Origin of the sequence: Anaerocaecibacter muris, assembly GCF_943192945.1 — a bacterium.
GTDB lineage: Bacteria > Bacillota > Clostridia > Christensenellales > Pumilibacteraceae > Anaerocaecibacter > Anaerocaecibacter muris.
The window spans coordinates 1-115,343 of sequence record NZ_CALPCE010000002.1; the positions used below are offsets into that span (position 1 = coordinate 1).

Consider the following 115,343-nt stretch of genomic DNA (forward strand, 5'->3'; position numbering starts at 1 on the left):
ATTTCAACACGACTGCGTGTTTTCGTGAGAAAACACCGGCGGTGATAACCGCAGGGCAAAGGCTTGCCTTTGACGCAGTTCAATGTTATAATACAAGCGCACACTAAATACTGCGCGGCAAGATACGCCGTTATAGTCAATCAAGGAGAATATTATGGAAAACGCGAAAACAATAAACGCGACAATCGAATTTACAGACGGCAACGTCATCAACCTCGAACTTTATCCCGAGTATGCGCCTATATCGGTAGCGAACTTCGTCGGCTTGGCAAAGGCGCATTTTTACGACGGCTTGTGTTTTCACCGCGTAATCGACGGGTTCATGATACAGGGCGGCGGCTTTACTTGGGACGAACGTCGCGGGCTTGTTCAAAAATCGGCTAACACCATAAAAGGCGAGTTCAAAAGCAACGGCGTGAACAATCCCATCAAGCACGAAAAGGGCGTTATTTCCATGGCGCGCACCATGGTAAAGGACAGCGCGTCCAGTCAGTTCTTTATTTGCGTCGCCGACACCCCGCACCTCGACGGGGAGTATGCGGCGTTCGGCAAGTGCGCGGACGAAGCGAGTATTAAAGTCGCGGTCAAGTACGGCAAAGCCAAAACGGGCAGATGGCAACAGTATTCGGATATTCCGTTCAATCCCATTGTCATTAAAACCGTCACCGTCGCCGAATAACAACGGCGGGGCGCAACCGCTTATACAATATAGGCGCAACAAACAATAATCCAAAAAACCCGTCGCGCGGTGCGGCGGGTTTTTTGGTTGAAATTTCAATGCAGGCGGTAGCAGTTTGCAAGTTCTCCGACGAACAGGGTGTGCGACGTGTTGTCCTGTTTGAACCCGTCCGCTTGCGATATAATCGCGTCGGGCGAGATCGTCGCCAACAGGTTGCACTCCACAATCAGTCCGCACTCGCCGAGCACGTATGCGTCAATCTTGCGCGCGCGCTTGGGGTGGAGGTTTAACGTTTCAAACTTGTTGCATTTAAAGCCCGATATTGTGTCGCACAGCGCAATTTCGTTGCGCATGTCGTGCGCGGGCACGTTTAGCGCAAAGCTCTTTGTTTGCGAAACAATGCGGTACGAATACTTATTGGCGCGTATAGGCAACATAAACACTTCGCGCCCCCACAGCTTGCCGAGCGTGCCCGTGTGCGTGACCATTATGTTGGGCGTTTGCCGTCCGCACGTCACGAATATGCCCGTGCTGTTAAGCGCGTTAAGCAGTGCTGTTCTGTCTTTGTCCGTAAATGCCGTTCCCACGATTTCCGCTCCTTTTATGCGCAGCCGCATGTGTAATAATTATATCACACAGGTTTGCGCGTTTCAATACGTTTTTCAAATTTCGCGGAAATTGTTTTGTTATTCGGTCGGTTCGTCGATAAAAAGTTCGGTAGAATAGTATCTGTCGGCGGAGTCGGGAAGTATGGTTACAATGGTTTTGCCCTCGTTCCTTTTGAGTTTGGCAAGCTCGGTCGCAACGTATAACGCCGCGCCGCTCGATATGCCGCAGAGTATGCCCTCGGTCGCCGCAAACTTTTTGGCGGTGGCTATCGCGTCCTCGTCGGTCGAAGTCTTTACCTTATCGAATGAGTAAAGATTGAGAGTTTTGGGAACGAAACCCGCGCCCAAGCCCTGAATTTTATGCGGTCCGACTTTGCAGTGCGACAGCACCGCGGAGCTTCTCGGCTCGACGGCTACGACTTCCAAGTCATTGTTTTTGCGCTTTAAATATTTGCTTGCGCCGCTTATAGTGCCGCCCGTGCCCACTCCAGCGACAAGTATGTCTATTTTGCCGTCGGTGTCGTTCCAGATTTCGGGTCCCGTCGTTTCGTAATGCGCCTTGGGGTTGGCGGGGTTTTCAAACTGTCCCGCGATAAACGAACCGCGGATCTGCTCGTTAAGCTCTTCCGCTTTTTTAATCGCGCCGCGCATGCCCTCGGCGGCGGGGGTGAGCACCACTTGCGCGCCGTATGCTTTTAACAGGTTTTGCCGCTCTTTGCTCATGTTTTCGGGCATGGTGACAATCAGCTTGCAATTTTTTGCGGCGGCAATCGCCGCGAGTCCTATTCCCGTGTTGCCGCTTGTCGGCTCTATTATGGTAGAACCCGCTTTGAGTATGCCCACGCGCTCGGCGGATTCTATAATATATTTAGCCGTGCGATCCTTGACCGAGCCCGTCGGGTTTAGATATTCGAGCTTGACCAGTAGCCGCGCTTTAAGTTTGTTTTTGCGCGCGTAGTTGGTCGGTTCGAGTATGGGCGTGCCGCCTATGAGTTCGGTCACGGATTTATAAATGCGCATTGTTTCTTCCTCCTTGCGCCGCGCTTTAAGCGCGGGCGGTTGCGGCGTTTGCGTTATGCCGATTCGCGCGCGAACTGCGCTTTGTACAGCGCGGCATACGCGCCGTTTTTGTTTAACAGTTCTTTGTGCGTGCCGCGTTCTATTATTTTGCCGCTGTCCATGACCAAAATCATATCCGCGTTGACTATCGTCGAAAGTCTGTGCGCAACGACGAATCCCGTTTTCTTTTTGCCGTTTTCGGGGCGGAGAAGTTTGTCGAACGCCGCTTGCACGCGTTTTTCGGTGCGCGTGTCTATGTTGCTTGTCGCTTCGTCGAGTATGAGCATGGGCGGGTCGGTGAGCATAATTCGCGCTATGTTGATAAGCTGTTTTTGACCCTGCGAAATGCCGTCGCCGTCGTCTATAACGGTGTCGTAACCGTTGGGCATGCGCTCGATAAACCCGTCGATGTCGGCGGCTTTTGCGGCGGCGCGCACTTCCTCGTCGGTTGCGTCGGGCTTGCCGTAAGCTATATTGTCGCGCACAGTGCCTTTAAAGACCCAGCTGTCCTGCAAAACCATGCCGAAGTTGGCGCGCACGCTGCTGCGCGTGTACTGCGCCGCGTCCTCGCCGTCGAGCAGTATGCGCCCGCCGTCGGGGTCGTAAAACCGCATTAAAAGATTTATGAGCGTCGTTTTGCCGCAACCCGTGCGCCCGACGATTGCGACGAGCGTGCCTTGCGGAACGTCCACGTTAAGGTCTTGTATAAGCGGTTTTTCGGGCGTGTACGAAAAGTCCAGCCCGTCGATTGTTATCGCGTTGCACGTTTGGAGCGCGTCGCCGCTGTCGTCCTGCTTTTCCGCATCGGTAAGGTCGAGTATGCGTTTAGCCGCGGCGAGCGAGGTTTGAAACTCGGTTATAACGCCCGTTATTTCGTTGAGCGGGCGGGCGAACTGATTGGCGAACAACAACAGCTGTGTAATTTCGCCTATCGACACCGCGCCCTCTATTGCGAATACCGTGCTCATGACTGCGGCGACCGCGTAAACGAGCGAGTTTATAAGGCGAGTGGACGGATTGACGAGCGACGAGAAGAATGTTGCTTTAAACCCGCAGTCTTTAAATTCGTCGTTGGTCGCGCCGAATTTTCGCTCGGCGCGCGGCGCGTACCCGTATGCCGCAATCAAAGCGCGGTTGCGGATTGTTTCCTCGCTTGTGCCGTAAAGCTCGCCGCGCACGCGCGTTTGTTGCGTAAAATATTTGTGCGTTCCGCGCGCTACAAAATACGATACCAACAGCGACAGGGGAGTGAGCGCGGCGACCGCAAGCGCAATCCACGGGTTGATTAGTATCATAAATACGAGCGTGCCTATAATGGTCACAACGCCCATAAATATTTGCGTCGAGCCTTGTACAATCCCGTCGGCTATTTGGTCGGCGTCCACCGATATGCGCGCGGCGAGATCGCCGGGGGATTGCCCGTCGATATATTTGAGCGGCGCGTCGATTAGCGAAGCGAACCCGTCGCGGCGCGCGTCGCGCACGGTCAGGTGCGCCGCGCGTTGCGCGCACAAATTCATTAGCCACTGAAACAGCATGACCGCGCCGATAAGCCCCGCGAGTATGCACACATACAGCGTGAGTTTTTTAAAGTCCACCGCGCCCGCGCCGACAATGCAGTCCACCGCCCTGCCTATTATGACGGGAGTAAACAGCGACGCGGCGGCGGTGATAACCGCAAACAGGAACGCGCACACGATAAGCCCCGCGTGCGGTTTTAAATACTTCATCAGTCTGCGAACCGTCGCCGATTGCTTTTTGGAAAGGTTTTTGTTTTTCATGATTAACCCTCCGACTGCGACGCGCAAAATTCCGCATACAGCGGACAGTCGCGTTTAAGCGTTTCGTGCGTGCCGCGTCCGACAATGCGCCCGCCGTCCAGCACTATAATATCGTCGCAACCCGACACCGCGCTAATGCGTTGCGAAACGAAAATCTTTGCACCGCGCACCGTCTTCATAGCGTTTATAAAATCGCGTTCGGTCTTGTAGTCGAGCGCGGACGTAACGTCGTCGAATAGGTACAAAATATTGTCGCGGCACAGCGCGCGCGCTATGGACACGCGTTGCCGCTGTCCGCCCGACAGATTTTTGCCGCCGTCGGCAATCTGCCCGTCGGGACCGAGCGCGTCCCACAGCTCGGAGGCTTGCGCGAGCGCGAGTGCCGATTGCTGGCGTTCTCGCGATGCGTTTTCGTCGGCGATTGTAAGATTGCTCTCCAAAGTGCCGCGAAGCACCGCCGCGCGTTGCGGCACGTAGCCTATCTTGCCGCGCATAAACGCAACGTCGTATTCCGCGGCGGGTTTGCCGCAAAACTCGACCGTGCCGACGGCGGGCGTGTAAAACCGTTCCATAAGGTTAATAAGCGTGCTTTTGCCGCTACCCGTGCCGCCGATTATGCCGAGCGTTTTGTCGCGGTCGAGCGAGAACGATATGTCGCGCACGTCGTAATCGCCGTCGTAAGCGAACGACACGTTGTCGAATTTTATTACGCAGTCGTCGTCCGAAATTTCGGCGAGCGTGCCGTTTTCGGGTAGGGGCATGTCGAGTATTTCGTTGACGCGCGCAGCGCACGCCGACGAGCGGGTGAACACCGAAAACACGTTGCCTATATTCACTATAACGAAAAACGCCTGTTGCAGATAGTTGATAAGCGCAATGGTTTCGCCCTGCGTGAGCGTGCCGATATTTACCTTGACTCCGCCGAACCACAGCACAGCTATGATTGCGAGGTTGACTACGGCAAACGTCAGGGGTGTGAGAAGCGCGGAAATGCGCGCCGCGCCGATATTGGTGTCGGCGGTCGCGGTTGCGACTTTGTCGAATTCGGTTTTTGCGTGTTTTTGCTTGGAGAACGCGCGAATAACGCGCGCGCCCGAAAGGCTTTGCGCGGTGTTGCGCGAAATTTCGTCGAGGTTCTTTTGCGCGCGTTTTACCCTCGGCATGGTCAAGCGTAAAACGCAGGTGATTGTCGCGGCAAGCACTATCGTCATGGTAAGAAACATAAGCGACAGTACGGGGTCGATAATCATGCTCATTACGAACGCGCCTATTACGACGAACGGCATGCGCAATACGAGCCGCAAAAACATGTTGAGCGCATTTTGGCAGTTGAGCACGTCGCCCGTTACGCGCGTTACCAGCGACGCGCCGCCTATCTTGTCGCAAGCGGAAACGGGCAAGGCGTTTATGTGCTTGAACGTCGCGTTGCGCAGTCGCGTGCCGAAGCCCAGCGCGACCTTGGACGCAAGATATTGACCTGTAATCGATATTAAAAACCCGCCGACGGCGAGCGCGCCTATAACGGCGCAATATTTGATTACATAAGTCTTGTCGGAGTTGGCTATGCCTATGTCTATAACGCTCGCTATAATCATAGGAACGGCAAGTTCCGCGATCGCTTCAATCAGCTTACATACGGGCGCGGCGATCGTCGCGGGTATGTGACCTTTTAAAAATCTAATCAGCCTAAACATAACTTTATAATTATATTATATGCCTAAATTGATTGTCAAGCTATAAGGAATAACAAGCGGAAATTATTCGAGAGCAAGAAGAATAAACGCCGAGCCGAGCACAGTCGAAAAATTAAAAAACTCTTGACGAATATGCTGACACATGTTATACTGTGTATATTCATACGGTCTGATTGTTTGTGCACAATTTCGATACGGATAACATAAGGAAGAACGATGGACGATATACTACTCGAACCGCTCAAAGCGTACACGCAGCGGTATAGAAACGAAATAGAGGAAAGGGCGTATAAGCATATCGACTCGCTTGTAAAAAGGTCGGGCTTAAACGTCGAGCAAAACAGGCAAACCGTTGCGCAGTACAGAACGGAATGTGCCGCTTGCGATCGGTTTGACAAAATGGCGGCGCGGCAAAAGGGCGCAAAGATTTTCTTGATTATTTGCGCCGTGTTGGGTTTCGTGCTTGCCGCTGTCGGTATATATTTGCTCGTTAAAGGCTCGACGGTAGCGGGCGCGTCGATGTTGCCCGCGGGCTTGGTCGTAGCGGCGGGAAGCATTGTGCTTATCGTATTGGTGCTCAATTCGCGCATACGCAACAACTCCGCGCAGGCGGATAAGCATAGGGAACAAGCCGATAAACTGCTCGCCGAGGCGTGGGAGCAAATGCGACCTTTTAACAGCTTGTTTGAAAGCACGGACACCAAAAATCTTATAGAAGCGACCGTGCCGTTGCTCAAAATCGACGATAACTTCGATATGCGGCGGTACGACTATCTAAACGGCAAATACGGGTTCGGCGACAACGACGATATAGACTGCTCGACGATAGAATTGCTGTCGGGCGAAATTCTCGGCAATCCGTTCTTGGTCGAGCGCGAGCTGGTACATACCACGGTGATGCAAACATACACGGGATCGCTTACTATTTCGTGGACGACTACTTACACCGATTCGGAAGGACACAGACACACGCAACACCACACGCAAACTTTGCACGCGAGCGTCGATAAGCCCATGCCCGACTATTCCGAGTATACTCGGCTTATTTACGGCAACGACGCCGCGCCCGATCTTGTGTTTTCGCACTCGCCGTCGCACGCCGAAAAGCTGAACGAAAAACAGCTTGAAAGGCGCGTAAAGTCGGGCGCGAAGGAAATTCAAAAACTGCAAAAGGAACAGATTAAAGCGGGCGGCTCGACGTTCACGGAAATGGGCAACGCGGAATTCGACGTCCTGTTCGGCGCGCTCGACAGAAACAACGAGGTGCAATTCCGTCTGTTGTTCACGCCGCTCGCGCAAAAGAACATGCTATCACTTATGCAGAGCAACGACGGGTACGGCGACGACTTTGCTTTTAACAAGCGCAAGTGTATCAACGTTATCGAGTCCGAACACTCCGCGATGTGGGATTTGGACACGTCTTACAGTCGATATGCGTCATACGAATACGACAACGCAGTTGCCAAATTCGTCACATTCAACAAAGATTACTTTAAGCATTTGTTTTTCGAGCTTGCGCCGTTGCTGTCGGTGCCGCTGTATCAACAGCACAAGCCCAAGGAATACATATACAAGACCGAGTATTCGCGCAACTATACCAACTACGAAGCGGAGTGCGCCGTCAACCGTATCGGTCAAGAACCGTTCCGACACGAGGCGACCGCGACGCAGACCATACTTAAAACCGATTTGCTGTCCAAAAACGGAAGCACGGACGAAGTGCGAGTGCGCGCCTATTCGTTCCGTACCGAGCCGCGCGTCGATTATGTGAGCATGCGCGGCGGCGACGGGGCGATACACAGCGTGCCCGTGCCGTGGACGGAATACATACCCGTCGATAACACAAGTACCGTCAAGCTGAACAAAATAGGACTGTCCGACAAAGAATTCGACAGGCGAGTGCGCGACCAAGCCGCACAGCCCGCCGCCGAACTCGGTTCGGCGCGCAGTTACGCTCGCGGGCTGCTGTGCTGTTTGACTCAATCGGACGACGCCGCGTTCGACAGGTTTGTAAGCGGCTTACTCGATAATCAACAAAAATAATAAACAAAAAGGAGATAAAACTATGGCAAACGAATTGGACGAAATGCGTGACGAAGCCGTCGGCGAAAACGACGTCAAGGTCATCGGCAAGCAACTTCCCGTGAAAATCGGGACGGGGTCTAAAATCTTCGACGTTATTTGGTGGTTTTTGCCGCCTCTTATCGGCGGGATTATCTGGTGGATAATGAAGGTGAAAGCCAAAAATTACTTCCAGCAACTTCAACAGAAACTGCAACACGACGCGTCGCAGATCGACAACTACCTCGAACAGCGCGTTCAAATCCTCAAAAACTGTGCGCGCTTGGTCGATAAGGCAATCGATCTCGACAGAACCACGTTCACCCAACTCGCTCAGTACCGCGGCGGAAATACTCCCGAGGCGGACGATGCGCGCAGTCAGGTAGCGAGCAAGCTCGAAGCGATAGGCAGGTCGATTAACATTGCGGTCGAAAATTATCCCAACCTCAAAGCGCATCAGGAACTTGCGGACGCCATGCAACAGAACTCGTATTTGCAACGCGAAATAACCGCGGCGCGCGAAGTGTACAACGACACCGTCAACGTGTGGAACCGCGACGTGTTCGCATGGCCGACAAAACAGATAGTCGCGGCGAAAAACGGTTATACCACGCGTATCCCGTTCGCAGTTGACGCGGAAACCAAAGAGGCGGCGCGCGCCGACTTCTTTTAATCCCGCGCATAACGCCGCAACGGTTAAATAATCGCAATTATTATAACAGCACAAAAAAGCTCGGATTACAGTCCGAGTTTTTTGTTTGTTAATTGTTTGCCGCGCTGCTATAATTCAACGAAATGTGCAAGTGCGCGTAATTATTGCGACTATTCGTCCGCGCGGTCGGAACGGTAAACTACTATATGACCGTCGATTTGGACGGCGGCGTATCCGTCGAATCGGAGCATAAATGGAATGTCGAGAGATTGTGATTTTATTAGCGCGGTGAGTTCGTCGTTTGCGAATATCATTGAGTCGTAACTCTCGATAAGCATTGAAACGTTTATTTTCGCGCGGTCTATTTGATTAAAGGGTGTGTTGTATACGGCTTCCGCCATTTCCCTATATTCTGCCGCAAACGGCCAGTCGATAATATATGGTTTTTCGTCGGGCGAAGACGGAACAATCAATAAACAGGTCTTCTCGTTTTTTTCGCCGCATGTAAATAGGGCATAAGGCGAAGTTTTTACGTACTTGCTTTTTGCGGGCGATACAAAATAAACGTCGTCGAAAAGAAACTCGTTGTGCGCTATGCGTTCCGCGTCCGCATTTTTTCTTTGTTTTGTATCGTCGGTCCACTGATGCGTCAATGTCAAACATAACACGACAACAGCCATTGCAATCAGTATAAACACGACCGCAATACATTTAATTGCATTTGATTTTTTCATTTTTAATTCCTCGGTAATACCTTATTAGTCCTCCCTTTTAATGAGTTATATATTTATATTATACTTTACTTAAACGTTTATGTCAATGGGTTTAAAAAATTTATTTAGCGATTGTGAAATAAATTTTAATGTGCGGGTGGTTTGGGCTACACGTTTGCGAGGCGCGCACATGCTTGACAACGCGCGATTATTGTCGTACAATATAAACGTATTATACGATAGGGAATTATCGCTTTGGAAGTAGTTTTAAGTGTATTAACGCTGATCGCGGGGCTGGGCGTGCTTATGATAGGCATGCACATGTTAAGCGAGGGCTTGGAGCGCAGTGCGGGCAAGGGCATGCGCAAGCTGTTCGGCAAAATAAGCGACAACCGTTTTGCGGGCGTGGGCGTGGGCGCGGTGGCGACGGTGCTTGTCAATTCGTCCGCGGCGACCACCGTCATGGTTATCGGTTTTGTCAATGCCGGACTTATGACGCTTGTTCAGGCTACGGCGATAATAATGGGCGCGAACATAGGCACGACGTTGACGGGTATTATCGTCGCTCTATCGGGATTCAGTTTGAGCGGGTTCATGGGCGTGCTTGCGTTTATCGGCGTGGCTGTCGGCATGATTTCCAAAAACGCTACCGTAAAAAAGATAGGCTTTGCAATATCGGGACTCGGTCTTATGTTCGTCGGTTTGGGGCTTATGAGCGACACGTTTAAAACGTCGCCCGCAATAAGCGCCGCGCTTACCGGAGTGTTTGAAAAAGTCAGCTTTCCGTTGGTTTTAATACTTATCGGCATTGTTTGTACCGCGCTGTTTCAGTCGTCCGCCGCAATGACGGCTATACTTGTCACCATGTCGGGCGCGGGCATTATTCCTATGGGCAGCGCTTTGTTTGTAATACTCGGAACCAACATAGGCACGTGCGTTACGGCTATTATCGCGTCGCTGGGCGCGAGCACCAACGCCAAGCGCACGGCAGTCATACACTTATTGTTCAACGCGATCGGCACGTTTGTTTTTGCCGTGTTCATTTGGATATTCAAAGACGACGTCGTGTGGCTGTTAGGCAAGATGGCGAGCAAGCCGCAAATGCAAGTGGCGTTGTTTCACGTGTTTTTCAACCTGATTACTACGGCGTTGCTCATGCCGTTCATCAAGCCGTTGACGAGGCTTGCGTCGTGGCTGGTGCGCGAAAAGCACGGCGGCGAGGACGAAGCCCCGCACATGTATTACATAGACGACCGATTTTTGCAAACCCCGCCGATTGCCGTCGCGCAGGTCAAACTGGAAGTCAACCACATGGCGGAAATGGCGCAGAAAAATCTCAAACGCGCAATGTCCGCAGTGCTTACTCAAAACACCGCCGAGCGCGACAAGGTCGAGCGCGACGAACAACGCATCAACTTTGTTCATAAAGGCGTTAGCCGCTATCTTATAAAACTTTCGTCGCAAGCGCTTTCGCGCTCCGACGAAAAGTTTGTCGGGTCGCTCCACCACGTCGTCGGCGACATCGAGCGCATAGCCGACCACGCGCAAAACTTTATGGAGGACGCGCAGAGTATGCGCGAGAACGACTGCTCGTTCACCCAAAACGCGCTGGACGAGTTGGAGGATATGTACGACAGGGTAATGACAATGTTCGACGAAGCTATGTACATTTTCCAAAACAACGACGTGGGCAGGCTTAACGGGTTTGCGAACATGGAGCAGGAATTGGACATGATAAAGCGCACGCTCGGCGATAACCACATAGCGCGGCTCAATGCGGGCGGGTGCTCGGTGGAGAGCGGGACGCATTTCTATTCGATAATAAGCGCGCTGGAACGTATCGGCGACCACCTTACAAACATAGCGTTTTCCATCAAGTCGCCGTCGGGTTCGCAACGCGAGGCTATGGAAAAGATTAACGAGGAACAAAAAAAGCGCGCTCACGAGCGCAAAAACAGCGGCAAGAGCTTGCAGGTTTTGTCCGAGCCAAAGCGCGCGAGCGCGGCGTCCGAGGCGGAAATAGCGGCGGCGCAAGCGGATAGCGGCAAAGCGGCGGAAGTCGCGAACGACGACGACCATACTAATACGGAACAAGGAGTTGCGTTATGATTTACGTGCTGGGCAGTATCAATAACGACGTTTCGCTCGAACTCGAACGCATACCCAAAAAGGGCGAAACCATAATAGCCGACGGGTGTCGTATGGGCTTGGGCGGCAAAGGCGCGAACCAAGCCGTTGCAATCGCGCGGCTCGCCATGCGCGGCGCGGACAAAGCGCACAAAGCCGTTAAAATGATAGGGCTTGTCGGCAACGACGCGGTCGGCACGGAAATGATAAACAAGCTGGACGCGGCTAACGTCGATACCGAGTTTGTTCGGCAGGTCAACAGGGCGACGGGTACGGCGATAATCGCGCTTACGGGCAAGGATAAAGACAACCGCATTATAGTTTACAGCGGAGCGAACCTCGGTTTGAGTAAGTCGGACGTGGACGAAGCGCTTGAACACGCGACGAGCGCGGACACGCTGCTGTGTCAACTCGAAGTGCCGCTGTACATAGTCGCTTACGCGCTGCGCAAGGCGCACGCCATAGGCATGACGACGGTGCTTAACCCCGCGCCCGCCAAAGAACTGCCCGACGATTTTTATTACAACGTGGACTTGATTGTGCCCAACGAAACGGAAACGCAAATTCTTACGGGCATAAACCCCAAAGACTGGGATTCTCAACTTGCCGCAATGCGCGTATTCCACGAGCGCGGCGTGCGCTACGTCGTGCTTACGCTGGGTGCGAACGGCGCGGCAATATCCGATAACGGCAAGCTCATATCGCACATACCCGCGTGCAAAACCACGGTAGCGGACACGACGGCGGCGGGCGATACGTTTGTCGGCGCGCTGTCGCTCACGTACCCGCATGTCGGCATGTACTCTTTTAAAGAAGCGTGCCTGTTTGCTACCAAGGCGTCGTCTATAACTGTGTCGCGGCGGGGCGCGGCGGAGAGTATTCCGTCGTTCGACGAAGTGTGTTCGCTTTACAGCAACGTCATAAAATAACAGAGCAGGGCGTTTTATCTTTTATTATTAAGACAATAAAAAACCTCGAAGTTTGTACTTCGAGGTTTTTGTTATAAACCGATTAAGCTATTAAAGCGCGTCGTCTTTCTGTTCGGGCTGAACAGCGTCTGTCGCGGGTTGTGCGGTTGCCGCCTGTTCTGTCGCGGGCTGCGCCGTAGCCGCAGGCTGTTCGGTCGCGCCTGCATTGTCCGCCGCAACGTTGAACATAAAGCGTTTGTGCATCGTTACACCGCTTGCCGCCGCCGCGATAAGTCCGCCGATAAAGCCGAGGTATATGCCCGCGCCGGCGTTTATGGAAACGGACGCGCGAAGTATGGCTTCGATTGCGGGGTCGCTTGTGCCTGCTTCCGCCATAGCGAAATTAATTATTGCGTCCTCGACGTCGCCTGCGAGAATAATGCCTGAAACAAGGATAAGAATCGCGCCGACCGCCGTAACCGCAATGCTTGCGATGTGGAGCGGAAGTATGTGCTTTTTAAATTTGTTGCGTAAGCCGAGATCTGCGCAAATCATAATTATGCCGACAATGGTTACGATAAACGAAAGTAAAGCAAACGTGTTGCTTATACCTAAAGTCGAAAAGTCTTCGTCGAACAGACTTATGTTGCCCGACACGCCCGGTATATCCGACGCGCTGTTGACTACGCCGATGAACATGCCGCCCAAAAGCAGACCAAAGCCGAGTCCGGTCAGGCAAGTCATTGCATAGAAGACTTTGTTTTTGATTTTTCCTGCCATTTTATCCTCCGATGAGTGATTTTAGTGAGTATATAATAGCACGGGGGGGGGGGGTATGTCAATAGTTTTTAAGTGTATAAATGAAAAACGCCGCAAAATTGCGTAATTTCCATGTGGAATATTTACACGTTGCGGCGCATTACGTTTGTGGGAGCGGTAAAAGTTTAAACGCTTTCGAGCAACATTTTGTCCGCGACGAGCGCGATGAATTCGCCGTTTGTCGGCTTTTCGTTGTGGTTGTACACGCGCACGCCGAACAGGGTGTTGATGTTTTCTATCTTGCCTCTGTTCCATGCGACTTCTATCGCGTGACGAATGGCGCGTTCCACTTTGCTCGGGCTTGTGTTAAAGTGTTCGGCGACTTCGGGATAGAGTTTTTTGGTTATGGAATTTATAATTTCGGGACTGTCGATAGTCATTTTTATGGCTTCGCGCAAGTACTGATAACCTTTAATATGCGCGGGGATACCGACTGTGATAAAAATATTGCTTATTTTTTCGTCCATGGAACGGTTTTTGGCGGTCGGGCGTTTGCTGTTGACCGCCTCTATAATACGTTCGTCGAGCACTCCGAACGACACGGGTTTCATCATATAAAAGTCCGCGCCCAAGTTCATTGCCTTGGATATAAAAGCGTCCTGCGACAGCGCGGACACCACGATTATCTTCATACTGCCTTTATTAACCCGTTCGAGCACGGAAAATCCGTCGAGCGTCGGCATGACGAGATCGAGTAACAGTACGTCCGGTCTGACGGCGTCCAGCCGTTCCAACGCATCTTTGCCGTTCGACGCGGTTTCCACAAGCTCTATCTTGTCCGAAACGGCAAAGTGCGTTCGGGCGTTAGCCACAAATTCTTCGTTGTCGTCGCAGACCATTACACGGATTTTCATATAAGTTTCAGGCTCCTTTTTTCTCGCTGATTTAATAAAATTATACCATTTTCACCCATTATTTTCAAGTTTCGCATACATGCGTAAACGGACTGCTTTTGTCGAATTACCGACTGATTTTGACGGAAAATAGCGAAACGCTTGCGGACGCGGTCGGAAACGCTCCTTTATCGGGTGTTTTTAAAAATGTCACATAATAATAAAAAATGTGTATTATTTTACAAAATCATTGTTTTGCAAAGGTATAATATATGAAAACGCTATGAAAAAGGTGTGGCGTATAGTATAATGATAGCAACAAAAGGAGGAAGTCAATATGCGGTTTACACTTTCAACGGACACCGTTTGCGACGTATTTAAAAGCGAGCTCAAAGCGCGCGGAATAGACTATGTGTCTACATACTACACTGTCGACGGCGTGGAGCACAAGGATGAAATAACGTCCGACGACGAGATTAAAGAATTTTACGACAAGATACGCGGCGGCGAAATGCCTACGACTTCGCAGGTCACTCAAAACGATTACGAGGAGTTTTTCGGCAATCTTATAAACAAGTGCGACGGGGATATCGTGCACGTCACGATTTCGTCGGGCTTGACGTCCTCGCCGTTGTCGGCGCGGTACGTCGCCGAGCAGATTTACGAAAAGACGGGGCGACGCATTTACATAGTGGATTCGCTGGGCGCGACGATAGCCACTCGGCACATTGTGGACGAGGCGGAGCGGCTGCGCGACGCGGACGTTCCCGCAGAGCAAGCCGTCGAACGGCTTAACGACATGGTCAATCATATTCACACGTGGTTCATGCCTACCGATCTTATGCACTTAAAGCGTGGCGGCAGAGTGTCGGGTCCGTCGGCGTATATCGGAACCGCGCTCAACATTAAGCCTATTTTGCAGTTCGACGCGTCGGGCGCGCTTGTGGTCAAGCAAAAGAAGATAGGCGCGGGCAAGGGCATTGCGGCGATGATAGACATATTCAAAACCACGTCGGCAAAACAGCCGCACAAGGTTTACATAGCGAGCGCGGACAGCGATCTTGCGGAAGGCATGCTCAAAAAGGCGCAAGCCGCTCGACCCGATTGCGACATAGAGATTGCGTGGATCGGACCGGTTATCGGCGCGCACACGGGCGTGAACGCCGTGGGAATATCGTTTTTATCGGACTCCGTGCGCGAATAGTCGCGGCGAGCCGTTACAAAAAACTTATAGACAATTATTTTTTACAAGGAGAAAACGGAAATGAGTTTTACGTTATCGGCGGATACGTCCTGCGACATTTTGCGCAACGAAATGACGGCGCGCGGTATAGAATATCGCCCGCTTGTGTACACGATAGACGACGTTCCGCACTTTGACGAATTTACCAAAGACGAGGACTACAAGGGATTTTACGACCAAATCCGCGCGGGTAAAATGCCCACGACCTCGCAGATAAACATTGTCGAACACGAGGAGTTTTTTGAAACGTTGCTTGACAAGTACGAGGGCGACATAGTGCACGTAACTCTGTCGTCGGGGTTGTCGAGCACCTACGCGAGCGCGTGCAAAGCCGCCGAAAACGTCAACGAAAAACACGGCAAGCGCGTGTACGTCGTGGACTCTTTGGGCGCGACGATAGCTACCCGTCACGTCGTGGACGAGGCGCAACGCCTGCGCGACGGGGGCGTGTGCGCGGCGGACGCGGCGGAACAACTCAAACAGTTTACGTACAAACTCCAAACTTGGTTTATGCCTACCGACCTTATGCACTTAAAGCGGGGCGGCAGAGTGTCGGGCCCGTCAGCGTATATCGGAACCGCGCTCAACATAAAACCTATAATCAACTTCGACAAGTACGGCGCGCTTGCGGTCGTTCAAAAAAAGATGGGCGCGGGCAAGGGCATTGCCGCCATGGTCGAAGCGTTTAAAAAATTGAGCGCCGCCGTGCCGCACAAAGTTTACATAGCGAGCGCGGACAGCGAGTTTGCGGAGGAGCTTTTGCAAAAAGCGAAAGCGGTCAGACCCGATTGTCAATTCGAGATCGGCTGGATAGGACCCGTAATCGGCGCGCATACAGGCTGTAACGCCGTGGGTATTTCGTTCGTATCGGACAGCTCGCGCGCGTAACGCATATATCGGACATTCACAACTAACATTTTCATATTAAGGAGAAAAAATGAAATTCGTATTGAGTAGCGACAGATCTTGCGACATATACTGCGGCGAAATGACCGCGCGCGGCATAGAATACATATCGCAGGTATTTACAATCGACGAAGTTCCGCACGTGGACGACTTCGATAAGGACGAGGACTATAAGGGTTTTTACGACCAAATCCGCGCGGGCAAAATGCCCACGACCTCGCAAATCAACATTGCCGAACACGAGGAATTCTTTGAGAAATTACTCAACAAGTACGACTGCGACATAGTGCACTTGACGTTGTCGTCGGGGCTGTCGAGCACTTACGAAAGCGCGTGCAAAGCCGCCGAAAACATCAACGAAAAGTACGGCAAGCAACGCGTGTACGTTGCCGACTCTTTGGGCGCAACGGTCGTTCAGCGCATAGTGGTTGACGAGGCGGAACGCCTGCGCGACGCGGACGTGTCCGCGGCGGACGCGGTAAAAATGCTCGCCGATTTCAGTTCGCACGTACACGTGTGGTTCATGACTACCGACCTCATGCACTTAAAGCGGGGCGGCAGAGTGTCGGGCGCGTCGGCTGTCATAGGCACCGCGCTCAACATAAAACCCATACTTGTAATTAACAAGACGGGCGGACTGTCCGTCGTGCAAAAGAAAATAGGCGTTAGCAAGGGCATGGGCTATATGGCGGACATGTTCAAAAAATACAACGCCGATTGCACGACCAAAGCGCGCGTGTACATACCGAGCGCGGACAGCGATTATGCCGAGCAGATGAAGCAGAAAATTTTGGAAATCCGCCCCGACTGCGAAGTGGTTATCGGCTGGGTCGGACCGGTTATCGGCGCGCACACGGGCGCGGGCATGGTGGGCGTGTGCTTCCTGTCCGACAAGCCGCGCGAAGTGTAATTTTTAAGCGGAAAACTGTGATAATAAGCAAGCAAAGGAGCGGGCAATGCCGCTCTTTTTGTTTTGTCGGGCATTTGAGCGAGCAAACCGAATCGCGGCAAAATTATTAAGGTAGCAAAACGCTTGAAATTACGTCGCCGTTATAGTACAATATTATCGGCGAGCCGCCGCATTTTTCCGCCGCCGCGCGTCGGGGCGGAAATTGCTTTATTAGTTGGAGAGGGTGCATGAACGAGCCGTATTATTGGTATGTGTTATATGTCCGAACGGGCGCGGAAAATCGCGTGACCGACGACCTTAAAAGGTACGTTTCGTCGCGCGCGCTCGGTTGCGACATAGACCCGTTTTGCCCCGAATCGGAATACTATTACCGCAACAAAAAGGACAGGCAGTTGGGCAGGACGTATAAAAAACGCCCGCTGTTCCCGTCCTATGTGTTTGTGGAAACGTCCATGCCGCCCAAAGAATTTATGCGCGAATTCGGGTCGTACTTTTACGCGTCGCACGACGTTATAAGGCTGTTGCGGTCGGGCGATTCGGATAGCGGCGTTGCGCTTCCGATCGACGAGCGCAGGCGGCTGGAATTTTTGCTCAAAGGTAAACGGTGCTTGGAGCGTTCCGTCGGATATATCGTCGGCGACAGGGTGTGCGTACAGGACGGACCGCTCAAAGACAGCGAAGGGCTAATAAAATACATCAACAGGCACAACCGCTTTGCCGATATAGAAGTGGACATGTTCGGCGGCAAAGTCAAAGCGCGCGTCGCGCTGGAAATCGTGGAAAAAACGGAATAGTTCGCGCACGCGACCGTTCCGAGCAAAACAGTTGCGGGGTATAATAGTCGCACGCGGCGCGCGGTCGCGCCGTCGTTTTTGCGTATATAACGGCTATTAAGACATGAGCGATAACGAAGGCAACCAAAACAATAACGACGCGGCGGAATACCGACGTCGCGCCGACGCGGAACTCGAAAAGCAGTTAATGCAGTTTCGGTTAGGGCTGTTCGGCGGCGTTTCGCGGCGTGCGGTGCAGACCGAAAACGTCGCGGAGCAAGACGGTAAAGCGGCGGACGGAACATCGAGCGACGATATGCGCGGCGTACACGGCGGGCATAGATTGCGCCTGCGAAAATCGGTGCGCAACGACGCGAAGCTCGACGGGTTCAGCGACGTGGAACTTGTGGAAACGCTGTTGTCCTATCTCATACCGCAAAAGGACACCAACGTAACCGCGCACGCGTTATTGAACAGATACGGCACGGTGCTGGGCGTGCTTCGCGCGCCGACGGAGGAGCTGGTAAAGTTTTCCGCGGTGACGGAGTGCGCGGCGCGGACGTTGCCCATGCTCGCGCTTGCGTGTTTGTACAACGGCGAGCGCGAGTTAAAAATACACGGACCTAATTTCGCCGCGCGGTTTTTCGGGAAAATGACGGAGGGCTTGCGCGAGGGAACGTATGCGGCGTATTTGGACGGCAAGTTCCGTCTGATAGCGTTCGAGCGGTGCGACGATAGCGACATACTTCCGTCGCGCGAAATCATTTGCGCCGCCGACAGGTGCAAGGCGGAATACGTCTTGCCGTTGCGTCGCGAGCCCGATATTTACCCCGACGCGTTCGGCTTGACGGCGCACGTCGAAAAACTGTCCGCCGCGCTCGACTCCATGAATAAACGCCTGCTCGATTTTTTGCTGTTCACGGAATACGGACATTACACGCTCGGCACTCCGCCCATAGGCGGCGGGTGGTACGCGCAGTATATCTTTGTGCCGTCTGCGAGTTATGCGGAGGCGGAGGTTGTCGACGACGATCGCGACATGGCGGCGGAGGTTGCGGCGGTCATTTCGGGCGGCGCGTATAAGAAAGACGGTTGACCGCAAATTAACAAATATGCGCGTTATAAAATGCAAACGATTGACAAAAAATAACCGAGCGTGATACAATATAGCTCGGCTTTAATAAAGAAAAGCCGAGGCGCGTATTGCGCGCGGCGCGGCGAGCGAATCGCTTTGCGCAAAGGAGTTGATAAAATGGCAAACAAAGTTACAGCGGATATGACCATATACGACGTTTTGTGCTTGGATCCCGAAAACGAAAAAATCGCGCAGGTGTTTTTCGATATGGGCATGCACTGCTTGGGCTGTCCCATTTCGCGCGGCGAAACCGTTGCGGAAGCGGCGGAAGCGCACGGCAACGACGTAAACGAGCTTGTGAACAAACTCAACGCCGTTATAGCTTAACGGCGCGCTTGCCGATAGGCGGCGCAATAGTTTTACTGTTATGAAACTTGTAGTCGGCTTGGGCAATCCCGATAGGGAATATCGGGATACCTATCATAACATCGGCTTTAACGCGGTGGATATTCTCGCCGCGCGGTTAGACGCGCCCGCGTTCGCGTATGACAAAAAGAGCAATGCGGAGCTTGCCGACGTTGCGCTCGGCGGCAAGGTTTTGCTGTGCAAGCCGCAAACGTACATGAACTTATCGGGCGACAGCGTCGGATATTTGTCGCGCTACTATAAAATAGATATGCGCGATATTATCGTGCTTTACGACGATATAGACATTGCCAAGGGCGTTGTGCGCGCGCGGCTCGACGGGTCGGCGGGAACGCACAACGGTATGCGCGATATAGTGAGCAAGCTGGGCGGAACGGGCTTTGCGCGCGTGCGCATAGGCACGGGCTTTAAGCCTAACTATATGTCGCTCGCCGATTACGTGCTGTCGCATTTTTCGAGCGGCGAGCGCGACTTACTCAAAGCCGCGTGCGAAGCGGCGTGCGATTTTACGGAAAAATGGATTAAGGGCGAGGACTGGCAGGAGCTTACCGTAACGGTTGCGCGGTAGAAATTATGCGAAGTATCGGCGAGGTAATAAACGCCGCGGGCGGCAGTATAGGCGAAGCCGTCGCGGCGGTTAAGAGCGGTAAAAAAACGTCCGTATTCGGGTTGACCAAATCGGACGTATTATTGTTTTGCACCGCTTTCGACAAGTTTTTGCTTGTTTGCGCGGACGTGGTTGCGGCGCGGACGGCGTTTGTCGAGCTGTCTTTGCACTACCCGTCGGCGGAGCTGTTGTTGCCCAAAAACAACGTGTTGCTCATTTCGGGCGCGCGCGAAAATTCGGGCATGCGCGCACGCGCGCTGTACAACATAGCAAGCGGAAAAAGCACGGTCGTAGTGACTACCGCCGAGGCGTTGATGCAGATTGTTCCGCCGCGCGCGTTTTTCACTTCCGCCGCCGTCACCTTTAAAGTGGGGCAAAAGGAACGCACCGACGCGATTATAAGTCGGCTTACCGCCGCGGGGTACGTTAGGTGCGGGCACGTGGACGAGCCGTGCACTTTTTCGGTGCGCGGCGACATACTGGACGTGTGCGCGCCGAGCGGCGAGGCTGCGCGTATCGAATTTTTCGGATACGAGTGCGACAGCGTGCGCGTGCTCGATATTGCGTCGCAGAGCGCGGGCGCGCGCATCGACGAGTTTACGGCGTATCCCGCGACCGAAACGCCCGCCGCCGAACGAAGCGAGGCAATCGCAAAGCTGATAGACGCGGGCGAGCGGCGCAAGACCGCGGGCGTACCCATAGAGCACCGCTTGGCGGAACGTCTGCGTGCGGGCGATACCGACGGCGCGCAGACCGTATTGCCGTTGTTTCCGCACACCACGCTCGACAGGTTTTGCGGTTTGCCGATGATTATAGCGGACGCCAAAACCGTGTACGACGGGTGCGTGTTTGCATACCGCGAGCACGCCTCGCGCGCCAAGCGGCTTATAGACGCGGGCGAAGCGCCGTACTGTGCGGCGGACAACCTTGTAAGCGCGCCGCCGACGGACGGGTGCGCGCTGTGCTTTCACGCGATAGACAGCAACAACAGGTTCTTTTCGCCCGACGCGGTGTATAAGCTGAAAAGTTTGGACTTGCCCATGTACGGGCGCAATCTTGCGGAGCTTGTAAACGACGTTGCGGGCTGGCAGTCGCGCGGGTTTAAAGTGCTTATTGCCGCGGACATAAAAGAGGGGCTGGAACAACTGGACTGCTTCGGGGTGGAATATATCGCGCCGACGGCGGACGGCGGTATGTTCTTCGACGCGCAGATCGTCGTTATCGGCATGCGCAACGTCGGCAAAAAGCGCGACCCGTTCGAGTCGGTGCGGCGCACGGGCATGGCGGAACTGCCCAAGGTCGGCGATTATGTCGTGCACGAAACGCACGGCATCGGCTTGTGCGAAGCGGTGGGCGCGGTGGACTTCGGCGGATACGAACGCGACTATATAACCGTGCGATACGCGGGCGGCGATACACTGTACGTGCCTGTCGAAAACATGGGCAGGTTGAGCAAGTACGACTTTAACGACGCGCCGCCGAAGCTGAACAAACTGGGCGGCGCGGAGTTCGAGCGCGCCAAAGCTCGCGTCAAATCTCGGCTTAAAGCAATGGCGTTCGACCTATTGGAACTGTACGCCAAGCGCGAAACGGTCAAAGGCAAGGCTTACGCCACGGACGGGGAAATGGAGGACGAGTTTGCCGCGGACTTCCCGTTCACAGAAACGCCCGACCAGCTCGCCGCAATCGACGCGTGCTATTCGGACTTGTCAAGCGGCAAGATAATGGACAGACTTATATGCGGCGACGTGGGCTTCGGCAAGACCGAAGTCGCGTTGCGCGTCGCGTTCAAGGTCGCGGCGCAGGGCGGGCAGGTCGCGTTCATGTCGCCGACGACAGTGCTTTGCCATCAGCATTACAACACGACCAAGGCGCGTATGGAGCGGTTCGGACTTAACGTAGCCGCGCTGTCGCGCGCCGAGCCGAACACAGCCAAAACGATTAACGGTTTGGCGGACGGGTCGGTGGATATTGTGTGCGGCACGCACAAGCTGTTGGGCAGCGGCATAAAGTTTAAGAATTTGGAACTGCTTATACTGGACGAGGAACAGAAGTTCGGCGTGTCCGACAAGGAGAAAATTAAAAACCTTAAAACGGATATTAACGTGCTTACGCTGTCCGCAACGCCCATACCGCGAACTTTGCACATGGCAATGTCGGGCATACGCGACGTGTCTATGCTCGAAACGCCGCCGACGGGCAGACTGCCTGCGCAAGTGTACGTCACCGAATATTCGGACGCGCTCGCGCAAGACGCGGTCACTCGCGAGGTCGCGCGCGGCGGGCAGGTTTTTATTGTCTATAACTATGTCACGGGCGGCGCGACGGGCAAGGGCATCGCCGAGTACGCGGGCAGACTGCAATCTATGATGCCCGATATAAAGTTTACGTATGCGCACGGGCAAATGGATAAGCGCAAACTTACCGCCGCCGTCGAGAGCTTTGCCGAGCGTAAAGCGGACGTGCTTGTCGCGACCACAATTATAGAAAACGGCATAGACATACCCAACGCCAACACCATGATAGTATACGGCGCGGAAAACATGGGTTTAAGTCAAATGTATCAGCTTAAAGGTAGGGTCGGGCGGTCGGATCGCGTGGCGCAGGTTTACTTTACTTACGGCAACGAAAGCAAACTGACGGGCGCGGCTCTCGAACGCTTGGAGGCCGTGTCGCGCTATACCGAACTTGGTAGCGGCGTGAAGATAGCCGAACAGGACATGCGCATACGCGGCGTGGGGAACGTGTTCGGCGCGGAACAGCACGGACACATGGTGAGCGTCGGCTATTCGCTGTATTGCAAGCTGTTGCAAGAGGCTGTCGCGGAAATAAAAGGGCAAACCTTGCGGACGCATAAAGACCCCGTCATGAAAGTGGATTTTACCGCCGTTATTCCCAAAGACTATTGCGACGGCGCAATGCGCGTAGAACTGTACCGCAGAATTTCGCAACTGAAAACGGAAGCGGAGCGCGACGAACTGTTGACCCGTCTGAAAGACGCTTACGAGTCGGTGCCGACTGAACTTAAAAATCTGGCAAACGTCGGGCTTATGAAAAACCTTGCCGCCGCAATCAACGCTACCGTCGTAACGCTGTTGCGATCGGGCGCAAAAATAGAGTTCGGCGACGTCAAGGACGTAAAAGCGGGCTTCGATAAGTTCGGCGGCGTGTTCAACGCGACCAAAGTTCCTATCGTCGTGTTCGACAGCGTAAAATCGCTTATGAAATATTTGACCGATTGATAAATGTAAAGCCACCCGCCGCAGGGCTATAAAGTTGCACGCGGCGTATAGTGCACAAAAATCCCGCAAGCAAAAATCCCGCCCGACAGCGCGTCGAACGGGATTTTTTATTTTGCATTATGTAGTAATCCGATTATTAGTTAAATGTTTTGAGCAGGGGAAGTCCGCCGCCGACAGCCGCAACAAGACCGCCGATAAAGCCGAGCCAAATGCCCACGCCTGCGCTGTAGTCGAGTTTCACAAAGTCTTTGAAGTCGCCTGCAAGCACAAGACCCGCAACAAGCACGAGGATAGCGCCTACAAAAGCGAGCGCAACGCCGATTATGCGGACGATTTTGAGGTCTTTGCCCATGAACACGCGGAGTATGGCGTCAATAACGAGAACTACCGCGCCGATAAGCAAGACGATAAACGAAATAAGGGTGAAAGTACGCGACGGCACGGTTATGCCAAACATTTCAGCGCCTTCTGCCGCTTTTTCCATTTCAGCCCATTCCGCGTCAAACAAGCCTACCGATTTAGACGCGCTTCCTACCGTCATAGTCACGATACCCGTGCACATGCCGACGATTGCGAGCACAAGCCCGACAGCTACGAGCGCGGCGAAAATGAAGCCGCACAGTTTCTTTGCACTTTTTTCCATTTTTACCTCCTGATGGAAAAATTTATTATTTACATAATATCACGGAAATAAGGATATGTCAAGGGTTTATTTCAAGATAATTCATAATTTTACATTAAACACACATATTTTACACAAATGCGAGTTATTTCCCGTGCTATATATTTTATGTATTATGATGTAGAATTAAGAATACAAAGTGCGCAATAAATGAGTTATAATATGGTAATTTGACTTTATGATAGCGTGTAAAGCCAAACCACCCGTCATTCCGAGCTTGTCGATTGATCGGCGAACCGCCGAAAGATTGGGAGGCAATAACCAACACTCCCATCATTCCGAGCTTGCCGAGGAATCAAGGCGAACCGCCGCGGGGAGTACAAGATTACACTAACGTAACGCAATTATTCGGGAGCAAACACAATAAACGGTCAAAGCCCACACACGACAGAAATCCAAGCTGTGCTTGGTGCGGCTAACGCCTGGATTTCTCCGCCAATCACAGATTGGATTTCTTTCGTGTGTTTACTTAATTGCCGATTGAGTTTTCACCCGATTAATTGCATGCATAAAGTTATGGAGCTTCGGTCGAAATGATGGGGGGGGGGGTTAGATAATAAATAAGAGATAAAAGATAAGAGTTGAGGAAGTTTTGCGTAAAGCAAAACTTGATTAGATATATATAGAAAAGAAATGCTTATACTCCCATCATTCCGAGCTTGTCGATTGATCGGCGAACCGCCGAAAGATTGGGAGGCAATAACCAACACTCCCATCATTCCGAGCTTGCCGAGGAATCTAGGCGAACTGCCGCAGGGAGTACAAGATTACACTAACGTAACGCAATTATTCGGGAGCAAACACAATAAACGGTCAAAGCCCACACACGACAGAAATCCAAGCTGTGCTTGGTGCGGCTTACGCCTGGATTTCTCCGCCAATCACAGATTGGATTTCTTTCGTGTGTTTACTTAATTGCCGATTGAGTTTTCACCCGATTAATTGCATGCATAAAGTTATGGAGCTTCGGTCGAAATGATGGGGGATTTAGATAATAAATAAGAGATAAAAGATAAGAGTTGAGGAAGTTTTGCGTAAAGCAAAACTTGATTAGATATATATAGAAAAGAAATGCTTATACTCCCATCATTCCGAGCTTGCCGAGGAATCAAGGCGAACCGCCGCAAGGGTGGGCGGCAATAACCAACACTCCCATCATTCCGAGCTTGTCGATTGATCGGCGAACCACCGCAGAAAAGTATTAAACAATATACTTTTCCAGTCTGCCGGTTTGTTTCAAGAACGACAGCATTGTATCGGCGGCGAACACGTCGGGCGCGAGCGCGAGGCATATCCCTATATCGGTTTTGTCGATAAGCGTTTTAAGCCCGTATCCGTCGTCGGGATAGAGTCGTTTAAATACCTGCCACGCCGCGGAGTGACGGCGTTTTATTTCGTACAGCATGCGCAGTTGTTCGGTGCGAAATTCGTCCCTGCGATACTCGTAAAGTCGCATTTTCATGGGCGGGTATATAGCCGTTGCGTATACGCACGCGCGGCGCACGTCCGTGCCGAAGTATTCGCAAACGCTGTCAATGCGGCGGCTGTTGTCGGGCGGAAATTCGGTTTTGACGGTCGTCAGACTTTTTATGTAAAACTCGGTCACGTAAGCGGACAGCAACATTTCCGTTTCGCCGCGCATGCCGAGCGGTCTGTCCTCGGCGGCGTACAGCATGCGCAACGCCTCCGCGGTCTGCGCCGCGCCCGAATTGTGCAAGAGTTCGGGCGTTCGTTCTACTATGCGCGCGCATTTTTCGCCCGCGCGCACAAGCGTTTCTGCCGCTTTCGTTCTGTTCTTTTCGTTCGATTTGAGTTCCGCCGTAGTTTCTGTTATCAGCTTTGCTATGTCCGAGGCAGTCGTGCCGTCCGCGCGCTCGCCGCGCATGTATGCGCCGAACGTCAGATCGAACGCCGCGAGGTCGAGCGCGACTACCTCGCCGAACAGCGAGGCGAGATTTTTGTCGGCGTCTTTCGCGTCGAACACTGCGGCGAACGGTTTTTTGCCGAGCCGCATTACGGCGAACGCTTTATCCTTTGTGCGATACGACGGGGAGTCCGCCGCGGCATAAGCGCGGGTGGGCGCGAGAATAAGTTTTTTACACTCGGTCTTGCGCGCCGCGTCGAATTCACGCTCGCCGCCGCGCGCGATCGTGACGTCCGCGTCGCCGTCCACGACGCGGTAGCCCGCGCGCAAAAATATATCCGCGCGGTCGAACCCGACGACGCGCACGGTACTGCCTTGCGGGGCGACCGCCGTCAACGCTTCGAGCGCGTTTGAATAGTGCGACGTGAGCGCGGGCGGATCGTCGGCTCGGTCGGCGCAATCGCCGTCAAAGGGCGAGTCGTCGGCGCGCAGCGCGTCCGCAAAAATTTCCGATATGCTTTTCGTTTCGTTTTTCATGCGTACAGTATACCTATACAAGGCGGTCGAAAATTGGGGGAAAACATGCGTTTATCGGGCTGTTTGTCGGAATTGTCGCATAGCGAAAAATCGCGCGAACGCATGGGGCTGTATTTGCGCGAATTGACTGCAATCGTGCGCGACGGGCGGGAATACGGCTTAAATTTTATAATTAACCGCTATTTCGGTCGCGTTCTAATCAAATTCTAATGTTTTGTTAATGACAAAATCACAAAGTTTGTGCTAAAATGTCAGTAAGCCTACCGAAGACAACGAAGTATGCGTTCCGTTATATCTACGGCGAGCGAATACACCGTGCCCAACCGTACCGCAGAAAGCGGGGTTTTGCGCGGGTCTGTCACGGTAGCGGTAATAGATACGTCGCCGACCTTGGGCAACTTTTTCCCGTCGGCGCTGCCGGGGGCTATCGAGCCGAACGCTATGCGGATTTTTCCCACGTCGCCCAGCCTGCCCACGGACGAGTCTATTGCGAGCACCTTTTTATCGCCGTGCGCGTCCTTGATGTGTTTGACCGCGTCTTTTAGATTAAGCGCGGTCACGGGTCGGGTGAGCGTGCCGTAAACGAACGCGGGCGCGCCGCGCTCCACGAGCATTTGTCCGACAATCGGACCGAGGCAGTCGCCCGTGACGCGGTCGGAACCTATGCACAGCACGACGGGGAGTTTGCCGAGGCTCAACAGCGCGCAGTCGAACTCGAAGTCGCGTTCGGATCCGACAAGCGGCTCCGCGCCGACGGACGCAGTATCGGGTAATGTAAAATCGTCGAAAGTCATACGCCGATTTTTGCCCGATTGCGCGACGTTTATACGCCGCGGGCGCAACAAAAAGCGGACGTTTAAAATAAACGTTACAAGGCAATAAGTAAACGGAGGAATTATATGTCTTGGATTGATATCAGTATAATAGCGTTGATTGTGCTTTTGGGATTGGTCGGCGTGTTTAAAGGCTTTAAAAAGTCGGTATTGGCTTTGGGCGCGTTCTTGATTGCGTTCCTTTTGGCGTTTTTCCTCGCAAACGTCATTGCGGAAGCGTTGCTCGGCATAGAGGGCGTTAAGACGTTCGTGCTCGGCAACGGGTTCGGCGAAAAGTCGGACTTTTCGCTTGCCAAATGGATTTACGGGTCTTTGGGCGATGGCAATTATTCTCCGTTCCTGCTCGAAAACTTCTACAAACCCATTGCCGAAATTATTGACAAAGCAAACATTGTCGGTGTGGACGCGGCGCAGGGCACGGCTTTATATCTTGCGTTCATCATGTTCTCGGCGATCTGCGGCGTGGGAATTTTTATGATCGCGCGGCTGTTGCTCGTTATAGTCACCGTCATTATCAAATCGTATATAGGCAAAAAGAAATCGCCGCTGTCCCGCTTGTCGGGCTTTGTGCTCGGCGCGGCGCGCGGCGCGCTGTGGGCGTTTGCCATTACGCTCGTGTTTTCGTGCTTCGGCGGGCTTACGTTTATGCCCGCGTTCGGTTATGTCGAGGCGGAGTACGAACACAAGAGCGCGGTATTCTGCCAGCATTTCAATAAGGGCGCGTACTATATCCGCAACAAGCTGTTTTTGCCCGATAAGGATATGTACGGTCGGCTCGTCGAGCTTGTGTTCAAAAAGGAAAGCGGGGACGACCCCAACGCCGAAAAACTTACGGGCGCGCGGCTCGAACTGTTTATCAATTTGAGCAACCTTAACTACGAAAACCAACCGTGGATTATCGACCCGTCCACGCAAAAACGCGTGTTCGACGAAAATAACGCCAATCCGTACAGGGCGGCGGACTTTGCCGATGTCGGGTTTGACCGCGCTATACAAGCGATACTCGACTACAATGCGCAAGCCGCGGCGTTCGTCGATGACGAAGTCAACTTCACGGAAACCACCGAAACGGAGTTCAAAGCGTACAACGACATAATCCAGAACAAGGCGAACTCGGTCTATGTCAAAACAAACGCGCTGTTCACCGCGTTGAAAGGATACAAAACGGATTACGAATACGGCAAGACCTTGACCGAAACGCAAGCGATAGAAACTTGGAACAACACCACGTTGAGCAACGATTACAACAATATCCGCAATATCATAAACGACATAGCGGACTTGTACAACGGAATAGAGGTGTTTGCCGAGTATCCCGACCTTACCGACTTAATACCCGAAAGAGTGAGCGCGGGAAATAACGGGCAGTAGATAATAAGTAATGTAAAAGGCGCAAGGCTTGTGATATATCGCAAGCCTTGATTTTTGTGTGGTTGATTTTAAATAGGGCGGCTGTCGCCTTGATTTCTCCGCCAATCATAGATTGGATTTATTTCGTGTGTTTACTTTAATAGCCGATTGAGTTTTCACCCGATTAAGTGCATGCGTAAAGTTATGGCGCTTCGGTCGAAATGATGGGGGGATTAAGATAATAAATAATAGATAAAAGATAATAGTTGCGGAAGTTTTGCTCTTCGCAAAACTTGATTAGAGTATATAGAAAAGAAATGCTTATACTCCCATCATTTCGAGCTTGTCGAGAAATCAAGGCGAACCGCCGCAGAGTAGTAAAGCAAAACAAAAAATCATGCGGCTAACGCCTTGATTTCTCCGCTACGTTCGCTGACGCTCACTTCGGTCGAAATGATGGGGAGGTGATAAGGGCAAGGCGATTCCGCTACTCTGATTTACAAAAAATCGGGAAATTGTCGTGCACAGCCTTTTGGCGGTTGCAAAAAACGCGCGAATATGATACAATACATGTGCGCGCCGTGCTTAACTTTTTCTGTGCGGCGGGCGATAACCGACACTTATTACAAAGGCGGACACAATGATTCACGAAGAATGCGGAGTAATGGGCGCTTATGACTTTGACGGCGGCGACGTTGCGCTCGACCTGTATCACGGGCTGTATACATTACAGCACCGCGGTCAAGAGAGTTGCGGCATAGTAACCAACGACTATGTCAAGCTGTACACGGTCAAGGGTAAAGGGCTTGTCAACGAAGTTTTTACAAAGTACAATCTTCCCACGCTCAAAGGGAAAATCGGCGTGGGGCATGTGCTTTACGGCTACACGGGCGAGGAGAACGACGGCGTTCAACCCATAGTGTCGCGCTATTGCAAGGGGTCGATGACCATTTGCATGAACGGCACTATTACTAATTACGACGAACTGCGTTCGGAGTTGGAAAGCCGCGGCGCTATTTTTCAGTCGTCCAGTCATGCGGAAATGGTAATGAACATGGTCGCCGTTGCGCGCACGCAGACGCACAGCGCGGAGGAAGCAATGCTCGCCACCGCCGCCAAGCTGAAAGGCGCGTTTTCCATAGTGCTTATGAGCCCCAAAAAACTTATGGCGGTGCGCGACCCTTACGGGTTTAAGCCGCTGTCGCTCGGCAAGCGCGGCAATGCGTACTTCTTTGCGTCGGAAACTGCGGCGTTCGACGTTATAAGAGCGCAGACCGTTTGCGACGTGCGCCCCGGGGAACTGATTAAAATCGACGACAACGGCGTTACGCATTTCGATAGCATGGTGGGCAAGGTCAAGCCCGCGCAGTGCATATTCGAGTACGTGTACTTTGCGCGTCCCGATTCGTACATAGACGGCAAAAGCGTTTATAAAGCGCGCATAGATATAGGCAGAGAGCTGTACAAAGCCGCGCCCGCGCAGGCGGATATTGTTATCGGCGTGCCCAGTTCGGGCTTGCATTTCGCGCTCGGCTATTCTTACGAGAGCGGGATAAGTTATGTTGACGGATTGATGAAAAATTCTTACGTCGGCAGAACGTTTATAAAAGGCACGGACGAAATTCGCCGCGAAGCCGTGTCCATTAAGCTCAACGCTTTGCGCGGCGCGATAGAGGGCAAGAGCGTGGTGCTTGTAGACGATTCTATCGTCCGCGGCACGACCAGCGCAAACCTTATTCGCTTGGTCAAGGACGCAGGCGCGAAAGCGGTGCATATGCGCATAGCTTCGCCGCCGTTCGTGTACTCCTGTCCTTACGGCTCGGATATTCCCGAACGCAAGGCGCTTGCCGCAGTGCGTATGAGTGTGGAAGAAATACGCAAGTCCATAGATGCCGATTCGCTCGGATACTTGCCTATGTCGGCTTTTGCGCGCGCGGGGCTTGCGGACAGATATTGCGACGCTTGCTTTACGGGCAAATATCCCGACGGCGCGGAGAGCAGATAGAGTGGACGACCGCTTGCAACCCGAACAATCGAACGGCGCGGACGGCGCGACCGAAAAGTCCCAAGCCGACGACATGCGCGCGAGGTTTTCGCAGACGTTGCGTGATCGCGCGCAAAAAATAACGAGCGTGCGCAACGACGTTTTTACGACCAAGGCGTGGCAGCTCGCGCTCAATTTTTTGCTGGGCGGCGCGGCGGTCGCTATGCTTATTATTTCCATGGTCGCCGACGGAACTTTGGCGACGGTGGGCGCGATTGTCGGAGTTGTGCTTATTATAATAGTCGTGGTGTACAATTACGCGTTGCGCGTGATGTTCCCGATGAGCTTTTTGCAGTATACTTACATTGACAGGTCGAGCGGCAAGCGATATTGTTTTCAGGTGCTGTCAAAAACGCGCACGGCGTTTTCGGACGGCGAAAATATTATAGAAGTCGATCGCGGCGAGGCGTTGCGGCTGGAAAGAATGAGTTGCGCGCGCTATCGCTTCGACTTTTTTGCCGATATGGACGCGGATATGCGCATAGGCAAGGTTGACAGGGAAATATACAAAGGCTCGGTCGAAATCGACGGCAAGCGGCACAAGTGCAAGATTGTCTTTAAAGACGGCAGACCGCTTTACGGTTCGGTGGGCGGCGGGCGTATCAAATACTTCGACATAAACGACACAAAAAACAAGTTCGTCGTGCCTGCCGATCTCAAACGCGCGGTCAAGTGGTTCGGCGTGGACTTCCCCAAACTTCAAGGGCTTTATGTCCGCGACGATATAAAAGACGTTACCAAGCAATGATATAAAGTAAATATTTATCGATACTTCGGCGTTACGACGCGCGTGCTCTAAATCGGTGCGCGCGTTTTATGTCGGCGTATTCAGTCGTGAGCGGTGGGTTTTTATTGACATTTTCGGTTGCGCGTTGGCGGGCGTTTTTGCTTGACGGATTTTTGCGCCGCGCCGTGCGTGCGGTTTTTGCTATTAGGCATGCCGACAACATTCGCGCCGCATAGCATAAATATAACAAAACGCGGCATACATTATACGGTATTATTGCGTGTAGGTGGAGTTATGCTGTACGAAAAAAAGATGCTTATATTATCGGGCGACGGCAAAGGCGTCGTGCTTATAGAAAAGAGCGCGCAGGGCGTAAAGTTCTCTTTGCGCACGTTCGACATGCCGCGGTGCGACGATCTTAAAGCGGGTATTGTCACCCGAACGTCTGTGTTTGTGCGCGATCTGCCGAGCGGAAACAATCCCGCCGCGGTGTTCTCGGTCAATGCGGGCAACATCGACGAATTGCACTTCGCCGTTTTCGACAAACATTTGCGGCTGTACGGCACTAACGGCAAGCGCATGTGGGAAGCCAACCTGATGGACTTGTTAAACAAGAACGATCGGCGCGCGCCCGTGCTAACGGGCACGCCCGCCGCCGCGCTTCCGCCCATTGCGCCGCGCCCGCAGGTTTTGCCCATGCCCGACGGCACGGGTATTCCGCAGTCGCGCTTGGCGATTTACGGCGACGAGGCGATTGCCGAATCCGATTTTTATACGCCCATAGATTTTCAATCGCGTATGAGCGAAGTGGACGGGTTTCTCGACACGCCGCGCGTGCTCGACGGGCTTGCGCCGCGCGTCGTGCCGCCGCCCAATATCCCCGCGCGCAATCTTGTCGCCGCCGAAACGACCGCCGCGCTCGACGGCAGCCGTGCCGACAGCACGTCGAACATGCAAGCCGAACAAGCGGACAGCCCGTCCGTCGAGGTGGATTTTTCCGCAGCGGACGCGCCGACGGACGATCGGAGGGAAACAGCCGAAACGACTGTGACCGACAGCGACTTGACCGAGGAATTGGGCGAACTTGCGGAGGACGTCGAGCCGTTCGGCGCGATAGCAAACGCTCAAACGGACGATAATACGCAGTATTCGCAAAGTCAACCGCAACCGTCGCCCGTCGGCGAAGCAGATACGGACGCGACGCAATATGTTGTCGAAACCGCGCCGACCGACGCGCCTGCGCAAACAGAGCAACATACGCGCACCGATAGGCACGAGCAACAGGCGCAATCGATACAGACTGTCAAACAGACTCAACCCGTTAAGTCGGACAATTTTGTTGAGACTTCGCAACCCGCTGTGACGGCAACGCCCGTAGCGCCGACTCAAATCGAAGCCGCCGCGACGGTTGCGGCGCGGGCGGAGGAAAGTTACGACGGCGATATGCCGTGGGCACTCGCGGCGAGGTGGTTAAAGAACCGCACAAAGCGCATGCCGCTTGTACGCAAAGAGAACGTGCGCAAAACTCCCGTAAACGACAGCGTAAGGTTTTTGCGCAAGTCCGATTTTTTCGAGCGGGCGCGCGCCGACATAGATAAGCTGTTTGCCAACGCCGAAAAGGACAAAGAACTGGGCGATTTGTTGACCGATATGGAGTGGGTGAAAGTTGCGTTCGACGGGCACAAAATTTCCGTCGGGCGCGCGGGCAATGCGTTTTTGTGTTATGCCGTCGGCGGCGTGTACGAAAAGGTTTCGCCGCTCGGCGACGAGGCGCAATGGTTGCCGTCGCAACGCGAAACGCCGACGGGCAACGGGTATTGGCTGATTTTCCAAAACCTCGCCGACGGGCAAATTATAAAAAATTAGCGGTTTGACATTTTTTAAGCGATAATATGGGCGGCGCGATATGCTGTATCGGGCGGGGTTGCTCGGAGACAAATAATTCCGCCGCGGCGTTGACATTGCGCGGCGGCGGTGGTATAATCGTTGCATGGGACAAAGCGTAAGACTTCGAGCGTTTGCCAAAGCAAATTTATCGCTCAATATTACAGGCAAAAACAAAGACAGCGGACTGCACGAACTGGACAGCGTAATGCTGTCGCTCGACGCGTTCGACACCGTGACAGTGACAGAGCGGAGCGACGATAAAATCAACGTGCGGTTTGTCAACGCCGATATAGGCGAGGACAACACGGCGGCAAAAGCGGCGCGCGCCGTTCAAGCCGTGATAGGCGGCGGTTGGGATATTACCGTCGAAAAGGGCATACCTATCGGCGCGGGGCTGGGCGGATCGTCCGCCGACGGCGCGGCGGTGTTGCGCGCGCTCGACGTTATGTATAAACTTCCCGCGCGCGGCGTGGACATGCGCAATGTTGCGTTATCCGTCGGGTCGGACGTTCCGTTCATGCTTACGGGCGGGCTTGCGCGCGTTCGCGGCACGGGCGAGGATTTGTTTTTTATAGAGAACAAAGCGGAGCTGTTTATCGTCGGGCTGATGTCGGGCGAGGTTTCGACTGCGCGCGCTTATGCGGAATTCGATCGCTTGCACGAGAGCGGCGCGTTCTGTCCGACCGATAACGACAAGCTGTGCGAGCTGTTGCTGTCGGGCGACCCGTCGGCGGTCGAGCTTGCGGGCAATGCGCTGTACGCACCCGCGTGCGAGCTTGCGCCGCAGATACAGAAAAACGCCGAGCTGTTAAAGTCGCACGGCGCGGCGGTCAATCTCACGGGCTCGGGCGGTATGGTGCTCGGCTATTTTACCGATATACAAAAGTTTGCGGCTTGCGCACGCGCACTCGGCGGCATGCAAGGCTTTTACGTTTTTGCGCCGACGCGTACGGGAATACTGCACGAACGGTTGTAGTCGCGCAGTATTTTTTATTCCGACATTGCGGCATACAAAATTCGACGTTGCGTTTGCATTATAATTCGATTAAAGTCGGGGCGGAAGGGGTTTAACCGCTTGACTTAAAGCGTGAATTACTGTATAATTGTCGGTAGTATGCTATTGCGGCGCAGACCGCAGATTTTCGGAGTACATTATGAAAAGAACTTATCAACCCAAGAAACGTCAACAACGCAAAGTTCACGGTTTTCGTCAGAGAATGAAAACGCAGGGCGGACGCCGCGTTCTCAAACGCCGTCGCAACAAGGGCAGAGCTCGTCTTACGCCCACGCCGCTCGGCAAATAATTGCTTAATAAAGCGAACAGGCTGAATAAACACGGTTCGTTTTCTTACGTCTACCGCAAGGGCAAGCGTCTGTCCGAAACGGACGTGGTTTTGATTTTTACGCCCGCGCGGTCGGTTCGGGTGGGTTTTTCGGTGTCGAATAAAGTCGGCAAAGCCGTTGTGCGCAACAAGGTTAAACGCAGACTGCGCGCGTCGGTGGGTGATCGGCTTTCTTCCATATCGGGCTGTCAGGCGATTGTCGTCGCCAATCCGTCCGCCGCGGGCAAGTCTTACGACGTGCTCGACGGCGAACTTGTCAGTCTGTTCACTCGCGCGGGGCTTATGAAATGACTCGGCGCGGCAAACGTATTCTCGTCGATATTCTTACGTTCAGGTGGTTGTTTCTGGGGCTTGTGTACTTTTACAAAAAGTGCATATCGCCGCTGACCCCCGACGTTTGTATATACACGCCGAGCTGTTCGACCTACATGGTCACGGCTATAAAGCGGTTCGGCGTGATCAGAGGCATATTCCTCGGCACAAAGCGGTTGTTGCGTTGCGTGCCGTGGAAGGCGGGCGGGTTCGACCCCGTTCCGGACAACCCTCACGGAGATATGAAATGGCTATTTTAAATTCCGTATTAGCTTTCCTCGGCGCGACGCCTGCGGCGGTTACACCCGGCGTCGCCGCCCCGGGCAGTATGTGGCATTTGCTCATACTCAAAACGTTCGCGTTCGTCGCCGATTACGGCTGGCGTATCGTCGTTTTTACCGTGCTGTTGAAACTTGTTTTGTCGCCGCTCGATTTTTATCAGCGGTACAAAATGAACAAGAACCAAAAAATAACCGAGCGGTTAAAGCCGACTATGGAGAAGATCCAAAAGCAGTACGGCGGCGACAAGCAGGCGTTTTCGCAAAAGCAAATGGAGCTAAACCGCAAAGAGGGTTACAGCTATTTTTCGTCGTGTCTGCCCATGATAGCCACGCTTGTCGTGTTTATCACGCTGTGGATTTCCATGCAGACGATAGCCGAGTACATGACGTTTAAAGAATATACGACCATGTACGACGAATATCAGTACGTTTACACTCAGATTTACGATCCCGCGGACGAGGAAAATCCGACCGCAGAGGAAGCCAAACTCAAACCCATAGCCGAAAAGATAGGACAGGACGTTGTGTATCAGATGTACTATTACGGACTGGACGAGGGTTATGCGGACAAACTTCGCAAGAGCATTGCCGAAGACGAGGAGTATAAAAAGATAGTGCCGGAAGGGTACGAGCTACCCGAGGACTTTAAACTCATGCGCGAGGGCACAAAGCGCATAGATAAAGTTCAAGCGTCCTTCCTGTGGATTAAAAACATTTGGGCGCCCGACGTGCCGTGGGGCGATCAAGCCGTACTGTCGTGGGACGCGTTTGTCAAGGGCGTTGACGATTACAAAAACGCAAGCACGAGCAAGCTCTCTACCGACCAACAGGCAAAGGCGTTCAACCGCAACATGTACGAACAGGTCATGGGCAAGCTGTTGAGCGACAAGACCCAAAGCCGCACAAACGGTTATTTGATACTGCCCATACTTGTAGTATTTCTGTCGGTCGCGTCGCAGCTTTTGACCATGTTCCAGCAAAAGCGCGCGGGACAGGTAAACGCCAAAGGCGGCGTAGCTACGAGCATGAAAGTCATGATGATAATCATGCCCATAATGATGGCGATATTCGCCGTGCAGTACGCGTCGATATTCGCGCTGTACATGACGGTCAACAGCGCTACGACGCTGTTCTTTAACTTCGCGTTCACGGGCATTATTCGGCTTATAGACAAGCGTAGACAGTCGCGCAATCACGGCATTGCGACGGGCAGCACGCGCACGGTCAACTACAAACAGTCGCCCATTATTCATTACGTCAAGGGCGCAAACCCCAATGCGGGCGCGAAGGAAACAGTTACGGTTAGCGCGACCGTCGGCGGGAACGACGCAAACGTCGGCAAGCCGAGCAAGGCGGATAAAAAAGCCAAAAAGTCGGCGGGTTCGTCCGTGCGGTCCGTTCAGCGCGGCGGCAGACCCGATCCCAACGAGCTTATGGGCGTAGATATGTCGTCCAAGCAGAACAAGAAAAAATAACGGAGCGAAAGCTCTTTATTCAAGGTCGCGGCACGGTCGCGGCTTTGTTTACACGACAGCCCCGATAATATTTGCCGTTCGGCGAAAGGTAGGTTAGGAAAGTGACAATCGAAGTTACCGCGAAAAAAATCGACGACGCGATTAGCCAAGGACTTAAACAGCTCGGCGCGAGCCTTGACGAAGTGAACGTAGAGGTTGTAGAGGCGGGCGGACTGTTCCGCAAAGCAAAAGTACGCATTACGCTCGAACGCGAGGACGAAAAGGCGCAACCGACGGCGCAAGCCGAGCGCACCGCGCCGCCCGTAAAGACGGCGGAAAGCAAGCCGACCAACTCGGATAAACCGCAGCCCAAACAGGAAAAGAAAGCGGAGACAGCGCAACCCGTAAACAGGCAGGCGCAATCAAAAAACGACGGCGCGCCGTCCGAACAAAAACGGTCGGCGAAAAACAACGGAGGAAACGCGTCTGCGGCGGCGCAAAACCGCAAGCCCGAGTCGGACGGAAAAAAAGCGCAAGCGCAGGACAAAGCGCAGGAGCAAGGCGGAGCGGTACAGCCCCAATCGAACGGCGACGCGCGCGGCGAGGAGCGCAAGCCCCGCAAGTTGAGCGCAGAGGACAAAGTCGCGGCGGCGCACGCATTGGCGTTCATAAAAGACGTAACGGAAAAAATGGGCTTTGTCGCCACCGTCGAAGCGGACGATAGCGGCGAGAACATATCCATATCCGCGGCGGAGGGCGACGATTCTTTGATAATCGGTCGGCACGGCGAAACGCTGTCCGCGCTGTCGTACCTTGCCGAAACTTGCGCGCGCGCGGAAAAGAGCCACATAAGCATAACCGTCGATTGCAACGGTTATCGCGAGCGCAGAGCGGCGTCGCTTACCGCCATGGCGCGGCGCAGAGCCAACGAGTGCGCGGCAAAGCGGCGCAAAATCAAGCTCGAACCGATGGAACGCGTCGATCGTCGCACGGTGCATAACGCGCTTACGGACGACGACAGAGTTACGACTGCGTCGGAGGGCAAAGAGCCGTACCGTTGCGTAGTTATTCTTCCCAAAAGCAACAAATCGAGTAGCAACAAGTAATACGCGGGATAACCTGCGCATACATACGGTAAAGGGGCGGACGGAACGCGACTGATGTCGCGGACTTGTCCGAAACGGCATAAAAATACGGCTGCAACAAGCCTGCGACCGTGCGGCGCGACGGCGCGTCGCCATTTCGGAGTAAGTCTGTGAAATTCCGCAAAGCTATTTATATAATATTCTTTTTTGTCGGGCTGACGTTATTCACGTTCAGCCTTATGCCGTTTTTCAGGAATTTTCACGAGGACACGTTTTGGATAATGACAATCGTGAGCGTCGCGCTCATAATATTTTGTCTGTTCGCGCTGTTCTACAAGCCCAAGGAAAAAATAAAACTAAACGCGCGATACGAGCGCAAGGGCACAATGCTGTCCCGACCCGAATACGATTTTTTGATGAAACTGCGCGAGATCGCGCCCGATAAATACGAAGTAGTGCCCCAAGTCGCGCTGATAAACGTCATCGACAAAAAGACAAACACGTCGTATCGCAACGAACTGTTCCGCGTATGCGATTATTGTTTTGTGGATCGCGACACGTTTGCGCCGCTGTTGTTGGTGGAACTCAACGACAGATCGCATTTGCGCGCCGACAGGCAGGACCGCGACGCCAAGGTCGCCGCTATTTGCGCCGACGCGCGGTTGCCGCTCGTCACGTTTTGGCTGGACGGCGATTTGAGCTATCCGACGGTACGGCGCGTCGTGCTTAAAGCGATACTTAAATGAAGCGTTGTTACGACTGCCCGCGCGGTTGCGGCGCGGCGCGCGATGACGGTGCGGTCGGTATTTGCGGCGGCGCAAAGCACGCGCGTATAGCAAAGATAATCGACCCGTTCGAGTACGAAGAACCGTGTTTAGGTTCGGTGACGGCGGTGTTTTTCGGCGGGTGTTCGCTCGGCTGTTCGTATTGTCAAAATCATAAAATAAGCCGCGGCGGGGCGGGCGAGGAATACTCGGACGACGCGCTTGCCAAAGTTTTCGACGGTGCGCGCGGCGCAATAGACCTTGTCACGCCCTCGCATTATCTGTCCGCCATAGAGCGCGCGTTGCCGCTGTGCAAGCGCGACAATTCGTTTATATACAACACTTCGGGTTACGACACGGTTGACGCGGTGCGCCGCGCAAGCGCGTTTACCGACGTGTTCTTGACCGATTATAAGTATGCCGACAGCGATATAGCGCACAGGCTTTCGCGCGCGAGCGACTATCCGCAAATCGCTGTGAACGCTATTGAACAAATGCGCAAAACGTGCGACGAGTGGACGGAGCATGGCGGCAAGCGCATATTAAAGCGCGGGCTTATAATAAGGCATTTGGTGCTGCCCGACTGCGTGCAAAACTCGATAGCGGTTATCGACGACATAGCGCGGCGTTGGGGTACGGACGTCGTGCTGTCGCTCATGAGTCAGTTCACGCCCAACGGCGTGGGCGAGCCGAGCGTGCGACTGCGCAAAATAGAATACAAGGTCGTCGCCGAGCACGCTGTCAAGCTGGGGTTTAAAACGGGATATTTTCAAGAGTTTTGCTCTGCGTCGTCGGCATACACGCCCGAATTTTAGCGAGCGGATTTTGTCGGCGGGCTTGACTTAACGCGGGCAAGGATATATAATTAAGATTATGGATTTTTTTGAAAGCGAAAATTTTAACGCCGAGCAGATTGCGGAGGAAGCGGAACACTTAAAGCGCGTGCTCGAAATGATGCGCGAGCAGATCGACTTGCTGGAAAACGACGGGTTCGCTTACAGAGTGGTCGATATTTACGACGAGAACGAGGTCGAGGAATACCGCACCGAAAAGTTCAGGCACGACGTGCGTAGGCGGGATATAGAGATTTTGAAAAAGTCGCTGTCCACGCCGTATTTTGCGCGCATGCGGCTCGCTCCGCTCGGCAGGATAGGCGGACGCGCGGACGCGCCGTCCATGACGCGCGCTCGCACACTGTCCGACTGCGACGAATATTTGGGCGACGACGCGGATATATACGTCGGCGCGAACGTCATTATTTACAAAGAAAAAATAATCGTGTTTTCGCACAATTCGCCGCTCGGCAACAAGGTGTACGAGCGGTTCGAGGACGGCAAAATAGAGTACGGCGGGTACGAATACAAAGTGGTGTTCCGCCGCAAATTCGACATACGCAACGGTAAGCTCGAAGCGGTGTTTCAAGACTATTCGATCGAGGCAGGCGGCGTTGTTTACGACAAGTTTTTGGCGCACATGCTGGAAGTCAAGCGCGGCGACAAGCGATTGACCGACATAATCCCCACCATTCAAGCCAATCAGAACGCAATAATAATCCGCCCCGCCGACGAAAACTGCGTCGTGTCGGGGTGCGCGGGTTGCGGAAAAACCATGCTGTTGTTACAGCGTTTGGAGTATTTGAGCTTCAACAAAAAAATCGAGCTGGAACGCGCGGTGGTCGTCGCGCCGAGCGCACGCTATACCGAGCATATTCAACCCGTGGTGGACGATCTTATGATAAACGCGGCGCGGCGCGTGACAATGCCCGATCTGTATCGCGAACTCATACTGTCGCTACATGGCATAAAGGCGACCGAACGCAAGGCGTTGAGCGAAGCGCAGACGTGCGGTGACGAGGCGCTGTCGGACGACGCGGTTGCGGCGTGTTACGGCGACGGCATAAAGCGCAAACTTATAGCCACGCTCGGCTCGGTCAAAACCAATTACAAAAAGCGTATCGCCGCATACCGTGACGAAATGGATAAGTACGAGCGCGAGCTTGCGTGGTCGCGCGGGTCGTATGTCGCGCCCGATATTAAAAAGCCGCGCGCGCCCGTTATCGCTATCGATCTCAAAAAGTTCCCGTTTATTCCCGATCTGGGCGCGGCGCTTACGAAATGCAAGCTGTACTTATTGTTGACGGCGTACTGTTACGTCATAGGCAAACCCGACTTCGAGGGCGCGTTGTTTATAGACGAGGGTCAGGATTATTTTTACAACGAGTACAAAATTCTCGCGGAGTGCACCAAGACCACGGTCAACGTATACGGCGACACCAACCAACAGATTAACAAGACGCGCGGAATAGGCGACTTCGATAAAATCGACGGGCTGTGGAAGGATGTAAAGCATTATGCGCTCAACGAAAATTATCGCAACGCCCGCGAAATAACGGAGTACGTCAATCGGCTGTTGGGCATGACCGTCACGTCGCTCGGGCTGGACGGCGGTACGGTGGAGCATATTGCTCTCGACGAAGTGCGCGGAGCGATTGCCGACGCGGGCGACGACCGTATCGCGGTTATATATTCCGCGGACGACGTTGCGACGGGCGAGTATTTAAAAACGTTCGTGCCGCCGCGACAGCTTTACACCGTGGCGCAGAGCAAGGGCATGGAATACGAACGCGTTTACGCTTGCGGCGCGCTCGGCGAAACGGAAAAATACGTTGCGTACACCCGCGCGCTCGCAAAGCTGTATATTTGCGAGCGGTAACATATTCGGACACAGTATCGACACAAACTTTTATAGTAAACGACATACTCCTCTCATGTCGCGATCAAGCTATTGGGATATAATTTAAATTAAGCATACAATAACGGTATGGAAACGGAGATAAATAGCATTATGATGAATACACGAATAAGAAGAATATCCCTATCCGTTGTACTTGCAACGTTGGTCGCCGCGATGTGCGTTGCTTGCGGCGAAACAGATAACGGCGCGCGCAAGAGAATTGTGTCTTACACGACTGTCGAAACGGCTGTGCAAAGCACTACCGCGGACGTCGTGCGCAGGGTTGCGGACACCGTCGTAGAAATACAGACCAACACGGTTATTACGCAGTGGGGCATGCAGTATGTCGTATCGGGCGCGGGCAGCGGCGTGATTGTAGCGCACGACGCGGCGTTTGAAACATATTATATTGTGACAAACAACCACGTTATCGACGGCGCGAGCGAAATTAAAGTTACGTTACATTCGGGCGATGTTTACACCGCGGCGCTTGTCGCGGCGGACGAGCGCGACGACATAGCGGTCGTGACCATTAAGGAAGCGAGCACGCTCAACGTTGCTATTTGGGGCGACAGCGACAGCTTGCAAATCGGCGAGGACTTGATAGCGATAGGCAATCCGCTCGGATCGCTCGGCGGCACGGTCACAAAAGGCATACTGTCCGCGACAAAGCGGTCTATCCCCGTCGGCGATTACACTATGGAACTTTTGCAAACGGACACGGCAATCAATCCCGGCAACTCGGGCGGCGGACTGTTTAACATGCGCGGCAATCTTATAGGCATTGTCAACGCCAAAACGAGCGACGAGGAAGTGGAAGGGATATGCTTTGCCATACCCGCGAATAAAGCCAAAGCTATATTCGACGACCTTGTGCAAGACGGCGTTGTCAGCGGCAGGGTCACGCTGGGAATAAACGTTGCTTACGGGTCGAACGGCACGGTTTACGTCAATAAAGTTATAGCGGCGGAAAGCGGCACGTTTGAGCAGTACGACAAAATAGCCGAGATCAACGGCATTGCAATCAAGTCGCTGTTGAACTATAACGACGCTATCGCCACTGTCAAACCCGACGAACTCGTTACGGTCAAGGTATATCGCGGCGAGCTTGTGCAAAACAGATTCGGCACGGTCCTGTCGTTCGCTACCGAACCGACAGAATTTACCGTGACGGCTAAACAGCTTACGAAATAACCCGACAATCGATAATTATTAAAGCAGAGGAGAAAAAGACATGATACACTCCATGAGCGGCGGGGTGTTGAGCGAATACGGAACTTATACGTTTGTAAAAGTCGCATTCGACGGCGAGCCTGCGCCCTATTGGTATATAACGGACTTCGACGTGCAAGAGGGTGACAGGGTGACCGCACCGCGCGGCGCGAGCGAGATAGGCAAGCCCGCAACGGTGTTGCGCGTGGAATACAACGTGTCCGGTCAAGTCGCGCCCGTACCGGTCAAGCGCGTTAAAAAACTTTTGGCAAAGCTATGAACGCGCCATTCGCTTGACAGCGCGCACGGTATGGGGTATAATCTAATTATGTTTTTAAGCGGTATACAACAGAATATAATTGCGATAGTAGTGCCGATTGTGGTTTTACAGTATGCGTTTGCGCTGTTCTGTCTGCTCAAACTCGCGTACTTCGACTTATCGCGCAAGCAGTATATTATATGGAACGTAATTATACTTTTTGCGTTCTTTATCGGCGGCGCGGTATTCCTTGTATATTATTACAAGCACCCCGATAAGCGCGTGCCCAAAACGCCCGTATTGCCCGAGGATACAGGCGTTCAGCCCCTGCCCGATAAAAACGGAGAGAGTCCCGTGACGCAAGAACCGTTTGACGCATCTGTTTTACACGACGCGGATAACGATACGGAAAAACGCGACGGCGCGCTCGACGGAAAAAAAGCGGACGACGGGCAAAACAAATAACTCGACTTTTATATATTAGGTATACGACGCTCCGAAATTTCGGGGCGTTTTTTGCGCCGCGATTATTAGTGCGGATATAATCGGCGCAAAACGTTAATAATCGGGGGTATGGAAAGGATAGCGATTTCCGTAATAGAGCTGTGCGACGAGGAGGGCAACATAACGCCGCTCGCAGTTGTAAAAGACGGCAAGGAGTTCGGCATAGACAAGGTGTTGGGCGTTTCCCGTCACGCGCCCGCCGTCGCCTGCGTTTCGCCCATGCGTTACGACTGCGTCATTACGGGCAAAAAGCGCGCGATCTACCGCGACGCATACCCGTCGCAAAAGTGGTTCTCGGTGCGTAATTCCGATTGAAAACTCAAAAATAAAATTTGTCAAGAATTGTCAAGAGGGCAATAATCATGAGGAAATCCCTTGACAGGGGGGGGGGGGGCTCTATGCTATAATCACTGTGTAAAAAGTCGCACGGTGATTTTTTATATAGTGCAAAAGTCGCGCCGCCAAAGTATTTGCGTAAATCCCGACGAACGGGTCAAGAATTGTCAAGACCGGTCAAATCGCTCTTTTTGCGCTTGACAGCGGCGCGCTTCGTGAATAAGCTATTAACGGTTATCGTTGCAGGGTAGCCGAAGGAGCGACTGTGATTAAACTCGGTAAATACAAGTATATAATATCGGCGTTTGCCGTTACGGTTGTACTGTCGTCGGCGTTTTGCGCGTCGTATGCCAAGTGGGTCGGGCACGATTCGACTATTGCCGCAAGCGCGGGCGTAGGACAGTGGCAAGACGGCGAGCCGACAGTGCCGCCGTCGGGCATGGGTTATTACGACGCTGACGGCAATTTCACCGCGCTCGAAACCGACTTCGGGTTCATGGGCTATTCGGCTGTGTTTTATGTATTGCCGGCGTGCGAATCGCAAAAGGTTTATTTTTCGCTGAACGGATTGGACTACGGCAATCTTACTTGCAACGACGCGACGGGCACGGTCAAAAAGGACGGGAACGCGTTTATTATAAACGTCGGCGGCGGCGTAATGGAATATCAAGTATCCATGTTTTATTATCCCGACGGCGGCGGCGTTATAACTTTCGACTTGTTCAGAGGCAATTCGCACGACGAGATCGATAAGGTTTACAGGTTATAATCCCATTAGGTTATAAAATATTTTCATTATAGGAGATTCTTATGAGAATCAAGAAAAAGACAAGCACACTGATGCTGACAACCGCGGCGATCGCGGTTGCGGGCGTCGCCGCCGTATCGTTTGCGGCATGGCAGGGCGATAACGACAATATAGTCGCCCGTGCGGAAACGGGTTCGGCGTACCTGTTCGGATTTTCGGACGTTCAGAACGACGGCGAAAAACTCGAACTCGGCAAGCTCGTTCCTTACGACCAAAAAGTGGGCATTATCGAGGGCGTGACATTTGTATCCGTCGCGTTGCCGCAATACTCCGTCGTCGGCGACTACACGATAACCGTCGCGTATGCCGCGGATACGACGCTCGACTTCTACGCGCTTGTCGGCGACCGAGTAAACGCAGTGCCCGACGGCTGGGCTCCCGCCGATAGCGGCGATTGGAAACAGGTCACGACGGGTGGCGCGGAGTTTTATTTCACGCTTGCCGACGGCGCGACGGGCGCGGTCGTTAACGAAGCTGGTAACGAAACCGTGTACGTCAGTCTTATGCTTGTGTCCGAAAATCCCGCGGACATGGGCGGCGAAGTCGGTTTCAACGTTACGCTCGCTACCGTTGCGGCGTAATAAACGCGTTTGACTTTTGTCTGTAAGTAATTGCCGATCGCCTGTAATCGCGCGGTCGGCAATATTATTTGTGACCGAATTGCGGCGCATGAACTTCGGTTAATGCTCGAACTATGACTGAACGGCTTTTGAAACAACCGAATACACGCAAACCCAAGCGTGCCGCGCGCATAGCCAAATTGTGCGGCGCGGTTTTGGGCGTTGCCGTTTTTCTTGCGTTGACTGTCAATTCGCTGTTGTGCGTGTTTGTTGACGGGTATTATCCGACGTTCGGCGGGTACAGGCTTTTTGCGATAGTTTCCGATTCCATGGAACCGAATATCCCGACGGGCGACATGATTGTCGGGCGCGTGCCGAAGTCCGCGGACGATATTAGCGTCGGCGACGTAATCACGTTCGAGGTGCGATCGGGTGGCGCGACGGCGCTTATCACGCACCGCGTAACGGAGGTGCGCGTCGCCTCGAACGGAGCGATTACGTACACTACAAAAGGCGATAATGCGCCGCGCGCGGATTCGGTGCACCCCGCGTATTCGGACGTTGTAGGCGTATATACGGGCAAAAAATGCGGGTTCTTTGGATATGTGTTCGGATTTTTGCAGTCCGCAGAGGGCGCGATCGCGCTTATTATAGCGGCGTTCATAATTATAATTACGCTCATAATCGCGAGGTTTGTAAACCTTGTTACGGTATGGCGAAAAGTCGCGCTGGGTGCGTTACAAAAAAGCGGCAACATACTTTCGGAAACCAACGACGACGGCTTGGGCACGCTTGCCGACGTGATAGGCATTGTGTCCAAAGAGCCGACTGACAAAACCGATTTGCGGCGCAAGGACAAAAAGTTAAAGTGGTTTATACGCACCGGTTCGCTGCCTAAACGCCCGTACTCCGACGACTTGGACGAGAACGCCGAAATGAACGGCGTCGCTATGCGACTGTTCGAGGTCGCGGCGGCGAGCGCGGACGGAGTTGTTGCGCCGCTTGCGCCGACGGCTTCGGGAGAACAAACGACGGCTGTTGCTGTGGGAAACGAAAACGTTACGACGGTGCGCGAGCGGTACGAAACAATGCGGTACGACTATTCGCATACCGCGCGAATAATTACGCTCAAACCCGAGGCAAAGGAGTGGTACTGCGCTATCAAAAACGAACTGCTGTCTTACGAGCGCGCGCGATCGCGGACGGGCAAGCGTTGCGAAACGTTTTTCGTGGGTAGGGTCGCTTCGGCGCGGATAGTTGTGCGCGGCAAGTCGCTTGCGGTAAAACTGCCTGCGGACGCGCAAAAGCATGCGGCAGGCAAGCCGTGGTTAAAGCTGTCGGGAAAGTCGTCCACTCCCTGCATCGTCAAGGTGACGAGCGCGCGCCGCGCAAAGTACGTCGCGGAGCTTATTGCGCGCGTTATGTCCGAGCGCGCGAAAAAGAACAGCGATTATCAGCCGCGCGATTTTTACTTGCCGAGCGAGGGCGTAATGTCGCTTATGTCCAAGGGACTTGTAAAGCGCAAAATAGGTTACGGCGAAAAACTGTTTAAAGTGACAGAAGTCACGGACGGGGAATAAAGGCAAAGTTTTATGGTGGGGGGAGTGGTAACGGCTTTACTATTTTGCGGCGGTTCGCCTAGATCCCTCGACTGCGCTCGGGATGATGGGAGTAAATGTTATCCCCATTGACTTTTGAAAACCCTCAATAAAGTTTAAGATAATCGAGTGATCATGTTTGCATTTGTGCACTCGATTATTTTTTTATTTAAGACTTGAAGTTTTGCGGCGAATATGATATAATTCAATTTATACGGCGTGCGGCGCGCTTGTTTTGTTCGTTCGCCGCATAATTAGTTATGGAAAAATCGTCAAGGACAAAAACCGCGCTCGTCACGCTCGCAATCGGACTTGCGCTCAATATCGCGCTCGGCGCGGCAAAGCTCGTTACGGGCGTGCTTGCCGATTCGACGGCGGTAACTTCGGACGCGCTCAACAACCTGTCGGACGCGGCGGTTTCGGTGGTCACGATAATAGCGACCGCGCTCGCGGCGCGCGCCGCCGATCACGAACACCCGTTCGGACACGGGCGGTACGAATATATCGCTACTTTTATACTCGGCGCGGTGATTGTCGCCGTCGGCGCGGAAGTGTTTTCGAGCGGGTTGAAACGCGCGATCACGCCCGTGGAAGTGGATATGAACGTTGCGGTGTGGGCAACTCTCGCCGCGGCGATTGCCGTTAAGTCGGGCATGGCTGTGTTTTACCGCGTATACGGCAAGCGCATAGGATCGGACGCGATAAAAGCGGCTGCGGTGGATTCGGTATCTGACGCCGGCGTTACGTCCGCAGTGCTGATTTGCGCCGTCGTCGAAAAGTTTACGGGCGCGCATATCGACGGATATGCGTCTATGGCGGTTGCCGCGGTGATTATAGTTTTTGCCGTGCGCATACTCAAAAGCACTGTAAGTCGGTTGCTCGGCGAACGCCCCGATCCCAAGCTGCACGCGGAGGTCAAGGACATAATTACGTCCGACCCGCGAGTGCTGTCGGTGCACGACCTTATTATCAACGATTACGGCGCGGCAAAAAAGATAGCCGAGGCGGATGCGGTGTTCCCCGCGGACATGGCGTTCACCGACGTGCACGCCGTGTGCGACGCGCTCGAACGCAGTGTTGCGGAAAAAACGGGCGTGCGGTTGTGTATTCACGCCGACCCGCTTATTTTGGCGGACGAACGGCTTGTGCTGTTGCGCGAGCGCATTGACGGCGCGATTTCCGCTTACGGCGCGACTGCGCACGACGTGGCTATCGACGACGAAACCAAAAAAGTAACGCTCGATATTACTATCCCCGACGGCAAAGCGCCGCAAGCCGAGCTAAAAGCGCAAGCGGAGGCGCAGGCGCGGTCGGTTGTGCCTTACGACGTGGAAGTCGTTATCGATTATATATAAACTGGTGCAAAGGCTGATGAACGGAAACAAGGTTATAATAGGTATGTCGGGCGGCGTGGATTCTGCGGTCGCGGCATGGTTGCTCAAACGCGACGGTTACGACGTCACGGGTCTTTTCATGCACAACTGGGAGGAGGACGGCGAGTGCCCCGCGGCGAGCGATTGGCGCGACGTTCAAGCGGTTTGCGAAAAGTTGGGCATAGAATGTTATTCCGTCAACTTTGCCAAAGAGTACGCCGACGGCGTGTTCGAGTATTTTCTGCGCGAATACCGCGCGTACCGCACGCCTAACCCTGACGTGCTGTGCAATCGCGTCGTCAAGTTCGGCGCGTTCCGCGACTATTGCAATCGGCTGGGCGCGGACTTTATCGCAACGGGGCATTATTGCAAGCGCGACGACGACAGGCTGATAAAGGCGGCGGACGGAAACAAGGATCAAACGTACTTTTTAAATCAGGTAAAAACCGAACAGCTATGCAACGTGTTGTTCCCGCTCGGCGACATGTTAAAGCCCAACGTGCGCGCGATCGCGGAGGAGTTGAACTTGTCCGTTGCGCGTAAAAAGGACAGCACGGGCATTTGCTTTATAGGCGAGCGCAAGTTTAAAAAGTTTTTGTCCGGTTTTTTGCCCGCGCAGAGCGGCGACATAACGGACACTGCGGGCAATGTCGTCGGTCGGCACGACGGGCTTATGTATTACACGATAGGACAGCGCAGGGGCTTGGGCATAGGCGGAGTAAAGGGCGAGGCGGGCAGGTGGTTCGTACTCGACAAGGACGTTAAAAACAATCGCCTGATTGTGTCGTGCGGCGACGAGAGCGCGCTGTTCTCGAGCGAGCTTACGGGATCTGAATTGAATATAATCGGCGCGTTCGACATGCCCAAAGAACTTCGCTGTACGGCTAAAACGCGCTACCGCCAGCCCGATCAAGCGGCGACGCTTTTCGTAGGCGACGACGGCAAGTTTCGACTCGCGTTCGACGAGCCGCAACGCGCGATAACGGCGGGGCAGTACGCGGTTATATACGTCGGCGAACGGTGCTTGGGCGGCGGCGTTATAGAGGACAGGGCATAGAATAGTCAAACGGACGGTAACGGCGCGTCGCGTCGGTATGAAAACCGTTGACAATTCGCAAATAATGGTATACTATATCTTTACCTATCGCGCATAACAACATCGGCGCGAATCGGTACGACAGGAGGCAAATATGAATATAAGCGATTTGTTTACCGACCCCGCATATTTGTTATACGGAATTACAATGTGTTTGTTTATACCGTTTTTGCTGTTCAGCGTAATAGCGTCTATACGCGTAAACACCGTGTTCAACAAGTACAATCATATCCAAAGTTCGTCCGGCATTTCCGCGCAAGGTTACGTGCGCAAATTTTTGGACGGCGAGGGTTTGACGAATATCAAGTTTGCCGCGGTGCGCGGATCGCTTACCGACAACTTCAACCCGACCAATAACACCATTTCGTTGTCGGACACGGTGCGCAATTCCTCGGCTATCGGCGCGATCGGCGTTGCCTGTCACGAAGCGGGGCACGCCGTACAGCATGCGCGCAAATACTTTTTTTCGTCGGCTCGGCTCGCGCTTGTACCCGTCGTAAACATTGCAAGCTCGCTTATGTGGCCCGTGTTCATTATAGGGTATATTCTCGGCTTTGCGTCGCCGTACACAAGTATAGGACGTATACTGCTTATTGCGGGTCTTGTCGTCATGGGCTTAACTTTGCTGTTTTCGCTGGTCACGCTCCCGACCGAATTCGACGCAAGCCGCAGGGCGTACAAATATCTTAAAACGTGCATGACCCCGCAAGAGGCGGCGGGCGTTAAAAAAGTGCTGCGCGCGGCGGCTATGACTTACGTCGCGTCGTTCATGGTTACGGCATTGCAATTCTTGCGCATACTCGCGTTGCTGTTGATGGGTAGTAAAAAAGATAACTAATATAATAGAGGTGTATATGTCTACGCGCCCGACCCCACGTGGACAAAAGACGATAAGGATAAAAAATAACCGCAATACCTAAAACGGTCGGACGGGGAAACCCGCTCGGCCGTTTTGCTTTTATACTTTATATATAGTTGCGATTTAATCGCACTCGGAAATATCGTCGATAAATTCGTCCTTTAAGGAATACGAGTGCAGTTTTGCCGCGCCGTTTTTGTCAATAAGATAGAACTTGCCGCCGCTTTCCCAGTTGCACTCGGCAATTTTTTCGTACTCCGAAAAGAAGTCGGATAGCGTGTTTTTGTCTATTTCGGCGCGGAGGTCGGCGGACAGCATGGCGTAAGCCGCGCCCACGTCGCCCGATTTAATCAGCGAGAACAGCCGCGATATTCTGCCCGACTGCGGCGGCGCGACGTTGCTTGCATTGCCGTAAACTATGACGTATCGCGGCGCGAGCGTCAATAGATAGTGGTCGGGCGACAAGCGCAAGCCGTGCGCAAGCTCGGTCTTTACGTTTTCCGCACCGTTCAGCTTGACGGTGTACGGCAACAGCGTGTGCTTTAACGGGAAAACCGTGACGTACACCACGTCGTATTCGGACATGGTAAGGCTGTCGGCGCGTTCGTAAAATTCGCCGTTAATCGAGTATACGCAGTCGAATTCGCTCTGTATATGCAGTTCCATACGCTATGTTTATGTTTTGTTTTGCGTTTATATGTATAGATTTGCCGCGGAGTGGCTATCATTTGTCGCGGAGGCAATAATATGACTAACAACAATTCCAACTGGACCGTCGAACAGACGGTTGAATTATTCGAACTTTGCGCCGAGGCGCGCAATCGCGGCGAAAGTCTTTCGGGCGCGTTTAAGCGCATGGCGGAAAAGACGGCGCGCTCGCTCAATTCCGTGCGCAATTATTATTACGGTCAGGCAAAAACGTTCGAGCTTGTGCCCGAAGTCGCGCAAAAACTCGGAATTAAAAAAGCCGAGGTCGAGCGCAAACGGTTTGTGCCGTTCGAGGACAAAGAGGTGCGCGAACTCGTCGAGTACGTGCTTATAGCCAAGGGCAGGGGCGAGAGCGTGCGCAAAGCGATTTACGATTTGGCAAAGGGCGACGGCAAAACGGCGTTGCGCTATCAAAACAAGTATCGCTCTGTTCTGCGCTCGCACCGCGCGTTGGTGGAACAAGTAATGTCCGACTTGACCGCGCGCGGCGTTGCGTTCCGCGACCCTTACGGCAAGACCGAAAGCGATAATTTTACGCGGCTCACCGAATACATCGCCGCGCTCGACAACAATCGCGTCGGCAAGTTTTTGTCGCTCATAGAAAAATTGACTTAATTATCGGCGTGCGCCGCGCCATAACGCTTGATATTTTGCCCTGCATGTGCTATTATATTTACATGTAGGGCTTTATTATTTCTCTTTTTATAGGGGGGTGCGGCGTGGTATTACTCAAAGACAAAAACGGAAAAACGGAAGCCGAATTTTTGCGCGAATACGATGTGACCGAATATTTCAGACCGTCGGTCACGGTGGACGCGGCGCTCTACCGAGTTGACGCGGGCAGGCTGTCCGTGCTTATGATACAACGCGGCGGGCACCCGTATATCGGCAAGTACGCCTTTGCGGGCGGGTTTGTGGAACGGGACGAGTCCTGCGAAGCCGCCGTGCTCCGCGAACTGCGTGAGGAAACGGGCGTGACGGACGTCGCTTTGCGTCAGCTTGTAACGGTGTCCACCCCCGATCGCGATCCGCGTTGGCGAAATATCACGGTCGTGTTTTGCGGCGGTGCGCCGAGCGGCGTAACGATAACCGCGGGCGACGACGCGGCGGCGGCGAGGTGGTTTGACGTCGATTATTCGGAGGACGGAACGCTGCGCATGGACGGCGGCGACATAAAGTTTACCTGCAAACTGACCGTCGCGCGCGACGCGTTCGGCAGGATAGACCTTAACAATACTGTTATTACCGAGCGCGGCGAAACCGCGTTCGATCATGCCAAAGTCGTGTGCTATCTGGCGGAGGCATTGAAGCGAGGTGAATTATGCGAATAAATTTGGTAGCGACGGGCGGAACAATAGGCAGTCGGCTCGTAAACGGCGAGTATGTTATTTCGGACGCGGCGACCGCGCAGATTGCGTCGGTTATCGGCGCGAATAAAGTTTTCGGCGAGTTTAAAATACACAGCGCGGGCGTGGAGGTTGCCGACCTCAACACTCTGCGGCGGACGATAGAGCGCGCGCTCGACGACAAGCCTGACGGCGTTATAGTGACGCACGGAACGGATACGCTCGCGTTTTCCGCGGCGTACCTCGCTTATGCGTTTTGCTCTGCTAAAACGCCCATACTGCTGTGCGCCGCCGATAACCCGTTGACGGACGACGAAAGCAACGGCTACGACGTGCTTAACGCCGCAAAGAGTTTTTTGGCGCGGTGCAAGCGCGGCGTGTACGTGCTGTATAAAAATCCCGGTGAAGTGGTGCGTATTCACCACGGTGCGCGCATTATTCCCGCGCACTTGCACGAGGATTTTTATTTTTCGCTCGGCGGGAGCAATGCTTTTGCGGACACTGGACTTATGCGCGGCATGAACTTCGAGCTGGAAAACAAAAAGGTGTTGTGCATAGTGCCGTATGTCGGCATGGATTATTCCGCTTACGACATGAAAGGTTATTCCGCGGTCGTGCAGGTCGCGTATCATTCCGGCAAGATAAACGTTGCGGCGTTCAATAAATTCGCCGCGCAATACCCGCATATTCCCATGTTTTTATCGGCTGGCAAAAAGAAATACTCGGCGCAGGAGTTCGAGCCTAACGTAATTATTTGTTCGGGCATTACGCAGTCCGCGCTGTATATCAAACTGCTTGTCGGGCTTACAAACAACGTAAAGGACTTGCCCGCGTTTGTCATGAAAAACGCGTGCGGCGAGGTTAAAAACGACGGATAACCTACATAAACATAAGCGGCGCACACGCTGTGCTAAATGATTTGTAAAACAAAACCGCCCGTTCGATTGCAATACCGAACGGGCGGTTTTTATGTCGTTTGTTATTTAGCGCGTGCCGTTACGCCGCCCAAATGCTGTTCCACTGCGTGGAGGGGATAACGGTATTTATTATGCCGTTAATGTCGTGACCCGTAGTTGTGGAAGTCAAGCCCGAGCTGCGCAGTTTGTTTACGCCGTCCGCGTCGGGGTAGACCTGCGCGTTGTTCAGCTTGGCGTCGAGCGACAGTGTGACCATGCCTATAAACGAAGTGTCTACGTGCATGTTGGAAACATAGTTGTCGAGGATATTGTCGTCGCCGTCGTTTGCGCCCGTTATGGAAAGATTGAGGTCGTTAAACGCGCTTACGCCGACAAGCTCTTTAAGTCCAATAGTCAGGTCGTGTTTGCCGTCGGTGTACGAATAGCCCTTGAATACTTTTGCAACCGTGCGATTGCCGTCGTCCGTCACCATTTCGAGCGCGGCTTTGGTTATTTCCTTTTGCATATCTACGCCGATGAAAGTGAAGTCGCGGCTCAACGGCAACAGGTAGAACAAGAACTCGTACATAAACTTTTCCGTGCCTGCGTTTCCGCTCGACATGACGGCGGACAGCTCGTCGAGCGTGTATTTGACCGTAACGTCGCGCCGCGCCCATCTGTACTTCGTTTGCCCGAGCCAGTTTTTATATTCTTCTTCAAACCACTCCACGCCTTGGATATATATTGTGTTGTCATAGAAGTAGAGGTGTGTAGTGCCGTCGTAAATCGCTTGCGCGCCGAGCGCTTTGCAACCGCTGTAAACAAGTTCGAGCGCGACGACTGTATCGAACCGCGGCATTGCGCCTTCGCCTCGGTCTATAATCTTGACTTTAATATTGTATTTGACGTTGAGGTTGACGGCTTCGATAATGCCGAGGTTGATTGTTATGTTTATCTTGTTTTCGGCGGTCGCATTGTCAATATCGCCCATATCGAATTCCATGAGGTTGGCTGTGTTCATAATGTCGAATAACAGGTATTTGATATTGGCGAAGTTGGAATACGTTGCGTTGTCTTTGGTCGTGTCGTAGTCGGACGGCAGGGTGACGGTAATGTCCTCGCCCGCGGTGAAGTGCGCCGTAAAGTCTTTTAGCTTGGCGGTGTTCACGTCCAAATCGCGCACCTGTATGCTGTCTATCGTGCCTGCGGTTTGCGTAACCGCGACGTAGGACGTGCCGCTCGTGCCCGTAGCTATTTCGTTGCTTACGGTCGCCCACACGGTTGCGCCGTCTTTGCGCAACGTCACGCCGTTGACAATGTCTTTGTACAGCTTGCCGTTGAGTTCCGCGCCCGATTGGTCGGGTTGCTCTGCGGGCGCGTCGTCGTCGCCGAACGCGGCTATTGCGGATTTCAACTTTTGCATTGCGTTGTTGACGAGCGGTTTAATATCGTCGAGGCGGTTGCGCAGTTCTTCCGTACTGCCCGCCGTCATGACAAGGCTCCACGCGGTCTGCAAGTCGCGCAGCGCGGCTTTGCCGTCGTTGACCGCGTCCGCAACGCCGTTGAGCGCGGCGCGCAAATCGGCTATCCCGCCGAGGTCGAGCGACTCGAATAACGTTTTGTCGAGCGATTGGCGATAGTCGCCGAGCAACAGTTCCACGGTTTCGGGATTGACGCCCATAATGTCCATAGCCGCCGCGACGATTTCCATGACCGAAGTGTAGTCTATGGAAATGCGTTCGCCGTTGCCGTTGTTTTCCATGTAGTCGAGGAACGCCATGCCGTCGGGATAGCTGTCGTTGTTTATTACGTACAGGTCCACGAGCAGGGGAGTCATGTTTGTGTATTCTATTGCGCTCGACTTGTCGGGCGTGGTTATTTCGATTTTGACATGCGCTTCGAGGCTGAATTTGTATTCCGATACCTGCTCGCCGTTTTCGTCGATAACGGGATTGCCGCTACTATCCTTGACGACGCGCTTTTCAAACTTGCCTTTGAGCACGGGCGAGCCGTCCGCCTTGTTGCCGACCTTTACGGTTTTGTCTATTATCTTGTTGCCGTTTTGGTCTTTAAGCGGTTTATCCCTGCCCGCTTCGTCCTTGACGTTTACGGTGTTGCCGTTTTCGTCGGTCGTCGTTTCGATTTTATAAATGTCGTAATCGAACGCGAACGTATTAAGCGCAAACGTGATATTGTCGTTTAAGTCGCGCGCGGTGAGCGTGTTGACGGCGTTGTTTACTGTTTCTATAAACTCGATTATCGACACGTATTCGGCAACGTCCGCAGGCGGCGCGATTTCTATCGCGCTGTCGCGCAGGTCGTAATTGCATACGCTTGCGTTGAAATACGTATTGAACATATTTGTGTCCACGGACAGGCTGTCGATTATGTATTCGGTCGAACCGTCCGCCGCAGTGCGTTCGGCTATGCGCGGCGTTACGTTGAGCGTTGCGCCCATAGCGTCTACCGAAATTACAACGTCCGCGCCGCGCTTGAATATGCGAAGCATGTTGATTACGGACTTGATTGCACTGTCGTTGTTAAGACCTTGGAGCGGTGCAAACAGCAGCCCCGCAACGGTCTGCGGCGTGCCGTCGGAGTTGGCTATTTGCTCGAAGCGTTCGACAAGCAGGGTAATGTCGCTGAATATGCTCGCGCCCTGTTCTTTGCCGAACAGTTTGCCGACTTCTTTGCCCAAGTATTCGGGAATCCAGCCTTTTTGCACGTAACCTTGAATTACCGAATACAGCCTGTCTATATCGGCTACTGTGTTGAACGAAAGTTTTATGTTGCCGCTTTGCAAGTACAAAACGCCGTCGGCGAACACTATGTTCAACGTTTCCTCGTCGGCGGTGTCCGCAAACAGGCGGAGCGACACGTCGAGCGCGAGCGGCGCGAACGAAATTCTTGCCGAGCCTTTTATGCTCGCATAATTGTTGTCCGCCGTGACCATGCTCGCATTTATGTCGAGCGTTACGCTTTGCGCGATCCGCGCCTCGCTTATGAGGTTGAATATTGGCGCAATGTAGTTTGCGGCGGCGGACAGCGGCGCGCAGTCGGGGATTTCGGTTATCGTCTTGACTTCCGCGGCGGTCGGCGCGAGCGAAAGCGCCATGGGCACGGACCCGACTGTCGCAGACGTTGCGACGAGCGCGTCGAGCTTGCCGTCGGTCAGTACCGCGTTGAAGTCCATGGTTGCGGCAATGCCGAGCATGTTGCAGTCTATCTGTACGGACGACAGCGCGCCTCCGGCGGTTATCATGCGCACTTTGGCGCACAAATCCAAACCGCTGGGCGTGAGGTCGGCTGTAAACTCGAACCCGTTTTCGACGGGGGCGAGCGCGAGCGAGCTTATAAGTTTGCGCACCGTCATGGACTTTATGCCGTCGATAATCTTTTGCACGGTTTCTTTAAGCCCCGCAATCGCATAGTCGAGCTTATCGACGAGCGCCATTATCGACTGTTCGTTTAGTTGCTCGGACAAGCAGACGTGCGAGCCGATCTTGATAAACACGGTCGAGTTTTGCACGGTTATTATTACGGGCAGGTCGCCGACAAACACGTTGATTTCCGCGCCGATACCCGCGACGTTTGCGCCGCCGAAGCACATATAAGCCGTGCCCGTAACGGGTACGCCGTAAACCTCGGCGTTTATGCCTATTTCCACCGCTTCGCCGACAGCGACATGCGCGAACGGCGCGGCGGCGGCGATTAAGTCTTTTGCCTGTACGTAACTGCCGACGGGCGCGGCGATTTGCACCGCCGACGCGGTGATTGCGTTGAGCCGTGCCGTAACGACGGAGCCGCCGAGCGTTATTTCGGCTGTCGCGCTTTCAAGCCCGAGCGGTGCGCGCACGGTCGCGTTTACGCCGTCGGCGTTGATACGCACAAACATCACGCCGTCTGTCACGGACAGTTCGGCAATGGCGTTAATCGCCGTTTCCGCTATACTGCGGAGCGAGTTTGCCGAAACAATGCCGTTAGTCAGGCTTGTAATCGTTTCGATTAAAGAGTTAAGCTGTTCGGGGATTGCGTCCTTAAACGCAGTGAGCGCGGCGGGCAGGTCGCTTGCCGTGCCCGTAAGTTTTATATCGCCGAGCGCAAAGTACGCCGAGCCGTTTTTAACGGTAAGGTCGAGCGCGAGCGTCGGCTCGGTAATGCGCATTTGCAGTCCGTCGGCAAAGCCGAGTTCGAGCGCGGCGTACAGCTTTTCGCCGCCGTTGTCTATTTCGAAAGTAGCTTTAAGCCCGCCTTTGCGCGCGATTTCCGCGACGGACTTCATTGTCGTGTCGAGTCGAGCGACGTTCACGTATGCTTGTGCGTCAGTCGGTGCGACTACTGTAGACGTCGAAGCTGTTATGCTCGCAGTCGCGGTCGCCGTAACGCTCGCCGACGTACAGTCTATGTCGATTGCGCCCGTTGCGGGAGTCATGCTCGTGCGAACAGTCGCGCCGCCCGCGGTAACATCTATGTACAGCGTGCCGTCTTTTACGTCGAACGCAGTAACCGCGCCGACAAGATAGGCGATTGTCGATTTAATATCGGTAAGGTCAACGGGTAAGTCTATTTGCGCGTTTATGCCGAGCGCGGACAGCATTTCGAGCGCGGCGGCTTTTATTCCGCTCATGTCCGACGTGTCGAGTTTGGCTTTTATCGCGCCGATCTCGGTGTAAACAACGCCGTTCACATAGGAAACGTTAAGCGTCTGTCCGAGCGCGCGCACCGCGGCGGAAACGTTAAGCCCGTTTCTGAAATCGATAACGGCGTTGCCGTTTATGTCGTAATTTTCGCCGTCGGATATTACGCTCGCGTTAAACCCGAGGGTAGCCGCGCCGCTTGCGACATACGCGGACAGTTCGGGAATAACCGCTATAAGCTCCGCGGCGGGAGTGAACTCGCCGTCGGGCAGGGGAATATCCACTGCTTTGGCTTGCGGGCGCATTGTCACGGTCGCGCCGTCCGTCGTGATTTTGATAGTCGAGAGATCTGCGGCAATTTCCGCAGTGACTGTCGTCGCGCCGATTGCGGGCGTTACGGTGATAACGCCGTTGTCGAGCGCAGGCGTGCCTATCGCTTCGAGAGCCTGCGCGATTGCGGTCTGTATATCCGCCGTGCCGTCGAGCATGGCTTTTACCGATTGCAGAATATCCGCAGGCACAATGCCGTCGAGCGCGGCGATAAGCGGCGACAGGTCGGCGGCGGACGCGGCTATGCGAATTTCGCCGAGCGCGAAATAAACCGTTCCGTTGTACAGCTTGACGTCCAGTCCGATTGTAGCTTCGGTGAGCCGAGCTTTAAGCCCGTCGGCAAACGACAGAGCGAGTTCCGCGGCAAACGTGTTGCCGCCCGCGATTATTTCGACAGGCGCGTAAACCGCTTTGCTTTCCGCAATGTCCGCCAACTTGTCGAGCGTCGCGTCGAGTTCTGCGGCGTTCATGTACGTATCGGCGTCGGCGGGCGCGCAAACGTCGCGCACCGCGTCGGTGATTTTAACGTCAACGGACAGGTCAAACGCAACGCCGCCGACCGACCCGACGACCGTCAGCCGTCCCGATTTGGGCGCGAACACAACGGTTATGTCGTTGCCGTCAACGTTGATTATCGCAACGAGCGCGCCGTCGGCGTTTACCGTTACCGACTTGACCGCGCCGACCGCGTCGCCGAGTATTTGCGCGGGGTCGATTGCCGCGACGGAAGCGATAGCGTTTATCATGCGCATGGCTGGCGATTTGAACTTGCCCATGTCGGCGGAGGCGAGCTTGACTTTAATGCCCGCAAACTCTATATACGCCGTGCCGTCCGCATATACGACGTTGACGGTTTGACCGACCGCGCACAGTTTGCCTGCGGCTGTCGTGCCTACGACCGAGCCGCCCTCGACTGTTTTGTCTATGGCAAACTCGCCGTCAATCGAGTACACGGCTGTTCCGCTCTTAACGTCGCCGCTCAATGCGACGTCGTAATTGGCGGACGTTTCGAGGTAGGGCGCAACGTCGGTTATCAGTTGCGCGAGTTGAGTAAATGTTATGTAACCGTCGCCGCTCGGCAAAACGATTTCGCGCGGGGCGGGAACGGAAACGGCGAAGTCCGCGGTTGCGTCGAACTTAACGCCGAGCATGTCGAAATTGACGTTCAGCCCGAATCCGCTAATCATGCCGTCGGCGCGCGTCGTATACAGTTCGACGGGTGAGGTCAAAAAGTTCAGCCCGAGCGTCAGTCTGTCGTCGGCGACATCGAGCGACTTGACCATAGCCAACACTTCGTTCAGCGATTCGGGCATGAGCCGACGTATCAAATCGGCGTACTTGCCGAGATCGACCGCGCCGAGCAGTGCGTCGGTAAGCGCGGGAAGTTCCTCGACCGTGCCGCGCGCGTCGATATTGCCCATGCCGACATACACCGAGCCGTCCGCATATTTAAAGTACATATCCGCGCCCATAAGCGAAATTATCGCTTCGGCTTTGCCGTTTTCGCGGTCGATATATGCGTCCGCGCGCACGGTTTGACCCATGACGGCTATTTCGCCGCTTATGCCTATTATCGGTTGCGCCGCGGTTGCGAGCATGTCGGGCACAAAGTCGAGCACGCCCGAAAGACTTACGGCGTTGTCGGTAGCGGGGAATACGGGCGGAGTTTTAAGCGGCTTGGCGACGACCGTAACCGTTTTGCCGAGCAGGGTAATATCGCCCGTTATGGATTGAAGTATTTTCCCGTCCTCTTTTATGTAGATAGACGCGTCCACATACACCGATTGCACGCCCTTGACGCCCAATGCCGATGCGTCGATTGCGAACGGCATGTGTATGCGGCGTACTCCGTCTTCGGTAGTCATTTCGCAGTCGGCGAACACCGTGCCGAGAATATCGCCGCCGAACAGCGCGGTAAAGTCGAACTCGCCCAGCCCGCCCAGCAGTGCGGCGACGCGTTCGTCTTTAAGCAGTTCGGAAAATTCCGCCGCGGTGACATATCCGTTAATGCCGTTGAGTTTGATGTTTACTTTGTCGCCCGAATACCCGACGTAAAGATCGCCGATAGTCGCGCGCACAGCCATATCGCTTAAATTAAGCGACAGGGTAAGGTCGTAAGCAGTAAAGTCGTCGATAGCCATATCGACTGTGAGGTCGAGGTTTTTTGCGCCCGACAGGTAGTCGCCGAACGCCGCGGCAAGGTATGTCGCGGGCGAGTTGTCCTCGGCGGGCGGCTTGCCGCCGCCGTTGAAGTCGGGGTTCTTTTTTGCTTCGTCCACGTAGGGCTGGAAAAAGTCGCGCTCGGGCACGGTTGCTTCGGGATCGCCTATTTGAGTAAACACTTCCGTAAGCGTGCCCGTACAGCTCATTGCGCCGAGAACGGGGATTGCTATGTCGTATGTTTCCACCGAGCGCACGGAAATAGGGTTCCAGTTTTTGTCTATGGTTACAGTGACCGAAACGGCGTAGAATTTGGGGTTTTGATCCGCGCCGCCGAGCGTGCGCACCTCGTTGCGATAGTAGAGCGTGCTTTCCGTCGCGTCGAGCGTGAGCGAAAACGTATAAGTGCCGTCCTCGCCCGCGACTATCGAATCGGGCACGACAAAATCAAACCCGTCGCCGTCGCGCGCTTGCGGCGCGCCGTTGGGCGTTTTTGCCGCGGCTTTGGTCTTGGCGTTTTCGTCCTTAACGGACATAATGGTCTTTTCGTTGATTATGTACTTGCTCAACTGATTGGGCACGGAGCCGTAATTCTTACTGTAATCCTCGTAAGACATGGCATACGCGCTATTGGAGAACGTTGCGGAAGTTCCGTTCACGCTTGTGGACGGGCGGTATATGATTATGCCGTTGTCCGCGTACTTCTGTTCGGCGACGCTCTTCATGGACGACGCGGAAATGGTTTCCGCAAAAACTATACCTTCGCCGGTCGCGTATCTCGTGTTATGAATGTTTTGGGTGTAAGTGGTAATGCCGAGGTCGGCTACAACCTTGCCGTTGGTTTCGCCGCGGAAGAACGACGCATGGTGTAGTTTGTACGCCGCGAATTTAAGATTGGAAATAAGGTCGTAATCCTCGGGGCTTCCGCTCGTCGGCGGCTCGGCTTCCATAACGATTATTTCGTCCATGCCCGCCGTGTACTTGGTGTTGTCCGTGATAAAAGGATCGGTAAAACCCGCGACGATACCGAGGATAAGTATGGTTAAAACTATGTAGATTATTATCTTTCGCCGCGTCATGAACGCGGATTTTTTCATGATTGATTTTTGTTTCATATCGCCTCCGACCAACAGTCGGTCAAATTCGGTTTGTATGTCTGTTATTTTAACACTTAACGCTTGATTTGTCAAGATAAATTTAGACACTTACGCGAATTTATGTCAAAAAACCGCCCGTTATGACCGTTTTGCCGCTATTTTTCGCGTTTTTTCGCAATGCTTATCAAATCAATCCCGATAGTCGCAAAATAAGTATTATTTAATAACGTGAAAATATGCACAATATATAGATTCAACCCGCGCAAAATCGCCATATAATGGGGTAGAATTACGCTAATGTAATCAAAACGCCGCGCACTGCGATTTTGCGGTATAAAATGATAACAGCCCGACAATTTTGCGATATAAAACAATAATAAACGGGATAATATGCGTCAAATCGACAAAATAAGCGGCGCGGCAGAGGGGAAAACGGTTGACAAATGCGTAAATAAGTAGTATACTACATCTACACTCTGATGCGGGGTGGAGCAGTTAGGTAGCTCGTCGGGCTCATAACCCGAAGGTCGCGAGGTTCAAGTCCCGCCCCCGCTACCAAAAATCGGTAATGCGTAAACGCGTTGCCGATTTTTTACTTATTCACTATTCCCCATTCACTATTCACTTTATCCTGTGCCGATTTTTGGAGTGAATAAGTAAAAGTGAAGAGTGAAGAGTTTATACGGTTGGAGTTGACAAGTTTATAATAATACGGTAAAATGATTATATGAAAGACAGTCCTCTGATAATTAAATCCAAACAGTTCGCGTTGGATATTATAGAAATTTGTAATAAGGTCAAGACCGCGCGAAAAGAAAGTGTTTTGACGAATCAGCTTTTGCGTAGCGGAACCTCTATCGGGGCGAACATAAGAGAAGCGGCTTTTGCTCACAGTAAAGCCGATTTTGTTGCGAAATTGCAAATTGCCCTTAAAGAATGCTCGGAAACGGAATATTGGTTAGAATTGTTGACAGATGCGCAGTATTATAATGATAAAGATATTTTAAATAACTGCTTGGAAATAAAGAAGATGTTGATTTCTTCTATAAACACCGTCAAAAGTTCAATTTAGTTGCAATGCGGGCTACCAAAAATCGGCGTAGAGCGCAAGCTCTTGCCGATTTTTTATTTATTCGCTATTCGTTTAGTTCGCCGCCGCTGTCGCGGCGCAAATAACAAAGTCGGCTTTGCCCGACTTTTATTATATTTGATATTGTTTTTGATTTTTATTGTCAGCGGTTTTCGCGCTTGGAGTTTATCAGCTTTAACAGGTCGAGCACCAAGCCTATTTCCATTGCGTCCATTTTGTTGAGTTCGTCGGCTATTGCCTTGTACTCGACGGGGAACGCTATTCGGTCGTCGAAAAACTCGCTCGCGCTCATGCCGAAATAATCGCAAAAGTTTATAAGACCCTCGACCGACGGCATGCTTTTGCCCGTTTCTATCTGGTTGATGTATTCGCTGCTCTGTCCGAGTTCCATACTCAACCGCCGCGCCGATATGTTGTGCGCAAGTCGTATTCTTGCGTAACGCTCTTTTATAAAGCCTTTGTCCATGCTTCAATTTTACAATATGTATCTGTAAATATTGCATATATTCAATATTTATTACTTGACATACATACTGATAATATGTATAATAAGTGTAATAAATATTCACGCGCTGTATTTTCGTTAAATTTTTGTCGTGAACTACTGTTGTTTGTGGCGGAGAGGCGGACGAAATGCGGTACGTGACGGATAAATCGAAGGAGGTACATATGTACAAATGTACAAATTGCGGCAACGAGTTTGACGGCAAGTTTTGTCCCGAGTGCGGAACAAAGCGCGTCGAGCAACTTATTTGCCCCGACTGCGGCACGCAAGCTACGGCAGGCGCGCGGTTTTGCTCGGAGTGCGGGCATGCGTTTGCGCAACCCGTCAAGCCGGCGCAGGCGACTGACGCGCAACCGCATTTTGCGCAACAACAGCCCGCGCCAAGCGCAAATGACGAGCCAATCGTAAGGAACGCACCGACCGCGCAGGCGGAATCGGGCGCGACGGCGACAAGCGTGCAATCCGACAATATGCAAAAGGGCGCTACGCCCGCGGTTTTAAAAAAGATTTACGCCGCGCTTCGGTTCGCGCCCATGGCGATGTTCGCGCTGTATTCGGTGTTGTTGTTGCTGTTTTATCTTGCGCCAATAGCCGAAGTGCCGTTATTGAGTCTTATGGGCGGCGGCGGTTCGGAAAGCGCGGGAAGCGTGTATTCCATGTTGGACGGACTTGTAGGCATAAGCGTAACGCTTATTATTTTTGCGGCGGCGGCAATCGCGTATGCGATAGTTGCGACCGTATGCACATTCCGCGCCGACAAGCGCGATAGGGAGATCAAGCTGTTCGGCAAGCTAAACATGACGTTGGGCGAAGCCATATCGGCGTTTTCGATAATCGCGTATCTTATATTCGTCATACTTGCGGGCGTTGCCATGGGTCAGGTTTCGAGTATAAACGACGACGCGTTGGGCGGTATGGGCGATATGGGCGGCATGGGAATTTCGCTTACCGTTGTGGAAAGCGGCGCCGCGCCCAAGCTCGTAATGGCGTTTGCCATAATATTTATGGTATTTGCGGCGGCGGCTGTCGTCGTCAGAATAATACTCGGCAAAAAGTTCCCCGAACTGTGGCAAGCCGAATCGTCGGCGCGCGCGGAGCGGGAAGCAAAGCGCAAAGAGGCGGCGGAGCAAGCGGCGGCAAGCGCGGCGGCGGCAATGCCGACCGGCGGCGCAATAGCGGCGGACGGCATTCAAAAAACGAAGTCCGCGGCTACAATAGAGAGCGGAGTTAAACCGCTGTTGCATTATGCTTATGCCAACAAAAAAGCGCAACGTGCGGTTCTGTACGCGTTTTTATGTTTGCAGCTTACCATGATCGCAGTGATTGTGTTTTTAATACTGACTATTTGTTACGTTTGCACGGTCATCAGTCCGCACTGGATAATTTTGACGGGCGCGTGCTGTATGGCGTTGTCCGTGCTGTTGAGCTTTGTTATACCCGTCAAAAAATGGTCGCCCGAAAGTTTCCGCGACGTGGTGTCCAAAAAGACGAAACACAATAAAGGCAAACTGAATATCAAGAAATTCGTTTTCATGTATATCACGCTTATACACTTGACGGAGGCGTTAGTAGTGTTCCGATTGGTATTCGGCGTATTGTTGCGCGGGTATTTGGTTGCGGATATTTTCGGAATAGTCGCGTGCGCGGCGTTGTTGGTGGCGGCAAACGCCGTTGCAAAACGCAATCACGCAATATCCGAATATCTGTTCGGTCATCAGGGTCCGCCCCCCGGAGCGGAGCTTGTCGTTGAGTACGACGAAGAAATTCAGCGCGCGGCATACGAAAATTATAAAGCCGCCGTCAAGGCAAAACGCGCCAAAAAAGATTCGCCCGACGTAAAGAAAAAGACGGTAAAGCGGCGCGTTAAGTTCGGCGTTGCGGGCGCGCTGTTGGTCGCCGTTTCGGTATTTGCAATCGTCACGCCGCCGCTCCTTACGGACAGATTTTCGGCAAGCTATGTAAGCGAGCTTAAAGGAAGCGTTGTCGAGGCGGACTGGTCGTTGCGGTGGATGATGGGCGATCCCGCCGTCGTGCGCAATATCGGCGAGGATTCCGCCGTTATCGAGTATTGCAGCGACAATTATCTCGAACTTATGAAAGAGGCGTATGAAATAGAAAAGCAAATCGAAAACGCGGAAGCCAACGGCGATTTGAGCAAACTGCAATCGCTGTATGTAAAAATGCAAAGCCTCGAAGCGCGTTTAAAAACTATGACTTTTCAATCGCTGTCCGTTTATATCAATAAGGAAGTGTATTTTTACGACGATAACGGGTCGTCAAATAGCGAATTGAACAGTTACAACATTTTCGACGGCGGCGGTTTTTCTTTTTACGACGCGAAAGTAATAGGGATCGAGCTTGACAATAATCGTTGTTTGTCGTCGCTCGACGGACGGAAAAACGTTAAAGAGGTGCATTGCGACGGCGCGCAATTAGTGCGTTACGGCGCGCCGATTGCCGCGGGCGCATATACGGAAGTGTTCTACACCGACGGCAGTTATCGCTACATGCCGCTCGAAGGCTCTGCGTTTATCGGCGTGGATACGAGTAGATTGGGCGCGCAAAGCGTAAAGGTGCAGGACGATTGGGGCGAGTATACTATTAGCGTAAACGTAGTAAGCAGCGTATCGGGCACGACCGAATTCAACGGCAGAAAAGTGGATTACACGCTGACGGCAAAGGAATCCGATAACGGTCTGCGGCTTGCGCTTACAAACTATAAAGAGGATTACGACTATCGCGGAAGCATAGAAAATTCGCAGTGGTATGCCAACGCGTCACAAATAACGGAATTGCATTTCGACGCAAGTATAGATTCGTATTTCGTTACCGATCGGATCGACATGTCGATATTTACTTCGCTCCGCGATATTACCGTCGCGTCCAACAGCAATTACCTGCGCGCCGAAAACGGCATACTTTATAACATGAGCGACAACCGAATACTGTACGCCGTGGGCGAAGCACTGCGCGGTTCTACGCGTGAAAACGCCGTAATAGGCGAAGCGGAACAACGGTACGAAGTTTATATGTCCGACGAATATTTTGACGAGTATTGGATTTCGTTCACGCCGCAGGAATCGGGTCGTTATTCGTTCTTTTCCGACAGCAATTACGTTTATGCGGCGGGCGCACTGTACGTCGGCGACGATACAACGCCTGTGATAGAAGATAACGAATACGGCGACAGATACGATTTTTCGATGGAATACAATCTCACGGCGGGAACGACTTACTATTTGCGAACGTCGAGAGTGGGATACGAAGGACTGTGCGGGGTAAGCATTAACCGTATCGGCGATATAGAAAACGGCTATTCGCGCGACAATCCCGTAATAGCTTCGGTCGGCTCGAAGTATAATGTGACTTTCGATTCGAGCGGCGACGAGTTTTGGATTTCATTCACGCCCGAAAGTTCGGACACTTATGTCATTCAGTCGAAAGGCAATCTCGATACTCATGCCGCGCTGTATGAGGGCGACGGCACTTCGCCGGTCGAAACCGACGACGATAGCGGAGAGAGTAATAATTTTTTAATAAGTCGCCGATTGACTGCGGGAACAACTTACTATATTAAAGTAATGCCCTATGATAGTAGCGGAATGTGCACGGTGCATATAGATGTTGCAACTTGACGAATATTATATGTCATAAATAAAACCGTAAATTTAAATTAAAGGCGGCGGCGATCCGAATACGGTCGCCGCCGTTGTTTACATTTGAAAAAGAAGCGTGCCGAATTGCGAAATACCGTTGACAATGCGTTGCGTGTCGGATATAATAAGGAAAACAAGCCGCTTATGCGGAAAACGGAGTAATGATGAATACGCAGACTATCGACCTTTACGCACAACTTAACGTGCCGCGCAACGGCGCGACGGGCGGATATTTGCACGCTTACGTGCCTAACCGCTCAAAAGAAACCGTTAAAAAAACCCATCCCGCGATTATAATCTGCGCGGGCGGCGCGTACAGATTTTTATCGGACAGGGAGGATGAGCCGATCGCGCTTCGGTTCGCCGTTTTGGGTTATTGCGCGTTTACGCTCGAATACACGGTAAACGCGGCTTATCCCGTGCCGCTTATAGAAGCGTGCATGGCGACGGCGTATTTGCGCGAGCATGCGGACGAGTATTGCATAAGCCCGACGCATATCGGCGTGCTCGGCTTTTCGGCGGGCGGCAATCTTGCGGCGATGCACGCGACGCTGTTTGCTGAAAAGGAAGTGCAAGCCGCGCTCGGCGCGCATGCACAGTACGTGCGACCGGACGCCGCGGTGCTGTGCTATCCCGTCGCCACGCTCGACATTTGCACGCACGGCGAATCGTGCGAGGTCATAACGGGCGGCGACAAAAAGTTGCGCGACCGCATTTCGCCCGAAAAGCGGGTGACAAAGGACAGCGCGCCCGCGTTTATTTGGCACACGTATGAGGATGACGGCGTGCCCGTCGAAAACTCTTTACTGTTGGCGACTGCGTACCGCAAAGCGGGCGTGCCGTTTGCTCTGCACGTGTTTGAAAAAGGTTGGCACGGCATGAGTTTGTGTAACGCGATTGTAAGCAATCAAACCGCCGCTGACGTGGAAATGTATCACGTGGGCAAGTGGTTCGATCTTGCAATCGATTGGCTCGCCGCGCACGGTTTTCGTTTGGAAGTCGCAGGCGAAAAATAGTCCGCGCAATTCCGCGTGTTAAATTAACGATAAATAAAACCTCCGCCGTCGGGAACGAGAGCGGAGGTTTTTATAATTACGGAAAACAATTTACTGCGGAATCGGCGCGGCGCGCATTACTCGAAGTCTTTTGTAAAGTTGCCGTTTTCAAAGACTTTGAGCGTTTTGCCGTCCTTGGTTTCGGCGGTTATTTCCAAATCCTTGGTGCCGACCATAAAATCGACGTGCACGTCGGAATCGTTTATGCCGCGTTTGGACAACTCCTCTTTGCTCATGCTGTCGCCGCCCTTAACGCAGGTAGGGTAGGCTTGACCTATCGCAAAGTGACAGCTCGCGTTCTCGTCGAACAGCGTTTCGTAAAACAGCGTGTTCAACTTGCTTATGGGCGAGTCGTAAGGCACGAGCGCGATTTCACCCAGACTGCGACTGCCTTCGTCGGTGTCGATTATGCCTTGCAATACGTCCTGATTTGTGCTCGCCTTGGCTTCGGTTATGCGCCCGCCTTTGAGCGTGAGTTCGATATTTTCTATAATCTTGCCGTTATAGCACAGCGGCATTGCGGCTTTTATAACGCCGTCGATATTGCGGCAGTCGGGTGCGGAAAAAACTTCCTCGGTCGGCATGTTCGCATGGAACATTACGCCGTTGCAATCCTCTGCGCCGCCCGAAAACACATAGCCTTCGGGCAAGCCGACATATACGTCCGTGCCTAACTTGTTTTTGTAGTGCATGCGCGTAATGCCCGCGGCGTTGAGCCGATCGCAACGTGTTTTAAGTTTTTCGGAGTGTTTTTTCCACGCTTTGACGGGGTCGTCGTTATCTACGCGCGTCGTCTTGGCAATGTACTTGCCCAGCTTTTTATATGCGTCGCGTTCTTTGAGGTCGGGGAACATCAGCTTCGCCCATGCGGGGTGGGGATATGCTATGATAGACCATTTAATCTTGTGCGACATGGCTTTGTCGTAATAGGGCGACAGGTTTTTCATGTCCGCACGGCGCGCCGCGGTTATCTTTGCCGCGTCCGCGTGTTCCAAGCCGTTGGGATCTTCGCAGATAATATTGATGACGCAACCGTCGACGTCGGCGTAATAATTGCGCTCGTCGTAGACGAATTTCGGTTTGTTCGTTAGCGTTTCGACGGACTGGTGCGCAAAGTCGAGCTTGGTAAGTTCGCCGTCGCGATAGCGGACTATTACGCGTTTCGCGCCGCGCTCGTAACACAGCTTGACTATTTCGTGCGTAAGCTCTACCGCGTCCACCGAGGAAATAACGTAAACTTCTTCGCCCGCTTGGACGTTTACGCCCGAATACACGACCGCTTTGGCAAGACCTTTGTTAAGTTTTTTCATAATATATATTTCTCCTATTTATATGCTGTTCCGTGCCGCCCGCACGTTATTTTGATTTTGCCGCGCCGCCGCTAAACGACGGACACGACTGCGGGAAAGTCCTCGACGGTGAGTTTGTACACCGCTTCGCAACCGAGGTCGGGGAAGGCGATTAGTTCGCACGCGGTCACTCGGCTTTGATACAGCGCCGCCGCGCCGCCTATCGCGGTGAGATACGCCGCGCCGCGCTCTTTTATAGCTTGTGTAACGGCGGGGCTTCTTACGCCTTTGCCTATCATAACTTTAAGCCCGTTTTCCAAAAGCAGCGGGGTGTATGCGTCCATTCTTCCGCTTGTCGTCGGACCGCAACTGCCTATTATTTGTCCGTCGGCGGCGGGCGTGGGGCCGCAGTAGTAGATTGCGGCGTTGTTTAAATCGAACGGCAATTTTTCGCCCGCGCGTATCGCCGCGGCAATGCGCTTGTGCGCTTGGTCGCGCGCCGTGTACAGCGTGCCGTAAACGCTTACAAACGTGCCCGCGCGCAGATTTTTTATAACTTTTCCGTCCGTCGGAAGATACAGCTTTTTATTATCCGTCACAGTTTCACCGTCCCGTGCCGCAGGCTGTGGCATTGAAGATTGACCGCGACGGGCAACATGCCTATGTGCGTGGGCGCGACTTCTATGTTGACGGCGAGCGCGGTAAGATTGCCGCCGAGCGCCGCCACGCCTATGCCGAGCGCGTTTATTTTGTCTGTAAGTTGCGCTTCGAGCGCGGCGACGTCCGCCCGCGCGTTGTAAGTCCCGATAGGGCGGAGCAATGCGCGCTTACTCAAAGAACAGGCGGTTTCGGTCACGCCGCCTATGCCGACGCCCACGACAAGCGGGGGGCAGGCGTTTCGCCCGCCGCGTTCCGCCGCGTCCACGACCGAGCGCACTATTCCGTCCGCGCCGTCCGCGGGCGTAAGCATGTACAGGCGCGACATGTTTTCGCTGCCCGCGCCCTTTGCCAAAAACGTTATTTCCAAGTCCTCGCCGTCGGTTATTTCCGTTTCTATGACGGCGGGGGTGTTGTCGTGAGTGTTTTGCCGCGTCAGTGGGTCGGCGACGGATTTGCGCGCGCCCGCATATGCGTCGCGCACCGCGCCGTGCAGTGCGGCGGTTAAACCTTTACAGCAAACTCCGTCGCCCATGCGCACGAAAAACAACGCTTGACCGGTGTCTTGACAGCAGTACAAACGCTTGGATTCGGCTATGCGGTTGTTTTCCGCAATCAGCTTTGCGGCGGCGGATTCGAGCGCGTTGTCGCTGTCCAATCGGTCGAGCGCGGCGGTCACCGCCGCGTCGGGTTTGATAAGACACTCGGTTATAAGCCGAGCGACGCGCTCGCGCACAATGGCGCAATCGACTGTTTTCATGATATTATTTTAACATAAGCCGACAGTAAACACAACAAAATTCACTTGATTTTGAGTATATAATCCTGTATAATAATTTAAATGGGATTAAGAATTTGCAGTCTGGCGTCCGGATCGAAAGGTAACTGCTGTTACGTGTCTGACGGACGAACCGATATACTTATCGACCTCGGCATTTCCGCGCTTCGCGCGGAGAAGTGTTTGAGCGTGCTGGGCGTTGACGCGGACGGCGTGAACGTGCTTGTTACGCACTCGCATACCGATCACGTCGGCGGGCTTAAAATTTTTTGCAAGCGTCACGTCGGCGCGCGTATTCATTGCCAAAAGGAGAGCGCGAACGCCGTCGAGTATTATTCGGGCGTCGAGCCGTGCGTGGTGGAACGCGCGTTCCGAGTGGGAACGCTGTCCGTTACGGCTGTGCCCGCATCTCACGACGTGCCGTGTTTCGGTTACGTTATTTCGGACGGGAGCAAGCGCGTCGCGGTCATGACTGACGTAGGCACGCTCAATCCCGAACAGCTTGCGCTGTTTGCCGCGTGCGACATCGTTATGCTCGAAGCCAATCACGATATTGCCAAGCTGAACGCCAATCCTCGATATACGCGCGTACTAAAAGCGCGCATAAGCTCGCGTTACGGGCACTTGTCCAACGCCGACTGCGCCGCGGCGTGCGCGTATCTCGCGGGCAACGGCGTGCGGAATTTTATTCTCGCACACCTGTCGGAGGAGAACAACGAACCCGACCTCGCCGTCAACGAGGTTGTAAACGGAATAGTAAAAGCCGGCGTAACCGACGCGCGGGTGATAGCCGCGGGGCAGTACGCAATGACGGGGTTGTTTGAAGTATGTTAAACGCTGTCAAACCTATTCAACGCAAATACGATTACTGCGGCGCGTGTACGTTTTACCTCGGCGCGGTGATAACGACGTTGCTGTGTCAGGCGCTCGCGGGCGTTGTGTCCGCCGCGCTTGTCGGCAAGTATCCCGATATAAGCAATAACGGCGATTTCAATACCGCGTTTATGATATTCGTGCAGGCGGCTAACCTCGCGTTTATCGCGCTGTTTTCCAAACTGAACGGATACAAATTCGACTGCGCGTTCGTAAAGAGCGACAGGGGCGCAAAGTCCTTGCCGTTCGCTGTGGTCGTGCCCGTTTTGGCGGCGGGATTGCTGCTTGTCGGCATGTACTTGCCGACGGTGTGGTTCGGGTATTTTACGCGCTACGCGTTGCATGTTCCGCCCGACTTCGGACAACTGCGGTTGACCACGCCGTCGTCCATAGCCATGGTAGTAATCGCGTCGGTGTTTTTAGCGCCGCTGTGCGAGGAAACGATATACCGCGGCGTGCTGTTTTGCGGGCTTAAAAAAGAGCGCAAAACACTAAACGCCGTACTGCTGTCCGCGCTCGCGTTTATGCTTATGCACATGAGCCCCGTGCAGGTTGTTTTTCAGTTTGCGATAGGCGTAACGTCCGCATTCATCATGCACAAGTCCAAGCGGCTGTTGCCGTCGGTAATACTGCACGCGACAGCCAACGCGCTCGCGCTCGTCATGGAACTTACGCCGCTGTCGGGCATGCTTGCAAACTGCATGGCATGGTTGACAAACAACGTTGCGGCGGCATTGTTTATAACGATAGGACTGGCGGCGGCGTGCGGCGGCGCGCTGTTCGTGCTTATTAAATACGGCTTTGATATTGCGGATCTGTTCGCCCGCAACAAACGCGATAATAAACCCGCGCAGGCGAGCGCGGCGACTGCGGAAAACGGCGACGGCGGAGCTGACGACGGCGAGGCGGGCGATGAGCGCGACGATATGAGCGCGCCCGACCGTATGCGCGATCAAATAAGCGCGGCGGCGCGCAAAAAGGACGGAACGTTCAGGTTTTGGACGGGGATTGTGATTTGCACGCTATTGCTTTTAATCAACCTTGCGGTGACGGTGTTATGACGCCCGCGCCTATGTGGTTAAAACGCGACTACCGCGCGACGTCTTACGCGCTGTGTTCGTGCGTGTTGGGCGTTATATTCATGCGCTTATTGGTGTATTTTATTCCCATGCCGACGGGCGGGTACGGACTGTCTGTCGCGTCAAAAGCGTTGTTCTCGTTGCCGACGCAGTTGCTGTTCTTTTTTGCCGTGCCGTTTTGCATATACAAGTTTTACGGCAAGCGCACCGTAAAAAATACGTTCCTGTTCAGTTCGTGCGGCGGGTTCAAGCCTTATTATCTGTTTGCATTGCCCGTCGGGATAGCGGCGTTTGTGCTTACGCTCGGCGTGTCGTCGGCGTGGACGGCTCTGCTCAAACTCACGGGCTACACCGTCGCGTCGTCGTCCGACCCTATGCCCGAAAAATTTGTGTTCGGATTTTTTCTTGCGGAGCTCATACTGACCGCGGTATTGCCCGCCGTGTGCGAGGAGTTTGCCGTGCGAGGCGGACTGTTGACCACTGCGCAAAACACATTTAAAACGGTCGGGTGCGTGGTGCTGTGCGGCGTTGTTTTCGGGCTGTTTCATCAAAACATACGGCAGGTGTTTTATACGTCGCTGTTCGGCGCGCTCGCCGCGTATGTAGTTATAAAGACAAAAAGCCTGTACCCCGCGATGCTAATGCACTTCGGCAATAATTTTTGCAGTGTGTTTTTCGACTATGCCGATTTTTACGGCTGGGGCGCGTTCGGCAAGTTTTACGACATGATAAACGTAATGCCGCTGTGGGCGTTGATGTTGCTGTTTCTGTCGGCGGCGGTAGTGGGCGCGGCTGGCGTGGTCGCCATGCTGTACTTTAAGGATAAACGCGTGATCGCGCGCAAAAAAGAAGTAATTAAGGACGCGGCGTTCGACGCTACAAATAAGCGCGTCGTGCTTATGGGCGAGTTCGACCCCGACCGCGTGCGCAGTCTGGAAATGGAAAAGGAAGTGTACGGCGCGGACTATGCGCGCGAGCTTTACAGGCCGTCGGCGCGCGATATTATGATTATAGTCGCGCTGGGCGTTGTTACGCTGTGCACGACGGCGTTCACTTATGCGTGGGGGTTCTTCTATTGAAGCGGATAAAAATTGTGTGCGTGGGCAAGGCGAGCAAGCCGTTCTGTCGCGACGGTTGCGCCGAATATATTAAACGCCTTAAAGGCTTTTACGACGTGACGGTTGCGGAAATCCCCGAACAACCGACGGTCAAGAAAGAGTGCGACGAAATTTTAAAGCGCGTGACGGGCGGCGAGTTTTGCTTGCTGGACATAAACGGCGACGACATGCCGTCCGAGGAACTGGCGCGAACGTTGAGCAAAGCGCACGAGCGCACCGACGAAATTGCGTTCGTTATAGGCGGCGCGTCGGGCGTGGACGATCGCGTGCGGCAAGCGGCAAAGCGGCGAATTTCGTTCGGGCGCGCGACGTACCCGCACCAAATAGCCAGGCTGTTGCTGTGCGAACAACTGTACCGCGCCGCGACCATCATTAAGGGTATACCGTATCATAAGTAAATGAATAAATAAGAGATAATAGATAATAGTTGCGGAAGTTTTGCTCCGCGCAAAACTTGATTAGATATATAGAAAAGCAAAGCTTACACCACCCATCATTCCGAGCTTGCCGAGGAATCAAGGCGAACCGCCGCAGAGGTATCAAGTCATTACGTTTATCCCATTAACGTAACGCAATTATTCGGGTGTAAACACAATAAACGGTCAAAGCCCACACACGACAGAAATCCAAGCTGTGCTTGGTGCGGCTACGCCTTGATTTCTCCGCTTCGCGCGTGACCGCGCTACGGTCGAAATGATGGGGAGGGGGGTATGGCGTGCGCGCCTCGGTAATTGATCGGAAAAAGTAGTCATGTATACACCACCCATCATTCCGAGCTTGCCGAGGAATCAAGGCGAACCGCCGCAGAGGATAAAAGCTGTTGCCAACCGCATTACCGCCTCGCCGCCGCAGAACAAAAACAGTGCATATTACACAACGCGGAATTAAGATCGGACTTTGTCATATATTAACCGTATGGACATAGTCGAAACGGTAAGAACGGAACTGCGCGCTGCGGCGGATACGTTTTCGATAGGCAAGAGCGAGCGCGGCAACGACATACTGTGCGCGCACTGCGGCGGACACGGCGGCAGACAGATTATAATAACGGCGGGCATACACGCGCGCGAGTGCTACACCGCGTTTGTCGCGTTGCGGCAGATACGCGACTACAATATTCGCGGCGACGACGGGGCGTATATAATCCCGCTTGTCAATCCCGACGGCGCGCGATTTTTTGAGAGCGGCGACGCGCAGGGTAGCGAAATTCTCGGAGCGTATGCAGGCGAGTATCGCAAGTGGAAAGCCAATGCGAGCGGAGTCGATCTCAACTGCAACTTCGACGCGAACTGGGGCATGGGCGCGCTCAACAAGCGGTACGTCGGCGCGTCCGACTATATAGGCGCGTATCCGTTTTGCGCGGCGGAGAGCATGGCGTTAAAACTGTTTACCGAACGCGTAATGCCGAGCGCGACGGTCAGTTATCACTGCATGGGCGGCGAGCTGTACTGGGAGTTTTTTCAGCGCGGCGCGGCGCGGCGGCGCGACGAGGCGTTTGCGGCGGCGGTCGCCCGAAAGATAGGCGTCAAAAAAGTTGACGGGCATTTGGACTCGGCGGGCGGTTACAAGGACTGGTGCGTGCAAAGGCTGGGTATTCCCGCCGTGACGGTGGAACTCATAAAGTCGGGAAGTCACCCGTTTTGTGCGGCGGACTTTGCGCCCGACGTCGAGGCTAACGCCGATCTGCCTGCATTTATATTCGATTTGCTTAACGAAAGGAGTTGACATGAGCGAACAAACAAGCGACAAAACCCGTGCGGTCGGACAAGCGCAAACCGTCGGACAGTCCGACGTTGCGGAACAGTCGGGCGCGATCGAGCAAGCGCAAACGGACGCAGACAAATTTTCCGAGCGCGACGTCAAGTTTATGCGCGCCGCGCTGGACGCGTTAAAAGACTGCCCCGATTGCGAAGTGCCCGTCGCGGCTGTGGTAGTTTGCGGCGACGAGGTTGTGTGCGCGGGCGTAAACCGCAGAGAGGCGGACAGCGACCCGACTGCGCACGCGGAGGTCGTGGCGATACGCGCGGCGGCTAAAAAACTGGGCAGGTGGAATCTGTCCGATTGCGAGCTGTACGTAACGCTCGAACCGTGCGTCATGTGCGCGGGGGCGATAGTGTATTCGCGCATATCGCGCGTGGTGTACGGCGCGCACGATTTGCGGTTCGGCGCGTGCGGAAGCGCGGTCAATATCGCGCAGAACGAAAAGCTAAACCACCGCGCGGAAATAATCGGCGGCGTGCTCCAAGCCGACTGTCTTGCGCCCATACAGGCGTTTTTCAAAGCCAAGCGCAAAGCCGCCAAAGCCGAGCGCGATTGCGCGCGAATATTAGAGCGGGATTAAAAGTGCATTAAATATATCGGAATAGTCCGAAGCGCGATTGACAAAAATATAAATTACATATATAATTCGGGTACGGGGTGCGACCCCGCATAAACCGACAAGGGAGAACGCTCATGATAGTGGGACGGTTGTTAAACAAAGTAATAAACATATTTACGGGCTTGTTCGGCATAGCGACGCTCATACTTATGCTCATAGTGTATATAAACAATGCGGCGGGCGGACATCTGCTCCCCGCGGCGGCGGCTATCAATATAGGCAGTGCGCGCAACTATTGCACGCTTGCTACCGTGTTTTGCGCCGGCGCGGAATTTACTCTCAAACGCAATGTAATAATTGCTATCATCTTTGCGGGAATAATCGCCGCCGTCGCCGTGTTTATGATTTACACCGACTTGGCGTATTGATAAATTATTTAACAGATAAATACAAACAGCAAAAGGGCTCGCGCGGCGGCGAGCTTTTTTGCTGTAAGAAAAACCGTAAATCGATTTTTTAACTGTCGTATTCCGCCGCGATAAACAGGTCGGCGACCTTATCTATATCGCCCGCGCCCATGAATATAACTGCTTTTTCGCGCAAGTCCTTGCACCGTTCCACTATTTCGGTGAACGTGTCGAAGCAGTACGCTTTTTCTTTGTTCTCCACAATCTTGCGGCACAGCGCGTGCGAGGACACGCCGTCGGCGGGCGCTTCGCGCGCGGAGAATATGGGCGCGAGTATGACGGTGTCCGCAAAGGACAGCGCGTTGACAAACCCGTCCATAAGGCTTTGCGTGCGCGAATACGTGTGCGGTTGAAATACTACCGCGACCGACGGAAATATTTCGCGCGCGGTCTTTATTGTCGCGGCTATTTCGGTGGGGTGGTGCGCATAGTCGGTAAAAACGGTTTTGCCGAACGCTATGCCTTTGCGCTCGAACCGACGCGCAATGCCGCGAAACTTGCTTATGTGCGGCAGTGTTTCTGTCAGCGACAGTCCGCACTCGCACGCGGCGGCTATCGTTGCGAGCGCGTTGTAAACGCTGTGTTCGCCCGCAACGGCAAGATTTACGCGCGCGCGCTTTTTGCCCGCAAGGTAAAATGCGCGCATGCCGTCGCGGTTTTGCACGTCGGTCGCGCGATACGCGCAGTCGGGCGACGTGCCGAAATAAACGGCGTTTTCAGCCAGTCCGCGGCACAGCGGGTCGTCGCCGTTGACGATAACTTTTTTGCAGTTTGCGCAAAACTTTTTATACGCGTCTATAAGCTCGGCTTCGTTCCTGTAAAAATCGGGGTGGTCGTACCCGACGTTGAGCACCACGCCGACGTCGGGCGATAGGTGCAAAAAACTCGCCCTGTATTCGCACGCCTCGGTTATAAAGAATTTGTCCGCGCCCACTTTCGACCCGTCCGCAACTCCGACGTGCACGGTCGCGTTTCTGTCCGAAAACGCCGCGCCCAGCATTGCGGTGGTCGTGCTTTTGCCGTGACAGCCCGCGACGGCTATAACCTTGCCGTAGGTGCGCGACAGCTCGCCGAGATACGCGGCGCGTTCTATGGTCGGTATGCCCGACTGCTTTGCGCGGATAAGTTCGCAGTTGTCGTCGTGCACGGCGTTGGTGTACACGACGAGGTCGCAACCCTCGACGTTTTTGGGGTCGTGACCGCCCGTCGATCTGTCGGAGCCTGTGACGGTGTTTCCGCGCGAAGCGGCAAACTCCGCAAGCGCGCGCATGGACACGCCGTTGCTCCCCACAAAATGGATTTTCATATCTCTTAAATATGCCGCGAACGGCGCGAGTGTGATTGCGCGCGGCGGCGTTATTAGCCATAATGCGCGGCGTTTCTACGAAATGCGTCGGATTTCGTTATTGCGCCTGTAAAATTTTGTCAAAAACTATTGATCTTGCTACAAGATTATGTTATAATATTGTCGGACGCAATTTATTTCCGGAGGAGAATTGTGGAAATCACCGAGGTAAGACTCCGCCTCGTAAAAGAACCCGGCAAGTTGAGAGCCGCCGCGTCGATAACTATCGACGATTGCTTTGTTGTTCACGATTTGCGCGTGGTTGAAACCGAGGGAGGGCTTTTCGTCGCTATGCCCAACAAACGTATGGGCACAGGCGAGTTCCGTGATATCGCGCACCCCATCAACAACGATACGCGCGATTACATAGCCAAACTCGTGATAGATAAATACAAAGAAGAATCCGAACACGCTAACTCTTTTCCGCAATAATTAACTTTGGTTCTATGTAAATATCTACTCTCGGCGTTCCACGAAGCTCTTTGGCGGGCTTCGGCGGTTTTTGCTTTTGTTTTTTGTATAGAATAGGGCGGAACGCGCGCCGAAAGTAAGGAGAAGGCGCGAACGTTGCCGCGGATTAAGTACCGCCGAGGCGCGGGCGCAATGCGAATATGGCAAAGTAAAGGCAAGGTCTGCGCAAAAATAGCGGCGAGCTTTTTATAAATAAGCGTCAAATCGCTTGCGCAATCTTTAATACTGTGATATAATAGCCGTGCTTAAATTCTAAACGGAATAAGAAAAAGCGCAAATTATCAGTAAATCAGTCAGTGATTGCGATAAATTTTAGGAGATATATATGTCGTTCTCGTTCTTATCGGTAGCAGGATGGATAGTCGATTCGTTCCCTATCATCCGCATAGTAATGATAGCTTTAATGGTGCTTATCGCGCTCGCGCTGATCATCATAATAATGTTTCAACCCTCGTCGTCGTCCGGTATGGGTGCGCTCACCGGTCAACGCGATACGTTCTACTCCAAGGACAAGTCCAAGTCGCTCGAATCGGTAATGAAAAAACTGACCGTAATACTCGGCATTATCGAAGGCGTGCTTGCAATACTGTTCTTTGTGACGTTGTTCATCTATCGCGGCAATTAAGTAATTCGAGGGACTTTTTAAAGTTCCTTTTTTGTTGGAACGCTAAAAATTTAAAGGGGCAAAAAAGTCATGCGGCAAAGCGACGTTTTTCCCGCGCGGCTATTGACAATAATCGGATATAATCATGAAATACGAAAAGAAAGGTAAATATAACAATAATAACCGCGGCGGCTCGCACTCTAACGGCGGTCGGGCGCGGCACGACGGCAAAGGATCGCAATCGCGCGACGGCTCGCGCAGGTCGGGAGTTTTCGACGCGGAAATTCCCGCCGTTACGGGCGTGCTCGACTGTAAGGGCGAGCGGTTCGGGTTTATACGCGGCGGCGAGGGCGAAAGCGACGTTTTTGTTTCCGCGTCCAATCTTTGCGGCGCGCGGCACGGCGACGTTGTGCGCGCTGTAATCACGGGCGATCGTCCCGCGCGCGAGGGCGGCAGGCGGCGTGAGGGTCGGGTTATAAGCATAGAGGAACGCAACCCCGACAACATTGTCGCAACGGTCGTATACCGCGACAACGCGTTCTGCGCCGTGCCCGACGACAGGCATTACGGCGAGCTGCTGGAAATAAACGGACTGGGCGGCGCGAGCGAGCACGACAAGGTTATTATCGAGCTTGTGCAGACTTCGCGCGGCGACCGCGCGCGCGTTTTAGCCGTGCTCGGTCGGTTTGACGAAATAGGCATGGACGTTAAAAGCGTTATCGCCGCGCACAACCTGCGCACAGAGTTTCCGCGCGACGTTACGGAACAGGCGGACGCTTATCCCGACGTAATCGACAATGCGGAAGCGGCAAAGCCGTACCGCCGCGATTTCCGCGACCGCGTCATCTTTACCATAGACGGAAGCGACAGCAAGGATTTCGACGACGCGGTGTCGGTGGAAAAGACGGAAAGCGGGTACAGTTTGGGCGTGTATATTGCCGACGTCGCCGAGTACGTCACCGAAAATTCGCCGCTCGACCGCGAAGCGCTTGCGCGCGGCACGAGCGTGTATCTTGCGGACAGGGTCATACCCATGTTGCCCGAAAAACTGTCCAACGGGCTGTGCTCGCTCAACGAGGGCGAGGACAGACTTGTGCTTGCCGCGCTAATCGAACTGGACAACGACGGCAACAGAATAAAGTCGGAGGTGTGCGAGGGTGTTATACGATCCGCCGCGCGCCTCACGTATACGGGCGTTCAAGCAATGCTCGACGGCGACGAGCGTCTGCGCGAAAAGTTTGCGCACGTCGCGCCGTCGCTCGACATAATGAAAGAGCTTGCGCAAAAGCGCGTCAAAATACGCGAGGGACGCGGGTCGATAGAATTCGACCTGACCGAAACCGAAATAAAATTCGACGAGCACGGGCGCGTCAAGGACATTGCCAAAAAACCGCGATTGTTCAGCGCGCAAATAATAGAGGAGTTTATGATCCTCGCAAACTGCGCCGTTGCCGAAAAGTTTAGCAAGGTGAAAGCGGGCGGTAAAAAATTGCCGTTTGTGTACCGTGTGCACGAACGCCCGTCGCCCGAAAAACTTGCCGCGCTAAACGACTACCTCGACGCCGTGGGCGCAGGCGTGACTTGTCCGTTAAACCCCGTGCCGTCGCAGGTGGCAAAGCTGTTGTCGCGTGTCGGCGAGGATATTTCGACGGCGGTCGCAAAAGTCACTCTGCGCGCCATGGCGAAAGCCGATTATCAAGCGGAAAACAAAGGGCATTTCGGGCTTGCCGAACCGTTTTACTGTCATTTCACTTCGCCGATACGCCGCTATCCCGACCTCGCCATACACCGCATAATAAAAGCGTATTTGCGCGGCGGCGAAAAAGCAGTCGTCAAGTACAGGGATTTTGCGCCCGTCGCCGCAATGCGTAGCAGTAAAGCCGAACGCACTGCGCAGGACTGCGAACGCAAGGTGGACGACTACAAAAAAGCCGAATATATGTCGCACCGCGTCGGCGAGAAGTTTGTCGGCACGATAAGCTCGGTAACGGACTTCGGTTTTTTTGTGGAACTGGAAAACACCGCCGAAGGGCTTGTTCGCATGAGCGCGCTCCCGCCCGCCGCAACGTTCGATAGCAAGCGGCTGTGTATTTCGTGCGGCAGAGCGTTGTTCCGCCTCGGCGACAGAGTGTATATAATAGTCGAAAAAGTAGATGGCGACAGAATAGATTTCATTTTGGCGTAAAACATTACCGCCTTTACCGTAATCCGTAACAAAATAAATATATAAAATTGCGCAAAATGCTTGCTAATAGCAATACAATAGCATATAATATAAGTAAGTAACGACGGAGGTAGTAATTATGGCAAAAACGTCTAACGTATATATTCGGCTCGATCCGAGAGTGAAAGAGCAATCGGAAACGATATTAAATCAACTGGGCATACCTATGTCAAATGCGATAGCGTTATTTTTACAGCAGGTAATATTGCAAAACGGAATACCGTTTGAATTGAAACTGCCCGAAAGCAAGCCTGTTGCTTACGGCGCGTTGTCGGATGAGCAATTTAACCAAATTATAGAGAACGGAATAGCGGAGTATGCGTCGGGGCGCATTGTTTCCGCGCAGAACGTAAGAGAGCAAATAAAAAGGGAATTCGGGGCATGACATACGAAGTAGTTTATACGCAAAAAGCGTTAAACGATTTGCGGAGTATACATAGATATATCAAAATCGATTTGCTCGCGCCCGACGCCGCGCGAAACGTGTCCGATAAAATTATGTCGGAAATCGAAAAACTTGACGAAATGCCCGATAGATTTGCGTTGTATGAAAAAGCGCCGTGGAAAGAACGCGGTTTGCGTAAAATGAACGTCGGGAATTTCCTTGTGTTCTACTTGCCGATAGAAAAGCAAAAGCAAGTGCTTATCGTTGCAATAATGTACTGCAAACGAAACATAGACAAAATTCTCGACGATAACGATTAAATAAATTAACCCGCTGTGCGTTAAAAGCGGGTTTTTTATATTAGTTATTTTACATTATTTAATTTGAAAATTTTTACAAGTACTTGACATATAATTTTCGGTATATTATAATAAATCAACTAATTAGGCAAGGAGGGTGATATTATGAGAATTAAGAAATTTTCATTATTGACGAGTATTGTTGCATGCGGGCTTGCCGTGTTCGGTATGGCGGGTTGTTCGTCCGATTACACGGTTACGGTAAAGGAAATGAAAGACGATCTTCAAGAGTATAAACTCACGGTTAAGGCGGGCGAAACAGTTACTATGAATATGCTTGCCGAAAAATACTGCGACAAGTTTATGGAAGACACGGGATTATTCCGCGATAAAAATCTTTATGTGGACGAGCAATGTTTGGTAAAATTCGTGGGCGGCGTAAACGATAATATAACATTATATTTCGGTTCGTACAGCCCTATGACTTATGAAGAAGTTGTGTTCGATTACAATAACGAACAGTATGCGATTTACCGCGCGAAAGGAACGACGCTTACTGCGGAGGATTTTTCGCGTTCGGCATACGGTTACGGCGACGCGGCGGACTATGTATTCTATTCCGATTCGGCGCATGCGACCGAACTTGATATTAGCAGTGTGGAGATAGGCAAAGATAATAACGGCGATACAATTTATTCAAGTACCGTTATTTATGTAGCGGACGCGGCATAAGTCGCGGGAGTAGATATTTTTATTTATACGGCTTACGCCTTGATTTCTCCGCCAATCACAGATTGGATTTCCTTCGTGTGTTTACTATTGTTGCCGATCGAGCTTATCGCCCGATTAAGTGCATGCGTAAAGTCATGGCGCTACGGTCGAAATGATGGGGGGGCAAGATAATAAATAAGAGATAAGAGATAATAGTTGTGGAAGTTTTGCTCTGCGCAAAACTTGATTTAAATATATAGGAAAGAAATGCTTATACACCCATCATTCCGAGCTTGCCGAGGAATCAAGGCGAACCGCCGCAGGATGAAAAGGCTTTATTTACGTGGTTAGTCGGGAAAATAAATAGAATAAAGCCCTATATCAGTAAATATGTTTAACAGTTTTGCCGCGCGCGCTGTTTTATTGACGATAGCGCAACGGTTATTCTATGTCTAAATGTGCGGCAATCCGTTCTATGAGCTTTGCCGCTCTTTTAATAATTTCGTCAATATCTTCCGATGAATCGATTTCAATGACGGGCGTCCAGTCGGAGCAAGGGTAACTGTTTTTTCGCGCTCTGACAAACGTCATTTTCCGTATGCTATTGTTTGTGCAGTGCGCGTCTTTTAACTCGTGAAATTTTCCGTTATTGTCCTTTGCATAATGTGCGCGAAAAAAGTAACAGTTTTCACATAATTTGGGTTCGTTCATATCGTATTCCTTTTGAATATAGTACATATAATATAGATTAGGCAATGCCTAATTGTCAAGCATTTTATAGGCATTGCCTATAAAATGCTTATATGATAACCGTAGATCAAATTAGGCAAAGACTGATATTTGAAATCCAATCGAGTGGAATTTCACAGCGTGAAATAGCTATCGGGCTTGGAGTTTCTGAACCTACTGTGTCGCAATATATGTCAGGTAGGGCTATGCCGTCACTTGAAACTTTTGCAAATTTGTGTAAATTATTAGACCTTGATCCGTCATATTTGTTGTGTATAAAAGATTAGTAAAAACGACATTAGGTAATGCCTAATGTTTAAGTATGATATAGGCAACACCTATATCATATAAGCATGATTACGCTTGATATAATTAGAAACAGGTTGATAGATGCTATTAAATATAGCAATATGTCGATTACGGAAATAGCAAATAGATTGGGAATAAAGCCTCCGACCGTGTCGCAGTATTTGTCGGGTAGGGCAATGCCTGCGCTTGATACGTTTGCTAATCTTTGCAAGATTTTAGACGTCGATCCGTCTTATATTTTGGGAATAACCAACGAATAGTTTTTAGGTATAGAATAGCAAAGCCCACATCACCCATCATTCCGAGCTTGTCGAGGAATCCAGGCGAACCGCCGCAAGGTGGAGCGGAATAATTAAACAATAACCGACGAATAGTTTTTAACAGTATTAAAAAATCCCGCGGAGTGTTATTGCTTGCGGGATTTTTTGTATTTTTCGATTACTGTTTGAAAATCTGTGTTGTAAACTTTTTCGTAAATTTCGCGCACGACGGGTTGCGCGTCGGATAGTGCAATGGGGTAGCTCATTAGTTTAAGCGGGAAGGGCGCGTCGTCTGCGCGGAACGGCGGTTGCAGATATTCGCAGTCGTTCATTACAAAGCCCAATCGTTCGTAAAAGCCGCGTCGTCGTTTTTGTAAGTCGGTTTCGGGCGGTTCTATTTCCAATACGATAGCGGGATAGTCGGTTTGCAACAGTTTTAACGCCGTCGCGCCATACCCCATGTTTCGATATTGCGCATAAGTTGCAAGATGTTCGATATATAAAATATCGTCGCAAGTCCACGCGCCTATAAACCCGACAACGGTATCTGCGCGCATAATGTCGAACATTATATAATCGGCGTATTTTGCCGCACGAATAAAATCGGCATAATCGCGCCGTTCCGATTTGTCAAACGCTTCTTCCAACAGCGCATAAATTCTTGCGCAGTCTTTTTCGCTCGCTCTCGATAGCGTTATTGTGTCCTCGCTCGGTGTGTTCATGCCCGTATTGTACATTATTAAATATGTTATGTCAAATGGAGTGATTTGGTTAAAATTTCGATTAGTGTTGTAGCGTGTTTTGCTTTGCTTGACAGCGTGCGGGGTTATATAGTAAAATATAAGAATTAAAGTATTGGAGAAGCTATGAAAATCGGAGTTGTAGGTTTGCCGAACGTCGGCAAAAGCACGCTGTTCAACGCCATTACCGAGGCGGGCGCGGAGTGCGCTAACTATCCGTTCTGTACGATTGAACCTAACGTCGGCGTGGTTGCCGTGCCCGACGATCGGCTTGCCGTTCTCGAAAAAATGTATTCGAGCAAGCGTGTCGTGCCTGCGGTTATCGAGTTTGTCGATATTGCGGGGTTGGTCAAGGGCGCGTCGCACGGCGAGGGGCTGGGCAACAAGTTTCTTTCGCACATACGCGAGTGCGATGCGATTATCGAGGTTGTGCGGTGTTTCGACGACCCCAACATAATTAACGTGTCGGAAACGGTCGATCCCGTGCGCGACGCGGAGGTCATAAACACCGAGCTCATGCTCGCCGATTTGGAGAGCATAGTAAAACGTCGGGCGAGGTTTGAAAAGACCGTTAAGAGCGGCGATCCCAAAGCCGCCGCCGCGCTCGACTTGCTCAACCGCATGACTGCTTGTATCGATTCGGGCAAGTCGTTGCGTTCCATGAAGCTGGACGACGAAACGCTTGCGACGGTGGACGGGCAATTCTTGCTGTCGGTCAAGCCTATTATTTACTGCGCAAACATTTCCGAGGACGATATAGGCGCGAACGAAAACAAGTACGTCCAAGCCGTGCGCGAGTACGCCCAAGCCGACGGCGCGGCGGTTATCGATATTTGCGCCAAGGTCGAGAACGAAATTTCGCAGTTGCCCAAATCCGAACGCGCCGAATATCTTGACGCGTTGGGACTTACAAAGTCGGGACTGGAACGCGTCATTACGTCCGGTTACGAACTTTTGGGGCTTATGAGCTATCTTACCGCGGGCGAAAAGGAAGTGCGCGCGTGGACTATCGAGCGCGGCACGACCGCGCCCAAGGCGGCGGGCAAAATTCACTCCGATTTCGAGCGCGGGTTTATTCGCGCGGAAATTGTGTCTTATGACGATCTCGTGTCCTGCGGTTCGCTCGTTGCGGCAAAGTCCGCAGGCAAACTTCGCAGCGAGGGTAAGGACTATGTTATGCGCGACGGGGACGTCGTCGAGTTCAAATTCAACGTTTGAGCGCGTATATACTTCGTTATGCGGCGTCGGCCGTCGAGCGGCGCTCTGTCGTGTAGGTGGGTCTACACTCCCAGCGCGCCACCCTTGGACTTCCTTGCCTAACTCGTATCTGCGCGCTCAAATATGCTTTGTCGAATTTTTTTGCATTGCTTTTCTGCGGCGGTTCGCCTGGATTCCTCGACAAGCTCGGAATGATGGGCGGTGTGGGATGTACACTCCTATTATTCTACAAAGCGCACAAAAGCGAGTTTGTCTTTTCTCCCACTCTGCGGCGGATGATCGTAGCTCAATCGACAAGCGCGGAATGATGGGGATATAAGCATTTCTTTTCTATATATTTAATCAAGTTTTGCTTTACGCAAAACTTCCTCAACTATTATCTTTTATCTCTTATCTATTCACTATTTAATGCACAGGTGTACATATGAACGATTATAAGACTTTAATATACAATGCGGCGAAAACGGCGTTGCCGTCGCTCGAACTGTCGGACGTTACGGCGGCGGACGCGTTTTGCGATTACTGTGTGCCGTGTTTTAAGTTTGCCAAGCTGTTGCGCAAAAGCCCCGCGGTGATTGCGACGGAGGCGGCGACGGCGATTCGCGTTGACGGTATGACCGTCGAGGCGCTTAACGGGTACTTAAACTTTACTATCGATCGGTTGGCGTTTGCGCAGAACGCAATGTCTAACGCGCTCGGCGCGCATAAGCCGCTCGCGGGCAAGACCGTTTGTATCGATTATTCGTCGGTGAACATAGCCAAGCCGTTCCATATCGGACACCTTATGACCACCGTCATAGGCGGCGCGCTGTACAAGATTTTTAAGGCGGTCGGCGCGAACGTCGTCGGCATAAACCACCTCGGCGACTGGGGAACGCAGTTCGGTGGGCTTATTTCCGCGTTCAAGCGTTGGGGCAGCGACGAACGTCTGTCCGAACGCGGGCTGGACGAGCTGTTGGATCTTTACGTGCGCTATCACAACGAGTCCGAAAAGGACGAGGCGTTGGCGGCGGAAGCGCGCGAGTGGTCTAAAAAAATAGAGAGCGGCGACGCTTACGCCGTCGGGCTGTTCGAGAAGTTTAAGGCGATCACGCTCGAACAAGCCAAAAAGGTTTATAAGCGACTCAATATCGAGTTCGACAGCTACCTCGGCGAGAGTTTTTACGTCAACAAGGTCGCCGACGTAGAAAAGCGTTTGAACGGCAAAAGTTTGCTCGCGACAAGCGAGGGCGCGGAGGTCGTTGCGCTCGGCGACGATATGCCGCCCGCTATTATTCGGCGGAGCGACGGCGCGTCGCTTTATATCGCGCGCGATCTTGCGGCGGCGTACTATCGGCATGAAAACTATAATTTCGATAAATGTCTGTACGTCGTTGCGAGCCATCAGGCGTTGCATTTTAAACAGCTTTTTAAAGTGCTCGAACTTATGGGCGAGCCGTGGGCGGGCGACATGGTGCATGTCAGTTACGGCATGGTGTCCGTCGAGGGAATATCGCTTTCCACGCGGCGCGGCAATGTTTTGTATTTGAGCGACGTGCTCGACGCGGCAGTCGAAAAAGCTACTGCCATTATCGCCGAACGCAATCCGTCGCTTAAAGACCGCAACGGCGTTGCCGAGAGCGTGGGCGTGGGCGCGGTCGTGTTCGACGCGCTGTATGACGGCAGGCTCAAAGACAAAAATTTCTCGCTCGCCGACGCGCTCAACTTCGACGGCGAAACGGGTCCGTATGTTCAGTACACGCACGCGCGCTGTCGTTCCGTGCTCGCAAAGGCGGGATATTCGTCGGGCGCGACGGACAAGATCGACTGCGCGCAGTTGCTCGACGACGAGGCTTACGAGGTTATCAAACTGCTTGCGGACTTCGACGAAACGGTGTACTCCGCGGCGGTCAAATACGAACCGTCCATTGTGTCGCGGCGGCTGGTGAAGATTTGTCAGGCGTTTAACAGATTTTACAACGCCGACCGTATCATGTGCGGCGGCGATGCGGAAAAAGCGCGGCTCGCGCTTACCGAACGCGTCGCGGATACGCTTAAATACGGGTTGGGGCTTGTCCTGTTGGACGCGCCCGAAAGGATGTAGTACTCAATTTTTGCGCTTTTAAAAGTAATAATGAACAATGACGGAAGGCTTGCGATTATCGCAAGCCTTGATTTTTTATTGTGCGGCTGTCGCTCATTATAATTATGCGGCTACGCCTTGATTTCTCCACTCCGCGCGTTCCGCGCTACGGTCGAAATGATGGGGTGGTGGTAAGGACGTGGGCACGTTGGTCGAAATGATGGGGACAGCCCGTCATTTCGCAATATATTAAAAGGTATAGCCTTCGTCGCGATTGCAGTTGCCGTCGCAGTCGGAGTGACCGCGGCGGAACGCGTTGTTTATGCCGATGCCCGAATTGTTACCGCTTCGCGAATTCATTAACAGAAACATTATAACAAGCTGGTTTATGCTTTCCGTGCCTCCGCCGTTTTCGAGCATGAGGATCATCATAAGCAGGTTGAAAATGTCGTCTTGCATAGCGCCTCCGTCAGCGGTTGTTTTTGCTCATGCTCGGAAGTACATGAGTACAGCATTATATATGCGGAATTTGTCGAAATAGTGACGGCGGATTTTTTTTTGTGCGACTTCTTTGCGGCGGTTAGGTTTTTTTGCGTTTCGGCAAGATTAGCGGTTTTGCGGCAAAACACGGCGTTGACAATCGCGCGAATATATGTTATAGTGCACACATGAACACTATGTTGCTTGACAGCATTACTGCGGCGAGGGTCGAGGACAGCTTGCCGAACAACGGCAGTCTTTACGCGCTCGCGACGTTCTTCGACGCGCTGTCCGACGTGACGCGGCTTAAAATCCTTTCCGCGCTGACCGTGTCGTCCATGTGCGTGACCGATTTGTCCACGCTCACCGCGATCAATCAGACAACGGTGTCGCACCAACTCCGCATACTGCGCACCGCGCGCATCGTGGACTGCAAACGTCAAGGCAAGGTCATGTTTTATTCGCTGTCCGAGCGCGCTATCCCCAAGATTATGAGCGCGGCTGTCGGCGCGGTCATGGACGCGAGCGCGTTTTGATTAAGTCAATTTACCAATCAGAGGAAATACGATTATGATTATCACCGAAAAATGGGACGAAGTGCTTGCCGCGGAATACGAAAAACCGTATTTTAAAAACCTTATGGACGCGGTCGATCGCGAGTACGCGCGCTATGAAGTGTACCCGCCGCGCGATTTGATTTATGCCGCGCTTCGACTCGTCGATTACGATCAGGTGCGCGTCGTTATTCTCGGTCAAGACCCCTATCACGGCGCGGGTCAAGCCAACGGCTTGGCGTTTGCCGTCAATAACGGTGTGGAACCGCCCCCGTCGCTCGTCAATATTTTTGCCGAGCTTAAATCCGACCTGAACGTCACGCCCAACAACAGCACGACGCTTATCGGCTGGGCTAATCAAGGCGTGCTACTCCTTAACGCGTCGCTCACTGTGCGCGCGGGCGAGGCGCAGTCGCATCAGTCGCTCGGTTGGCATAACCTTACCGACGCGATTATTTCCGCAATAAACGCGCGCAACAAGCCCGTCGCGTATATACTTTGGGGCATGAGCGCGCGGCAAAAATCGGCGTTGATCGACGACCGTAACTTTATCGTCACTTCCGCGCACCCCAGTCCGCTGTCGGCGTATCGCGGATTCTTCGGGTCGAAACCGTTTTCCAAGGTCAATTGCTGGCTCGTCCAAAACGGCATGCAACCCGTGCACTGGCAATTCACCGACCGTTACGATCCCGCGCCGTATTACAAATACTCGAACAGAATAAACCGAGCGTAATTAAGAGAATAATAAAATTATAAAAGTCTTGCCGTGCGCAGGACTTTTTTATATGGGAGTGTAATGCCCAACCACCCGTCATTCCAAGCCTGTCGATTGAGCCGGCGAACCGCCGCAAGGAAGCGCACATTGATCGAAATGATGAGGGACGGGAGAGTGTTAGCCGTTAGCGAATACGCGCGGAATAGCAAATAAAGTCGAAAATGCGGAGTATTAGCTTTTTTCGACATTGTCGAATTTGCCGATTACTTTTGGTTTTCGACATTGTCGAAATTGTAGGGTATGCGGCAAAATCGACAAATTCATCGCGCTTTGCTCGTGCGTTTGCGGGGTTGACACTTTTGTCTGCCTGTGCTATAATGACTACACCGTATACACGGTAAATAGGTAAAGACCGTAAAGCTCAACTTGCGGATAGCTATCCGTAAATCGATATTCATAGTGATTTCATGAAAAACGAAAATAATAAAACCAACGAAATATCCGAGAACGTTCCCGCCGTGGTGGAAAACGACGGCGCGAACGTCGTTGCGACAGTTACGGAACCCGACAGCTCCGCGCCCGTTGTTGCCGACGCGCGCGCTTTAAGCGTTGCGGACAAAACGCCGCCCGCCGAACCGACGGACGTGCGCGAGTACGCGCAGGCTCAATCGGACGAGAGTATGCGCGGCGGGTATGCTTCGGTCAACGGTAGAAACGTGCGCACAGACAATCGCTTGGTGTGGATGATTGTCGCGTTGATGACTGCGCTGTGCATTGCAGTGGGCGTTTTGTCGTCGGCGCTTACGGGCTATTTTATGCGCAGGGGCGAAAAGCCGCCCGTTATCGATACGCACGGCGATGTTCAGCAGAATATCGCGGCGGTGATTGCCGCGCGCAAAAGCAGTATTGCCGAGGTGTCCTGCGGCGGGCTTAAAGGAAGCGGCATAGTAATGAAGCGCGAGGGCGATACGGTATACGTTCTGACCAACGCGCACGTACTGGAAAGTTACGTAATGGTCGAGCAGTTGCCCGCAGTGCGGTTTTACGGCGAGGACGGGTTTTATCAAGCGTCGGTCGTCGGGTATGACGGGTTTTACGACGTTGCGGTCTTGTCGCTCGACCACACGACCGTGCACACCGTTTACAACCTCGACGGTAGCGAGTTTTTTTCGCCCGACGTCAAGTACAGCGAGGGCGACTACGTTGTGTCGATAGGCAACGCTATGGGCATGGGCATCGCGTCCTACGACGGGATTATTTCCCGCGCGAGCGAAATGCTCGAATGTAACGAACTTTTTAACGCCGGCGGCAAAAAGACCGTGCCCGTCATGCGCACTACCGCTGTTATAAATGCGGGCATGAGCGGCGGCGGAGTGTTCGATATGCGCGGCAATCTTGTCGGGTTGGGCACTTATCGCATGAGCAATACAGACGGCGTAGGCGTCGAGGGCGGCGCGAGTTCGGACGTGGAGGACACGGGGTTCGCAACGCCCGTATCGGTGCTTTATCCCGTTTATAAACGCATACTGGCGGAGGGTAAAGGCGGCGAAGTGCGGCAAACGCCCGTTACTTTGCGCGCGAGCGACACGTCCGCGATAGGGCGCGTCGGGCTTCCGTTCGGGTATTCATGCGAATACCGCAACGGCAGGCTTACCGTGGTTGCGCTCAATCAGGGTACTCCGCCCGAAGCTGTGGTTGTCGGTGATGTGGTTACGCGCGTCGGCGGGTTTCGGCTTGTCTATGACGACGACGGAAACACGATTGTCAATTCCGACGTGTGCTCGCTCGTGGGAACGTTGCTCGGTTACAGCGGGCGCGGCAACGGCGCGGTTTTGACCGTTGCGCTCGAACGCGACGGTTCGCCGCTCACCGTCACGTATTCGGACTATCGCTATGCGTTGTAGAATATTCGCGGCGATTGCGGCGGTGTTTTCCGTGACGGTTGCGACTGTGACGCTGTCGGGTTGCGGCGGTGTGCGCGGCAATACGCCCGATCTTGCGCCGCATTTGATTGCGCAACCCGACGTTGCGCCCGTGCGCCCGATTGACGGTAAAGATGGCGTTATGCTGTCCGAATACAGCGGCGCGCTTACGCCCGCGCAATTCCGCGACCGCGTGAACGAGCTTTATGCCGTTGTTGTTTTCGACGGGCAACGCCCGATTTTTGCGGACGGCGATCCCGTTAAGCCGATATACGATGCGGCGCGCGCTATGCTCGACAGGTATATCCTTAACGCGTGGCACGACGGCGACGACGGCGCGTATCAAAAAGTTCATGCAATGCACGACTGGCTTGTCAGTCAGATCGGATACGATTTCGAGTTGTACGACAGGTTTATGAGCGGCGACACAGATTTGGCGGACGACGCGGCGTTCCATATAGACGGCGTGTTTTTAAACGGCAGGGCGGTGTGCGACGGGTTGAGCCGCGCGTTAAATTTTCTGTGCGCGATTGAGGATATAGAGAGCGTGCGCGTGACGGGGTCGTTTTCGTCCGCGCCGCACGCGTGGAATAAAGTTCGGCTCGGCGATAATTGGTACAACGTGGATGTTACGAGCGACGCGGCGTATTATTCCGTCGGCGACGGCGGACTGAAAAAACAGATAGCGCACGGGTATTTTTTGGTGGCCGACGACACTATTGCGGAGTTCGAGAACGGACACGTTTTTACCGAACCCGTTTACGCCGCCGCAATCGATTACGATTATTATTCGGCGCAGATTTTGCGCATAGACGGCGCGACGTACTCCGCAGTCGTAAAGAGTCAAGCCGAGCTTAACCGCTTGTTCGAGGCGGTGGAAAGCGACGGCGCGGTGGGCAAGATAGAAGTCAAACTCGATTTTCCTAACAAAACGCAAGTGAATACCGTCGATATGTACGCCGCCGAAATCGCCGCGGCGTATAAAAAAACAGGCGACAGCGACTTTGTCTTTTCCGTCGATAAAAAACCGTACTTCCGCTATCCCAACGGCGTGTATGTGCTTTTGATTTATAAGTAGACCTGTTACGCGAAACTTGATTTTAATATATAGGGAAGAAATGCTTATACTCACATCATTCCGTGCTTGTCGAGGAATCAAGGCGAACCGCCGCAAAGCGTAAAATTCCAAAATAAAACCGGCTTGCCACGGCAAGCCGGTTTTGATCACAGGTAATTATTTTTCCAACAAGTCGCAAAGTTCGCCGACCGTCTTGACTTTTTCGATTACGTCGTCGTCGAGCGTTTTGCCTGTTTCCGATTCGAGGCTGAACATGAGTTCCATGAGCGCGAGCGAGTCGGCTTTTAGGTCGTCCGCGAAAGTCGTTTCGCGCGTGATCGTTGCGGCGTCTATATCGAAGTATTCCGCAAGTTCTTTTTGAATTCTTTCAAACATTTTTTATCTCCTTATCGGGGTTTATTTTAGTCGTAATACTGTTTGTCGTAGTTGCGTCATGCGCGCAAGATGTGGATTTTAGAACGCATGGCGCAGGCGATCGGGCGATTGCGTTAAAACTTCTTTTTAAGCGTCGCGCCGTTCGCGGCGGACGTGACGAGGTTTTGATAGCGCAACAGCCAGCCCGAAGCGTTGCTGTCTTTGGGGCGGAGTTTCTTTTGGCGCGCCTGCAATTCTTTGGCGGGCACGTCGAGAGTCAGTCTGCCGTTGTTGATGTCGATTTTGATCACGTCGCCGTCCTTGACGAGCGCAATTTTGCCGTCCGCCGCCGCTTCGGGGCAGACGTGACCGACTGCCGCGCCGCGCGTCGCGCCCGAAAACCGTCCGTCGGTTATGAGCGCAACGTCTTTGTCCAGACCCATGCCGACGAGCGCGGAGGTGGGCGAAAGCATTTCGCGCATACCCGGACCGCCCGCGGGACCTTCGTATCGTATAATCATGACGTCGCCTTTTTTAATCTTGCCCGAATATATCGCGGCGACGGCGTCTTCCTCGCAGTTGAAGCATTTTGCTTTGCCCGAGAAATTGAGCATGGATTTATCGACAGCTGAGCGTTTGACCACCGCGCCCTCCTCGGCGAGGTTGCCTTTAAGCACTGCAATGCCGCCGACGGGGGAAATGGGCGAGTCGATTTTGTGGATAACTTCCGCATCGAGAACATGTGCGTGTTCGTAATTATCGGCAAGCGCACAGCCCGCGACGGTGTACGCCGATCCGTCGATTATGTTCTTTTTGGCGAGTTCGTGAAGCACCGCCATTATTCCGCCCGCGAGGTGCAGTTGTTCCATATCGACGTCTGTGGACGGCGACAGGCGGCACAGCGTGGGGGTGTTGTCCGAAATAGTTTGAACGAGGTTGTAATCGAGCGCGACGTTACATTCCGCCGCGATGGCAAACAGATGTAAAAGCGTATTCGTGGACGCGCCGAGCGCCATATCCAAAGTGAGCGCGTTGGTGAACGCGCGTTTTGTCATTATCATGCGCGGAGTAATCGCGTCGCGCACAAGGTTGCAAATCGCAAGCCCCGCGCGTTTGGCAAGCCGCAAACGCTCGCTGTGCACGGCGAGTATAGTGCCGTTGCCGGGGAGTGCCATGCCGAGCGCTTCGCACAGGCAGTTGAGCGAGTTTGCGGTGTACATGCCGCAACAGCTTCCGCAACCGACGCAGGCGACGTTCTCCATGGCGGTGAGTTCGTCAAGGCTCATAGAGCCGTTTTTGACCGCGCCCACGCCCTCGAACATAGACGACAGCCCGACTTTTTTGCCTTTGAACTTGCCGCTTTCCATAGGTCCGCCCGAAACGAAAACCGACGGGATATTTACCCGCGCCGCGCCCATGAGCATGCCGGGGACTATTTTGTCGCAGTTGGGCACGAACACCGCGCCGTCGAACGCATGACCTATCAGCATGGTTTCCACGCCGTCGGCAATGAGTTCGCGCGAGGGCAGGGAATAACGCATACCGCCGTGACCCATGGCAAGCCCGTCGCATACGCCGATAGCGGGAACGACCACCGGCGTGCAACCGCCCGCATATACGCCCGCTTTGACGGCGTCGGTAATCGCGTCGAGGTGCATGTGTCCGGGCACGATTTCCGACTTTGCGGAAACTATCGCGACTATGGGCTTTTTAAGTTCCTCGTCGGTCAAGCCCAATGCTTTCAACAGTGCGCGTTGCGGCGCTTTTTCCATGCTCGAATAAAATTCCTGTGACATAAATAGCTTCCTTTAACGGATTTTGTTGTGTTTTTCTTATATATATTTTACCACTTGCGCACGCATTTGTCAATTTTTAAACGGCAAAAAAGGACTGCAAACGCATGTTTACAGCCCTTTTGCGGGTGTTTTTGGTTGATTTTTATCTGATTTACAGCACAAGCGGTATTTTGTTGTCGATAAAGAACGTTCTTACGGCGGGAACTTGTACCGAAATCGCGCTCGCAATAAGGAACAGCGCGACGACTATAAACACGATTTTAAGTATAGGGTTGCTCGTCCAACAGCAAGCGTTATACATTACGACAAGGAACATCAGGCACAGCACGATTGTGCGAATAATATCGATTGCGCGCAACGCATCGGGCGACACGTCTTGATAAACCATTATCCATTTTATAGCGATTATTACCGCATACAAGCAGATTGCAAGTACCGATAATAAGTGGTCGATTTTTCTTTCCTTGTTGTTCATGATTACCTCCGCGGTGAATTTATGCCTTTATTATATCCCGACTTTATTAGACCATTATATAAAGATTATTAGAATAAGGTTAAAAAACGAAAAGAAAATAAAAGAATTACGCGATAATGACTTGACAGGGGGGGGGGGGGCTTGTGCTAAACTAATTGTGTACGAATAAGAACAATAAGTGTTGTTCGTAACAAATTTGCGGAGGAACAAAGGAAAAATGACGAAACAGTCGGTTGTAAAACGGTCTATTTGTTTGGGCATTTGTTTGATACTGATTATCGCGGCGTGCATAGTCGGGTACGATTGGAACAGGATTAGCGCGGGCGCGGGAAGCGGAAGCAATGCCGAAATCGCTTCACTAAACTCTATGGGAAATATGCTCGAAGACTTTTCTCCTCGGTTATCGGGTTATGATTATAATCAGCTACGCTATGCGACTGACGGCGAGAGCGAGGACGATGTCGAGCAGGAAAGAAAAAAATATAAAAGCGTTACGATGTACGAACGCACATCCGTGTATGCGAATGTTTCTGTAGAAGGAAATCGAGAGGATTTTTCGACGACTACTGTACAACGCGAAATGTTTGTATACATAACGGAAAACGCAACGTTTTATAAATCCATTTGCACAATCGCTTCCGATGCGGAAGTTATGGGAAAAAACGATAAAGGCGAAGAAAAAGTGAAAAAATCATATCGCAACACCGCTATTGATATGGAACTTTATATAAGCAAAGACAGATTTTTGTTGCGATTTAATAAGCTGAAAATGTCTGTGAACGGCAAAAGCATTACGGGTTGCGACAGAATTATAGGGAAGTGGGGCGATTTTTCGGAAGACACATCGGTCGGGCGCGCCGTCGTTTCTGCGTTAGGGTCTGCGAATACCAATAACTTCCGAGTGCTGAACATTATGGGCAATTATATCGGTTCTTATATCGACGACGGTTTTAGCAAAGACGGCGATAGTTATGTTATGAAAAAAGATACGTTCAAATCGTTTGCTTCTCGGTTATTATCTATAAACGGCGTTTCGTCGTCCTATCTTGACGACGGTTTTTCGGGAGAATTTGCGCTCGATTTAGGCAACGCCGAACGTCCGACGATTTCTTTGGAGTTTCGTAACGAATATGAGCACGAAAGAACTGACTTCAACGATCAAGATATAGAATCATCTGTTTCGGAATTCGATGTGTTCGAGTTTTATAACATAAACAATACCGTTATATCCGTGCCGAACGATATTTCCACGATTTCGGCAGAAAAATTCGACGCAATAATGCAAGAAATCACGGAGGACAAATAATGGAAAATGTCAAAGAGGAAGAAGATGTAACGGTTGTCGATGCCGCCGACGGAGTAGGGGAACAGCAGAAATCCCCAATAAATATTAAATGTATATTGTTGGTGGCGCTTGCTTCGGTAGCGCTTGCGTTTCATGTTGTTTGCATTATCTTATATCTTTTGGGCGCGGTGCAGTTTTACGGTCAGTCGCTACATCTTATAAATGCGGTTAAATTATTTCTCGATTTGTTTTCGATAAGTTATGCGACAGTTTATCGCACTCTATCGGGCGTGGGCGCATGCGCGCTGTATTTTTTGTTTCTCGGGTTTGGAATCAAGTATTTAGTTTTATCGATTAAAAGTTTTATCCCGCAAATGAAAGCAGGTTTGCGGGTTGACGTATCCGAAAAAGCGGGATTGCTTTTTACGACTGTCGATAGAAATTTTTACTTTTTTAATTCCGTGTGCATCATTGTTGTTTTATCCAACCTTACTGCGGACAGTGCGATAACAGGCATGATGATTTTTATGATGGTTTTTGCGGGATTGTTGTTTGTAGCTCGCGGCGTAGTTCGTAATTTGTGCAAGCGTGACGATGCCACCGTCGATTATTTATTGCTCGACGCATTTAAGGACGCCGCCGTATTTGCGGCGATATGTCTTATGATCGGTTTGCTTAACCGTACTATGTTTAAAGATTTTATATACGGTGCGGACGCGCTTTTCAACGGCAATGTTTTATCGGTAGAAGGCGGCGCTGTTTCGTCTTTGTATGCGCTCTATGACAGTATTATAGAGCCTGTGTTATTTGTCGCGATAGCCGGAATTTTCATTCGGCTGATGTGCGGATATTTGCGCGACGATGCGATATATAATCCGTATTTTTTAAACAAGATTATACGTCCTTTATTGATAGTTACGGCGGTTGCGTTGGTCGGGAACCTTATATTCAAATATTTGATAGTTATCGGGTCGAGTTCTTTTAGCGGAACGGTGTTTACCGATTGGTTGGGAACGATTAAATTCAGTTATATACCGATTGTGATGACGGAAGTTATTTTGTTTATAGCGAGTCGTTTGCAAATGCCGCATAAGCCGAAGGCTAAAAATTGAAAAGCACAAATATATGAAAACCCCTCGAACGGTTAAAACGTATCGAGGGGTTTCTTTTAGCTGTTGAGTTTGCCGCCGCCGCGTTCGAGCGCGGTGAGTCCCGTGCGCGACAGTTCGATTATTCCGTATGATTTAAGAACTTCTATAAACCCGTCGATTTTGCCGGGCTTGCCCGTCAGTTCCATGACTATCGAGTCGGGCGAGAGGTCTACTATTTTTGCTTCGTAGGTGCGCGCGACCGTTTCGATTTCCGCGCGCTTGTCCGCCGCCGCGTTTATCTTTATAAGCAACAGTTCGCGTAAAACCGATTTGTTTGCGTTCAGTTCGCCCGTTAGCTTGCAGTCGGGCAATTTACCGAGCTGTAACACTATTTGTTTAAGCACGCTGTCGTCGCCGCGAACGACTATCGTCATGCGCGACAGTTTTTCGTCTTCCGTGGCGCAAACGGCGAGCGAATCTATATTGTAACACCGTCGCGCAAACAGCCCCGATATGCGGGTAAGAACACCGCTTTCGTTGCTTACAAGCGCGGATATTATATGCGATTTTTCGGTACTCCCGTTCACTGTCGGTTCTCCTTTTTCGGCTCGTCCAAGCTCGTTATTATGTCGTTCATCGTCTTGCCCGGGGGGATCATGGGCAGTACGAATTCGTCGCGGTCTATCTTGCAATCGACCACCGTCACGCCGTTTTCGCTCAACGCCGTATCGACGATTTTAGCAACGTCCTTGTCGTCGTCGAGTATATATCCCTTTGCGCCGAACGCTTCGGCTATCTTGACAAAATCGGTTTTGTTCCCGTCCAGATTTGTAGAAGAATACCGCCCGCCGTAGAACAGGGTTTGCCATTGCCGCACCATGCCGAGCGTTCTGTTATCGAACACGAACACCGTTATAGGCAGGTTTAGGCGGGTAGCGGTCGCCAGTTCGTTCATGTTCATGTGGAACGATCCGTCGCCCGTAAACAGCACGGCGCGCTTGCCCGTGCCAACCGCGCCGCCAATCGCCGCGCCCAGTCCGAAGCCCATTGTTCCCAGTCCGCCGCTTGTCAAAAACGTGCGCGGCGCGGGGAACGAATACTCCTGCGCCACCCACATTTGATGTTGCCCCACGTCCGTTGCGACAATCGCGTCGCGCGCGTGCGCGGATACGTATCTAATTACCGTGCGCGGCGACAGCTTGCCTTTGCAGTCGGGCAGCGGATATTCGCGTTTAAGCTCCGCGTTGAGTTGCAGCATTGTTTCGTCCGCCTTTTGCTCGACGCGCGCGTTGAGCAGTTCGAGCGTTTGCTTGACGTCGCCGCAAATATGCGCGTCGGTGGTCACGTTTTTGTCTATTTCCGCCGCGTCGATGTCTATATGCAGAATTTTGGCGTGCTTGCAAAACTTGGTGCGGTCGCCCGCGACCCTGTCCGAAAACCGTGCGCCCGCCGCTATTACGAGGTCGCTCTGTCCTATGAGCCGCGCGACCGAAGCGTGACCGTGCATGCCTATCATGCCCGCATAGTACTTGCTTGTTTTGGGTAGCGCCGAAAGTCCCATGACCGACAATGCGACGGGCGCTTTTATGCGCTCGGCAAACTGCGTAAGTTGTTCGCTTGCGTCGGAAGCAATGCACCCGCCGCCCGCGTATATTACGGGGCGTTTGGCGGCGTTAATGAGATTGACGGCGGCGGTTATATCTTTTGGCTCGGTCGGCGCGCTCGGCGGATCGGACGGTTTTTGTTCGTACTCGATCATCGCTTGCTGTACGTCTTTGGGTACGTCTACCAGTACGGGACCTTGTCTGCCCGATTTGGCAAGCGAAAACGCGCGACGTATTACGTCGGGCAGATCTTGCGCGTTTTTGACAATAAAGTTGTGTTTGGTCACGGGCATGGTTATTCCCGCTATGTCCACTTCCTGAAAGCTGTCGCGACCGAGTAGCGGCACGGGCACGTTGCCAGTTATGGCGACAAGCGGCACGCTGTCGAGATATGCGTCTGCTATGCCCGTGACAAGGTTGGTCGCCCCCGGACCGGACGTCGCGATGACGACGCCGACTTTGCCGGTCGCTTTGGCGTAACCCTCTGCGGCGTGCGCCGCGCCCTGTTCGTGCGACGTGAGCACGCTTGTTATTTTCGGTTCTCTATACAATTCGTCGAACAGGTCTATTATTTGTCCGCCGGGGTAACCGAATACGGTTGTGGCGTTCTGTTCGAGCAGGCATTTGACAATCGCCGCCGCGCCTTTGATTTTCATTGACTGTCCTTTTTTTTCGCTTTGTGTATTTTGATAATTATAGCCTATGCGACGCATTTTGTCAATTATTAAACCGTTGACTTTTGGTCGCGAGCGGTGTAAACTGTATATATTACCATTGCGAGAGGAAGAACCATGAAAGTAGTTTCCAAGCAAAACAATTCGCACATGTGCCTTATTTGCGGTATGAACAACTCTGCGGGCGTTCGCGGACAGTTTTACAATATGGAGGACGGCTCCGTCGGCGGACTGTTCACTTTTCGCGAGGAGCACCAAAGCTACCCCGGACGTGTGCACGGAGGTATGCTCGCAACCATGATAGACGAGCTTGCGGGCAGGGTGCTGTGGGTGGATTGCCCGGACAAAATCGCCGTGACTATGGACATCAACGTCAAGTACCGCAAACCCGTGCCGTACAATACGCCGCTTAAAGGTCGCGGCATGTACACCGAGCGGCTGTCGCGCGCGTACAGCGCAAAGTGCTACATAATGGATATGGACAATAATATCCTTGCCGAGGGCATCGCCAAGTATTTGATTTTGCCCGTCGAAAAAGTTTGCGACGCGTCGCTCGACGAGGAACTGGATATTTACGTCAAAGACGACGTCACCGAAATAGATTTCGGGGAAAACCGATAGAAGTATAAGGCATAAAAATATGCAATAGAAAATCGGCGGGGCAATAAGCCGCGCCGATTTTTGTGTTTTGATATTTATAAGATTATTTGCCGAAGTAGCGTTTGAGAAGTCCCGCAAAGCCTGCGCCGTGACGCGCTTCGTCCTTTGCCATTTCGTGCACGGTGTCGTGGATAGCGTCATAGCCGAGCTGTTTGGCTTTTTTGGCGATCATGAGCTTGCCTTCGCATGCGCCCGCTTCCGCCGCCGCGCGGAGTTCGAGGTTTTTCTTGGTCGAGGGGGTAACGACTTCGCCCAAAAGTTCGGCGAACTTCGCGGCGTGTTCCGCTTCTTCCAAAGCGTAACGTTTATACGCTTCGGCTATTTCGGGATAGCCCTCTCTGTCCGCGACTCTCGACATGGCGAGGTACATGCCGACCTCGGTACATTCGCCCATAAAGTTGGCGTGAAGTCCGTCCATGATTTCCTTGTCTTCGACTACGCCGTCGCCCACAACGTGCTCGCAAGCAAATTTGTTGCCGTCCTCTACGGGTACGAACTTTTTGGCGCCGCATACGGGGCAGACGTCCACTCCGTCCTCTACGATTTCGCCGCAAACCGCACATCTTTTCATGTTTGTATTCTCCTTGTTATTGAATTTGGATTTATCTATATATACCACACCGCACGGAACTTGTCAATAATTTTAGAGGGGTGCGTCGTAAATTTCGCGACCGCGCACCTCGGCGGAGCGGCGAGGTTTTTCCGGGCGGGCACGGCATTTTTATCTGTGTTCGGCGCGGAACGTGCGGCGGCGCGCGAGCATATTCAAATTTTGCGGCGAAACGTGCCGAATTGATTTGATTTTTGGCGCGAGTAGTGCTATTATTTATCGTGCGGACGAAATTATCATGTCGGATACAATAAAGAACAAGACCAAGCAGATGGATATGCTGCACGGTCCTATGATGAAGAATATTTTGCTGTTTGCCTTGCCGCTCGCCGCGAGCGGTATTTTACAGCAACTTTTCACGTCCGCGGACATGGCGGTAATTTTTTGGTTCGAGGGCATTGTCGCGCAGAGCGCGGTAAACAGCAACGGCGCGCTCGTCAACCTTTTGATCAACTTGTTTACGGGCATGGCTGTCGGCGCGACCGTCGTTATTGCCGAGTATATAGGGCGCAAGCACACCGACGATATTCACAGCATTGTTTTTACGTCCATGATTATCGCGGTTGTCAGCGGCGTGGTGCTGTTGGGCGTGGGGATAGGCGTCGCCGAACCGTTGCTCAAAGTTATGGACACTCCGTCCGAAGCATTGCCGCTCGCCACGCAATACCTGCGCATTTATTTTGTGGGCATGCCGTTTTTAATGGTGTTCGATTTCGGCGCGGCTATTTTGCGGAGCGTGGGCGACACCAAACGCGCGCTTATAACGCTTTTGATAACGGGTGTGCTCAACGTCGGGCTTAACTTTTTGTTTGTCGCGGCGTGCGACATGAGCGTCGCGGGCGTTGCGCTCGCTACCGTAATTTCCAACATCGTTTGCGCCGTGCTCGTTATCGTGTTTATTATGAAAAACGACATGCTTCGCATGCGGCGCAAGCAGTCCAAATTCCGCCTCGAATACTTGAAACGGATATTCACTATCGGTATTCCCGCGGGGTTGCAGGGCGTTGTGTTTTCCATAGCCAATGTTTGTATCCAGACCGCGGTCAACGGGTTTGGCGAGCAAGCCGTTGCGGGTAGCGGAGACGCGATAAACTTCGAGTATTACGCTTATTATTTCGTCAGCGCGTTTGCGCAAGCGACAGTGACCTTTTTCGGACAGAATTTCGCGGCGGGCGAATACGAACGTTGTAAGCGGATTTTTAAACTGAATATGTTAGCCGCGCTTGTCGTGTCGGGCGTGTTGAGCTTTATTTTCACGATAGGCGGGCGGCTGTTTATACGGATTTACACGAACGACGAGGTTGCGATTAGGTTTGCGCTTATCCGCATGTGGAGCGTGTTGACGGGTTGCGCGCTGTCGGCATTGTACGAGATTGCGGGCGGCGCATTGCGCGGCATGGGACATTCGTTGCTTCCCGCCGTGCTCACCGTACTGGGGTCGTGCATACTGCGCATTATTTGGATTTATACCGTGTTTGCCGCGAATAAGCAGTTTTGGCTGTTGATGATTATATATCCCATTTCGTGGGCGATTACGGGCGCGGCTATGCTTGTCAGTTACTTCGTTATAAGCAGAAAGGCGTTTAAAAAAGCCGCCGAGGATAGCGGCGACGGGCGAGACCCCGATTGTTCGGTGCCCGCTGTGTCGGTTGCGGCAAGCGAAACGGCGAGCGCCGCAGAGTGATTTTTTCGTGATTTATTATGATAAGAGCCAATAAGATCAGCCTTGCGTTCGGGACGGAAACGATTTACGACGACGCGGATTTTACGCTCGGCGACAAGGATAAAACGGGAATAGTAGGCGTGAACGGCGCGGGCAAAACCACGCTGTTTAAAGTCATGCTCGGACAGAAGGAATTAGACGGCGGGTCGCTGGCGTTCGGCTCGGCGCGCGTCGGCTATCTTCCGCAGGAAATAGAGTTCGACGACAGGCAAAAAACGGTTTGGGAGTATTTGTGCGAAGGCAGACCCGTCCGTCGTTTGGAAGCGCGTTTGAACCGAATTTACGATGAGCTGTCCGTTGCCGACGAGCGCGAACAGACGGCGTTGCTCGCCGAAATGTCGAATATTCAGTCGGAACTGGACGGTTACGACGCGTACAACGCCGAGAACGTTTTGCTCGAATTGATATTCGACATGCAAATCGACGACGTGTTGCTGGATATGCGACTGGGCGATCTGTCGGGCGGGCAAAAGTCCAAGGTCGCGTTTGCGCGCGTGCTGTATTCCAACGCGCAGATTTTGTTGCTGGACGAGCCGACCAACCACCTCGACGCGTCAACCAAGGGGTTTGTCACCAAATTCTTAAAGGAATACAACGGCAGCGTGCTTATAATAAGTCACGACGTGGCGTTCCTCGACTCCATTGTGGGCAAGATTTTGTTTGTCAATAAGACCACGCACAGGACGACAGTGTACGACGGAAACTATACGACGTTTAAACGTCGGTACGCGCAGGAACAGCTTTTAAAGGAATTGCGCATAGCGCAACAGGAACAGGAAATTAAAAAGCTGTCCGATTTCGTGCTAAAAGCGAAGCAGGCGAGCCGCACGAACCACAATCTGAAACGCATGGGGCAGGACAGAGAAGTCAAACTTGCAAAGGCGATAGCCGCGCTCGAAAAGCGGGATAAGCTGTATAAGCATGTTAAAATGCGGCTCGAACCCAAACGCGAGAGCGCGAAGATACCGCTCGAAGTCAAAAACTTGTCGTTTAATTACGCCGACCGTCCCAAGCTGTACGACAAGCTGTCGTTTAATCTTGTGGGCAACGAGCGATTTTTGATAGTCGGCGAAAACGGCGTCGGCAAGTCCACTCTGTTAAAATTGATAATGGGCGTGTTGCACCCGACAGGCGGCGAAGTTGTTTTCAATCCCAAAACGGATACGGCGTACTATGCGCAGGAGTTGGAACTACTTGACGAAAATAAGACTGTGTTGGAAAACGTCGAGAGCGCGAGCTATACCGACTTGCAACTGCGCAATGTGTTGGGCAATTTTTTGTTTAACGGCGACGCGGTTTTCAAGCGCGTGGGATTGCTGTCACCGGGGGAGAAAGCGCGCATTGCGCTTTGCAAGTTGTTGATAACAAAGGCAAACTTGCTAATTCTCGACGAGCCGACCAACCACCTCGACCCCGACACGCAAGCGGTAATAGGCGAGAATTTCCGCGACTATACGGGCACGATTTTGGTCGTAAGTCATAATCCCGAATTCGTCGAGCAAATAGGAATTACGCGCATGCTTATTTTACCCGAGGGCAAAATAGTCGATTATTCCAAAGAGTTGCTTTCTTATTACTATATACTCAACACAGACTTTGTGTAAGCGTCGCGCGAGTGGGCGACAATATCATAAAAACGATAAAAATAATTGTTTTTCACCATATGCAATAGAACAGTAACAAACGAAAAAAACCGCTAATAAACAGCGGTTTTCACTTGGTGCACCCAAGCATAAGAATGTCGAACTACTTCGTTTAATCATTGTTTAGGATATACCGTGAATGCTTATCCACTTGGAATTTAGCCTTTTCTTTCCAATCGAGCTTTTCAGTCCATTCGTATTGCGTAGGTAAAAACGATTTTATGTTTCCTTTCATTGTTTTAAACGGCTCGTCATAACAAATGATCGCGCTCGGTTTTATCCGTTTTAACATTTCGTTATATCCCGGCATAAAATCTTCTTCACAGTTTTCGCGGTAGTACGTACAAACGGCAACGATCGAACCTTGCTCTATCCCGTCAAAGCAAAAATCGAAAGTGCGCTCGTCGCCCCACGCAACGGTTGGAATAACGGTCATGCCTTGTCTTTGCCAAAACGCGCCGCACCAACGGTTTTTAAACACGCTCTCTATCTGTAACGCAAGCGGCATATCGGTAAACAGGCTGAAGTCGGGCGTTAATAGAGCATAGTATTGTTTTAGCTTTTCTATCTCGTCATCGGGCTTGTCGTACACCTTATCGAATTTCCAATCGTGCATAAAAAAATGCACTGTTTTGTGTGCATTCTCGTTGTCGTTCATTTTTGATTTTGTATAGTCAAGAAACTTGATTTTGTTTAAGTCTATCTGCTGCTTGCGCACAAGCGGTATATCGTACTTGCCTACTCCGCGATATTCGTTGCGCACTAATAATCTTTTGTGCTTGGCTTTTTGTATTTCATATTCGGTTAATTCTTTCATATTATAAATCCTTTTAATCTTCGGGCGGAAAGTCGTAATCGTGTTCGCCGCCGCAGTACATAAAGCACGGGTGAACAACCTCGTCCCATATATCTTTTAGCAGTCGTCCGTTTATATTTGCTTTGTCCCGAAATTCATTGATTGTTGTAAACCCTTGTTCATTATCTTTACTCGAAAAAACAACGCCGCCATTTCTACGAAAAACTTCATAAACTTTTCCATTATGCCAAAACAACATTTCCGCATAAAAATTTAATCCGTTAATAAAGTCTTCAAGCGTAGCCTTGAATTTTTGTCCCGCTTTATACTGTTCTCTCGCTCGCGATAGCGGTACAAGCAACGGATAGCTTATACCGTAGCATTCCTCATAAAATTCACTATCACTGTTGCTTTTCCAACCGCAATGCGGACACTTATCCGTATTGCCGTAATCGTCCGAAAATGTAAGATTGCCGCACACTTCACATTTAGTTGCATTGTTATATTCGTTTGGATTATATTTCTTTTCCATATTGCTCACTCCTCGCTCGGATAATTTATGTAGTCCGGTCCCGCCGGATCAGGCTCCTCATCTCGTTCAAGTCGAATGCGAATTTGTCCGTGTTTATCAACATATTCGCCTTTGTTGTGCCATCTATGATCGTGCGGAAACTCATGATTATTGTGCGCGTCTTGATGGTCAAAATCTCTGTTACGTACAGCTAATCCATTTGCATCGAACCAACGGCTTTGAACTTTAACTCCATTAACATACAAATCATATCGCGAATTTATATGTGAAGATACTATAGGCAAATCGCCTCTACGTCCATTCACTATTACTATTCCACCGCTCGGTATTCCTCCTGCGCCCATTATACCATTCCTCCTTTTGCTTTGTCAATGTGTTGTCTGTTTGTCCCCATATGTCCCTCCTTTTTAGGCAACAAAAAACGGAAGCCGTAAAAGATTCCGTTTCGTAAGAGTGTACTTTTTCTCTCGATTACAGTATAACACACCTTGTCAAGACCATGAAATCATAACTAAATTTTAACTTAAAACAAAAATGGCTACCAATTTAACGGTAGCCACTTTGCTTGGTGCACCAAGTGATTTAATATCCGAATTTTTAGTAGCTTCAATCTCTGAAAAGAATACCGTTTGCGTTCCGTCCTTGAAGTTAAAAGTGATGTCAAATCTATCGTCATACAGATAAATTGAGTTCACAAAGCCGTCTATAAGCCGCCGTTTTCCTTCTATCGTGGTAATATCAAGTTTCCTGAACTTCTCTATACCAAACCGTATTTGTTCTTTCGTAAGGAAGGGCTTTTTTATTTTCTCTTGCAAAAGCGTGATTTCAATCTCTTTCTTTTTGCTTTCAAGTTGGGCAAGTCTGTCTTTCGTCGTGTCCGTGATTATGCCTTGCTCGATAGCGTTCATAAGATTTTCTATGCGCTTTTCAGTATCGGCAAGCTGTTCTTTCAAACGTGGTATTCTCGGATTTTCTTCGCCTTGCAATACGAAAATTCTCTCGGTAAGATATTCTACTAACTTGTCATCGTGGAGTATTTTCATTGCCTTTTCAACGACTAAATCTTCTATCCAATCTTTCCGCACGGACTTCTTGTCGCAAATATGTACTTTCTTTGTATTAGCACATTTGTAGTAACGGTAAACTCTCGACGTTCCCATACCGCTCTCGCCAACCATATGAGTGCCGCATTTTCCACAGAAAAGTTTTAGGGTAAGCAAATAATCATCCTCGGCTTTGTGCCTTGCAGGTGCTTTCTTGTTTTTGGCTAAACGCTGTTGAACACGCTCGAATAAATCTTCCGATACAAGCGGTGGTATGATATTCGGTATTGTTACATCACGGAATTTATATTCGCCTAAATAGCGACGGTTAGAGAGCATACGCTGAACGCCCGTTCCGTTTATCTTGCCGCCACGATAAGAGCGGATATTTCTCTTGTACAAGTAGTCAACGATATATTTTATGGTGCGCCCGTCGGCGTACATTGTAAATATCTCTTGAAGAATAGGAGCAAAAGTTTCGTGCGGTTCAAACTTTCTGTCTGCATTAACTTTATAACCGAAAGTAATCTGTCCGCCGTTGCTGATACCTTTTAATACGTTTTCAGTCATACCACGCACAACCTTTTCGGCAAGCTCGGCGGAGTAGTATTCCGCCATACCTTCCAAAACCGATTCAAGCAAAATGCCTTCCGAGCCTTCGGCAATAGCTTCCTTCGCAGAAACAACCTTGACGCCGTTTTTGCGGAGTAATGCTTTGTAGTGTGCGCTGTCGTAACGGTTACGGGAAAAACGGTCTAACTTCCAGACGATAATGCAATCGAAAGCGTGTTTATAGCTGTCCTTAATCATTTGTTGAAATTCGGGGCGGTTGTCCGATTTAGCGGAAAGCGCACGGTCTATATACGACCTTATAACGTCAATTCCTGCGTGTTCGGCAAATTCCATACACTCACGAAGCTGACCTTCGATACTTGCTTCCGTTTGGTTGTCTGAACTATACCTTGCGTAAATGACTGCTCTCATTTCTGTTGTTCCTTTAACATATTAAGTAGAGTTTCTTTAAGCCTTGCGTTTGCAGGGGAAGAAGGGTCAAAACACATTTCAACGAACGCTTGCATCTGCTCGTTGTCTTGCCAAACTTTCGGTTGAAAATCGTATAACTTTCCTTGTGGACTATCACAGCGACCGTAAATATAGTCAAGCGATACGTCGAAGTAATCGGCATACCATAAGAGAATATCGCTCGGCACTTCCGATTGACTGTTCTCATAGCGGTTGACAGCGGACTGTACCATATTGCCGTTTGCCTTTGCCAACTTTGCTTGCGATACTTTTGTATTCTCTCGCAAAGCCTTTAAGCGTTGTCCTATAACTTTATTCATTAAACCACCTCAAAAAAGAGTATAACACATTAAAAAGATTATGTCAATGCTTTATCTGGGTTAAAAAATCCTTTCGACAAAACTTCCCAAAAATCGCAAACAAATGTTTTGAATATATATTGACAGTACATATTTTATTGTGATATAATGCAAAGTGCGAACGGCAAGTTCGTATGTTTTGTTATACGCGATTTAGGCGTATGAGAGCGGTTAAGACCGCTATTTAGGAAGAACGGAGAAAGTAACGGAAAAGAGTTCTTCCGCCCCGAGCCGTCGAAAGACGAGCGACGACAGGGTTTTGTTGTTGTACAATCTGTACGGCAACGAGTGACGAAGTGCGTCCGGAGTTACCCTATAAGTTTTTGAAGGGTAGCGTTGATGGTTTATTTTGTTGTACAAATTTTTAGGTAACGACAGTTCATAAAATTCATTAGAATGGCTAACCACCATAGAGCAAATAATCATTGCTAAATACGGTTAGAAGTCGGTGATTACGTTGAAAGTATCAGCGGCTTTTTTATGCCTGTTTTCGCTATCTGCCACTCTTTTCGTGGACGAGATAAATATAATTCGGAGGTAAAACACAATGCAAATCAGACCGCCATAATCGGCAAGCAAACGGAAAGCAACTGCGGAGCAAAAGACTTATAGCCGAGCATAAGTGTAGCTCACTACACTTATTCCGCTTCGCTGCATAAGTTCCGTTCGCCCTGCGGGGCTTTCGACCACACGGCAAATCAACTATTTTACAGGAGGAAACAATTATAAGTTATATAGTGTGTCATATGGAAAAATACAAACGACAAGACGTATCGCCCGTTGAGAAAGAGAACGAGCGAGATGAAAACTATCAAGGCTCTAATCTGCAAATAGACAGCGAAAGAACAAACCGCAACTATCACTTGATACACCCGCAAGGTAAGTACATAGAGATGATAAACAAGCGGCTTGCCGCTCTAACACTCAAACGCAAAATCCGTTCGGATGCAATTCTTATGAACTCGTTTGTTATCGGCTCGGACGGAGAGTTTTTCAAAGGTATGCGAGCTTGGGAACAGCGTGCTTTCTTTGAAGATTGTACACGGTTTTTCATAGACAAATACGGCTATGAAAATATGCTTTCGGCAGTCGTCCACGTGGACGAAACAACACCGCACCTGCACTTGAACTTCGTGCCTATCAACGACGGGCGGTTGAGCAGTAAAAGCCTTTTCGACAGACAGAAACTTGCGGAATTGCAAACCGAGCTATGGGAACAAGTCGGCAAGAAATACGGATTGCAACGTGGTAAGGAAAACAGTCAGGCAACCAAGACAACAACGTATATTCTTCAACGACGTTATCCCGTTTTTCAATCGCGGCATTTAGCTTTGTAAGACAATCGTCGTATGTCTTTGCATACACAGAACATTGTTTACCGTTCCGCATATACCGCCCCTCGAAACGTTTGTCTTTGCGTTGTATTATACAGCCCTCGTTCGCCTCCGCTTTTACTTTTGTTTTTACGGGCTTTCTGCGGTGCATTTCTATGTCCGTACGGACAATTAAATGCGGGTTGACTACATACCGTTTCATTAGTCTTTTGCATGTTATGCAGAAGTACATCAGCATGTCGTGGCTGTTGAATGTGCCCATGAACTCCATGGGGATATGTCGGGTGTAGAACACCGTTTCGCCCTTTTCCATGTAACCGAGCATTTTGCTCGTGTATTTAGCCATAGCTTTTACGTCGGATTTCAACGCTTCGGAAATATCCTCGTATTTGTTTATGCCAAACTTTTCGCGTATTTCCGTATTCTCTATATACTTTTCCATGCACCCGCGCTTGGTGCTGTATCGTTCCACTTCTACAAGCTCGCCGACGTGTTTGCCGTCGGGGATATAAAAGAAACCGTGGAAGTGCAGTCGTCCGTTATCTTCGCCGTGCTCGAATACGCCCATTATTCGCCACTGATTGCGTACCGATTTGTTTCGGAAATAATTTAACAGTACACGCCTAAACGTCTGCTCGTCGCCGAACAGCTTTTCGTCGTATGTTATTGTCCACCACGCCGTCCAACGGACTTGGTCTTTTTTTCTGTAAAACCGCTTTTTGCGCATGGAATACGCCGCGGATTTATTGTAGAGCTTTCGGGCTATAAACTCGTGGCAGGTTTCTTTTTCCGTTTTATCGTCATAGTCGTAAATGTCGTAAAATTGCTGTACAAGCTCGTTTTCTATGCGCATGCGTATAATTTCTACTTCGCTATTCTTTTTGTTCTTTTCGTCGTACTGCGCTTTTACTACAATCGCTTCGCTTTTCTCCGAACATAAAATAATGCCGAGCGTCGGGTTATCGTCTTCGTTCTTATAGAGCGAATCAAACATACGAATATAGCTATCCATTTGTCCGATATCTTGGTGCGTAAGTTTTCCTATTTTCAAATCTATCAAAACGTGGCACTTCAAAATGCTGTTGTAGAAAACGAGGTCTATATAAAAATCTTCGTCGTCATATCGCATACGTTTTTGACGTGCAACAAAACAAAATCCTTTGCCTAATTCCAACAAAAAATTTTGCAGATTATCTATGAGCGCTTGTTCTATTTCCGATTCCCGTAAAGAGGGATACTCGTTCAAGCCCAAAAATTCAAGCACATACGGATCTTTAATGAATTCGGTCGTCGGCAAGTTTTTTAATTTTTCGCTTGCTTCAATTTCCACGGGAGTCTTATCACGGCTTGCCAAAAGTCTGTCATAATATAGCGTAGAAATTTGCCTATCGAGCTGACGCACCGACCACGATTGCGAAACGGCTTCTTGAATATACCAATTCCGTGCCGCTTCGTTCTCGACACGTAAAACGGTACGGTAGTGCGACCATGTCAATTCGGTACACACTGTGTTCCAAATCGGAAAAGCAAGATAAAACGCGCGCATATTGCGCAAATTGCGTTCGTCAAAACCTTTACCGAAATCTTCGGTAAGTTTTCTCGAAAGTTCGGAAATAAGTTGAGTTCCGTAATCGGCTCTGTCCGCGCCGCCTTGACGATCCACAATGCTTTTACCTATTTGCCAATACGCCGCTACCATTGCGGAATTTGCCGCACGATAGGTTTGATTTCTCGCTTTTACAAGGATTTCGGTATCCGAGCGCGACCCCACGAACAGGTTTTTACGTGTTCGGGGTCTTGCTTTTTCTTTGCGCTCCTATCTTCACTAATGAAGTCTAAATTTTCCATATAGGCTTCCTCGCGCGCTATATAGTCGGATTTGGTTATGCGCAACGGCGGCAGGGTTCTGTATACCGACGGGAATGATTTATTTATGTACGGATCGGTTTCAAGCACCAACCCGTCGGGGATATTTTGGTTTTGCATGTTCGTTTTCACTCCTATATGGTTTTAGCGTTGTTTACATTCCGAAATAGTGGATTAGATAAACCGTCAACAATGATACTCCGACATCTGCGGTAAGGCGGATTATCCACTTTAATAGCTCGCGCATATTACTTACTCCTTTTTAATTTAACACCGTTGATTAGCCATGTTATTGAACGGCGCCGTTGCACTCCGATTATTGACCAGCTCGTTGACTCCGGTCATTAACCGCACGGATTGACACCGTTTTTTAACTTCGATTTTTCGCTTGACTTTTAATAAGCAATGTTATATACTTGATTACAAGGTAGCGCGCTTATCGAGTAATCGGTAATTCGTAAGAGATAATATTTATCGCCTTACCAGCGCAGGGAAGTGATTTATTCGCTTCGGAAGTGACTTCGGTCACTTCTTTTTTTTGCGACGATTTGGTTTCTTTACACCAGTATGTATTAAGGTATGATCTCTGTCACGATTGCTTAAAGTAAACCGTTCTTGTTGTTCGGGGAACACGTCTTTGTCCTCTATACGCAACGGTTTTCCCGACATACGGTTTTTGTCAAAACGTTCATAGTCAACGCCTGTACGATTGGGCAAGCCGTATCGCTCGTGATTTATTTCGACTAATGCGGTATCGGCATTTTTACCGTCATTATCTAACTTCTTTATTATTTTGAGCTTGGATACAGTTACGCCTCTCTCTGTATCGCGTACCACAACATAATCGCGTTGCTTTTTCGGCTCTCTATCTATGTACTTCGTTTCGCCGCGATAAACCTTGCCGACGTTATTCTGTTTCTGCTCTTTTTTCTTTGCCGCACTTATGGCATAGCTTTTCCGTATAGCGCGCTTTTGCAATTCCGACGTGCATTTGCGCCGCGGGCGATTATTGTCCTTTTTGCTCATCTGTCTTACCGTCCTTATTTTGCAATTTGGCTTGCAAGAATTGTTGTTGACGTTCCGCTAAAAGCACGGGCAGTTGCTCTCTAAACCATTTTTGGTAATCCTTGTCCGTTTTGCCTATTTTCCTGTACTGGGCTTTCTGCGACTTATATAATTCCTTATAAACCTTGTCTATATATTTTTGCGGTATGTAGTCGGCGGTGTCCAATGTAAGGGAATAAGACTGAAAAAACCGCGCGTGAAGCTCGTCAAGCAAGTCGTTTTTGTTGTAGTTTATTTTGTCGTTGGGGTTTATCCCCGACAGCTTGTCCCGCTTTTTTCTGAATAGCATTTTTGTCGCTCTCCTTTATGTAAAAATTGTTTGGTAGTTCGTCGTCGAACTCTCGGAGGAATTTGACGTAACCGTCAAAACTATCTTCCGTCGGTTCGGCTTGTTGGTAGTCTATATCGTCTTTGAAATGTCCTGCGTAAAATTTGGGCTTGCACGCACGGCTGTCGTAACACCTAAACACGTTATAGTTAGCTGTGACGATTTCTTCCGTATAGCATGATTTGTCTTGCTTGCCGCTTGCCATGTATTTATCGAATAACTGGCTGTTGGGAATACGGCGTATTGTCCATTGCAAGCGGCACGGTTGTCCTAATAGGTCATACTCTATATCCAGTTTTAAAATTTCAATGAACTGCGCAAGCTCTCGGATATTCACGTCTATTAACATAGGACGTTGGGTGTCGAGGAATATATCCAAATTATTGTGTCCGTGTTGCTCGTACCAACGCGATTGCCAATCGGGAAAAAGCCTGCTCATGCGGCTGTTAAGATACTTTTGCGCTTCGGTTATGAATATAGCTTCATGGGGGATATTGAAATGCGTTTTGACAAGGGCATTAGCAAAGCCGAGGCGGTACGGATTTATCCGACGACTTCGGCGTGTGCGGTACCCGAACTTGCGCAGGGCTATGTCGTAGTTAGCTGATACGCAATGCTCGGGTATTGTCTTTATTCCAGTAAAGCCCGACGCAATCTTTTGCCGCAATTCGTCTTGCATGGCTTTATTGCGCAATCGGTCAAAGGCGTACTGATTTGCTAAATGCGTCATGAAGCACGTTTTGCCTGTACGCGGCGGGGCGAATATTATGGTTATCATGCGGCTTTTTCCGCCTTGCGTTCTTTTATTTTATTTACAAGCGCGGCTATGCCTTTAAACGGTAGACATATTAGCCACCATAAGCCCTTAAACAGCCATGCAAAGGCTTTTAATAACACTTTTAGGCACAGAAATATTGTCGGCGCAAACATTATACATAAAATTAAAAGTACAACTCCGACAATAACAATAACAACCCAATGCCAGTTATCCGCGAACCAATTACCGATAGTCTTGAAAAAGTCTTTAATCATTTCCCAAAGTCCTATGCCTTGGGGATTTACAGGATCGCGACTGCCTGTTTGCTTATTATCCACAACGCCGAGGTTATACATTATCCCATCAGTTTCAAATTTTAGCCGCAGTATCGTTGCAAGTATTTGTAACGATTGAAATATTCGTATTTCAATTCGTCAAGCATTACGTCGATTTCGTCGGGTGTATTGCATTCTTCACCCACGACCTCGATAAAGTCGCAAACGGTTTTTTGCGCGTACCGACATAGTTCTGATAAACCCTGTGCGTGTTGCGTATCGTACCAATCGGCAGATACTCCCAATTCCCGTGCGGTATTAGACATTAAGTCCAATATCCTTTGTTTGTCTTTGTTTTCCATGTTTTCACCTCTAAAAATATTTGTATCTTAATATATTAAGATACAAATAAAGTATAATCTTAAATAATTAAAATGTCAAGACATTTTCTTAATTTTTTAATATAATTATAAAATGAGTAATATAAGTGAAAAAATAAAAGACTTACGTCTTGAACAAGGATTAACCCAACCACAATTAGCAAAAGCGATAGGGGTAAGTAACGGAACGATATCTTTTTGGGAAAACGGATTGAACACGCCAAATAGTAATTATATAATAAAATTAGCAAAGGTGCTTCAAACTACAACCGAATATCTATTAAGTGCAGATAATATTGCTAATACTATAACAAATCAACAAATAAAACAATTATCACAAGACGAAATAATTTTAATAGAAGCATATCGCAATATGTCACAAGGCAAGAAACAAGCACTTTTTTCTATGTTAGACATAAACCCCCATTTCACAGAATTACCCGCACAAGGAAAAAACAATGATAATTCAAGGAAATAATCCATACGACGGTAGACCTGTATTTATTCTAATCACATGTATTGTTATTGCCGTTGTTTCTCTAATTGTCCTTACCGTAAAAATATGCAAACGCAAAAAGAAACGTAGTACGGGTACAATTACTTTTTTTTCAATTATTCTTGCATGCTGTATCGGCGGTATTATTTTTATAGGCGTTGGAAGAAAAGCAAAGAATAACGATATTTATATTGATTTAGACCAAAAAATATCACTCAATATGGACTTTAATGTTCACTCGTACGAAAATATCAACGATTTGGAAGTAACATTTGTATTCAGAAATAAAGACGGTGCTATAATATCAACGAAAGTAAAAACGATTGGCGATGTCAAAAGAAACAAAAATTATGTCGTTACAATAAAATTCACTGAATTCACTATAACCGAAATAATGAAAATTGAACGCATTTCAGCTTATGTATCCGACGGAAGAACATCATACATATAGAATTAAATTTTAATTGTAGTGTCAAAATTAGTGTCAAAGTCAAAAAACGCCCGAAAATGCAAAAACGACGTTTGACCACTCGGCATAAAAATCATGCCCGGATATTGAATACCCGTTGCCCACAAAGGCACGAAAAAACGACCGCTGTAACCCTACAACGGTCGTTTTTGCTTGGTGCACCCAAAGAGACTCGAACTCCCAACCTTCTGGTCCGTAGCCAGACGCTCTATCCAATTGCGCTATGAGTGCTTACGTTGATTATTATACCGCTTGTTGTGGGCTTTGTCAAGCATTACGACGCGGTTATTTTGCAAAATTCGGAGGCGCGCTATCCGTTTTCGGCACGGCGTTGTTAATAATCAAAATAAATACGCAATGGGCGCGGAAAAAGTTTTAAGCGACGAGATGTTAATAAAATTACGCCGAATTATGAGTTTACGTTTATTCTTGACAAATCTTGACCTTTGCGGCGGGGTGGGGAGCGCACATTGATATTGATTGTTTGGCGCGGATATGGTATACTATATTATTATGAAATGCGTAGAGTACAAAAAAATATTGATAGTGGAGGACTGCGACGATCAACGCGTTGCGCTCGAAAAGTATTTTTCCGCTAAAAATACGGTTACCGCGTGCGCGACGGTTGCGGCGGCGACTGCGGCGTTGTACGATTCGCGGTTCGATATTATTTTGCTCGATTTAATTCTGCCCGACGGGAGCGGTTTGAGTATTCTCGATCGCGCGGAAAAGACGCCCGTCGTTATATTTTCCGATCTCGGCTCGGACAGCAATCTTTTGGACGGGTTTGCGGCGGGTGCGGTCGATTACGTTGTCAAGCCCGCGTCGTTCGAGTTGATAGAAGCGCGCATGGCATTGCGGCTTTTGCCCGAATCGTGTTCCAAAATAAGCGCGCACGGGCTTGTTCTCGACATCAGTCGG

Annotated in this window: 110 protein-coding genes, 2 tRNA genes and 1 pseudogene (1 of these 113 running past the window's edge); 74 read left to right on the top strand and 39 right to left on the bottom strand. The window is 51.5% G+C overall.

Going from position 1 to position 115,343, the window contains the following annotated elements; translation table 11 throughout:
• Positions 1–154 precede the first annotated feature (154 nt).
• Positions 155–679 (top strand): peptidylprolyl isomerase, encoded by a 525-nt coding sequence (locus tag NFR57_RS01565; RefSeq protein WP_251182079.1) that lies wholly within the window; start codon positions 155–157, stop codon positions 677–679.
• A gap of 95 nt (positions 680–774) precedes the next feature.
• On the opposite strand, the gene NFR57_RS01570 is transcribed toward NFR57_RS01565, so the two are convergent.
• The 4 genes from NFR57_RS01570 to NFR57_RS01585 form a co-directional block, all read right to left on the bottom strand.
• The gene (locus tag NFR57_RS01570) at positions 775–1,296 is read right to left on the bottom strand and encodes a flavin reductase (protein WP_251182080.1); all 522 of its coding nucleotides are present in this window, start codon (positions 1,294–1,296) and stop codon (positions 775–777) included.
• A gap of 69 nt (positions 1,297–1,365) precedes the next feature.
• Positions 1,366–2,307, bottom strand: coding sequence for a cysteine synthase A (cysK, locus tag NFR57_RS01575; protein WP_251182081.1), 942 nt, complete (start codon positions 2,305–2,307; stop codon positions 1,366–1,368).
• A gap of 53 nt (positions 2,308–2,360) precedes the next feature.
• Positions 2,361–4,127, bottom strand: coding sequence for an ABC transporter ATP-binding protein (locus tag NFR57_RS01580; RefSeq protein ID WP_251182082.1), 1,767 nt, complete (start codon positions 4,125–4,127; stop codon positions 2,361–2,363).
• A 2-nt stretch (positions 4,128–4,129) separates the two neighbouring features.
• The gene (locus NFR57_RS01585) at positions 4,130–5,821 is read right to left on the bottom strand and encodes an ABC transporter ATP-binding protein (protein WP_251182083.1); all 1,692 of its coding nucleotides are present in this window, start codon (positions 5,819–5,821) and stop codon (positions 4,130–4,132) included.
• Positions 5,822–6,037: 216 nt separating this feature from the next.
• On the opposite strand from NFR57_RS01585, the gene NFR57_RS01590 reads away from it, so the two are divergent.
• Positions 6,038–7,864, top strand: coding sequence for an MAG1210 family protein (locus tag NFR57_RS01590; protein ID WP_251182084.1), 1,827 nt, complete (start codon positions 6,038–6,040; stop codon positions 7,862–7,864).
• Positions 7,865–7,886: 22 nt separating this feature from the next.
• Entirely contained in the window at positions 7,887–8,555 is a 669-nt protein-coding gene (locus NFR57_RS01595) for a LemA family protein (protein WP_251182085.1), read from the top strand.
• A gap of 149 nt (positions 8,556–8,704) precedes the next feature.
• Here NFR57_RS01595 and NFR57_RS01600 read toward each other — a convergent pair whose 3' ends face one another.
• Positions 8,705–9,268 (bottom strand): hypothetical protein, encoded by a 564-nt coding sequence (locus NFR57_RS01600; protein WP_251182086.1) that lies wholly within the window; start codon positions 9,266–9,268, stop codon positions 8,705–8,707.
• A gap of 234 nt (positions 9,269–9,502) precedes the next feature.
• Here NFR57_RS01600 and NFR57_RS01605 point away from each other — a divergent pair, with 234 nt between their 5' ends.
• Entirely contained in the window at positions 9,503–11,356 is a 1,854-nt protein-coding gene (locus NFR57_RS01605; protein WP_251182087.1) for a Na/Pi cotransporter family protein, read from the top strand.
• On the top strand, positions 11,353–12,303 hold the full coding sequence (rbsK, locus tag NFR57_RS01610; protein WP_251182088.1) for a ribokinase: 951 nt from the start codon (positions 11,353–11,355) through the stop codon (positions 12,301–12,303). The genes NFR57_RS01605 and rbsK overlap by 4 nt, the downstream gene beginning before the upstream one ends.
• A 90-nt stretch (positions 12,304–12,393) precedes the next feature.
• On the opposite strand, the gene NFR57_RS01615 is transcribed toward rbsK, so the two are convergent.
• Both NFR57_RS01615 and spo0A read right to left on the bottom strand, forming a co-directional pair.
• On the bottom strand, positions 12,394–13,062 hold the full coding sequence (locus tag NFR57_RS01615) for a hypothetical protein (RefSeq protein ID WP_251182089.1): 669 nt from the start codon (positions 13,060–13,062) through the stop codon (positions 12,394–12,396).
• A 164-nt stretch (positions 13,063–13,226) separates the two neighbouring features.
• Complete coding sequence (gene spo0A / locus NFR57_RS01620; protein ID WP_251182090.1) at positions 13,227–13,955, bottom strand: sporulation transcription factor Spo0A; 729 nt, start codon at positions 13,953–13,955, stop codon at positions 13,227–13,229.
• Positions 13,956–14,271: 316 nt separating this feature from the next.
• Between spo0A and NFR57_RS01625 the strand changes: the two genes are divergently transcribed.
• From NFR57_RS01625 to mfd, 8 genes are all read left to right on the top strand, one after another.
• The gene (locus NFR57_RS01625) at positions 14,272–15,138 is read left to right on the top strand and encodes a DegV family protein (protein WP_251182091.1); all 867 of its coding nucleotides are present in this window, start codon (positions 14,272–14,274) and stop codon (positions 15,136–15,138) included.
• Positions 15,139–15,198: 60 nt separating this feature from the next.
• Positions 15,199–16,065, top strand: a complete 867-nt coding sequence (locus NFR57_RS01630) for a DegV family protein (protein ID WP_251182092.1) — start codon at positions 15,199–15,201, stop codon at positions 16,063–16,065.
• Positions 16,066–16,114: 49 nt separating this feature from the next.
• Positions 16,115–16,993 carry a DegV family protein gene (locus tag NFR57_RS01635; protein ID WP_251182093.1) on the top strand — a complete coding sequence of 293 codons (879 nt, stop codon included), beginning with the start codon at positions 16,115–16,117 and terminating at the stop codon, positions 16,991–16,993.
• A 227-nt stretch (positions 16,994–17,220) separates the two neighbouring features.
• A complete protein-coding gene (locus NFR57_RS01640; RefSeq protein ID WP_251182094.1) occupies positions 17,221–17,787 on the top strand; it encodes a transcription termination/antitermination NusG family protein in 567 nt (188 codons plus the stop codon).
• Positions 17,788–17,890: 103 nt separating this feature from the next.
• Positions 17,891–18,862: a JAB domain-containing protein gene (locus NFR57_RS01645; RefSeq protein ID WP_251182095.1), complete on the top strand. Its 972-nt coding sequence runs from the start codon at positions 17,891–17,893 to the stop codon at positions 18,860–18,862.
• Between the two features lie 156 nt (positions 18,863–19,018).
• Positions 19,019–19,228, top strand: a complete 210-nt coding sequence (locus NFR57_RS01650; RefSeq protein WP_251182096.1) for a DUF1858 domain-containing protein — start codon at positions 19,019–19,021, stop codon at positions 19,226–19,228.
• A 40-nt stretch (positions 19,229–19,268) separates the two neighbouring features.
• A complete protein-coding gene (gene pth / locus NFR57_RS01655) occupies positions 19,269–19,835 on the top strand; it encodes an aminoacyl-tRNA hydrolase (protein ID WP_251182097.1) in 567 nt (188 codons plus the stop codon).
• A 5-nt stretch (positions 19,836–19,840) separates the two neighbouring features.
• Complete coding sequence (mfd, locus tag NFR57_RS01660) at positions 19,841–23,116, top strand: transcription-repair coupling factor (RefSeq protein ID WP_251182098.1); 3,276 nt, start codon at positions 19,841–19,843, stop codon at positions 23,114–23,116.
• A gap of 136 nt (positions 23,117–23,252) precedes the next feature.
• On the opposite strand, the gene NFR57_RS01665 is transcribed toward mfd, so the two are convergent.
• Entirely contained in the window at positions 23,253–23,759 is a 507-nt protein-coding gene (locus NFR57_RS01665; RefSeq protein WP_251182099.1) for a hypothetical protein, read from the bottom strand.
• A gap of 1,240 nt (positions 23,760–24,999) precedes the next feature.
• Positions 25,000–26,199, bottom strand: a complete 1,200-nt coding sequence (locus NFR57_RS01670; RefSeq protein WP_251182100.1) for a hypothetical protein — start codon at positions 26,197–26,199, stop codon at positions 25,000–25,002.
• A gap of 33 nt (positions 26,200–26,232) precedes the next feature.
• Here NFR57_RS01670 and NFR57_RS01675 point away from each other — a divergent pair, with 33 nt between their 5' ends.
• Positions 26,233–26,409 (top strand): hypothetical protein, encoded by a 177-nt coding sequence (locus NFR57_RS01675; RefSeq protein WP_251182101.1) that lies wholly within the window; start codon positions 26,233–26,235, stop codon positions 26,407–26,409.
• Positions 26,410–26,459: 50 nt separating this feature from the next.
• Here the strand turns inward: NFR57_RS01675 and yyaC are convergent, their stop codons facing one another.
• Complete coding sequence (gene yyaC, locus NFR57_RS01680) at positions 26,460–26,993, bottom strand: spore protease YyaC (protein WP_251182102.1); 534 nt, start codon at positions 26,991–26,993, stop codon at positions 26,460–26,462.
• Positions 26,994–27,098: 105 nt separating this feature from the next.
• On the opposite strand from yyaC, the gene NFR57_RS01685 reads away from it, so the two are divergent.
• From NFR57_RS01685 to NFR57_RS01795, 23 genes are all read left to right on the top strand, one after another.
• Positions 27,099–28,403, top strand: coding sequence for a CvpA family protein (locus tag NFR57_RS01685; protein WP_251182103.1), 1,305 nt, complete (start codon positions 27,099–27,101; stop codon positions 28,401–28,403).
• Between the two features lie 619 nt (positions 28,404–29,022).
• Positions 29,023–30,387 (top strand): amidophosphoribosyltransferase, encoded by a 1,365-nt coding sequence (gene purF / locus NFR57_RS01690; protein WP_251182104.1) that lies wholly within the window; start codon positions 29,023–29,025, stop codon positions 30,385–30,387.
• A 1-nt stretch (position 30,388) separates the two neighbouring features.
• On the top strand, positions 30,389–31,174 hold the full coding sequence (locus tag NFR57_RS01695) for a hypothetical protein (RefSeq protein WP_251182105.1): 786 nt from the start codon (positions 30,389–30,391) through the stop codon (positions 31,172–31,174).
• Between the two features lie 273 nt (positions 31,175–31,447).
• The gene (locus NFR57_RS01700) at positions 31,448–33,019 is read left to right on the top strand and encodes a hypothetical protein (protein WP_251182106.1); all 1,572 of its coding nucleotides are present in this window, start codon (positions 31,448–31,450) and stop codon (positions 33,017–33,019) included.
• 124 nt (positions 33,020–33,143) lie between these two features.
• Entirely contained in the window at positions 33,144–34,016 is an 873-nt protein-coding gene (locus tag NFR57_RS01705; protein WP_251182107.1) for a 4-(cytidine 5'-diphospho)-2-C-methyl-D-erythritol kinase, read from the top strand.
• Between the two features lie 178 nt (positions 34,017–34,194).
• Entirely contained in the window at positions 34,195–34,344 is a 150-nt protein-coding gene (gene rpmH / locus NFR57_RS01710) for a 50S ribosomal protein L34 (protein ID WP_251182108.1), read from the top strand.
• The gene (rnpA, locus tag NFR57_RS01715) at positions 34,345–34,674 is read left to right on the top strand and encodes a ribonuclease P protein component (protein ID WP_251182109.1); all 330 of its coding nucleotides are present in this window, start codon (positions 34,345–34,347) and stop codon (positions 34,672–34,674) included.
• Entirely contained in the window at positions 34,671–34,955 is a 285-nt protein-coding gene (gene yidD, locus NFR57_RS01720) for a membrane protein insertion efficiency factor YidD (protein ID WP_251182110.1), read from the top strand. The genes rnpA and yidD overlap by 4 nt, the downstream gene beginning before the upstream one ends.
• A complete protein-coding gene (locus tag NFR57_RS01725) occupies positions 34,943–36,451 on the top strand; it encodes a YidC/Oxa1 family membrane protein insertase (RefSeq protein ID WP_251182111.1) in 1,509 nt (502 codons plus the stop codon). Before yidD ends, NFR57_RS01725 begins: the two co-directional genes overlap by 13 nt.
• A 101-nt stretch (positions 36,452–36,552) precedes the next feature.
• Complete coding sequence (locus NFR57_RS01730) at positions 36,553–37,536, top strand: R3H domain-containing nucleic acid-binding protein (protein ID WP_251182112.1); 984 nt, start codon at positions 36,553–36,555, stop codon at positions 37,534–37,536.
• A 149-nt stretch (positions 37,537–37,685) separates the two neighbouring features.
• The gene (locus tag NFR57_RS01735; RefSeq protein WP_251182113.1) at positions 37,686–38,261 is read left to right on the top strand and encodes a DUF2726 domain-containing protein; all 576 of its coding nucleotides are present in this window, start codon (positions 37,686–37,688) and stop codon (positions 38,259–38,261) included.
• Positions 38,258–39,094 carry a radical SAM protein gene (locus tag NFR57_RS01740; RefSeq protein WP_251182114.1) on the top strand — a complete coding sequence of 279 codons (837 nt, stop codon included), beginning with the start codon at positions 38,258–38,260 and terminating at the stop codon, positions 39,092–39,094. Before NFR57_RS01735 ends, NFR57_RS01740 begins: the two co-directional genes overlap by 4 nt.
• Positions 39,095–39,152: 58 nt before the next feature.
• Positions 39,153–40,991, top strand: coding sequence for a helicase domain-containing protein (locus NFR57_RS01745; RefSeq protein WP_251182115.1), 1,839 nt, complete (start codon positions 39,153–39,155; stop codon positions 40,989–40,991).
• A gap of 108 nt (positions 40,992–41,099) precedes the next feature.
• Complete coding sequence (locus NFR57_RS01750; protein WP_251182116.1) at positions 41,100–42,206, top strand: S1C family serine protease; 1,107 nt, start codon at positions 41,100–41,102, stop codon at positions 42,204–42,206.
• Between the two features lie 40 nt (positions 42,207–42,246).
• The gene (locus tag NFR57_RS01755) at positions 42,247–42,504 is read left to right on the top strand and encodes a hypothetical protein (RefSeq protein ID WP_251182117.1); all 258 of its coding nucleotides are present in this window, start codon (positions 42,247–42,249) and stop codon (positions 42,502–42,504) included.
• Positions 42,505–42,552: 48 nt separating this feature from the next.
• Positions 42,553–42,948 (top strand): YybS family protein, encoded by a 396-nt coding sequence (locus tag NFR57_RS01760; RefSeq protein ID WP_251182118.1) that lies wholly within the window; start codon positions 42,553–42,555, stop codon positions 42,946–42,948.
• Between the two features lie 108 nt (positions 42,949–43,056).
• The gene (locus NFR57_RS01765) at positions 43,057–43,302 is read left to right on the top strand and encodes a hypothetical protein (RefSeq protein ID WP_251182119.1); all 246 of its coding nucleotides are present in this window, start codon (positions 43,057–43,059) and stop codon (positions 43,300–43,302) included.
• A gap of 286 nt (positions 43,303–43,588) precedes the next feature.
• Positions 43,589–44,092, top strand: coding sequence for a hypothetical protein (locus tag NFR57_RS01770; RefSeq protein ID WP_251182120.1), 504 nt, complete (start codon positions 43,589–43,591; stop codon positions 44,090–44,092).
• 41 nt (positions 44,093–44,133) lie between these two features.
• Positions 44,134–44,712, top strand: a complete 579-nt coding sequence (locus NFR57_RS01775) for a hypothetical protein (RefSeq protein ID WP_251182121.1) — start codon at positions 44,134–44,136, stop codon at positions 44,710–44,712.
• A gap of 113 nt (positions 44,713–44,825) precedes the next feature.
• On the top strand, positions 44,826–46,271 hold the full coding sequence (locus NFR57_RS01780; protein ID WP_251182122.1) for a signal peptidase I: 1,446 nt from the start codon (positions 44,826–44,828) through the stop codon (positions 46,269–46,271).
• 278 nt (positions 46,272–46,549) lie between these two features.
• Positions 46,550–47,644: a cation diffusion facilitator family transporter gene (locus NFR57_RS01785; RefSeq protein ID WP_251182123.1), complete on the top strand. Its 1,095-nt coding sequence runs from the start codon at positions 46,550–46,552 to the stop codon at positions 47,642–47,644.
• Between the two features lie 4 nt (positions 47,645–47,648).
• The gene (gene mnmA, locus NFR57_RS01790; RefSeq protein WP_275557162.1) at positions 47,649–48,719 is read left to right on the top strand and encodes a tRNA 2-thiouridine(34) synthase MnmA; all 1,071 of its coding nucleotides are present in this window, start codon (positions 47,649–47,651) and stop codon (positions 48,717–48,719) included.
• A gap of 133 nt (positions 48,720–48,852) precedes the next feature.
• On the top strand, positions 48,853–49,596 hold the full coding sequence (locus NFR57_RS01795; protein ID WP_251182125.1) for a zinc metallopeptidase: 744 nt from the start codon (positions 48,853–48,855) through the stop codon (positions 49,594–49,596).
• 144 nt (positions 49,597–49,740) lie between these two features.
• Here the strand turns inward: NFR57_RS01795 and NFR57_RS01800 are convergent, their stop codons facing one another.
• Complete coding sequence (locus tag NFR57_RS01800; protein ID WP_251182126.1) at positions 49,741–50,283, bottom strand: HlyD family secretion protein; 543 nt, start codon at positions 50,281–50,283, stop codon at positions 49,741–49,743.
• An 81-nt stretch (positions 50,284–50,364) separates the two neighbouring features.
• Here NFR57_RS01800 and NFR57_RS01805 point away from each other — a divergent pair, with 81 nt between their 5' ends.
• The 3 genes from NFR57_RS01805 (at position 50,365) to NFR57_RS01815 (ending at position 52,549) form a co-directional block, all read left to right on the top strand.
• A complete protein-coding gene (locus NFR57_RS01805) occupies positions 50,365–50,940 on the top strand; it encodes a hypothetical protein (RefSeq protein ID WP_251182127.1) in 576 nt (191 codons plus the stop codon).
• A gap of 104 nt (positions 50,941–51,044) precedes the next feature.
• Complete coding sequence (locus NFR57_RS01810; protein ID WP_251182128.1) at positions 51,045–51,656, top strand: NUDIX domain-containing protein; 612 nt, start codon at positions 51,045–51,047, stop codon at positions 51,654–51,656.
• On the top strand, positions 51,647–52,549 hold the full coding sequence (locus NFR57_RS01815; RefSeq protein WP_251182129.1) for an asparaginase domain-containing protein: 903 nt from the start codon (positions 51,647–51,649) through the stop codon (positions 52,547–52,549). Before NFR57_RS01810 ends, NFR57_RS01815 begins: the two co-directional genes overlap by 10 nt.
• A 118-nt stretch (positions 52,550–52,667) precedes the next feature.
• Here NFR57_RS01815 and NFR57_RS01820 read toward each other — a convergent pair whose 3' ends face one another.
• A complete protein-coding gene (locus NFR57_RS01820) occupies positions 52,668–60,809 on the bottom strand; it encodes a hypothetical protein (protein WP_251182130.1) in 8,142 nt (2,713 codons plus the stop codon).
• Positions 60,810–61,271: 462 nt separating this feature from the next.
• Here NFR57_RS01820 and NFR57_RS01825 point away from each other — a divergent pair.
• Positions 61,272–61,349, top strand: a tRNA-Met gene (locus tag NFR57_RS01825).
• A 169-nt stretch (positions 61,350–61,518) separates the two neighbouring features.
• Complete coding sequence (locus NFR57_RS01830; RefSeq protein ID WP_251182131.1) at positions 61,519–61,863, top strand: four helix bundle protein; 345 nt, start codon at positions 61,519–61,521, stop codon at positions 61,861–61,863.
• A gap of 160 nt (positions 61,864–62,023) precedes the next feature.
• Here the strand turns inward: NFR57_RS01830 and NFR57_RS01835 are convergent, their stop codons facing one another.
• Positions 62,024–62,347 carry a helix-turn-helix domain-containing protein gene (locus NFR57_RS01835; RefSeq protein ID WP_251182132.1) on the bottom strand — a complete coding sequence of 108 codons (324 nt, stop codon included), beginning with the start codon at positions 62,345–62,347 and terminating at the stop codon, positions 62,024–62,026.
• Positions 62,348–62,550: 203 nt separating this feature from the next.
• Here NFR57_RS01835 and NFR57_RS01840 point away from each other — a divergent pair, with 203 nt between their 5' ends.
• Positions 62,551–66,021 carry a zinc ribbon domain-containing protein gene (locus NFR57_RS01840; protein ID WP_251182133.1) on the top strand — a complete coding sequence of 1,157 codons (3,471 nt, stop codon included), beginning with the start codon at positions 62,551–62,553 and terminating at the stop codon, positions 66,019–66,021.
• Between the two features lie 182 nt (positions 66,022–66,203).
• Positions 66,204–67,058 (top strand): alpha/beta hydrolase, encoded by an 855-nt coding sequence (locus NFR57_RS01845; protein ID WP_251182134.1) that lies wholly within the window; start codon positions 66,204–66,206, stop codon positions 67,056–67,058.
• Positions 67,059–67,174: 116 nt separating this feature from the next.
• Here NFR57_RS01845 and NFR57_RS01850 read toward each other — a convergent pair whose 3' ends face one another.
• From NFR57_RS01850 to NFR57_RS01860, 3 genes are all read right to left on the bottom strand, one after another.
• Positions 67,175–68,407, bottom strand: coding sequence for an aminopeptidase (locus NFR57_RS01850; protein WP_251182135.1), 1,233 nt, complete (start codon positions 68,405–68,407; stop codon positions 67,175–67,177).
• Between the two features lie 71 nt (positions 68,408–68,478).
• On the bottom strand, positions 68,479–68,985 hold the full coding sequence (locus NFR57_RS01855) for a FumA C-terminus/TtdB family hydratase beta subunit (RefSeq protein ID WP_251182136.1): 507 nt from the start codon (positions 68,983–68,985) through the stop codon (positions 68,479–68,481).
• The gene (locus NFR57_RS01860; RefSeq protein ID WP_251182137.1) at positions 68,982–69,803 is read right to left on the bottom strand and encodes a fumarate hydratase; all 822 of its coding nucleotides are present in this window, start codon (positions 69,801–69,803) and stop codon (positions 68,982–68,984) included. The genes NFR57_RS01855 and NFR57_RS01860 overlap by 4 nt, the downstream gene beginning before the upstream one ends.
• Positions 69,804–69,884: 81 nt before the next feature.
• Here NFR57_RS01860 and NFR57_RS01865 point away from each other — a divergent pair, with 81 nt between their 5' ends.
• From NFR57_RS01865 to NFR57_RS01895, 7 genes are all read left to right on the top strand, one after another.
• Positions 69,885–70,655 carry an MBL fold metallo-hydrolase gene (locus NFR57_RS01865; protein WP_251182138.1) on the top strand — a complete coding sequence of 257 codons (771 nt, stop codon included), beginning with the start codon at positions 69,885–69,887 and terminating at the stop codon, positions 70,653–70,655.
• Entirely contained in the window at positions 70,649–71,755 is a 1,107-nt protein-coding gene (locus NFR57_RS01870) for a CPBP family intramembrane glutamic endopeptidase (protein ID WP_251182139.1), read from the top strand. The genes NFR57_RS01865 and NFR57_RS01870 overlap by 7 nt, the downstream gene beginning before the upstream one ends.
• Entirely contained in the window at positions 71,752–72,852 is a 1,101-nt protein-coding gene (locus tag NFR57_RS01875; protein WP_251182140.1) for a CPBP family intramembrane glutamic endopeptidase, read from the top strand. The genes NFR57_RS01870 and NFR57_RS01875 overlap by 4 nt, the downstream gene beginning before the upstream one ends.
• On the top strand, positions 72,849–73,289 hold the full coding sequence (locus NFR57_RS01880; RefSeq protein WP_251182141.1) for a 23S rRNA (pseudouridine(1915)-N(3))-methyltransferase RlmH: 441 nt from the start codon (positions 72,849–72,851) through the stop codon (positions 73,287–73,289). Before NFR57_RS01875 ends, NFR57_RS01880 begins: the two co-directional genes overlap by 4 nt.
• Positions 73,290–73,806: 517 nt before the next feature.
• Positions 73,807–74,616, top strand: coding sequence for a M14 family zinc carboxypeptidase (locus tag NFR57_RS01885; protein WP_251182142.1), 810 nt, complete (start codon positions 73,807–73,809; stop codon positions 74,614–74,616).
• Position 74,617: 1 nt separating this feature from the next.
• A complete protein-coding gene (gene tadA / locus NFR57_RS01890) occupies positions 74,618–75,232 on the top strand; it encodes a tRNA adenosine(34) deaminase TadA (RefSeq protein WP_275557163.1) in 615 nt (204 codons plus the stop codon).
• A 113-nt stretch (positions 75,233–75,345) separates the two neighbouring features.
• Entirely contained in the window at positions 75,346–75,639 is a 294-nt protein-coding gene (locus tag NFR57_RS01895) for a hypothetical protein (protein ID WP_251182143.1), read from the top strand.
• 88 nt (positions 75,640–75,727) lie between these two features.
• On the opposite strand, the gene murC is transcribed toward NFR57_RS01895, so the two are convergent.
• On the bottom strand, positions 75,728–76,984 hold the full coding sequence (murC, locus tag NFR57_RS01900) for a UDP-N-acetylmuramate--L-alanine ligase (RefSeq protein ID WP_251182144.1): 1,257 nt from the start codon (positions 76,982–76,984) through the stop codon (positions 75,728–75,730).
• Positions 76,985–77,176: 192 nt separating this feature from the next.
• On the opposite strand from murC, the gene spoVG reads away from it, so the two are divergent.
• From spoVG to NFR57_RS01930, 6 genes are all read left to right on the top strand, one after another.
• The gene (gene spoVG, locus NFR57_RS01905; RefSeq protein ID WP_251182145.1) at positions 77,177–77,455 is read left to right on the top strand and encodes a septation regulator SpoVG; all 279 of its coding nucleotides are present in this window, start codon (positions 77,177–77,179) and stop codon (positions 77,453–77,455) included.
• Between the two features lie 364 nt (positions 77,456–77,819).
• Positions 77,820–78,119, top strand: a complete 300-nt coding sequence (gene secG / locus NFR57_RS01910; protein WP_251182146.1) for a preprotein translocase subunit SecG — start codon at positions 77,820–77,822, stop codon at positions 78,117–78,119.
• Positions 78,120–78,243: 124 nt separating this feature from the next.
• Positions 78,244–80,283, top strand: a complete 2,040-nt coding sequence (gene rnr, locus NFR57_RS01915; protein ID WP_251182147.1) for a ribonuclease R — start codon at positions 78,244–78,246, stop codon at positions 80,281–80,283.
• 118 nt (positions 80,284–80,401) lie between these two features.
• Positions 80,402–80,707: a type II toxin-antitoxin system RelB/DinJ family antitoxin gene (locus tag NFR57_RS01920; protein WP_251182148.1), complete on the top strand. Its 306-nt coding sequence runs from the start codon at positions 80,402–80,404 to the stop codon at positions 80,705–80,707.
• Complete coding sequence (locus NFR57_RS01925) at positions 80,704–81,027, top strand: type II toxin-antitoxin system RelE/ParE family toxin (RefSeq protein WP_251182149.1); 324 nt, start codon at positions 80,704–80,706, stop codon at positions 81,025–81,027. The genes NFR57_RS01920 and NFR57_RS01925 overlap by 4 nt, the downstream gene beginning before the upstream one ends.
• 144 nt (positions 81,028–81,171) lie before the next feature.
• Positions 81,172–81,738, top strand: a complete 567-nt coding sequence (locus NFR57_RS01930) for a hypothetical protein (RefSeq protein WP_251182150.1) — start codon at positions 81,172–81,174, stop codon at positions 81,736–81,738.
• Positions 81,739–82,158: 420 nt separating this feature from the next.
• Here the strand turns inward: NFR57_RS01930 and NFR57_RS01935 are convergent, their stop codons facing one another.
• Positions 82,159–82,308 (bottom strand): hypothetical protein, encoded by a 150-nt coding sequence (locus NFR57_RS01935; protein ID WP_251182151.1) that lies wholly within the window; start codon positions 82,306–82,308, stop codon positions 82,159–82,161.
• A gap of 212 nt (positions 82,309–82,520) precedes the next feature.
• Between NFR57_RS01935 and NFR57_RS08815 the strand changes: the two genes are divergently transcribed.
• Together NFR57_RS08815 and NFR57_RS01940 are read left to right on the top strand one after the other, a co-directional pair.
• On the top strand, positions 82,521–82,733 hold the full coding sequence (locus tag NFR57_RS08815; protein ID WP_420840761.1) for a helix-turn-helix domain-containing protein: 213 nt from the start codon (positions 82,521–82,523) through the stop codon (positions 82,731–82,733).
• Between the two features lie 66 nt (positions 82,734–82,799).
• Positions 82,800–83,015, top strand: coding sequence for a helix-turn-helix domain-containing protein (locus tag NFR57_RS01940; RefSeq protein WP_275557164.1), 216 nt, complete (start codon positions 82,800–82,802; stop codon positions 83,013–83,015).
• A gap of 146 nt (positions 83,016–83,161) precedes the next feature.
• Here NFR57_RS01940 and NFR57_RS01945 read toward each other — a convergent pair whose 3' ends face one another.
• Positions 83,162–83,737: a GNAT family N-acetyltransferase gene (locus NFR57_RS01945; RefSeq protein ID WP_251182153.1), complete on the bottom strand. Its 576-nt coding sequence runs from the start codon at positions 83,735–83,737 to the stop codon at positions 83,162–83,164.
• Between the two features lie 144 nt (positions 83,738–83,881).
• Between NFR57_RS01945 and ychF the strand changes: the two genes are divergently transcribed.
• A complete protein-coding gene (gene ychF, locus NFR57_RS01950; protein WP_251182154.1) occupies positions 83,882–84,973 on the top strand; it encodes a redox-regulated ATPase YchF in 1,092 nt (363 codons plus the stop codon).
• A 424-nt stretch (positions 84,974–85,397) separates the two neighbouring features.
• Positions 85,398–87,056, top strand: a complete 1,659-nt coding sequence (argS, locus tag NFR57_RS01955; RefSeq protein ID WP_251182155.1) for an arginine--tRNA ligase — start codon at positions 85,398–85,400, stop codon at positions 87,054–87,056.
• 228 nt (positions 87,057–87,284) lie between these two features.
• Here argS and NFR57_RS01960 read toward each other — a convergent pair whose 3' ends face one another.
• Positions 87,285–87,494, bottom strand: a complete 210-nt coding sequence (locus NFR57_RS01960; protein ID WP_251182156.1) for a hypothetical protein — start codon at positions 87,492–87,494, stop codon at positions 87,285–87,287.
• 209 nt (positions 87,495–87,703) lie between these two features.
• Here NFR57_RS01960 and NFR57_RS01965 point away from each other — a divergent pair, with 209 nt between their 5' ends.
• From NFR57_RS01965 to NFR57_RS01980, 4 genes are all read left to right on the top strand, one after another.
• Positions 87,704–88,051, top strand: a complete 348-nt coding sequence (locus NFR57_RS01965; protein ID WP_251182157.1) for an ArsR/SmtB family transcription factor — start codon at positions 87,704–87,706, stop codon at positions 88,049–88,051.
• Positions 88,052–88,085: 34 nt separating this feature from the next.
• Positions 88,086–88,802 carry a uracil-DNA glycosylase gene (locus tag NFR57_RS01970; RefSeq protein ID WP_251182158.1) on the top strand — a complete coding sequence of 239 codons (717 nt, stop codon included), beginning with the start codon at positions 88,086–88,088 and terminating at the stop codon, positions 88,800–88,802.
• A gap of 449 nt (positions 88,803–89,251) precedes the next feature.
• Positions 89,252–90,688, top strand: coding sequence for a S1C family serine protease (locus NFR57_RS01975; RefSeq protein WP_251182159.1), 1,437 nt, complete (start codon positions 89,252–89,254; stop codon positions 90,686–90,688).
• Positions 90,678–91,784, top strand: coding sequence for a transglutaminase domain-containing protein (locus NFR57_RS01980; RefSeq protein ID WP_251182160.1), 1,107 nt, complete (start codon positions 90,678–90,680; stop codon positions 91,782–91,784). Before NFR57_RS01975 ends, NFR57_RS01980 begins: the two co-directional genes overlap by 11 nt.
• Positions 91,785–91,940: 156 nt before the next feature.
• On the opposite strand, the gene NFR57_RS01985 is transcribed toward NFR57_RS01980, so the two are convergent.
• The 3 genes from NFR57_RS01985 to NFR57_RS01995 all read right to left on the bottom strand — a co-directional run bounded on the left by NFR57_RS01985 (position 91,941) and on the right by NFR57_RS01995 (position 94,409).
• Entirely contained in the window at positions 91,941–92,159 is a 219-nt protein-coding gene (locus NFR57_RS01985) for an acyl carrier protein (RefSeq protein ID WP_251182161.1), read from the bottom strand.
• Between the two features lie 113 nt (positions 92,160–92,272).
• Positions 92,273–93,934, bottom strand: a complete 1,662-nt coding sequence (gene ilvD / locus NFR57_RS01990) for a dihydroxy-acid dehydratase (protein WP_251182162.1) — start codon at positions 93,932–93,934, stop codon at positions 92,273–92,275.
• A gap of 151 nt (positions 93,935–94,085) precedes the next feature.
• Positions 94,086–94,409 (bottom strand): hypothetical protein, encoded by a 324-nt coding sequence (locus NFR57_RS01995; protein WP_251182163.1) that lies wholly within the window; start codon positions 94,407–94,409, stop codon positions 94,086–94,088.
• A gap of 217 nt (positions 94,410–94,626) precedes the next feature.
• Here NFR57_RS01995 and NFR57_RS02000 point away from each other — a divergent pair, with 217 nt between their 5' ends.
• On the top strand, positions 94,627–95,715 hold the full coding sequence (locus NFR57_RS02000) for a hypothetical protein (RefSeq protein WP_251182164.1): 1,089 nt from the start codon (positions 94,627–94,629) through the stop codon (positions 95,713–95,715).
• Entirely contained in the window at positions 95,715–96,806 is a 1,092-nt protein-coding gene (locus NFR57_RS02005) for a hypothetical protein (protein ID WP_251182165.1), read from the top strand. The genes NFR57_RS02000 and NFR57_RS02005 overlap by 1 nt, the downstream gene beginning before the upstream one ends.
• A 56-nt stretch (positions 96,807–96,862) precedes the next feature.
• Here the strand turns inward: NFR57_RS02005 and ilvN are convergent, their stop codons facing one another.
• Positions 96,863–97,372, bottom strand: a complete 510-nt coding sequence (gene ilvN, locus NFR57_RS02010; protein ID WP_251182166.1) for an acetolactate synthase small subunit — start codon at positions 97,370–97,372, stop codon at positions 96,863–96,865.
• Complete coding sequence (ilvB, locus tag NFR57_RS02015; RefSeq protein WP_251182167.1) at positions 97,369–99,045, bottom strand: biosynthetic-type acetolactate synthase large subunit; 1,677 nt, start codon at positions 99,043–99,045, stop codon at positions 97,369–97,371. Before ilvB ends, ilvN begins: the two co-directional genes overlap by 4 nt.
• A gap of 135 nt (positions 99,046–99,180) precedes the next feature.
• Here ilvB and NFR57_RS02020 point away from each other — a divergent pair, with 135 nt between their 5' ends.
• Positions 99,181–99,684 carry a PaaI family thioesterase gene (locus NFR57_RS02020; protein WP_251182168.1) on the top strand — a complete coding sequence of 168 codons (504 nt, stop codon included), beginning with the start codon at positions 99,181–99,183 and terminating at the stop codon, positions 99,682–99,684.
• An 82-nt stretch (positions 99,685–99,766) separates the two neighbouring features.
• Here the strand turns inward: NFR57_RS02020 and NFR57_RS02025 are convergent, their stop codons facing one another.
• Positions 99,767–100,294 (bottom strand): ferritin family protein, encoded by a 528-nt coding sequence (locus NFR57_RS02025; RefSeq protein ID WP_251182169.1) that lies wholly within the window; start codon positions 100,292–100,294, stop codon positions 99,767–99,769.
• A 277-nt stretch (positions 100,295–100,571) separates the two neighbouring features.
• Here NFR57_RS02025 and NFR57_RS02030 point away from each other — a divergent pair, with 277 nt between their 5' ends.
• Together NFR57_RS02030 and abc-f are read left to right on the top strand one after the other, a co-directional pair.
• A complete protein-coding gene (locus NFR57_RS02030) occupies positions 100,572–102,017 on the top strand; it encodes an MATE family efflux transporter (RefSeq protein WP_251182170.1) in 1,446 nt (481 codons plus the stop codon).
• 17 nt (positions 102,018–102,034) lie between these two features.
• Entirely contained in the window at positions 102,035–103,660 is a 1,626-nt protein-coding gene (abc-f, locus tag NFR57_RS02035) for a ribosomal protection-like ABC-F family protein (RefSeq protein WP_275557165.1), read from the top strand.
• 151 nt (positions 103,661–103,811) lie between these two features.
• Here abc-f and NFR57_RS02040 read toward each other — a convergent pair whose 3' ends face one another.
• The 5 genes from NFR57_RS02040 to NFR57_RS02060 form a co-directional block, all read right to left on the bottom strand.
• Entirely contained in the window at positions 103,812–104,516 is a 705-nt protein-coding gene (locus NFR57_RS02040) for a DUF4417 domain-containing protein (protein WP_251182171.1), read from the bottom strand.
• A gap of 13 nt (positions 104,517–104,529) precedes the next feature.
• On the bottom strand, positions 104,530–105,027 hold the full coding sequence (locus tag NFR57_RS02045; protein ID WP_251182172.1) for a CPCC family cysteine-rich protein: 498 nt from the start codon (positions 105,025–105,027) through the stop codon (positions 104,530–104,532).
• Between the two features lie 5 nt (positions 105,028–105,032).
• A complete protein-coding gene (locus NFR57_RS02050; protein ID WP_251182173.1) occupies positions 105,033–105,371 on the bottom strand; it encodes a hypothetical protein in 339 nt (112 codons plus the stop codon).
• Positions 105,372–105,545: 174 nt separating this feature from the next.
• Positions 105,546–107,054, bottom strand: a complete 1,509-nt coding sequence (locus NFR57_RS02055; RefSeq protein ID WP_251182174.1) for a recombinase family protein — start codon at positions 107,052–107,054, stop codon at positions 105,546–105,548.
• Positions 107,051–107,413, bottom strand: a complete 363-nt coding sequence (locus tag NFR57_RS02060) for a helix-turn-helix domain-containing protein (RefSeq protein ID WP_251182175.1) — start codon at positions 107,411–107,413, stop codon at positions 107,051–107,053. Before NFR57_RS02060 ends, NFR57_RS02055 begins: the two co-directional genes overlap by 4 nt.
• A gap of 785 nt (positions 107,414–108,198) precedes the next feature.
• Here NFR57_RS02060 and mobV point away from each other — a divergent pair.
• Complete coding sequence (gene mobV, locus NFR57_RS08820; RefSeq protein WP_420840763.1) at positions 108,199–108,789, top strand: MobV family relaxase; 591 nt, start codon at positions 108,199–108,201, stop codon at positions 108,787–108,789.
• Between the two features lie 331 nt (positions 108,790–109,120).
• Here mobV and NFR57_RS02065 read toward each other — a convergent pair.
• The 7 genes and pseudogenes from NFR57_RS02065 to NFR57_RS02095 all read right to left on the bottom strand — a co-directional run.
• Positions 109,121–110,485: pseudogene (locus tag NFR57_RS02065) on the bottom strand (PDDEXK nuclease domain-containing protein); the annotation flags it as partial.
• 38 nt (positions 110,486–110,523) lie between these two features.
• The gene (locus tag NFR57_RS02070; RefSeq protein ID WP_251182177.1) at positions 110,524–110,772 is read right to left on the bottom strand and encodes a hypothetical protein; all 249 of its coding nucleotides are present in this window, start codon (positions 110,770–110,772) and stop codon (positions 110,524–110,526) included.
• Positions 110,773–111,177: 405 nt separating this feature from the next.
• Positions 111,178–111,678: a hypothetical protein gene (locus NFR57_RS02075; RefSeq protein WP_251182178.1), complete on the bottom strand. Its 501-nt coding sequence runs from the start codon at positions 111,676–111,678 to the stop codon at positions 111,178–111,180.
• Positions 111,659–112,006 (bottom strand): hypothetical protein, encoded by a 348-nt coding sequence (locus NFR57_RS02080; protein ID WP_251182179.1) that lies wholly within the window; start codon positions 112,004–112,006, stop codon positions 111,659–111,661. The genes NFR57_RS02075 and NFR57_RS02080 overlap by 20 nt, the downstream gene beginning before the upstream one ends.
• A complete protein-coding gene (locus NFR57_RS02085) occupies positions 111,924–112,823 on the bottom strand; it encodes a P-loop NTPase family protein (protein WP_251182180.1) in 900 nt (299 codons plus the stop codon). The genes NFR57_RS02080 and NFR57_RS02085 overlap by 83 nt, the downstream gene beginning before the upstream one ends.
• Entirely contained in the window at positions 112,820–113,140 is a 321-nt protein-coding gene (locus tag NFR57_RS02090; RefSeq protein WP_251182181.1) for a hypothetical protein, read from the bottom strand. The genes NFR57_RS02085 and NFR57_RS02090 overlap by 4 nt, the downstream gene beginning before the upstream one ends.
• Positions 113,141–113,178: 38 nt before the next feature.
• Positions 113,179–113,439 (bottom strand): hypothetical protein, encoded by a 261-nt coding sequence (locus NFR57_RS02095; RefSeq protein ID WP_251182182.1) that lies wholly within the window; start codon positions 113,437–113,439, stop codon positions 113,179–113,181.
• 112 nt (positions 113,440–113,551) lie between these two features.
• On the opposite strand from NFR57_RS02095, the gene NFR57_RS02100 reads away from it, so the two are divergent.
• Both NFR57_RS02100 and NFR57_RS02105 read left to right on the top strand, forming a co-directional pair.
• Positions 113,552–113,935: a helix-turn-helix domain-containing protein gene (locus NFR57_RS02100; RefSeq protein WP_251182183.1), complete on the top strand. Its 384-nt coding sequence runs from the start codon at positions 113,552–113,554 to the stop codon at positions 113,933–113,935.
• Positions 113,916–114,404 (top strand): hypothetical protein, encoded by a 489-nt coding sequence (locus NFR57_RS02105; RefSeq protein ID WP_251182184.1) that lies wholly within the window; start codon positions 113,916–113,918, stop codon positions 114,402–114,404. The genes NFR57_RS02100 and NFR57_RS02105 overlap by 20 nt, the downstream gene beginning before the upstream one ends.
• A 172-nt stretch (positions 114,405–114,576) precedes the next feature.
• Here the strand turns inward: NFR57_RS02105 and NFR57_RS02110 are convergent.
• Positions 114,577–114,653: transfer RNA gene (locus tag NFR57_RS02110), tRNA-Arg, on the bottom strand.
• Positions 114,654–114,935: 282 nt separating this feature from the next.
• Here NFR57_RS02110 and NFR57_RS02115 point away from each other — a divergent pair.
• Positions 114,936–115,343 carry the 5' portion of a response regulator transcription factor gene (locus tag NFR57_RS02115; RefSeq protein WP_251182185.1) on the top strand. 270 nt of this gene lie beyond the right edge of the window, so the window shows 408 of its 678 coding nt (coding positions 1–408); it begins with the start codon at positions 114,936–114,938; its stop codon lies beyond the right edge, outside the window.

Excerpts from the sequence above, each read along its gene's own strand:
- NFR57_RS01565 (WP_251182079.1), top strand. The coding sequence starts at position 155 with ATGGAAAACGCGAAAACAATAAACGCGACAATCGAATTTACAGACGGC.
- NFR57_RS01570 (WP_251182080.1), bottom strand. The coding sequence starts at position 1,296 with ATGCGGCTGCGCATAAAAGGAGCGGAAATCGTGGGAACGGCATTTACG.
- cysK (WP_251182081.1), bottom strand. The coding sequence starts at position 2,307 with ATGCGCATTTATAAATCCGTGACCGAACTCATAGGCGGCACGCCCATA.
- NFR57_RS01580 (WP_251182082.1), bottom strand. The coding sequence starts at position 4,127 with ATGAAAAACAAAAACCTTTCCAAAAAGCAATCGGCGACGGTTCGCAGA.
- NFR57_RS01585 (WP_251182083.1), bottom strand. The coding sequence starts at position 5,821 with ATGTTTAGGCTGATTAGATTTTTAAAAGGTCACATACCCGCGACGATC.
- NFR57_RS01590 (WP_251182084.1), top strand. The coding sequence starts at position 6,038 with ATGGACGATATACTACTCGAACCGCTCAAAGCGTACACGCAGCGGTAT.
- NFR57_RS01595 (WP_251182085.1), top strand. The coding sequence starts at position 7,887 with ATGGCAAACGAATTGGACGAAATGCGTGACGAAGCCGTCGGCGAAAAC.
- NFR57_RS01600 (WP_251182086.1), bottom strand. The coding sequence starts at position 9,268 with ATGAAAAAATCAAATGCAATTAAATGTATTGCGGTCGTGTTTATACTG.
- rbsK (WP_251182088.1), top strand. The coding sequence starts at position 11,353 with ATGATTTACGTGCTGGGCAGTATCAATAACGACGTTTCGCTCGAACTC.
- NFR57_RS01615 (WP_251182089.1), bottom strand. The coding sequence starts at position 13,062 with ATGGCAGGAAAAATCAAAAACAAAGTCTTCTATGCAATGACTTGCCTG.
- spo0A (WP_251182090.1), bottom strand. The coding sequence starts at position 13,955 with ATGAAAATCCGTGTAATGGTCTGCGACGACAACGAAGAATTTGTGGCT.
- NFR57_RS01625 (WP_251182091.1), top strand. The coding sequence starts at position 14,272 with ATGCGGTTTACACTTTCAACGGACACCGTTTGCGACGTATTTAAAAGC.
- NFR57_RS01630 (WP_251182092.1), top strand. The coding sequence starts at position 15,199 with ATGAGTTTTACGTTATCGGCGGATACGTCCTGCGACATTTTGCGCAAC.
- NFR57_RS01635 (WP_251182093.1), top strand. The coding sequence starts at position 16,115 with ATGAAATTCGTATTGAGTAGCGACAGATCTTGCGACATATACTGCGGC.
- NFR57_RS01640 (WP_251182094.1), top strand. The coding sequence starts at position 17,221 with ATGAACGAGCCGTATTATTGGTATGTGTTATATGTCCGAACGGGCGCG.
- NFR57_RS01645 (WP_251182095.1), top strand. The coding sequence starts at position 17,891 with ATGAGCGATAACGAAGGCAACCAAAACAATAACGACGCGGCGGAATAC.
- NFR57_RS01650 (WP_251182096.1), top strand. The coding sequence starts at position 19,019 with ATGGCAAACAAAGTTACAGCGGATATGACCATATACGACGTTTTGTGC.
- pth (WP_251182097.1), top strand. The coding sequence starts at position 19,269 with ATGAAACTTGTAGTCGGCTTGGGCAATCCCGATAGGGAATATCGGGAT.
- mfd (WP_251182098.1), top strand. The coding sequence starts at position 19,841 with ATGCGAAGTATCGGCGAGGTAATAAACGCCGCGGGCGGCAGTATAGGC.
- NFR57_RS01665 (WP_251182099.1), bottom strand. The coding sequence starts at position 23,759 with ATGGAAAAAAGTGCAAAGAAACTGTGCGGCTTCATTTTCGCCGCGCTC.
- NFR57_RS01670 (WP_251182100.1), bottom strand. The coding sequence starts at position 26,199 with ATGAAAAACGAAACGAAAAGCATATCGGAAATTTTTGCGGACGCGCTG.
- yyaC (WP_251182102.1), bottom strand. The coding sequence starts at position 26,993 with ATGACTTTCGACGATTTTACATTACCCGATACTGCGTCCGTCGGCGCG.
- NFR57_RS01685 (WP_251182103.1), top strand. The coding sequence starts at position 27,099 with ATGTCTTGGATTGATATCAGTATAATAGCGTTGATTGTGCTTTTGGGA.
- purF (WP_251182104.1), top strand. The coding sequence starts at position 29,023 with ATGATTCACGAAGAATGCGGAGTAATGGGCGCTTATGACTTTGACGGC.
- NFR57_RS01700 (WP_251182106.1), top strand. The coding sequence starts at position 31,448 with ATGCTGTACGAAAAAAAGATGCTTATATTATCGGGCGACGGCAAAGGC.
- NFR57_RS01705 (WP_251182107.1), top strand. The coding sequence starts at position 33,144 with ATGGGACAAAGCGTAAGACTTCGAGCGTTTGCCAAAGCAAATTTATCG.
- rpmH (WP_251182108.1), top strand. The coding sequence starts at position 34,195 with ATGAAAAGAACTTATCAACCCAAGAAACGTCAACAACGCAAAGTTCAC.
- yidD (WP_251182110.1), top strand. The coding sequence starts at position 34,671 with ATGACTCGGCGCGGCAAACGTATTCTCGTCGATATTCTTACGTTCAGG.
- NFR57_RS01725 (WP_251182111.1), top strand. The coding sequence starts at position 34,943 with ATGGCTATTTTAAATTCCGTATTAGCTTTCCTCGGCGCGACGCCTGCG.
- NFR57_RS01740 (WP_251182114.1), top strand. The coding sequence starts at position 38,258 with ATGAAGCGTTGTTACGACTGCCCGCGCGGTTGCGGCGCGGCGCGCGAT.
- NFR57_RS01745 (WP_251182115.1), top strand. The coding sequence starts at position 39,153 with ATGGATTTTTTTGAAAGCGAAAATTTTAACGCCGAGCAGATTGCGGAG.
- NFR57_RS01750 (WP_251182116.1), top strand. The coding sequence starts at position 41,100 with ATGGAAACGGAGATAAATAGCATTATGATGAATACACGAATAAGAAGA.
- NFR57_RS01755 (WP_251182117.1), top strand. The coding sequence starts at position 42,247 with ATGATACACTCCATGAGCGGCGGGGTGTTGAGCGAATACGGAACTTAT.
- NFR57_RS01760 (WP_251182118.1), top strand. The coding sequence starts at position 42,553 with ATGTTTTTAAGCGGTATACAACAGAATATAATTGCGATAGTAGTGCCG.
- NFR57_RS01765 (WP_251182119.1), top strand. The coding sequence starts at position 43,057 with ATGGAAAGGATAGCGATTTCCGTAATAGAGCTGTGCGACGAGGAGGGC.
- NFR57_RS01775 (WP_251182121.1), top strand. The coding sequence starts at position 44,134 with ATGAGAATCAAGAAAAAGACAAGCACACTGATGCTGACAACCGCGGCG.
- NFR57_RS01780 (WP_251182122.1), top strand. The coding sequence starts at position 44,826 with ATGACTGAACGGCTTTTGAAACAACCGAATACACGCAAACCCAAGCGT.
- NFR57_RS01785 (WP_251182123.1), top strand. The coding sequence starts at position 46,550 with ATGGAAAAATCGTCAAGGACAAAAACCGCGCTCGTCACGCTCGCAATC.
- NFR57_RS01795 (WP_251182125.1), top strand. The coding sequence starts at position 48,853 with ATGAATATAAGCGATTTGTTTACCGACCCCGCATATTTGTTATACGGA.
- NFR57_RS01800 (WP_251182126.1), bottom strand. The coding sequence starts at position 50,283 with ATGGAACTGCATATACAGAGCGAATTCGACTGCGTATACTCGATTAAC.
- NFR57_RS01805 (WP_251182127.1), top strand. The coding sequence starts at position 50,365 with ATGACTAACAACAATTCCAACTGGACCGTCGAACAGACGGTTGAATTA.
- NFR57_RS01815 (WP_251182129.1), top strand. The coding sequence starts at position 51,647 with ATGCGAATAAATTTGGTAGCGACGGGCGGAACAATAGGCAGTCGGCTC.
- NFR57_RS01820 (WP_251182130.1), bottom strand. The coding sequence starts at position 60,809 with ATGAAACAAAAATCAATCATGAAAAAATCCGCGTTCATGACGCGGCGA.
- NFR57_RS01830 (WP_251182131.1), top strand. The coding sequence starts at position 61,519 with ATGAAAGACAGTCCTCTGATAATTAAATCCAAACAGTTCGCGTTGGAT.
- NFR57_RS01835 (WP_251182132.1), bottom strand. The coding sequence starts at position 62,347 with ATGGACAAAGGCTTTATAAAAGAGCGTTACGCAAGAATACGACTTGCG.
- NFR57_RS01840 (WP_251182133.1), top strand. The coding sequence starts at position 62,551 with ATGTACAAATGTACAAATTGCGGCAACGAGTTTGACGGCAAGTTTTGT.
- NFR57_RS01845 (WP_251182134.1), top strand. The coding sequence starts at position 66,204 with ATGATGAATACGCAGACTATCGACCTTTACGCACAACTTAACGTGCCG.
- NFR57_RS01850 (WP_251182135.1), bottom strand. The coding sequence starts at position 68,407 with ATGAAAAAACTTAACAAAGGTCTTGCCAAAGCGGTCGTGTATTCGGGC.
- NFR57_RS01860 (WP_251182137.1), bottom strand. The coding sequence starts at position 69,803 with ATGAAAACAGTCGATTGCGCCATTGTGCGCGAGCGCGTCGCTCGGCTT.
- NFR57_RS01865 (WP_251182138.1), top strand. The coding sequence starts at position 69,885 with ATGGGATTAAGAATTTGCAGTCTGGCGTCCGGATCGAAAGGTAACTGC.
- NFR57_RS01870 (WP_251182139.1), top strand. The coding sequence starts at position 70,649 with ATGTTAAACGCTGTCAAACCTATTCAACGCAAATACGATTACTGCGGC.
- NFR57_RS01875 (WP_251182140.1), top strand. The coding sequence starts at position 71,752 with ATGACGCCCGCGCCTATGTGGTTAAAACGCGACTACCGCGCGACGTCT.
- NFR57_RS01885 (WP_251182142.1), top strand. The coding sequence starts at position 73,807 with ATGGACATAGTCGAAACGGTAAGAACGGAACTGCGCGCTGCGGCGGAT.
- tadA (WP_275557163.1), top strand. The coding sequence starts at position 74,618 with ATGAGCGAACAAACAAGCGACAAAACCCGTGCGGTCGGACAAGCGCAA.
- NFR57_RS01895 (WP_251182143.1), top strand. The coding sequence starts at position 75,346 with ATGATAGTGGGACGGTTGTTAAACAAAGTAATAAACATATTTACGGGC.
- murC (WP_251182144.1), bottom strand. The coding sequence starts at position 76,984 with ATGAAAATCCATTTTGTGGGGAGCAACGGCGTGTCCATGCGCGCGCTT.
- secG (WP_251182146.1), top strand. The coding sequence starts at position 77,820 with ATGTCGTTCTCGTTCTTATCGGTAGCAGGATGGATAGTCGATTCGTTC.
- rnr (WP_251182147.1), top strand. The coding sequence starts at position 78,244 with ATGAAATACGAAAAGAAAGGTAAATATAACAATAATAACCGCGGCGGC.
- NFR57_RS01920 (WP_251182148.1), top strand. The coding sequence starts at position 80,402 with ATGGCAAAAACGTCTAACGTATATATTCGGCTCGATCCGAGAGTGAAA.
- NFR57_RS01925 (WP_251182149.1), top strand. The coding sequence starts at position 80,704 with ATGACATACGAAGTAGTTTATACGCAAAAAGCGTTAAACGATTTGCGG.
- NFR57_RS01930 (WP_251182150.1), top strand. The coding sequence starts at position 81,172 with ATGAGAATTAAGAAATTTTCATTATTGACGAGTATTGTTGCATGCGGG.
- NFR57_RS01935 (WP_251182151.1), bottom strand. The coding sequence starts at position 82,308 with ATGACGTTTGTCAGAGCGCGAAAAAACAGTTACCCTTGCTCCGACTGG.
- NFR57_RS08815 (WP_420840761.1), top strand. The coding sequence starts at position 82,521 with ATGATAACCGTAGATCAAATTAGGCAAAGACTGATATTTGAAATCCAA.
- NFR57_RS01940 (WP_275557164.1), top strand. The coding sequence starts at position 82,800 with ATGATTACGCTTGATATAATTAGAAACAGGTTGATAGATGCTATTAAA.
- NFR57_RS01945 (WP_251182153.1), bottom strand. The coding sequence starts at position 83,737 with ATGAACACACCGAGCGAGGACACAATAACGCTATCGAGAGCGAGCGAA.
- ychF (WP_251182154.1), top strand. The coding sequence starts at position 83,882 with ATGAAAATCGGAGTTGTAGGTTTGCCGAACGTCGGCAAAAGCACGCTG.
- argS (WP_251182155.1), top strand. The coding sequence starts at position 85,398 with ATGAACGATTATAAGACTTTAATATACAATGCGGCGAAAACGGCGTTG.
- NFR57_RS01960 (WP_251182156.1), bottom strand. The coding sequence starts at position 87,494 with ATGCAAGACGACATTTTCAACCTGCTTATGATGATCCTCATGCTCGAA.
- NFR57_RS01965 (WP_251182157.1), top strand. The coding sequence starts at position 87,704 with ATGAACACTATGTTGCTTGACAGCATTACTGCGGCGAGGGTCGAGGAC.
- NFR57_RS01970 (WP_251182158.1), top strand. The coding sequence starts at position 88,086 with ATGATTATCACCGAAAAATGGGACGAAGTGCTTGCCGCGGAATACGAA.
- NFR57_RS01975 (WP_251182159.1), top strand. The coding sequence starts at position 89,252 with ATGAAAAACGAAAATAATAAAACCAACGAAATATCCGAGAACGTTCCC.
- NFR57_RS01980 (WP_251182160.1), top strand. The coding sequence starts at position 90,678 with ATGCGTTGTAGAATATTCGCGGCGATTGCGGCGGTGTTTTCCGTGACG.
- NFR57_RS01985 (WP_251182161.1), bottom strand. The coding sequence starts at position 92,159 with ATGTTTGAAAGAATTCAAAAAGAACTTGCGGAATACTTCGATATAGAC.
- ilvD (WP_251182162.1), bottom strand. The coding sequence starts at position 93,934 with ATGTCACAGGAATTTTATTCGAGCATGGAAAAAGCGCCGCAACGCGCA.
- NFR57_RS01995 (WP_251182163.1), bottom strand. The coding sequence starts at position 94,409 with ATGAACAACAAGGAAAGAAAAATCGACCACTTATTATCGGTACTTGCA.
- NFR57_RS02000 (WP_251182164.1), top strand. The coding sequence starts at position 94,627 with ATGACGAAACAGTCGGTTGTAAAACGGTCTATTTGTTTGGGCATTTGT.
- NFR57_RS02005 (WP_251182165.1), top strand. The coding sequence starts at position 95,715 with ATGGAAAATGTCAAAGAGGAAGAAGATGTAACGGTTGTCGATGCCGCC.
- ilvB (WP_251182167.1), bottom strand. The coding sequence starts at position 99,045 with ATGAAAATCAAAGGCGCGGCGGCGATTGTCAAATGCCTGCTCGAACAG.
- NFR57_RS02020 (WP_251182168.1), top strand. The coding sequence starts at position 99,181 with ATGAAAGTAGTTTCCAAGCAAAACAATTCGCACATGTGCCTTATTTGC.
- NFR57_RS02025 (WP_251182169.1), bottom strand. The coding sequence starts at position 100,294 with ATGAAAAGATGTGCGGTTTGCGGCGAAATCGTAGAGGACGGAGTGGAC.
- NFR57_RS02030 (WP_251182170.1), top strand. The coding sequence starts at position 100,572 with ATGTCGGATACAATAAAGAACAAGACCAAGCAGATGGATATGCTGCAC.
- abc-f (WP_275557165.1), top strand. The coding sequence starts at position 102,035 with ATGATAAGAGCCAATAAGATCAGCCTTGCGTTCGGGACGGAAACGATT.
- NFR57_RS02040 (WP_251182171.1), bottom strand. The coding sequence starts at position 104,516 with ATGAAAGAATTAACCGAATATGAAATACAAAAAGCCAAGCACAAAAGA.
- NFR57_RS02045 (WP_251182172.1), bottom strand. The coding sequence starts at position 105,027 with ATGGAAAAGAAATATAATCCAAACGAATATAACAATGCAACTAAATGT.
- NFR57_RS02050 (WP_251182173.1), bottom strand. The coding sequence starts at position 105,371 with ATGGGCGCAGGAGGAATACCGAGCGGTGGAATAGTAATAGTGAATGGA.
- NFR57_RS02055 (WP_251182174.1), bottom strand. The coding sequence starts at position 107,054 with ATGAGAGCAGTCATTTACGCAAGGTATAGTTCAGACAACCAAACGGAA.
- NFR57_RS02060 (WP_251182175.1), bottom strand. The coding sequence starts at position 107,413 with ATGAATAAAGTTATAGGACAACGCTTAAAGGCTTTGCGAGAGAATACA.
- mobV (WP_420840763.1), top strand. The coding sequence starts at position 108,199 with ATGGAAAAATACAAACGACAAGACGTATCGCCCGTTGAGAAAGAGAAC.
- NFR57_RS02070 (WP_251182177.1), bottom strand. The coding sequence starts at position 110,772 with ATGCAAAACCAAAATATCCCCGACGGGTTGGTGCTTGAAACCGATCCG.
- NFR57_RS02075 (WP_251182178.1), bottom strand. The coding sequence starts at position 111,678 with ATGAGCAAAAAGGACAATAATCGCCCGCGGCGCAAATGCACGTCGGAA.
- NFR57_RS02080 (WP_251182179.1), bottom strand. The coding sequence starts at position 112,006 with ATGCTATTCAGAAAAAAGCGGGACAAGCTGTCGGGGATAAACCCCAAC.
- NFR57_RS02085 (WP_251182180.1), bottom strand. The coding sequence starts at position 112,823 with ATGATAACCATAATATTCGCCCCGCCGCGTACAGGCAAAACGTGCTTC.
- NFR57_RS02095 (WP_251182182.1), bottom strand. The coding sequence starts at position 113,439 with ATGGAAAACAAAGACAAACAAAGGATATTGGACTTAATGTCTAATACC.
- NFR57_RS02100 (WP_251182183.1), top strand. The coding sequence starts at position 113,552 with ATGAGTAATATAAGTGAAAAAATAAAAGACTTACGTCTTGAACAAGGA.
- NFR57_RS02105 (WP_251182184.1), top strand. The coding sequence starts at position 113,916 with ATGATAATTCAAGGAAATAATCCATACGACGGTAGACCTGTATTTATT.